Source organism: Actinoalloteichus hoggarensis (assembly GCF_002234535.1).
GTDB classification, from domain to species: domain Bacteria; phylum Actinomycetota; class Actinomycetes; order Mycobacteriales; family Pseudonocardiaceae; genus Actinoalloteichus_A; species Actinoalloteichus_A hoggarensis.
In genome coordinates this window covers 4,432,218-4,547,560 of record NZ_CP022521.1, presented here as the reverse complement: position 1 = coordinate 4,547,560, position 115,343 = coordinate 4,432,218, and the positions used below count along the sequence as shown (strand labels likewise).

General features: G+C 71.0%; 82 protein-coding genes, 3 rRNA genes and 1 pseudogene (1 of these 86 only partly in view). 56 read left to right on the top strand and 30 right to left on the bottom strand.

Annotated elements, in window-relative coordinates; translation table 11 throughout:
- A protein-coding gene (gene pheS, locus AHOG_RS19255) for a phenylalanine--tRNA ligase subunit alpha (RefSeq protein ID WP_093942588.1) crosses the window boundary here: on the top strand, positions 1–672 show its 3' portion. The gene continues 396 nt to the left of window position 1, outside the view; only the last 672 of its 1,068 coding nucleotides appear in the window; its start codon lies beyond the left edge, outside the window; the stop codon is at positions 670–672.
- Between the two features lie 78 nt (positions 673–750).
- Positions 751–3,336, top strand: coding sequence for a phenylalanine--tRNA ligase subunit beta (gene pheT / locus AHOG_RS19250; RefSeq protein ID WP_093942587.1), 2,586 nt, complete (start codon positions 751–753; stop codon positions 3,334–3,336).
- 104 nt (positions 3,337–3,440) lie between these two features.
- On the opposite strand, the gene AHOG_RS19245 is transcribed toward pheT, so the two are convergent.
- The gene (locus AHOG_RS19245) at positions 3,441–3,671 is read right to left on the bottom strand and encodes a hypothetical protein (RefSeq protein ID WP_093942586.1); all 231 of its coding nucleotides are present in this window, start codon (positions 3,669–3,671) and stop codon (positions 3,441–3,443) included.
- A gap of 264 nt (positions 3,672–3,935) precedes the next feature.
- The gene (locus AHOG_RS19240; RefSeq protein ID WP_093942585.1) at positions 3,936–4,178 is read right to left on the bottom strand and encodes a hypothetical protein; all 243 of its coding nucleotides are present in this window, start codon (positions 4,176–4,178) and stop codon (positions 3,936–3,938) included.
- A gap of 82 nt (positions 4,179–4,260) precedes the next feature.
- On the opposite strand from AHOG_RS19240, the gene AHOG_RS19235 reads away from it, so the two are divergent.
- Complete coding sequence (locus tag AHOG_RS19235) at positions 4,261–4,803, top strand: SgcJ/EcaC family oxidoreductase (protein ID WP_093942584.1); 543 nt, start codon at positions 4,261–4,263, stop codon at positions 4,801–4,803.
- A 229-nt stretch (positions 4,804–5,032) separates the two neighbouring features.
- On the opposite strand, the gene AHOG_RS19230 is transcribed toward AHOG_RS19235, so the two are convergent.
- Positions 5,033–5,902 (bottom strand): alpha/beta hydrolase, encoded by an 870-nt coding sequence (locus AHOG_RS19230; RefSeq protein WP_093942583.1) that lies wholly within the window; start codon positions 5,900–5,902, stop codon positions 5,033–5,035.
- 503 nt (positions 5,903–6,405) lie between these two features.
- Here AHOG_RS19230 and AHOG_RS19220 point away from each other — a divergent pair.
- The 23 genes from AHOG_RS19220 to AHOG_RS19105 all read left to right on the top strand — a co-directional run bounded on the left by AHOG_RS19220 (position 6,406) and on the right by AHOG_RS19105 (position 36,710).
- Positions 6,406–7,458: a sigma-70 family RNA polymerase sigma factor gene (locus AHOG_RS19220; protein ID WP_245856325.1), complete on the top strand. Its 1,053-nt coding sequence runs from the start codon at positions 6,406–6,408 to the stop codon at positions 7,456–7,458.
- A 197-nt stretch (positions 7,459–7,655) separates the two neighbouring features.
- Positions 7,656–8,684 carry an N-acetyl-gamma-glutamyl-phosphate reductase gene (argC, locus tag AHOG_RS19215; protein WP_093944615.1) on the top strand — a complete coding sequence of 343 codons (1,029 nt, stop codon included), beginning with the start codon at positions 7,656–7,658 and terminating at the stop codon, positions 8,682–8,684.
- Complete coding sequence (argJ, locus tag AHOG_RS19210) at positions 8,681–9,892, top strand: bifunctional glutamate N-acetyltransferase/amino-acid acetyltransferase ArgJ (RefSeq protein WP_093942581.1); 1,212 nt, start codon at positions 8,681–8,683, stop codon at positions 9,890–9,892. The genes argC and argJ overlap by 4 nt, the downstream gene beginning before the upstream one ends.
- Positions 9,889–10,809: an acetylglutamate kinase gene (gene argB, locus AHOG_RS19205; RefSeq protein ID WP_093942580.1), complete on the top strand. Its 921-nt coding sequence runs from the start codon at positions 9,889–9,891 to the stop codon at positions 10,807–10,809. Before argJ ends, argB begins: the two co-directional genes overlap by 4 nt.
- Positions 10,806–12,026 (top strand): acetylornithine transaminase, encoded by a 1,221-nt coding sequence (locus AHOG_RS19200; RefSeq protein WP_281258039.1) that lies wholly within the window; start codon positions 10,806–10,808, stop codon positions 12,024–12,026. Before argB ends, AHOG_RS19200 begins: the two co-directional genes overlap by 4 nt.
- Positions 12,026–12,958 (top strand): ornithine carbamoyltransferase, encoded by a 933-nt coding sequence (gene argF / locus AHOG_RS19195; RefSeq protein ID WP_093942579.1) that lies wholly within the window; start codon positions 12,026–12,028, stop codon positions 12,956–12,958. Before AHOG_RS19200 ends, argF begins: the two co-directional genes overlap by 1 nt.
- A complete protein-coding gene (locus AHOG_RS19190) occupies positions 12,955–13,542 on the top strand; it encodes an arginine repressor (protein ID WP_093942578.1) in 588 nt (195 codons plus the stop codon). The genes argF and AHOG_RS19190 overlap by 4 nt, the downstream gene beginning before the upstream one ends.
- Positions 13,543–14,314: 772 nt before the next feature.
- Positions 14,315–15,748: an argininosuccinate lyase gene (argH, locus tag AHOG_RS19180; protein WP_281258038.1), complete on the top strand. Its 1,434-nt coding sequence runs from the start codon at positions 14,315–14,317 to the stop codon at positions 15,746–15,748.
- Positions 15,745–16,416, top strand: coding sequence for a DNA-3-methyladenine glycosylase (locus tag AHOG_RS19175; protein WP_281258037.1), 672 nt, complete (start codon positions 15,745–15,747; stop codon positions 16,414–16,416). The genes argH and AHOG_RS19175 overlap by 4 nt, the downstream gene beginning before the upstream one ends.
- A 37-nt stretch (positions 16,417–16,453) precedes the next feature.
- Positions 16,454–17,728, top strand: a complete 1,275-nt coding sequence (tyrS, locus tag AHOG_RS19170) for a tyrosine--tRNA ligase (protein ID WP_093944612.1) — start codon at positions 16,454–16,456, stop codon at positions 17,726–17,728.
- 875 nt (positions 17,729–18,603) lie between these two features.
- Positions 18,604–20,119, top strand: a 16S ribosomal RNA gene (locus AHOG_RS19165).
- 403 nt (positions 20,120–20,522) lie between these two features.
- Positions 20,523–23,633: ribosomal RNA gene (locus AHOG_RS19160) — 23S ribosomal RNA — on the top strand.
- A gap of 137 nt (positions 23,634–23,770) precedes the next feature.
- A 5S ribosomal RNA gene (gene rrf / locus AHOG_RS19155) occupies positions 23,771–23,887 on the top strand.
- The 16S, 23S and 5S rRNA genes sit together here, the layout of an rRNA operon.
- Before the next feature lie 1,664 nt (positions 23,888–25,551).
- Positions 25,552–26,790 (top strand): tetratricopeptide repeat protein, encoded by a 1,239-nt coding sequence (locus AHOG_RS30075; protein WP_245856324.1) that lies wholly within the window; start codon positions 25,552–25,554, stop codon positions 26,788–26,790.
- Between the two features lie 14 nt (positions 26,791–26,804).
- The gene (locus tag AHOG_RS19145; protein ID WP_093944611.1) at positions 26,805–27,875 is read left to right on the top strand and encodes an HAD-IIA family hydrolase; all 1,071 of its coding nucleotides are present in this window, start codon (positions 26,805–26,807) and stop codon (positions 27,873–27,875) included.
- A gap of 55 nt (positions 27,876–27,930) precedes the next feature.
- Positions 27,931–28,149, top strand: coding sequence for a hypothetical protein (locus AHOG_RS19140; RefSeq protein ID WP_093942575.1), 219 nt, complete (start codon positions 27,931–27,933; stop codon positions 28,147–28,149).
- A 2-nt stretch (positions 28,150–28,151) separates the two neighbouring features.
- Complete coding sequence (locus AHOG_RS19135; protein ID WP_093942574.1) at positions 28,152–29,018, top strand: TlyA family RNA methyltransferase; 867 nt, start codon at positions 28,152–28,154, stop codon at positions 29,016–29,018.
- Positions 29,015–29,908, top strand: a complete 894-nt coding sequence (locus AHOG_RS19130) for an NAD kinase (protein WP_093942573.1) — start codon at positions 29,015–29,017, stop codon at positions 29,906–29,908. Before AHOG_RS19135 ends, AHOG_RS19130 begins: the two co-directional genes overlap by 4 nt.
- A gap of 122 nt (positions 29,909–30,030) precedes the next feature.
- Positions 30,031–31,782: a DNA repair protein RecN gene (recN, locus tag AHOG_RS19125; protein WP_093944610.1), complete on the top strand. Its 1,752-nt coding sequence runs from the start codon at positions 30,031–30,033 to the stop codon at positions 31,780–31,782.
- Positions 31,783–31,871: 89 nt separating this feature from the next.
- Complete coding sequence (steA, locus tag AHOG_RS19120; RefSeq protein WP_093942572.1) at positions 31,872–33,056, top strand: putative cytokinetic ring protein SteA; 1,185 nt, start codon at positions 31,872–31,874, stop codon at positions 33,054–33,056.
- On the top strand, positions 33,053–34,180 hold the full coding sequence (locus AHOG_RS19115; RefSeq protein ID WP_093942571.1) for a copper transporter: 1,128 nt from the start codon (positions 33,053–33,055) through the stop codon (positions 34,178–34,180). The genes steA and AHOG_RS19115 overlap by 4 nt, the downstream gene beginning before the upstream one ends.
- A 143-nt stretch (positions 34,181–34,323) precedes the next feature.
- A complete protein-coding gene (locus AHOG_RS19110) occupies positions 34,324–36,033 on the top strand; it encodes a CTP synthase (RefSeq protein ID WP_376700058.1) in 1,710 nt (569 codons plus the stop codon).
- Positions 36,030–36,710 carry an NUDIX domain-containing protein gene (locus AHOG_RS19105; RefSeq protein ID WP_093942570.1) on the top strand — a complete coding sequence of 227 codons (681 nt, stop codon included), beginning with the start codon at positions 36,030–36,032 and terminating at the stop codon, positions 36,708–36,710. Before AHOG_RS19110 ends, AHOG_RS19105 begins: the two co-directional genes overlap by 4 nt.
- Before the next feature lie 204 nt (positions 36,711–36,914).
- Here the strand turns inward: AHOG_RS19105 and AHOG_RS19100 are convergent, their stop codons facing one another.
- The 6 genes from AHOG_RS19100 to AHOG_RS19075 form a co-directional block, all read right to left on the bottom strand.
- Entirely contained in the window at positions 36,915–37,403 is a 489-nt protein-coding gene (locus tag AHOG_RS19100) for a DUF1707 domain-containing protein (RefSeq protein ID WP_093942569.1), read from the bottom strand.
- A gap of 26 nt (positions 37,404–37,429) precedes the next feature.
- Positions 37,430–38,632: an acyltransferase family protein gene (locus AHOG_RS19095; RefSeq protein WP_093942568.1), complete on the bottom strand. Its 1,203-nt coding sequence runs from the start codon at positions 38,630–38,632 to the stop codon at positions 37,430–37,432.
- Complete coding sequence (locus AHOG_RS19090; RefSeq protein ID WP_093942567.1) at positions 38,629–39,837, bottom strand: alpha/beta hydrolase; 1,209 nt, start codon at positions 39,835–39,837, stop codon at positions 38,629–38,631. The genes AHOG_RS19095 and AHOG_RS19090 overlap by 4 nt, the downstream gene beginning before the upstream one ends.
- 156 nt (positions 39,838–39,993) lie before the next feature.
- Entirely contained in the window at positions 39,994–40,689 is a 696-nt protein-coding gene (locus tag AHOG_RS19085; protein WP_093942566.1) for a response regulator transcription factor, read from the bottom strand.
- A gap of 3 nt (positions 40,690–40,692) precedes the next feature.
- Positions 40,693–42,681, bottom strand: a complete 1,989-nt coding sequence (locus AHOG_RS19080) for a sensor histidine kinase (protein ID WP_093942565.1) — start codon at positions 42,679–42,681, stop codon at positions 40,693–40,695.
- Between the two features lie 73 nt (positions 42,682–42,754).
- Positions 42,755–43,351: a DUF1707 domain-containing protein gene (locus AHOG_RS19075; RefSeq protein ID WP_169725886.1), complete on the bottom strand. Its 597-nt coding sequence runs from the start codon at positions 43,349–43,351 to the stop codon at positions 42,755–42,757.
- A 766-nt stretch (positions 43,352–44,117) separates the two neighbouring features.
- On the opposite strand from AHOG_RS19075, the gene AHOG_RS19070 reads away from it, so the two are divergent.
- The 9 genes from AHOG_RS19070 (at position 44,118) to AHOG_RS19030 (ending at position 53,319) form a co-directional block, all read left to right on the top strand.
- On the top strand, positions 44,118–45,035 hold the full coding sequence (locus tag AHOG_RS19070) for a site-specific tyrosine recombinase XerD (protein WP_093944607.1): 918 nt from the start codon (positions 44,118–44,120) through the stop codon (positions 45,033–45,035).
- 276 nt (positions 45,036–45,311) lie between these two features.
- On the top strand, positions 45,312–46,172 hold the full coding sequence (locus AHOG_RS19065) for an SDR family oxidoreductase (RefSeq protein ID WP_093942564.1): 861 nt from the start codon (positions 45,312–45,314) through the stop codon (positions 46,170–46,172).
- Between the two features lie 244 nt (positions 46,173–46,416).
- The gene (locus tag AHOG_RS19060) at positions 46,417–47,358 is read left to right on the top strand and encodes a ParA family protein (RefSeq protein WP_093942563.1); all 942 of its coding nucleotides are present in this window, start codon (positions 46,417–46,419) and stop codon (positions 47,356–47,358) included.
- Positions 47,359–47,380: 22 nt separating this feature from the next.
- Positions 47,381–47,881: a cobyrinic acid a,c-diamide synthase gene (locus AHOG_RS19055; RefSeq protein WP_311770151.1), complete on the top strand. Its 501-nt coding sequence runs from the start codon at positions 47,381–47,383 to the stop codon at positions 47,879–47,881.
- Positions 47,878–48,918 carry a segregation and condensation protein A gene (locus tag AHOG_RS19050; protein WP_245856323.1) on the top strand — a complete coding sequence of 347 codons (1,041 nt, stop codon included), beginning with the start codon at positions 47,878–47,880 and terminating at the stop codon, positions 48,916–48,918. Before AHOG_RS19055 ends, AHOG_RS19050 begins: the two co-directional genes overlap by 4 nt.
- Entirely contained in the window at positions 48,915–49,835 is a 921-nt protein-coding gene (gene scpB / locus AHOG_RS19045; RefSeq protein WP_245856322.1) for an SMC-Scp complex subunit ScpB, read from the top strand. Before AHOG_RS19050 ends, scpB begins: the two co-directional genes overlap by 4 nt.
- Positions 49,836–49,899: 64 nt before the next feature.
- Positions 49,900–50,616, top strand: a complete 717-nt coding sequence (locus AHOG_RS19040; protein ID WP_093944604.1) for a pseudouridine synthase — start codon at positions 49,900–49,902, stop codon at positions 50,614–50,616.
- Positions 50,613–51,209, top strand: coding sequence for a GNAT family N-acetyltransferase (locus AHOG_RS19035; protein WP_245856321.1), 597 nt, complete (start codon positions 50,613–50,615; stop codon positions 51,207–51,209). The genes AHOG_RS19040 and AHOG_RS19035 overlap by 4 nt, the downstream gene beginning before the upstream one ends.
- A 553-nt stretch (positions 51,210–51,762) precedes the next feature.
- Positions 51,763–53,319, top strand: coding sequence for an aldehyde dehydrogenase family protein (locus AHOG_RS19030; protein WP_245856320.1), 1,557 nt, complete (start codon positions 51,763–51,765; stop codon positions 53,317–53,319).
- A 176-nt stretch (positions 53,320–53,495) separates the two neighbouring features.
- Here the strand turns inward: AHOG_RS19030 and AHOG_RS28760 are convergent, their stop codons facing one another.
- The 6 genes from AHOG_RS28760 to AHOG_RS19000 all read right to left on the bottom strand — a co-directional run bounded on the left by AHOG_RS28760 (position 53,496) and on the right by AHOG_RS19000 (position 60,305).
- Positions 53,496–53,696 (bottom strand): hypothetical protein, encoded by a 201-nt coding sequence (locus AHOG_RS28760; protein WP_157736916.1) that lies wholly within the window; start codon positions 53,694–53,696, stop codon positions 53,496–53,498.
- A 540-nt stretch (positions 53,697–54,236) separates the two neighbouring features.
- On the bottom strand, positions 54,237–54,794 hold the full coding sequence (locus AHOG_RS30070) for an ArsR/SmtB family transcription factor (protein ID WP_093942561.1): 558 nt from the start codon (positions 54,792–54,794) through the stop codon (positions 54,237–54,239).
- A 4-nt stretch (positions 54,795–54,798) separates the two neighbouring features.
- Entirely contained in the window at positions 54,799–55,875 is a 1,077-nt protein-coding gene (locus AHOG_RS19015; protein ID WP_093942560.1) for a serine hydrolase, read from the bottom strand.
- A gap of 507 nt (positions 55,876–56,382) precedes the next feature.
- On the bottom strand, positions 56,383–56,775 hold the full coding sequence (locus AHOG_RS19010; protein WP_093944600.1) for an HNH endonuclease: 393 nt from the start codon (positions 56,773–56,775) through the stop codon (positions 56,383–56,385).
- A gap of 98 nt (positions 56,776–56,873) precedes the next feature.
- On the bottom strand, positions 56,874–58,931 hold the full coding sequence (locus AHOG_RS19005; RefSeq protein WP_157736915.1) for a UvrD-helicase domain-containing protein: 2,058 nt from the start codon (positions 58,929–58,931) through the stop codon (positions 56,874–56,876).
- 342 nt (positions 58,932–59,273) lie between these two features.
- Positions 59,274–60,305, bottom strand: coding sequence for an MBL fold metallo-hydrolase (locus AHOG_RS19000; protein WP_245856319.1), 1,032 nt, complete (start codon positions 60,303–60,305; stop codon positions 59,274–59,276).
- 245 nt (positions 60,306–60,550) lie between these two features.
- Here AHOG_RS19000 and AHOG_RS18995 point away from each other — a divergent pair, with 245 nt between their 5' ends.
- Together AHOG_RS18995 and AHOG_RS18990 are read left to right on the top strand one after the other, a co-directional pair.
- Positions 60,551–61,474 (top strand): LysR family transcriptional regulator, encoded by a 924-nt coding sequence (locus AHOG_RS18995; protein ID WP_093942557.1) that lies wholly within the window; start codon positions 60,551–60,553, stop codon positions 61,472–61,474.
- A gap of 570 nt (positions 61,475–62,044) precedes the next feature.
- Positions 62,045–64,258, top strand: coding sequence for a thiamine pyrophosphate-dependent enzyme (locus AHOG_RS18990; RefSeq protein ID WP_245856318.1), 2,214 nt, complete (start codon positions 62,045–62,047; stop codon positions 64,256–64,258).
- A 1,929-nt stretch (positions 64,259–66,187) separates the two neighbouring features.
- Here AHOG_RS18990 and AHOG_RS18975 read toward each other — a convergent pair.
- The 3 genes from AHOG_RS18975 to AHOG_RS18965 all read right to left on the bottom strand — a co-directional run bounded on the left by AHOG_RS18975 (position 66,188) and on the right by AHOG_RS18965 (position 69,538).
- Complete coding sequence (locus tag AHOG_RS18975) at positions 66,188–67,021, bottom strand: ABC transporter ATP-binding protein (RefSeq protein WP_093942553.1); 834 nt, start codon at positions 67,019–67,021, stop codon at positions 66,188–66,190.
- Positions 67,018–68,112: a FecCD family ABC transporter permease gene (locus tag AHOG_RS18970; protein WP_376700056.1), complete on the bottom strand. Its 1,095-nt coding sequence runs from the start codon at positions 68,110–68,112 to the stop codon at positions 67,018–67,020. Before AHOG_RS18970 ends, AHOG_RS18975 begins: the two co-directional genes overlap by 4 nt.
- 442 nt (positions 68,113–68,554) lie before the next feature.
- Positions 68,555–69,538, bottom strand: a complete 984-nt coding sequence (locus tag AHOG_RS18965) for an ABC transporter substrate-binding protein (RefSeq protein WP_311770150.1) — start codon at positions 69,536–69,538, stop codon at positions 68,555–68,557.
- Positions 69,539–70,051: 513 nt separating this feature from the next.
- Here AHOG_RS18965 and gltB point away from each other — a divergent pair.
- Entirely contained in the window at positions 70,052–74,689 is a 4,638-nt protein-coding gene (gltB, locus tag AHOG_RS18960; RefSeq protein WP_093944598.1) for a glutamate synthase large subunit, read from the top strand.
- On the top strand, positions 74,682–76,187 hold the full coding sequence (locus AHOG_RS18955; RefSeq protein ID WP_093942551.1) for a glutamate synthase subunit beta: 1,506 nt from the start codon (positions 74,682–74,684) through the stop codon (positions 76,185–76,187). The genes gltB and AHOG_RS18955 overlap by 8 nt, the downstream gene beginning before the upstream one ends.
- 28 nt (positions 76,188–76,215) lie before the next feature.
- Here AHOG_RS18955 and AHOG_RS18950 read toward each other — a convergent pair whose 3' ends face one another.
- Positions 76,216–77,043 carry a siderophore-interacting protein gene (locus tag AHOG_RS18950; RefSeq protein WP_093942550.1) on the bottom strand — a complete coding sequence of 276 codons (828 nt, stop codon included), beginning with the start codon at positions 77,041–77,043 and terminating at the stop codon, positions 76,216–76,218.
- Positions 77,044–77,448: 405 nt separating this feature from the next.
- Between AHOG_RS18950 and AHOG_RS18945 the strand changes: the two genes are divergently transcribed.
- Complete coding sequence (locus tag AHOG_RS18945; RefSeq protein ID WP_093942549.1) at positions 77,449–78,834, top strand: M28 family metallopeptidase; 1,386 nt, start codon at positions 77,449–77,451, stop codon at positions 78,832–78,834.
- Positions 78,835–78,915: 81 nt separating this feature from the next.
- Here AHOG_RS18945 and AHOG_RS18940 read toward each other — a convergent pair whose 3' ends face one another.
- Positions 78,916–79,356 (bottom strand): VanZ family protein, encoded by a 441-nt coding sequence (locus AHOG_RS18940; protein ID WP_211290447.1) that lies wholly within the window; start codon positions 79,354–79,356, stop codon positions 78,916–78,918.
- 232 nt (positions 79,357–79,588) lie between these two features.
- On the opposite strand from AHOG_RS18940, the gene pyk reads away from it, so the two are divergent.
- The 3 genes from pyk (at position 79,589) to AHOG_RS18925 (ending at position 83,352) form a co-directional block, all read left to right on the top strand.
- Entirely contained in the window at positions 79,589–81,013 is a 1,425-nt protein-coding gene (pyk, locus tag AHOG_RS18935; protein WP_093942548.1) for a pyruvate kinase, read from the top strand.
- A gap of 85 nt (positions 81,014–81,098) precedes the next feature.
- A complete protein-coding gene (tesB, locus tag AHOG_RS18930) occupies positions 81,099–82,058 on the top strand; it encodes an acyl-CoA thioesterase II (RefSeq protein ID WP_093942547.1) in 960 nt (319 codons plus the stop codon).
- Between the two features lie 184 nt (positions 82,059–82,242).
- Positions 82,243–83,352 carry a DUF368 domain-containing protein gene (locus tag AHOG_RS18925; RefSeq protein ID WP_211290446.1) on the top strand — a complete coding sequence of 370 codons (1,110 nt, stop codon included), beginning with the start codon at positions 82,243–82,245 and terminating at the stop codon, positions 83,350–83,352.
- A gap of 307 nt (positions 83,353–83,659) precedes the next feature.
- Here AHOG_RS18925 and AHOG_RS18920 read toward each other — a convergent pair whose 3' ends face one another.
- A complete protein-coding gene (locus AHOG_RS18920) occupies positions 83,660–85,099 on the bottom strand; it encodes an aminotransferase class V-fold PLP-dependent enzyme (protein WP_093944596.1) in 1,440 nt (479 codons plus the stop codon).
- A 224-nt stretch (positions 85,100–85,323) separates the two neighbouring features.
- Here AHOG_RS18920 and gndA point away from each other — a divergent pair, with 224 nt between their 5' ends.
- Together gndA and AHOG_RS18910 are read left to right on the top strand one after the other, a co-directional pair.
- A complete protein-coding gene (gene gndA, locus AHOG_RS18915) occupies positions 85,324–86,763 on the top strand; it encodes an NADP-dependent phosphogluconate dehydrogenase (RefSeq protein ID WP_093944595.1) in 1,440 nt (479 codons plus the stop codon).
- Positions 86,764–86,855: 92 nt separating this feature from the next.
- Positions 86,856–87,773, top strand: coding sequence for a DUF4429 domain-containing protein (locus AHOG_RS18910; RefSeq protein ID WP_169725885.1), 918 nt, complete (start codon positions 86,856–86,858; stop codon positions 87,771–87,773).
- 253 nt (positions 87,774–88,026) lie between these two features.
- Here the strand turns inward: AHOG_RS18910 and AHOG_RS18905 are convergent, their stop codons facing one another.
- The 3 genes from AHOG_RS18905 to AHOG_RS18895 form a co-directional block, all read right to left on the bottom strand.
- Positions 88,027–88,746, bottom strand: a complete 720-nt coding sequence (locus AHOG_RS18905; RefSeq protein WP_211290681.1) for a SigB/SigF/SigG family RNA polymerase sigma factor — start codon at positions 88,744–88,746, stop codon at positions 88,027–88,029.
- Between the two features lie 276 nt (positions 88,747–89,022).
- On the bottom strand, positions 89,023–89,796 hold the full coding sequence (locus AHOG_RS30365) for an SRPBCC family protein (RefSeq protein WP_211290445.1): 774 nt from the start codon (positions 89,794–89,796) through the stop codon (positions 89,023–89,025).
- A 56-nt stretch (positions 89,797–89,852) separates the two neighbouring features.
- Complete coding sequence (locus tag AHOG_RS18895) at positions 89,853–92,261, bottom strand: SulP family inorganic anion transporter (protein ID WP_093942544.1); 2,409 nt, start codon at positions 92,259–92,261, stop codon at positions 89,853–89,855.
- Between the two features lie 584 nt (positions 92,262–92,845).
- On the opposite strand from AHOG_RS18895, the gene AHOG_RS28755 reads away from it, so the two are divergent.
- From AHOG_RS28755 to AHOG_RS18875, 5 genes are all read left to right on the top strand, one after another.
- The gene (locus AHOG_RS28755; protein ID WP_157736914.1) at positions 92,846–93,004 is read left to right on the top strand and encodes a hypothetical protein; all 159 of its coding nucleotides are present in this window, start codon (positions 92,846–92,848) and stop codon (positions 93,002–93,004) included.
- Between the two features lie 79 nt (positions 93,005–93,083).
- Positions 93,084–93,884 carry a DedA family protein gene (locus AHOG_RS18890; protein ID WP_093942543.1) on the top strand — a complete coding sequence of 267 codons (801 nt, stop codon included), beginning with the start codon at positions 93,084–93,086 and terminating at the stop codon, positions 93,882–93,884.
- Positions 93,885–94,271: 387 nt separating this feature from the next.
- The gene (locus AHOG_RS18885) at positions 94,272–96,407 is read left to right on the top strand and encodes a transglycosylase domain-containing protein (protein ID WP_245856317.1); all 2,136 of its coding nucleotides are present in this window, start codon (positions 94,272–94,274) and stop codon (positions 96,405–96,407) included.
- A 77-nt stretch (positions 96,408–96,484) separates the two neighbouring features.
- Positions 96,485–97,543, top strand: coding sequence for a tartrate dehydrogenase (locus AHOG_RS18880; RefSeq protein WP_093942541.1), 1,059 nt, complete (start codon positions 96,485–96,487; stop codon positions 97,541–97,543).
- A gap of 383 nt (positions 97,544–97,926) precedes the next feature.
- Positions 97,927–99,186: a nitric oxide synthase oxygenase gene (locus AHOG_RS18875; RefSeq protein WP_376700057.1), complete on the top strand. Its 1,260-nt coding sequence runs from the start codon at positions 97,927–97,929 to the stop codon at positions 99,184–99,186.
- A 488-nt stretch (positions 99,187–99,674) separates the two neighbouring features.
- On the opposite strand, the gene AHOG_RS18870 is transcribed toward AHOG_RS18875, so the two are convergent.
- Positions 99,675–100,112: a Rid family hydrolase gene (locus AHOG_RS18870; RefSeq protein ID WP_093942540.1), complete on the bottom strand. Its 438-nt coding sequence runs from the start codon at positions 100,110–100,112 to the stop codon at positions 99,675–99,677.
- A gap of 158 nt (positions 100,113–100,270) precedes the next feature.
- Between AHOG_RS18870 and AHOG_RS18865 the strand changes: the two genes are divergently transcribed.
- Positions 100,271–100,780, top strand: coding sequence for a MarR family winged helix-turn-helix transcriptional regulator (locus AHOG_RS18865; RefSeq protein WP_093942539.1), 510 nt, complete (start codon positions 100,271–100,273; stop codon positions 100,778–100,780).
- A 267-nt stretch (positions 100,781–101,047) separates the two neighbouring features.
- Here the strand turns inward: AHOG_RS18865 and treZ are convergent, their stop codons facing one another.
- The 3 genes from treZ to glgX all read right to left on the bottom strand — a co-directional run bounded on the left by treZ (position 101,048) and on the right by glgX (position 107,420).
- The gene (treZ, locus tag AHOG_RS18860; protein WP_093942538.1) at positions 101,048–102,799 is read right to left on the bottom strand and encodes a malto-oligosyltrehalose trehalohydrolase; all 1,752 of its coding nucleotides are present in this window, start codon (positions 102,797–102,799) and stop codon (positions 101,048–101,050) included.
- Positions 102,800–102,891: 92 nt separating this feature from the next.
- A complete protein-coding gene (gene treY / locus AHOG_RS18855; protein WP_093942537.1) occupies positions 102,892–105,255 on the bottom strand; it encodes a malto-oligosyltrehalose synthase in 2,364 nt (787 codons plus the stop codon).
- A complete protein-coding gene (glgX, locus tag AHOG_RS18850; protein WP_093942536.1) occupies positions 105,252–107,420 on the bottom strand; it encodes a glycogen debranching protein GlgX in 2,169 nt (722 codons plus the stop codon). The genes treY and glgX overlap by 4 nt, the downstream gene beginning before the upstream one ends.
- Positions 107,421–107,886: 466 nt before the next feature.
- On the opposite strand from glgX, the gene AHOG_RS18845 reads away from it, so the two are divergent.
- The 5 genes and pseudogenes from AHOG_RS18845 (at position 107,887) to AHOG_RS18820 (ending at position 112,794) form a co-directional block, all read left to right on the top strand.
- Positions 107,887–108,834 (top strand): M23 family metallopeptidase, encoded by a 948-nt coding sequence (locus AHOG_RS18845; protein ID WP_093942535.1) that lies wholly within the window; start codon positions 107,887–107,889, stop codon positions 108,832–108,834.
- Positions 108,835–109,091: 257 nt separating this feature from the next.
- A pseudogene (locus AHOG_RS30360) lies at positions 109,092–109,908 on the top strand (DUF1365 family protein).
- A complete protein-coding gene (locus tag AHOG_RS18835; protein ID WP_093942534.1) occupies positions 109,908–111,227 on the top strand; it encodes an SAM-dependent methyltransferase in 1,320 nt (439 codons plus the stop codon). The pseudogene AHOG_RS30360 and the gene AHOG_RS18835 overlap by 1 nt, the downstream one beginning before the upstream one ends.
- Before the next feature lie 650 nt (positions 111,228–111,877).
- On the top strand, positions 111,878–112,438 hold the full coding sequence (locus AHOG_RS18825; protein ID WP_093942532.1) for a hypothetical protein: 561 nt from the start codon (positions 111,878–111,880) through the stop codon (positions 112,436–112,438).
- 8 nt (positions 112,439–112,446) lie between these two features.
- Positions 112,447–112,794: a DUF3817 domain-containing protein gene (locus AHOG_RS18820; RefSeq protein ID WP_211290444.1), complete on the top strand. Its 348-nt coding sequence runs from the start codon at positions 112,447–112,449 to the stop codon at positions 112,792–112,794.
- A 278-nt stretch (positions 112,795–113,072) separates the two neighbouring features.
- Here the strand turns inward: AHOG_RS18820 and AHOG_RS18815 are convergent, their stop codons facing one another.
- Both AHOG_RS18815 and AHOG_RS18810 read right to left on the bottom strand, forming a co-directional pair.
- The gene (locus AHOG_RS18815; RefSeq protein ID WP_093942531.1) at positions 113,073–114,581 is read right to left on the bottom strand and encodes a DUF6297 family protein; all 1,509 of its coding nucleotides are present in this window, start codon (positions 114,579–114,581) and stop codon (positions 113,073–113,075) included.
- On the bottom strand, positions 114,578–115,198 hold the full coding sequence (locus tag AHOG_RS18810; RefSeq protein WP_093942530.1) for an ABC transporter ATP-binding protein: 621 nt from the start codon (positions 115,196–115,198) through the stop codon (positions 114,578–114,580). The genes AHOG_RS18815 and AHOG_RS18810 overlap by 4 nt, the downstream gene beginning before the upstream one ends.
- Positions 115,199–115,343: the final 145 nt, after the last annotated feature.

The window sequence follows — 115,343 nt, the reverse complement described above, 5'->3', positions numbered from 1 at the left end:
GTCGCCGACGTCTTCCTGGCGATGGGCTACGAGATCGCCGAAGGCCCGGAGCTGGAAGCCGAGTGGTTCAACTTCGATGCGTTGAACCTCGGCAAGGACCACCCGGCGCGGTCCATGCAGGACACGTTCCACGTCGCGCCCGCCGACTCGGGTCTGGTGCTGCGAACCCAGACCTCGCCGATGCAGATCAGGACGCTGCTGTCCCGCGATCTTCCGGTGTACGCGGTCGGTCCCGGCCGTACCTTCCGCACCGACGAGCTCGACGCGACGCACACCCCGGTGTTCCACCAGACCGAGGGGATCGCGGTGGACAAGGGCCTGACGATGGCCCATCTCAAGGGCACCTTGGACGCCTTCGCGCGTGCGATGTTCGGCGAGGGCGCGCGCACGCGGCTGCGGCCCTCGTTCTTCCCGTTCACCGAGCCCTCCGCCGAGGTCGACGTCTGGTTCGAGGAGCGCAAGGGCGGCGCGGGCTGGGTCGAGTGGGGCGGCTGCGGCATGGTCAACCCCAATGTCCTGCGCGCCTGCGGTGTCGACCCGGAGGTCTACTCCGGGTTCGCGTTCGGCATGGGGCTGGAGCGCACCCTGCAGTTCCGCAACGGGATTCCGGACATGCGTGACATGGTCGAGGGCGACGTCCGCTTCACCCTGCCCTTCGGCGTCCAGGCGTGAGCCGACGCCAGCGTCTCGGCATGGTTCGCCCAGACGGAGCAACCCGGACGACCCGGTCGACAAGAGAGGCCTGAGCTAGTGCGTATCCCGGTTTCCTGGCTGATCCAGCACCTGGTGGAGCCGCCAGAGGACATCACACCGGAGCAGTTGGCTGAGGCGTTCGTGCGGATCGGCCTCGAGGTCGAGTCCGTCGACACCCTCGGCCCGGTCAGCGGCCCCCTGGTCATCGGCAGGGTCGTCGAGATCGAGGAGCTGACCGAGTTCAAGAAGCCGATCCGCTTCTGTCGGGTGGAGGTCGGCAGACTGGGCGACTCCGCGCCGGAGACCGGCGACGGCGAGAACGCCGAGGACGCCGACCGGCCGTTCGAGGGCGACCCGAATCCGGTGGTCCGCGAGGCGACCGGCGAGCCCGACATCCGGGGGATCGTCTGCGGTGCCCGCAACTTCGTCGAGGGCGACCTGGTGGTCGTGGCGCTGCCCGGTGCGGTGCTGCCCGGCGACTTCGTCATCAGCGCGCGCAAGACCTACGGTCGGGTCAGCGACGGGATGATCTGCTCCGCCAAGGAGTTGAACCTCGGCGACGATCACGCGGGCATCCTCGTGCTGCCCTCCGGCACCGCCGCTCCGGGCGCCGACGCCGCCCGGCACCTGGAGCTGGACGACTCGGTCATCGAACTGGCGATCACGCCGGACCGCGGCTACTGCTTCTCGGTGCGCGGGCTGGCCAGGGAGATCGCCTGCGCGCTCGACCTGTCCTTCCGCGATCCCGCCGTGCTCGAGCTGCACGAGTCCGACGGCGACGCCTGGCCGGTGCGGATCGAGGATGAGCAGGCCTGTTCTCGCTTCGTCTTCCGCCGGGTCACCGGCGTCGATCCGACGGCACCCACCCCGTGGTGGATGCGGCGCCGACTGATGCTCTCGGGCATCCGATCGATCTCGCTCGCCGTCGACCTCACCAACTACATCATGTTGGAGGTCGGTCAGCCGCTCCACGCCTACGACGCGGCGAAGGTGCGCGGCACCGTGGTGGTCCGCAAGGCGGTCGCGGGCGAGAAGCTGGCGACCCTCGACGGTCAGACCAGGACCCTGGACCCCGACGACATCGTCATCTGCGACGACACCGGGCCCATCGGTCTGGCGGGCGTCATGGGCGGTGCGCAGACGGAGATCGGCGCGAAGAGCACCGACGTCCTCATCGAGGCCGCCTCCTTCGACTCCGCGAACGTGGGGCGGATGGTGCGCAGGCACAAGCTGCCGAGCGAGGCGGCCAAGCGTTTCGAGCGGGTCGTCGACCCGGCCCTGCCTGCCGTCGCGGCGGAGCGCACCGCGAAGGCGCTGGCGCACTACGCGGAGGGCAGCCTGCACCGCGGCCTGACCGACGTCGGACATCCGCAGGTGCCCGCGCCGGTGACGATGCCGTTGGCGCTGCCCGACGAGGTCGCCGGTGTGCGGTACGAGCGTGGTGTGACGGCGCGGCGACTCCAGCAGATCGGCTGCCGGGTGGAGGTCGGCACCACCTCGGAGGGGACCGCTGTCGTCAAGGCCACCCCGCCGACCTGGCGTGCCGACCTCGTCCAGCCCGCGGATCTCGTCGAGGAGGTCCTGCGGCTCGAGGGCTACCACACGATTCCCTCCGTCCTGCCCTCCGTGCCCGCCGGCCGGGGACTGACGGACGCCCAGCGCCGTAGGCGCGCCGTGTCCAGGGCGATCGCGGCCGCCGGGTACGTCGAGGTGCTGCCGTTCCCGTTCGCCGGCAAGGCCGACTGGGACGCGCTCGACCTGCCCGCCGACGATCCGCGCAGGCGCACCATGCGACTGGCCAATCCGCTGGAGGCCGACCGCGGCGAGATGGTCACGACCCTGCTGCCCGGCCTGCTCGACGCCGTGGTGCGCAATGTGGCACGAGGACATCGGGACGTGGCGCTGTTCCACATCGGACAGGTCGTGCGGCCCGACGAGCAGCTGGCGCCGATGCCGGAGGTGGCTGTCACTCGACGGCCGTCCGACGACGAGATCGCCGCGCTGTTCGCCGCGCTGCCCGCGCAGCCGGTGCATGTGGCGGCGGTGCTCGCGGGCAGGCGTGAACTGTCCGGCTGGTGGGGGCCGGGCCGGGCCGCGGACTGGTCGGACGTGGTGTCGCTCGCCCTGCTCGTCGCGGAGACCGCCGGGGTGGAGATGCAGGTCGCCGCGGGTGATCTCGCGCCGTGGCATCCCGGGCGCTGCGCCGTGTTCACCGTGGACGGCCAGGTGATCGGGCACGCAGGGGAGCTGCATCCCAAGGTCGTCGAGGCGCTGGGACTGCCCAAGCGGGCGTGCGCGCTGGAGTTGAACCTCGACGCGCTGCCGCTGACCGACCCCAGGCCGTCGCCGAAGATCTCGGCGTACCCCCCGGTGCTGTTGGACCTGGCCCTGGTGGTGGACGCCGAGGTGCCCGCGGCCGAGGTGACCGAGGCGGTGCGGGCAGGCGCCGGTGACCTGATCGAGGACGTCCGGCTCTTCGACGTCTACGCCGGAGAGCAGGTCGGCGAGGGCAGGCGGTCGCTGACCTTCTCGCTGCGGTTCCGCGCCGTCGACCGCACGCTGACGGTCGAGGAGGCCACCGCGGGTCGCGACGCCGCCGTGGCCGCGGCGGCGGAGCGAGTCGGCGCCGAGCTCCGGTCCTGAGCGGGTCACCGCCGGGCAGGCGAGACGGTCTGCCCGGCGGTCTCCTCCGCGGCGGCGCGGCGGACGGTCCGTGACGCGGCGCTAGACGTTCAACGAGTCGAACGTCAGGGGCGCCACTCCCAGTCCGACGAGCAGGCTGACGCCGACGGCCGCCGGCCCACCCCGGAGCGCGGCGCCGCGGGACTCGACCCGATGCCGATGAAGGCCAGGATCAGGAACCAGGCACGCAGGTCGTTGACGAGGCCGATCACGTAGCCTGCCGCCGTGGACTGGTGGCAGGGGGCGATGATCGAGCGCGGATGAAGCCGAGCACGAATTTCGGGAGTCGCTGCCATGACGCGGCGACGCCCGGCCGGGGCGCCTCGGCATTCCGTCCGAACTTGACGGTGAAGTAGGCGTCGACGCCACCGTGACCACGCGCATCAGGCGTTCTGTCGGGGTTCGCTCATCGCGGCACCAGCCCGACCGGGATGACGTCGCGAAGCGTCGGCGCCGGAAGAAGCAGGCCGAGACGGTCGCGGCCCGGTCCTCGTGATCTACCGTGAATCCTCGGGGAGTCGGCCGGCGGGCATGCGCCTCCGGCGCGTCGTCCGCACCATTCATGTCATTCCTCCGCCGAACAGCGTGGAGTGCGGGGTGCGGCTGCTGTCGAATCCGGCGACTGCACAGAACGGTGCCGCGTCGACCAGGTCGTGGGATTCATGCCGATGCGAACGGCTGAGATTCAGAATGGCGTCGACGGGCGTCCGGATGCTCCGACGACGGACGACGGGGCCCGGAGATTCGCGGCGATCTCGTCGAATCGAAGTGGCGGTCGGCGAGTTCGTGAGCGCGGCGGTCATCGTGGGTCCTCCGGGATGGATCATGGTTCTTCTCGGGGAATCTCCGGAGGCGGGTCCGATGCGGAGCTGCTGAACTAGTCGTATGAGGACGTTGACCCGGAGAGTTCCGCCGTCGAGCATCGACGGTGTCGCACGCGACGACGAGGAGCAGATCGGTGCTCTGCTGGCCGAGGCCGCCGATGCCTGGACACGCGGCGATGCGGCGGGTTTCGTGGCCGTCTTCGCCCCGGACAGCGATTTCGTCGGCAACGACGGTGTGCTGCGGCGGGGAAGACTGGCGAATCAACGGTGGCATTCGAGACTGTTGTCCGGCGTGTTCCGGGGCAGCAGGCTCGTCCTCGAATGCGAATCCCTTCGGTTCCTGAACACCGAGGTGGCGCTTGCCCACACGCTGTCGTCCATCGTCTTTCCCTGGCGGAGCGAGCCCAGCCCTCGGACGTCGTCTCGCGGCACCTGGGTGCTGATCCGACAGGACGGCCGATGGCTGGTGAGCGCCGTGCAGCACTCCCGGCTGCGTCCGACGGGCGGCTCGGGCGTCGCCCGCCTGTCGTCCACGGTGGTGAGCCTGCGTGGGAGGCTGACGCGACGTCCTGGGCGCCGTTCGCGTTCGGGCCGAGCGGTCTGAGCCGCGGCCTCGCGGCCGGTCAGCCCGAGAATCGTCACCGTCGCCGTCACGCGGCACTCGAGCAGACGAGGCGCCGTCCCACGAGCCGCCGCGGGTGACACGGCGGCGCCTGCCACGCTGCCGCCCGGTGGACGAGGCTCGTCGGCACCGTCCCGAGCACCCTCGCACCGCGATCCGGCGCCGTCGGCCATGGCACACCGGGCCGACGACCGTCCCGGAACGTCGGCGATCAAGCGAGCGAATCCAGGACGGCGGCGACCTCCGCCGCCCGATGCCAGAACGCCGCGTGGGTCGTGTGCAGCGTGTGGACGTCGAACCGGTTGTCCGGGGTCAGGGCGTCGGCCTCCGCGATCATCCGGTCCTGCATGGCCACGGGGATCGACCGGTCCTCGGTGAGTCGTAGGTAGCTGCGGGGTATCCGGCCCCACGTCTCGGCACGCACCCGGGAGTCGGCCGTCGCGATCGCCCTCGTCTCGTCTGAGTCCATCGTGTCGAGCATCGCGCGGAACTCGTCGTCGGTGGCATCGGCGGCCAGCGCGGCCTTCAGCGCCGCGAACGTCATCTCGTCGACGCCGCGCCAGTCGACCCGGAACGCACCGAGTTCGGCGGCGTCGCCGACCACCGGCAGGGGCGTCGCCTCCAGCAGGCTGTCGGCCTGCTCGGGCAGCAGACCGCACTCGGCCATGCTCGACGTGCTGACCGGGCACCACGCCGAGAGGTACACGACGCGGTCGATGATCTCGGGTGCGTCGTTGCCCACCCCGCCGATGATCGCGCCGCCCATGCTGAAGCCGAGCAGGATCACCGGTCCGTACTCGCGTACGCGGCGGACGTTGGTGATGACGTGCTCCACGGTCTGCTGAAAGGTCACGCCTGCCATCGGGGAGGGCTCGACCGCCAGCGCCGCCGCGTCCCGACGGCCGTGGAGGTAGGCGACGGGTCTGCCGGTGCCGTGCCCCGGCATGTCGAGGGCGAGTGAACGCCTGCCGCGCAGGGCGAGTTCACGCTGCAACGGAACGAACCCCGCCGCGCTGCCGCAGGTTCCGGAGACCAGGACGAAGGTCGGCTCCGGTCTCCCGGCCTGTGGTGCGGTGGTCATCTGCGAGTCCTGTCCTGGAGCTTCGTCGTCCCGATCCGGCGGTCGAGCGGACGGGTCGTGCCGGCCGTGTCGTCTCCCCGTGCGGAGGTCCGGCTCGCGAGCGGCCGGGCGGACCCTCTGTTCCGCCGGACCTGTCCGTTCCGTCGGACTCGGTGCCCGGCGATCCCGACGCCGACCGCGGATCGCCGCACTGTCGTGACGTGGCGATCGTGCCCGATCCCGTCGATCGTCGTCGGCGCGGCACCCCGGAGAGGACGCGGCGGGTCGCGTGACACGGCGTGCACGACATGGCTCGCCGCCGCCGAGGATCGCCCCGTCACCCGGTCTCCTCCCGGATCGCCTCGTTCGCCGTCGCCCTGGTGGGCTGCGTCCCGGTGGAGTGTGCCCCGGTGGCGTGCGCCGCAGGATGGTGAACAGTCGGAGTCGACGGCTATACAGGGGCCGACAGCAGGCCGGACTCCCGGACAGGGGCAGTCCGCAGGGCGAGGCAGAGGATGCGATCGATGACCAGCGTGCTCGGACGGCTCGACGGGAAGGGCGATTCCGGCGCCTGCCTCATGCGCGAGATCGATCCGTTTCGGGGGGAGCTGCTGGCGTACTGCTACCGAATGCTCGGCTCGATGCACGACGCCGAGGACGTCCTGCAGGAGACGATGCTGCGGGCCTGGCGGGGGCGGTCGGCCTTCGAGGGCCGGTCGAGCCTGCGGACCTGGTTCTATCGCATCGCGACACGGGCGTGTCTGACCGCGCTGGAACGCCGTGACAGGCGGCCGCTGCCCGTCGGGCTCGGCGGTGCGAGCGCAGATCCCGGCGGCCCGCTGGACGCTCGCCCGGAGGTGCCGTGGCTGGAGCCGATGCCCGATGCCGCGATCGCCCACGGCAGCGATCCGGCCGAGATCATCGGCGGTCGAGCGGGCATCCGGCTCGCCTTCATCGCCGTGCTTCAACACCTGACTCCTCGGCATCGTGCCGTGCTGATCCTGCGTGACGTGCTGTGCTGGCAGGCCGCGGAGGTCGCGGAGCTGCTCGACATGACGACGATCGCGGTGAACAGCGCGTTGCGGCGAGCCCGGGATCGGCTGGACGGACTGTCGATCGCTGAGCAGGATCTCGCCGAGCCCTCGGCCGCCGAGCAGCGCGCGGTCCTCACGCAGTACGTGGCGGCCTTCGAGGCCAAGGACGTCCACGCGGTCGTGCGGCTGCTCGCGCCCGATGCCGTCTGGGAGATGCCGCCGTTCGCCGCCTGGTATCGCGGCAGGCGAGACGTCGGCAGGCATCTGCTCGCGCGGTGCCCCGGCGGGCCCGGTGACTTCCGACTCCGTCAGACCCGGGCCAACGGGGCGCCATGTCTGGCGTTCTACCTGTTCGACGGGGCGACGGGTGATCATCGGCCGTTCGCCCTGCAGACGCTGACGCTCGGGAGCGCCGGGATCGCCCACGCGGTGATGTTCTTCGATCTGCGACTGTTCCGCGTCTTCGATCTCCCCCCGAGTCTGCCCGTGATCGCCGGGAGCGGGTCGGGCGCCGTCGTCCCGCCTGCGATGGACGGCCGGTGAGGTGCGGCCGCGCGTGGTCGGGACGGCGGCGGTCGCGCTCGGCGCCGCGGCGCGCGCCGTCCTGGGCCCGCCGCTCCTCGACGGCGAGTCCGCGGGTGTGGTCCGCGCCACCGGTCGCGTGAGGAACGGCGGGAGCCGCCGCGTGTCACCCGAAAAGTCGGTTGATTGACTTTGCACGACTGTGCATAATCATGCGCATGACAGTTCGAGTGGCGGTCGCCGGAGCCAGCGGATACGCGGGCGGGGAGCTGCTGCGGCTGCTTCTCACCCACCCGGAGGTCGAGATCGGCGCGCTCAGCGCGGGCGGCAGCGCGGGCACCCGGCTGGGTGCGCACCAGCCGCACCTCGGCCCGCTCGCGGAGCGAGTGCTCGTCGAGACCACCCCGGAGGCGCTGGCGGGCCATGACGTCGTGTTCCTCGCGCTGCCCCACGGCCATTCGGCCGCCCTCGCCGATCGACTCGACCCGGCGACGCTCGTCATCGACTGCGGCGCCGACTTCCGGCTCGCGGACTCGGCCGACTGGGAGCGGTGGTACGGCGGACCGCACGCGGGGCGGTGGCCCTACGGGCTGCCGGAGCTGCCGGGTGCCAGGGCGGCGCTCGTCGATGCCCGCCGGATCGCGGTGCCGGGCTGCTTTCCCACCACCACGCTGCTCGCGACCACTCCCGCGTTCGCCGCGGGCATCGTCGAGCCGGAACTCGTCGTGGTCGGCGTCACCGGCACCTCCGGCGCGGGACGCGCGCTCAAGCCGCATCTGATCGCGTCCGAGGTGCTGGGGTCCGCATCGGCGTACGGCGTCGGCGGTGTCCACCGGCACACCCCGGAGCTCACCGCGAACCTGAGCGCGGCGGCGGGCCGACCGGTGCGGGTGTCCTTCACTCCCGTGCTGGCACCGATGTCCCGCGGCATCCTCGCCACCTGCTCCGCTCCGATCGTCGACGGCCTGGAGGAACCGGCGGTGCGTGAGGTCTACGAGAAGGCCTACGCCGACGAGCCGTTCGTTCGGCTGCTGCCGACGGGAGCCTGGCCGACGACCGCCGCGACCATCGGCTCCAACGCCGTCCACCTTCAGCTTGCCGTCGATCAGGACGCGGGTCGTCTCGTCGTGGTCGCCGCGCTGGACAACCTCACCAAGGGCACGGCGGGCGGCGCCGTACAGAGCATGAACCTCGCACTCGGCCTGCCGGAAGCCACCGGCCTGAGCACCGTGGGAGTCGCACCATGAGCACCACATTCTCCGCCGAACTGGGCGACCTGCCCCTCGACCGCGGCCTCGGCGTCACAGCCTCGGCGGGTTTCCGCGCCGCAGGCGTCGCCGCGGGCATCAAGACCGGCGGCGCCAAGGACCTCGCGCTGCTGGTCAACGACGGCCCCGCCGATGTGGCGGCGGGCGTGTTCACCACCAACAAGGTCGTGGCCGCCCCGGTGCGCTGGTCACAGCAGGTCCTGAGTCACCATCGACTGCGTGCCGTGGTGCTGAACTCCGGCTGCGCCAATGCCTGTACCGGCCCGGAGGGCTTCCAGGACACCCACGCCACGGCGGAACGGGTGGCCGAGCTGCTGGAGATCGGCGCCGTCGACGTGGCGGTCTGCTCCACCGGGCTCATCGGCGAACGGCTGCCGATGGACGCGGTGCACGGCGGGGTGCGCACCGCGGTCGACGCGCTCTCCGGCGAGGCCCGGTCCGGGCTGGACGCGGCCACGGCGGTGATGACCACCGACACGGTCTCCAAGCAGGTCGCCTACCGGCATCCGGCGGGCTGGAGCATCGGCGGCCTGGCCAAGGGCGCGGGCATGTGCGCGCCGAACATGGCGACGATGCTCTCCCTCATCACGACCGACGCGGTGGTCGACGCCAAGCTGCTCGACTTCGCGCTGCGCGCCGCCGTCGAACGCACCTTCCACCGTCTCGACGTCGACGGCTCGACCTCCACCAACGACACCGTCCTGCTCTGCTCCTCCGGCGCCTCCCGGATCAGCCCGCCGCCGGGTGTCTTCACCGGTGCGCTCACGGAGGTGTGCGCCGACCTCGTGGAACAGTTGCAGCTCGATGCCGAGGGCGCGACGAAGCGAGTGCGGATCGAGGTCAGCGGCGCGGCAGGGGAGGGCGACGCGACGAGGGTCGCCCGCACCGTCGCCGAGGACCACCTCGTCGGCACCGCCCTGTTCGGCTCCGATCCGAACTGGGGACGGATCGCCATGGCGGTCGGTCGGTCGGGAGCGGACGTCGATCCTGATCTGCTCGACATCAGCATCAACGGCGTCCTGCTCTGCAAGAACGGCGCCAAGGCCGCCGAACGTGACACGGCCGACCTGTCCGGTACGGACATCGAGGTGCGCATCGACCTCAACCTGGGCGAGAACAGCACCACGGTGCTCACCACCGATCTCTCCCATGCCTACGTCGAAGAGAACAGCGCGTACTCGTCATGAGCGGGACAGACGATCCGGCAGTGGAGCGGGACAGGCTTGCCGACGCGGGTGCCAAGGCCGCCGTGCTGGTCGAGGCACTGCCGTGGCTACAGCGGTTCAACGGCGCCACGGTCGTGGTGAAGTACGGCGGCAACGCCATGGTCGACGAGAACCTCAAACGGATCTTCGCGCAGGACATGGTGTTCCTGCGGCTGGCGGGCCTGCACCCCGTGGTCGTGCACGGCGGCGGACCGCAGATCAGCACGATGCTCGATCGACTCGGCATCGCAGGAGAGTTCCGAGGCGGCCTGCGTGTCACGACGCCGGAGACGATGGACGTCGTCCGCATGGTGCTGTTCGGCCAGGTCGGCCGCGAGCTGGTCGGGCTGATGAACGCCCACGGGCCGTACGCGGTCGGCATCTCCGGCGAGGACGCACAGCTCTTCACCGCTCGGCGTCGGGGTGCGGTCGTGGACGGCGTGTCGGTCGACATCGGCCTCGTCGGCGACGTGGCGACGGTGAATCCCGACGCGGTGCTGGACATCATCCGTGCGGGGCGGATCCCGGTCGTCTCCACGGTCGCCCCGGACGTCGACGGCGTGGTGCACAACGTCAACGCCGACACCGCCGCCGCCGCACTCGCGGTGGCACTGGACGCCGCGAAACTGGTGGTGCTCACCGATGTCGAGGGCCTCTACGCCGACTGGCCCGACCGTTCCTCACTGATCGATCGGCTGACCGCGGCCGAGCTCGAACGGCTGCTTCCGGAGCTGGACAGCGGGATGCGGCCCAAGATGGAGGCGTGCCTGCGGGCGGTGCGGGGCGGCGTGCCCCGCGCCCACGTCATCGACGGACGCCTTGCCCACTCCGTCCTGCTGGAGGTCTTCACCAGCCAGGGCGTCGGAACGATGGTGATCCCAGAGGAGGGTGACCGGTGACCACTCGGCAGTCCGGTAACGAGGCGGGGGCGCGGCGCTGGAGCGCCGCCCTGATGAACAACTACGGCACCCCTGCCGTCACCTTGGAGCGCGGAGCGGGCAGCCATGTCTGGGACGCCGACGGCAGGCGCTATCTGGATCTCTTCGGTGGCATCGCGGTCAACGTCCTCGGCCACGCTCATCCGGCGATCGTCGACGCGGTCACCCGCCAGGTCGGCACCCTGGGGCACACCTCCAACTTCTTCGCCACCGGCCCGGCCGTCGAACTGGCTGAGACGCTCCTGCGGCTCACCGGCTTCGGCGACCAGGGTCGAGTCCTGTTGTGCAACTCGGGCACCGAGGCCGTCGAGGCGGCCTTCAAGATCGCTCGCCGCACCGGCCGTCCGAACATCATCGCCACGCGGAACTCGTTCCACGGCCGGACGATGGGCGCCCTCGCCCTCACCGGTCAGGCGTCGAAGCGCACCCCGTTCGAGCCGTTGCCCGCAGGCGTGAGCCATGTTCCGTTCGGCGATGTCGAGGCGATCCGTGCGGCGGTGGACGACCAGACCGCCGCGGTCGTCCTCGAACCCGTTCAGGGTGAGGCGGGAGTGGTGCTGCCGCCGGAGGGCTACCTGCGAGCGGTACGCGAGATCACCGCCGAGCACGGCGCACTGCTGGTGATCGACGAGGTGCAGACGGGTGTCGGCCGTACCGGCTCCTGGTTCGCCTTCCAGCGTGAAGGGATCACGCCCGACGTCCTCACCATCGCCAAGCAGCTCGGTGGGGGCCTGCCGATCGGGGCGTGCATCGCTGTCGGCCCGTCGGCACAACTACTGACTCCCGGGCTGCACGGCACGACGTTCGGTGGCAATCCGGTGTGCTGCGCCGCGGCGCTCGCCGTGCTGCGGACCGTCGCCGAGGAGGGCTTGCTGGACAACGTGGACCGCGTCGGCAAGGTGCTGACCGCCGGAATCGAGAGTCTGGAGCACCCGTTGCTGGCCGGCGTTCGGGGCAGCGGTCTGCTGATCGGCGTCCTGCTGAACCGGCCGGTGGCGCCGCAGGTGGCCGAGGCGGCGCGTGCGGCGGGATATCTGGTCAATCCGACCCAGCCGGACGTCCTCCGGCTCGCCCCGCCCTTGATCCTGACCAGCGACGAGGCAGAGGGCTTCGTCCGTGACCTTCCCGCAGTGCTCGACGCAGCGACACCGGCGGACGAGAAGGAGAGTGGTGACTGATGCCGCGGCATTTCCTGCGGGACGACGACTTGAGCCCTGCTGAGCAGGCCGAGGTCCTCGATCTCGCCGACGAACTGAAGAAGCAGCCACTCGGCAGGCAGACGTTGGCCGGACCGCAGTCGGTGGCCGTGCTCTTCGAGAAGAACTCCACCCGCACCAGGCTGTCCTTCGAAGCAGGCATCGCCCAGCTCGGCGGACACCCCATCACGGTGGACGGCCGAAGCATGCAGCTGGGTCGGGAGGAGACGATCGAGGACACGTCCCGCGTCCTCTCGCGTTATGTCGCCGCCGTCGTCTGGCGGACGTTCGCACAGGCGAGGATCGAGGCCATGGCCTCGGTGTCCGCCGTGCCGGTGATCAACGCGCTCACCGACGACTTCCACCCCTGCCAGGTGCTTGCCGACCTGCAGACCATTCGGGAGCGGCACGGTGCACTGGCCGGGCTCACCATGACCTTCCTCGGTGACGGCGCCAACAACATGGCCCATTCGCTGATGCTCGGCGGCGCCACGGCGGGCATGCACGTGCGGATCGCGGCGCCGAAGGGATTCGACCCGAAAGCCTCGGTACTCACCGACGCCCGGTGTCGCGCCGAGCAGACCGGTGGTTCGGTCACCGTGTTCCACGAACCGGCTGCGGCAGCCGAGGGCTCGAACGTCCTGGTCACGGACACCTGGAGCTCCATGGGCCAGGAGAACGACGGGAAGGACCGCGTCGGTCCGTTCCGGCCGTATCAGATCGACGGGGCACTGCTGTCCAAGGCCGATCCGGGTGCGATCGTCCTGCACTGCCTGCCCGCGCATCGCGGTTGGGAGATCACCGACGAGGTGATCGACGGCCCGGCCAGCGTGGTGTGGGACGAGGCGGAGAACCGTCTGCACGCGCAGAAGGCGCTGCTGTGCTGGCTGTTGGCCGAGGAGAGACGGCGATGACCGAACCACGCGGGAGCACCGCCCCGACGCGCGTCGCCCGACAGGCACGGATCGTCGCGCTCGTCACCCAGCGGGCGGTACGCAGTCAGGCGGAGCTGGCGCGGCTGCTCGCCACCGAGGGCATCGAGGTCACGCAGGCGACGCTGTCCCGAGATCTCGACGAGCTGGGCGCCGTGAAGCTGCGTGGCGCCGACGGCGGCGCGGCCGTCTACCTCATTCCCGAGGACGGCAGTCCGGTGCGCGGCCTGGAAGGCGGCACGTCCCGGCTGGGCAGGCTGTTGAACGAGTTGCTCGTCTCCGTCGACTCCTCCCAGAATCTGGCCGTGCTGCGAACTCCGCCGGGAGCGGCGCAGTTCCTGGCCAGCGCGCTGGATCGGGCCGCGCTACACGATGTGGTCGGCACCATCGCGGGCGACGACACTCTGCTGGTGGTCGCTCGGGAGCCGCTGCGCGGTGCCGAGCTGGCGGAGCGGCTCGCCGAGCTGGCGAAGCGAGCGGACAGCGGCGTCCCGGGCCCCTCACAGGTGGAGCGCGGCCTGGCGGAGGAGCTCAGGCGGCACCACGGTGATCAGGAGCGGCACTGAGGTGATCGAGGGCGTCAGCGGTATGCCGGTCGCGAACCTCTGACCGGCGTCTCCTCCGCGGGCCGCAGGCCGCCGAAGGCGGTGGCCGATCGGCTGGCTCGGGTGAGCGGGCGGCACCCGGCCACCGCGGCCGGGTGCCGCCGCCGTGGTTCGACTGTCGCGTCGTCCGGAAGCGCTCATCCGGCGAGACCGGTCGTCACGAGCGGCGGATCGTCGCTGCGGCGGGTCTCCCTCGCGGCAACCGACACCCGGCACCGAAGGGCGGCCGGTCACCCGAGATCTCGGCGGGACGCCTCACCGGCCCGCCCGGTGCCCGCCGACCACGGGCCGCGTCGATCACGGTGTCCGGCCGACTACGGTGGCGGGCCAGACACGGTGGCAGACCGGCTACGGTGGCGGGCCGAACACGACGCAGGCCGAATCGGTGTCGAGGCGAGCGACGGTGCTCGTCGCCATCCGGTGTGACGCCGTGTTCGTCCGTGAAGTCGATCATCGTGTTGAATTGATCATCACGGCCCGCACGATGCGCTCAGGTACCCCGTAGCCGCCGGGCCGAGCCGACGGCTGTCGGCTGCCGCCCATACCGTGGCGTCGACGGCCGACGAGGGGAGCGGATCCCCGACAGACGAGCCGACAGGGCTCGGGCCACACACCAGTGCCGGAGATTCCCGGTCGGGCCACCTGCTCGACCGGGACGGTCCCGCGACTGTGATAGTTCGACGACAGCGTGGTCCCCTGCGACCGCACGGCGTGAGAAGACGAGGAATGCACTGTGAGTGACTCCAGCGGCTCGACAACTCGCCTCTGGGGCGGCCGATTCAGCTCCGGCCCGGCGGCGGCGATGGCGGCACTGAGCGACTCCACCCATTTCGACTGGGTGCTCGCGCCCTACGACCTGGCGGGCTCCCGGGCGCACGCACGGGTGCTGCACCGAGCGGGCCTGCTCAGCACGGACGAGCTGACGCGCATGCACGAGGGCCTGGATCGACTGGCCGCCGACGTCGCCAACGGCGACTTCACCCCGACCAGGGCCGACGAAGACGTGCACACCGCTCTGGAGCGCGGCCTGGTGGAACGGGTGGGGCCGGAGCTCGGGGGCAGGCTCCGGGCGGGGCGGTCTCGCAACGACCAGGTGGCGACGCTGTTCCGCATGTGGCTGCGGGACGGCGCACGCCGCGTGGCCACGGGCGCGCTCGACGTCGTGGCGGCGCTGCTCGATCAGGCCGCGGCCCATCCGGGGGCCGTGATGCCGGGGCGGACCCACCTCCAGCATGCCCAGCCCGTGCTGCTGGCCCATCATCTGCTCGCCCACGGACAGGCGTTGGTTCGTGACGTCGCCCGGCTGCGGGACTGGGATCTGCGTACCGCGGTGTCCCCGTACGGCTCCGGTGCGCTCGCGGGCTCCTCGCTCGGCCTCGATCCGGCCGCGGTCGCCGAGGAGCTGGGCTTCGACGCCCCGGTGGAGAACTCCATCGACGGCACCGCGTCACGGGATTTCGCCGCGGAGGCGGCCTTCGTGCTCGCGATGCTCGGCGTCGACCTCTCCCGTATCGCGGAGGAGGTCATCGTCTGGACGACGGCGGAGTTCGGCTACGCGGTCCTGGACGACGCGTGGTCCACCGGAAGCTCGATCATGCCGCAGAAGAAGAACCCCGATGTGGCGGAGCTGGCCAGGGGGAAGTCCGGCAGGCTCATCGGCAACCTGACCGGGCTGCTCGCCACGCTCAAGGCGCAGCCGTTGGCGTACAACCGGGACCTCCAGGAGGACAAGGAGCCGCTCTTCGACTCCGTCGCCCAGCTGGAGCTGCTGCTGCCCTCGGTGGCCGGAATGCTGGGCACCCTGCGCTTCGACGTGGCGCGGATGGCCGAGCTGGCCCCCGCCGGATTCACTCTCGCCACCGATGTCGCCGAGTGGCTGGTGCGGGCAGGCGTGCCGTTCCGGGTCGCCCACGAGGCCGCGGGCGCGTGTGTCCGGGCTGCTGAGGCACGGGGGGTAGGCCTGGCCGATCTCACCGACGCGGAGCTCGGCGAGATCTCGCCCGCGCTGACGCCGAAGGTGCGCGAGGTGCTGGATGTGGCGGGTTCGATCGCCTCGCGGGACGCGCACGGCGGAACGGCGCCGCGGCGCGTGGCCGAGCAGTTCTCCCGACTCACCGCCGTGGTGGCCGACCATCGGGCCTGGGCGGCGATACCGGTGATCCCGTGACCGTCGGCCCTGAGACGTCCGGTGCCCTGGTGACCAGGGACGAGATGGCGATCGATCCGGTGGTGGCCGCGCGGCGACTGCTGGGCTGCGTGGTCGAGTCGCGGTTGTCCGTGGCGGATGGCGACGCGGAGCCGGTCGCCGTGCGACTGGTGGAGGTCGAGGCCTACCGGGGCGCCGACGACCCGGCGTCCCACTGCTATCGGGGGCGGACCGCACGGAACGAGGTCATGTTCGGCCCGGCCGGGCACCTCTACGTCTACTTCGTCTACGGCATGCATTTCTGCGCCAACGTCGTCTGCCTCACGGACGGGGTCGCGGGTGCCGTGCTGCTTCGTGGTGCGGAGGTGATCAGCGGCGTCGAGACGGCTCGTGCGCGTCGCGCCACCGCCCGCAGCGACGCCGAACTGGCGAGGGGACCGGCCAGGCTGACGTCCACGCTGGGCCTGCACCGGGCCCATGACGGCATCGACCTGACGGACCCGGACTCACCCGTGCGGCTGCGATGGGGGACCGCGGTCCCCGCCGCCTCGGTACGCAACGGGCCTCGCGTCGGCGTCGCCTCGGCGATCGGGACACCGTGGCGTTTCTGGGTGGACGGGTCGAGCGCGGTGAGCAGCTACCGGCGGGGAGGTCGGCGACGGACCCCGGCCCTCGAGCGGCAAGGGTGAGCCTGGCCCGCCCGTCCTGATGAGGCAGAATGCGGACGTGAGCGAGCACATCATCGACGAGTTGTCCTGGCGCGGTCTGATCGCGCAGTCCACCGACTCGGCCGCTCTGCGGCGGGCCCTCGACGACGGGCCCGTCACGCTCTATTCAGGTTTCGACCCGACCGGGCCGAGCCTGCACGCAGGGCATCTGGTCCCGCTCCTCACGCTGCGCCGTTTCCAGCTCGCCGGGCATCGGCCGATCCTGCTGGCGGGTGGAGCCACCGGCATGATCGGCGACCCACGCGACGTGGGGGAGCGAACGCTGAACAGCGTGGACACGGTCTCGGACTGGGTGGTGCGCCTCCGAGGCCAGCTGGAGCGTTTCGTCGATTTCGACGATGCGACCACGGGGGCGTTGACCGAGAACAATCTGCACTGGACCGGCGAGATGACGGTCCTGGAGTTCCTGCGTGACGTCGGGAAGCACTTCCCGGTCAACACCCTGCTGTCCAGGGAGACGGTGAAGCGGCGGCTGGAGACGGACGGCATCTCCTACACCGAGTTCAGCTACCTGCTGCTCCAGTCCAACGACTTCCTCGAACTGTTCCGTCGGTACGGATGCACCTTGCAGATCGGCGGCTCGGATCAGTGGGGCAACATCGTCGGGGGCGTCGATCTGATCCGCCGGGTCACGGCTCAGGCCGCGCACGCCATGACGGTGCCTCTGGTCACCGACGCCGAGGGGCGCAAGTTCGGCAAGTCCACCGGGGGCGGCAGCGTCTGGCTCGACCCGACGATGACGTCGCCGTACGCCTGGTTCCAGTACTTCCTGAACACGGCCGACTCCGAGGTCGGTCGCTACCTCCGTCTGTTCACCTTCCTATCGAGGGAGGAGATCGAGGAGCTGGAGCAGGCGACCGCCGAGAAACCGGCTCTGCGACTGGCCCAGCGGCGGCTCGCCGACGAGATGACGACCCTGGTGCACGGCGCCGAGGAGACCCGGCGGGTCACGGCGGCCAGTTCGGCGCTGTTCGGCAGGGGAGAGCTGCGGGAGCTGGACGAGGCCACGCTGTCGTCGGCGATGGCCGAGGTTCCCGGCACGGAACTCGCCCTGACCGAGGAGGTGACGATCGTCGAGCTCCTGGTGGCCTCAGGGGTGGCGGCCAGCCGTGGCGCCGCCAGGCGCACGGTCGCCGAGGGCGGGGCTTACGTGAACAACGGCAGGATCACCGACGAGCAGTGGCGTCCTACCAGCGAGGATGTGCTTCCGGGCGGCTGGCTGGTGATTCGCCGTGGCAAGCGTCACATGGCGGGGATTCGAGTGTCGTCCTGAGTGGACCGGTCCGGCGGGAGTCTCCTGACCTGTGTGTTCCCGCCGGATCACGTCCGTGCCCCCGGATTTGACTTCGTGGTCGCCGGGGCGTAACTTTCATCAGGTCAGCGCGACGGTGACACGGAGGCCGCAGGCCCTCGGGAGATGTCGCGCGACCGGGCCGCGAACCAAGCTCCCGCCGCATGGTGGTAGAGTGGGTGGCCTCCGGAAAGCCAGTCGGGTACGATCTCAGCCCTCGGGTGAGTCTTCGTTCCTGCTGTGTTCAACGGGAAAAGCTTTGACAATAGACGGGTAGTATCGCGGTGCCGCTCGCTGGCAGGGTTCTCGGACCCCGGTGCGACGGCCTCGCATGGTGCTGCTAGGTTTCACCAGCACAACGCCGAGCACGGTGTCAGACTTTCGAGTCAGACAACGAGAGATTCGTCGAGGCATGGGTTCTGTCCCATCGTCGAGAGGTTTCTCGAGCCGGTATGGGATATTGAAATATGAATACGGTTCGGTTGGTGGTCGGTGCCTTGAGGGTGTTGGTCGTCGGTTGCTGAATCGGGTGTCCGCTTCGGTGGTTCTCCCGATTTGACAGACTGAAAATCGACTTGCTAAGGTTTCACCACAACGAGCCGAGAGAAACACTGAGTGGGATTGCCCGGCAGGGTGGTCTCGGGTGTGGCTCGCATGGTTTTGATAATGTATGAAGATGACGGCGTGGGCCGCTGAAGCTGCTTTCGGGTGGTGTGGGTGGTGGTGCGCGTGTTCTTTGAGAACTCAACAGTGTGTCGAGATAATAGCCAGCAGAGCTTGTTTGGTTGTATGATAATCCTCCGTGTGAGGATTCCTTTGAGATGTAAGATCAGTCATGGTCTGGTTCTCATCATTCATTGATGGAGAGTTTGATCCTGGCTCAGGACGAACGCTGGCGGCGTGCTTAACACATGCAAGTCGAGCGGTAAGGCCCTTCGGGGTACACGAGCGGCGAACGGGTGAGTAACACGTGGGTAACCTGCCCTGCACTTTGGGATAACCTCGGGAAACCGGGGCTAATACCGGATAGGACATGCCATCGCATGGTGGTGTGTGGAAAGTTCCGGCGGTGTGGGATGGGCCCGCGGCCTATCAGCTTGTTGGTGGGGTGATGGCCTACCAAGGCGACGACGGGTAGCCGGCCTGAGAGGGCGACCGGCCACACTGGGACTGAGACACGGCCCAGACTCCTACGGGAGGCAGCAGTGGGGAATATTGCGCAATGGGCGAAAGCCTGACGCAGCGACGCCGCGTGAGGGATGACTGCCTTCGGGTTGTAAACCTCTTTCAGCGCCGAAGAAGCGAAAGTGACGGTAGGCGCAGAAGAAGCACCGGCTAACTACGTGCCAGCAGCCGCGGTAATACGTAGGGTGCGAGCGTTGTCCGGAATTATTGGGCGTAAAGAGCTCGTAGGCGGTTTGTCGCGTCGGCTGTGAAAACCTGGGGCTTAACCCCGGGCGTGCAGTCGATACGGGCAGACTTGAGTTCGGCAGGGGAGACTGGAATTCCTGGTGTAGCGGTGAAATGCGCAGATATCAGGAGGAACACCGGTGGCGAAGGCGGGTCTCTGGGCCGATACTGACGCTGAGGAGCGAAAGCGTGGGGAGCGAACAGGATTAGATACCCTGGTAGTCCACGCCGTAAACGGTGGGCGCTAGGTGTGGGGGATTTCCACGTCCTCCGTGCCGTAGCTAACGCATTAAGCGCCCCGCCTGGGGAGTACGGCCGCAAGGCTAAAACTCAAAGGAATTGACGGGGGCCCGCACAAGCGGCGGAGCATGTGGATTAATTCGATGCAACGCGAAGAACCTTACCTGGGTTTGACATGCACCGGACAGCCTCAGAGATGGGGTTTCCGCAAGGTCGGTGTACAGGTGGTGCATGGCTGTCGTCAGCTCGTGTCGTGAGATGTTGGGTTAAGTCCCGCAACGAGCGCAACCCTTATTCCATGTTGCCAGCACGTGATGGTGGGGACTCATGGGAGACTGCCGGGGTCAACTCGGAGGAAGGTGGGGACGACGTCAAGTCATCATGCCCCTTATGTCCAGGGCTTCACACATGCTACAATGGCCGGTACAAAGGGCTGCTAAGCCGTGAGGTGGAGCGAATCCCAGAAAGCCGGTCTCAGTTCGGATCGGGGTCTGCAACTCGACCCCGTGAAGTCGGAGTCGCTAGTAATCGCAGATCAGCAACGCTGCGGTGAATACGTTCCCGGGCCTTGTACACACCGCCCGTCACGTCACGAAAGTCGGTAACACCCGAAGCCCATGGCCCAACCCGTGAGGGGGGGAGTGGTCGAAGGTGGGACTGGCGATTGGGACGAAGTCGTAACAAGGTAGCCGTACCGGAAGGTGCGGCTGGATCACCTCCTTTCTAAGGAGCATGACTCTCGCGTGGCCGCTGATGTCCAGTGTTTCTGGGTGTGGGTGGTCGGGTGGGGTTGGGTCGTCTGACTGCCCGTGTGTGGTGGTGGCGGCCTGCTCAGTGGATGTGGACTGTTGGTTATCTCGGGGTTGTCTGCTCTGGTTGTTCTGGTGAGTACTGTCTGCTGCTTCGGTGGTGGTCGTGGAAAGCGGGATGTCGGGGTGGGTGGTTTCGGGTCGGCACGCTGTTGGGTCCTGAGGGAACACGCCTTGTCGGGTGTGTTGTCTTCAGTTGCGAAGGAATGTCGGGTCGTCTGTGGCGGTCAAACTGCGCTCTGTGGGGGTGTGGGTGGTCGTGTGGCGGGTGGTCTGGTTGTTCTTTGAGAACTACACAGTGGACGCGAGCATCTTTGTGGCAAGTTAGTAAGGGCATACGGTGGATGCCTAGGCATCAGGAGCCGATGAAGGACGTAGGAGACTGCGATAATCCTCGGGGAGCTGTCAACCGAGCTATGATCCGAGGGTGTCCGAATGGGGAAACCCGGCATCCGTCATGGGGTGTCACCCGCACCTGAATATATAGGGTGTGTGGAGGGAACGCGGGGAAGTGAAACATCTCAGTACCCGTAGGAAGAGAAAACAACCGTGATTCCGTGAGTAGTGGCGAGCGAAAGCGGAAGAGGCTAAACCGTGTACGTGTGATACCTGGCAGGGGTTGCGTATGCGGGGTCGTGGGACCGACTGGTCAGTGCTGCCATGCTGGCAAGGAGTGAGAAAACGTTGTGGTTAGCGGAAGGTGTCTGGAAAGCACCGGCGTAGAGGGTGATACTCCCGTACGCGAAAACCTGGCGTCTCCTGGTCGTGTTCCCAAGTAGCAGCGAGCTCGTGGAATTTGCTGTGAATCTGGCGGGACCACCCGCTAAGCCTAAATACTTCCTGATGACCGATAGCGGACTAGTACCGTGAGGGAAAGGTGAAAAGTACCCCGGGAGGGGAGTGAAATAGTACCTGAACCCGTGTGCCTACAAGCCGTCAGAGCCTTTCGGGGTGATGGCGTGCCTTTTGAAGAATGAGCCTGCGAGTTAGTGATGTGTGGCGAGGTTAACCCGGGTGGGGTAGCCGTAGCGAAAGCGAGTCCTAAGAGGGCGTTGGAGTCGCATGTCCTAGACCCGAAGCGGAGTGATCTACCCATGGCCAGGGTGAAGCGCGGGTAAGACCGTGTGGAGGCCCGAACCCACCAGGGTTGAAAACCTGGGGGATGAGCTGTGGGTAGGGGTGAAAGGCCAGTCAAACTCCGTGATAGCTGGTTCTCCCCGAAATGCATTTAGGTGCAGCGTCACGTGTTTCTCATCTGAGGTAGAGCACTGGATGGCTAATGGGCCCTACAAGGTTACTGACGTCAGCCAAACTCCGAATGCGGGTGAGTGAGAGCGTGGCAGTGAGACTGCGGGGGATAAGCTTCGTAGTCGAGAGGGAAACAGCCCAGAACACCAGCTAAGGCCCCTAAGTGTGCGCTAAGTGGGAAAGGATGTGGGGTCGCCCAGACAACCAGGAGGTTGGCTTAGAAGCAGCCATCCTTTAAAGAGTGCGTAATAGCTCACTGGTCAAGTGGTCCTGCGCCGATAATGTAGCGGGGCTCAAGCGTACCGCCGAAGCTGTGTCATTCACATGTGTGCTCGGCCTGGCTTTCGGGTCAGGTCTAGGTGTGTGGATGGGTAGGGGAGCGTCGTGCATCGGGTGAAGCGGCCGTGTGAACGAGTCGTGGACGGTGTGCGAGTGAGAATGCAGGCATGAGTAGCGAAAGCAGAGTGAGAAACTCTGCCGCCGTATGACCAAGGGTTCCTGGGCCAGGTTATTCCGCCCAGGGTAAGTCGGGACCTAAGGCGAGGCCGACAGGCGTAGTCGATGGACAACGGGTTGATATTCCCGTACCCGTGTGGATGCGCCCATGGCGAGGCTGGTGATACTAACCGCCCGGATCATTGTTGCCCTTTCGGGGGTGGTGGTGGTCTGCGCGGGACCTGAGCTGGTAGTAGTCAAGTGATGGGGTGACGCAGGAGGGTAGCTCCGCCAGTGAGTGGTAGTACTGGTGTAAGCGTGTAGCCTGCTCTGATAGGTAAATCCGTTGGGGCGTGAAGGGTGAGACGTGATGCGTAGCCGAATGAGGCGAAGTAGAGTGATCCCATGCTGCCGAGAAAAGCCTCTAGCGAGTATCTTCGCGGCCCGTACCCCAAACCGACACAGGTGGTCAGGTAGAGTATACCGAGGCGATCGGGTGAACTGTGGTTAAGGAACTCGGCAAAATGCCCCCGTAACTTCGGGAGAAGGGGGGCCGTGTGGCGTGAAGCCCTTTTCGGGCTAGCGTTGTGTGGCCGCAGAGACCAGGGAGAAGCGACTGTTTATTAAAAACACAGGTCCGTGCGAAGTCGTAAGACGATGTATACGGACTGACGCCTGCCCGGTGCTGGAACGTTAAGGGGACCGCTTAGCTCTTCGGGGCGAAGGTGAGAACTTAAGCGCCAGTAAACGGCGGTGGTAACTATAACCATCCTAAGGTAGCGAAATTCCTTGTCGGGTAAGTTCCGACCTGCACGAATGGCGTAACGACTTCTCCGCTGTCTCAACCACAGGCCCGGCGAAATTGCATTACGAGTAAAGATGCTCGTTACGCGCGGCAGGACGGAAAGACCCCGGGACCTTTACTATAGCTTGGTATTGGTGTTCGGTTCGGCTTGTGTAGGATAGGTGGGAGACTGTGATGTGGTCACGCCAGTGGCTGCGGAGTCGTCGTTGAAATACCACTCTGGTCGTACTGGATGTCTAACCTCGGACCCTGATCGGGTTCAGGGACAGTGCCTGGTGGGTAGTTTAACTGGGGCGGTTGCCTCCCAAAGGGTAACGGAGGCGCCCAAAGGTTCCCTCAGCCTGGTTGGCAATCAGGTGTTGAGTGTAAGTGCACAAGGGAGCTTGACTGTGAGACTGACGGGTCGAGCAGGGACGAAAGTCGGGACTAGTGATCCGGCACTGGCTGGTGGAAGCGGTGTCGCTCAACGGATAAAAGGTACCCCGGGGATAACAGGCTGATCTTGCCCAAGAGTCCATATCGACGGCATGGTTTGGCACCTCGATGTCGGCTCGTCGCATCCTGGGGCTGGAGTAGGTCCCAAGGGTTGGGCTGTTCGCCCATTAAAGCGGCACGCGAGCTGGGTTTAGAACGTCGTGAGACAGTTCGGTCCCTATCCGCCGCGCGCGTAGGATACTTGCGGAAGGCTGTCCCTAGTACGAGAGGACCGGGATGGACGAACCTCTGGTGTGCCAGTTGTACCGCCAGGTGCATGGCTGGTTGGCTACGTTCGGGAGGGATAACCGCTGAAAGCATCTAAGCGGGAAGCCTGTTCCTAGATGAGGTGTCCCACCCCTTTGTGGGTTAAGGCCCCCAGCAGACCACTGGGTTGATAGGCCCGAGATGGAAGCCTGGTAACAGGTGGAGTTGACGGGTACTAATAGGCCGAGGACTTGCTATGAAGGTGCTACGCGTCCACTGTGTGGTTCTGAAGGAACAATTGTTCCTGTCCGGAACAGGTCTGGGCCACCCCCCCTTTTTTTGGGGGGGTGGGTTCGGGTGTGTTGGTGGGTGGGGATGGTGTTTCTTCGCAGGTGTGTCGGTGGTCATAGCGGTGGGGAAACGCCCGGTCCCATTCCGAACCCGGAAGCTAAGCCCTCCAGCGCCGATGGTACTGCACCCGTGGGGGTGTGGGAGAGTAGGACGCCGCCGACCTTTACCTCAACCGATGGGTGGAGGGGAGACTGGTTGTAGCACCCTTGTGTGTGGTGCTCCCGGTTTTCCCTCCACCCATTTTTTATGTTCTGGTGCGGCAGTCGTGTTGTGGCTGGGCTCGACACTTCCGGAACAGTTGCTACCGTCCCACCCAGACCAGTCGTTTTGTGTCAGCAGGAGGTCTCGTGTCCGGTTCAGAAGAGCGGTCCGGCGGTAACAGCCACCGCTCACCCAGCCACTCGGGGTCAGGTCGTGGCCCTAGCGGTGGCGATCGGGCGCAGCGAGACGGCAGGTTCTCCGGGTCGAGAGACAACGCGCGCGATCGGGACCGAGGTCGGGATCGCGACGGCGGCCGAGACGACCGTAATCGGGGCGGTGACGGACGGGGACAGCGTCCCTTCAACGGCGCTGAGCGTCCTCGCCGGTCGGATGCGCCACGGGGCGAGCGCCGGGAGGGTGACCGGGGCGGTCGCCCCGCGCCTCGGCGTGACGGCCCTGCGGGCCGGGACCGTGATCAAAGCAGGCAGGGTGGCTACGGCCCGCCGCGTGGTGATCGGCCCCGTTCCGGCTATCAGGGTCGGTCGGGTTCGCAGGGCGACGATCGACGTGGTCGCCCGGACGAGCGGCGCGGCGGCACGGGTGACTCTCGTGGCCGGGCAGGCTCGGACGACCGTCCGAGGCAGCAGGGATCCTTCGATCGCGGCAGGCCCGCCGAGCGTCGCGACGATCGCGGACGCGCGGGAGCACCGCGGGGCAGCGCTGATCGCCGGAATCAGGGCGGCGGCTGGTCGCGTGGCTCGGATCGACCGGAGTCCGGGGGCAACCGGGACCGTGGTCTCGACGGCGACCGTGGTCCCCGTCGGGACGGCGGCGGAGCGCCTCGCCGGTTCGACCGGACGGAGCGTCGGGACACCACGGCTGGCGGCGGCGGTGGACCGCGCTCGGATCGCCCGCGTCGAGACGACTCCGGCGGGGGACGGCCGTCGTCTCGTTACGACGGGCCCCGGCGCAGCGACTTCACCGACGGCCGTGGTTCCACCGACCGGCGGGCGGGTTCCGGTGGATATCGGGATTCGCGTTCGGGTGATTCGGCTCCGCGTCGTGAGTGGGAGCGGCGAGACGGCGGCGGTGCCAGGCGGACCGATGACCGGCGTCCCGTAGGCTCCTCCGACCGAGGCCGATCCGAAGATCGTGGTGCGTTCCGGGGCCGGGACGATGACCGGCGGCCTGGCGGCCGCGGTGGTTTCGGGGACCGACGGCCCACCCGTGACGGCGATCGACGGGACTCCTCGACGGATCGTCCGGAGCGGTCGTTCGACCGTAGGCCGCCCCGCGACGATGACCGGCGTGGTGGTTCGGCCGGTCGTTCGGATCGTCCGGAGCGGTCCTATGACCGTAGGCCGCCCCGCGATGACGACCGGCGTGGTGGTTCGGCCGGTCGTTCGGATCGTCCGGAGCGGTCCTATGACCGTAGGCCGCCCCGCGATGACGACCGGCGTGGTGGGACAGGCCGGCCCGACCGTCCTTTCCGTGACCGTGACCGTGACGGGCGGCCTGCCGGCCGCGATCGTTTCGGCGGGCGGGATGACCGCAGGCCTCCGGGTCGGCGTCGTGACGACCGAACCGAGTCCGTCCGGGAGCCGGAGCTGCCCGAGGACGTCGAGATGACCGACCTCGATCCCGCCGCTCGTCGTGCACTGGGCTCGTTGTCGGGGACCCTGGCGGAGCTGGTCGGCAGGCATCTGGTCGCGGCGGGCAGGCTCGTGGACGAGGACCCCATGGCCGCGCTGGCACACGCCAGGTTCGCCCGTTCCAAGGCAGGCCGGATCGGCCTGGTCCGGGAGGCGGCCGGGGTGACCGCGTATCACGCGGAACAGTGGGCGGAGGCACTGACGGAGCTGCGCGCGGCGCGTCGGATGAGCGGCGGTCCCGGCATGATCGCGGTGATGGCCGACTGTGAGCGTGCGTTGGGCAGGCCGGAGCGTGCTCTGGAACTGCTGCGGTCGCCGGAGGCGTCCCAGCTGCCCGCCGCCGAGGTGATCGAACTGCGGATCGTCGCGGCCGGCGCCCGACGGGATCTCGGCGAGCTGGAGGCCGCCGTGGTGGCCTTGCAGGGCCCGGACCTGGACCCCAAGCGCCGTCAGCCGTGGAGCGCCCGACTGTTCTACGCCTACGCGGACAATCTCGCGGCCGCCGGACGTGGGGACGAGGCCGTGCGCTGGTTCCTCAACGCGGCGGAGGCCGATGACGAGGATGAGACGGACGCCTCCGAGCGTGCCAGCGACCTTGCCGACGAGTTGGCGGGCCGGACCCCTCCGCGGCGCTACGCACCGGTGGAGGAGCCTGCCGAGTCGCGGCCCGAGGCCGTCGACGGCGATGACCGCCGGGAGGCGGCCGACACGGCCCGCAAGCGGCCGGTCCTGGAGGACCCGCCCGAGCCCGCGACGCCCGTGGAGCAGGCCGCGATGACGCCGCAGAGGCAGGCGGGGCCTGCGCGGCCCGACTCGGCCGCCGATGCGGACTCCGCCACGGCGGAGGTCGACCGTGAGTCCTCGGGCTCTGAGTCATCGGTCCCTGATTCCTCGGGCGAGGAGCCGGACCCCGCCTCCTCGGACAGCACGTCCACTGCGCAGGCGGGGCGCGACTCGGCGGCCGGAAACGACGAGACGAACGCGGAGACGCCCGCGTCCGGGGCAGGCGCGGCGGCGAAGTCTGCCGAAGCGGCGGACACCGACACTCCGGAAGAGGTGTCCGACCCCGCTGAGGCGGCAGACCCCGAGGAACTGCCGGATCCGCAGCAGGCGTCGGACCCCGAGGAGCGGGCGGCCGACGAGACCGCCACGCCTGCCGCGGAGGAGACGACCGGCACGACCGATCAGCCCGGCACCGCCGGGGATCGTTGATCGAGGAGGACGGCATGGGCGGGTTCTCCGCCGCGCGAGGGGGCGTCGAGGTGGGGCGGCGACTGCTGGACCGATACGACGCCCTGCTGCTCGACCTGGACGGCACGGTCTTCCGGGGCGGGGAGCCGGTGGCCGATGCCCAGGCCACGTTGGTGCGGGCCCGCGCGGCGGGTCTCACGCTCCGCTTCGTCACCAACAACGCCTCTCGGACCCCCGGAGAGGTGGCGGACCACCTGCGGGCGATCGGCTTCGCCGCCGACGTTCCGGAGGTGAGCACCAGTGCGCAGGCAGGCGCGGCGGTGCTGGCCGGTCGGCTTGACCCTGGCACCGAGGTTCTCGTGGTCGGCTCCGCTGCCTTGCGTGCCGAGGTCGCGTCGGTGGGGCTGCGGCCCGTGCCCGCCGCCGAGGCCGCGTCACCGGAGCGGTTCGCCGCGGTGGTGCAGGGACACTCGGTCGCCACGGCCTGGCCTGATCTGGCCGCCGCCTGCCAGGCCATCCGCTCCGGTGCCTGGTGGGTGGCGTGCAATCTCGATCCCACGGTTCCCACCGAGCGTGGCCAGCTGCCCGGCAACGGGTCGATGGTCGCCGCGCTGCGGGCCGCCACCGGGCAGGCACCGGAGGTGGCGGGCAAGCCGAAGGCGCCGCTGTTCGAGGAGGCGGCGCGCACCGCGGGCTCCACCCGCCCACTGGTGGTCGGCGACCGCCTGGACACCGACATCGAGGGTGCCGTCGAGGGCGGCATGGACGCGCTGCTGGTGCTGTCCGGCGTCACCGACCCGGCTGCTCTGCTGGCGGCTGAGGCCGCCAGACGTCCGGAGTACCTGGCAGCCGACCTCGACTCCGTTCTCGAGGACGCGGAGTCGTTGCGGATCGTGCCGCAACAGGACTGGCGCATCGAGATCGTCGGCGGCGAGTTGACGGTGCGAGCCTCGGGTTCCGAGCCGACATCCGAGCAGCCGCAGGCGCTCGGTCTGCTTCGCGGCCTGTGTGCGGCATGGTGGACCGGGCGGGAGTCGGCCGGTCGTCCCGTGGTGCGGCCGCTCGACGAGACCTCGCGCGCTGTGGTGAACGCACTCGGCCTGTGACTCATGGCAGAGTGTTCAGCGTGACCAGTTGGCGATCACGAGACGAGCGGATCGGATGAACGCGGACCAGCGCCCGAACCCGATGGTCTTGTCGACCAGACGCGAGTCAGAGTCGGATGCGGCGGCCGACCACGCGAACGCGATCGCCGAGGTCGAACAGGCGATCCGGCTGTTGGACGGCTTGGACGAGCTGGCGACCGCCGCACACGTCGCCCGTTTCGACGCGGTGCACGCCGCGCTCGGCGACGCCCTCAGCGGCATCGATCGGATCTGATCGTGGCACGACGGGTACGGCTGGACGCCGAGCTGGTGCGTCGGGGGCTGGCGCGGTCGCGTGAGCAGGCGGTCGAGCTGGTCAACGCGGGGCGGGTCGTGGTCCGCGGGATGGTGGCGCGCAAGCCTGCCACCGCCGTGGAGACCGACGCACCCGTCCTCGTGCAGCCCGATGAGGACGACCCGGGCTGGGCATCGCGCGGCGCGCACAAGCTGATCGGGGCGCTGGACGCCTTCGAGCAGGCGGGGCTGAGCGTGGCGGGTCGCCGCTGTCTGGACGCGGGCGCCTCGACGGGCGGCTTCACCGATGTCCTGCTGCGCCGGGACGCCGCCGAGGTGGTGGCGGCGGACGTGGGCTACGGCCAGCTCGTCTGGCGGCTGCGGACCGACGACCGGGTCCGAGTGCTGGATCGGACCAACGTCCGTGCTCTGAATGCCGAGGTGATCGGCGGCCCGGTGGATCTGATCGTGGCGGATCTGTCCTTCATCTCGCTGCGGCTCGTCCTGCCCGCGCTGGCCTCCTGCGCCGCGCCGGGCGCGGACCTGCTCCCGATGGTGAAGCCGCAGTTCGAGGTCGGCCGGGCTCGGCTCGGCTCCGGCGGGGTGGTGCGGGACCCGGCGGCCCGCGTCGATGCGGTCGTGGAGGTGATCCGGGTGGCCGAGAGCCACGGTCTGGGCTTCCGCGGCGTCGTGGCGAGCCCGCTACCCGGCCCGGCGGGCAACGTCGAGTACTTCCTCTGGTTGAGAAGAGGACATGCCGTCGCGGGGCCGCCGCCCGCCGACGGCTCCGCCGCTCCCGCCGACACGCCGGGAGAGCCCGACGACATCGAACAGGCCGTCCGCGCGGCCGTGCGGGAGGGGCCTCGATGACCCGCGAGGTGCTGATGGTCGTCCACACCGGACGGCAGGCGGGCAGGCGGATCGCGCACGAGGCGGCGGCGATGTTCGCCGACGCAGGCATCAGGCTTCGGGTTCTCTCCGACGAGGCACCGGACCTGGACGCGAACTGCTACGACCGCGTCGTCGAACCGGGGCCGGACGCGGCGAAGGGGGTGGAACTGGTCTTCGTGCTGGGCGGCGACGGCACCCTGTTGCGGGCCGCCGAGATCGCCCGTCCGGCTCGCGTTCCGGTGCTGGGCGTGAACATGGGGCGGGTCGGCTTCCTCGCCGAGGCAGATTCCGAGCATGTCGCGGACGCGGTCCGTGCGGTGGTCCGGCGTGATTACCAGGTGGACGAGCGGATGACGGTGAACATCGTCGCCTCCTACAGGGGCGAGGTCATCGCGCGAGACTGGGCGCTCAACGAGGCCAGCGTCGAGAAGAGCAGTCGGGAGCGCATCCTGGACGTCGTGGTCGAGGTCGATGGACGGCCGGTGTCGGCCTTCGGATGCGACGGCGTGCTGTGCGCCACGCCTACCGGGTCCACGGCCTACGCCTTCTCGGCGGGCGGACCGGTGATCTGGCCCGAGGTACCCGCGCTGCTGGTGCTGCCGAGCAACGCGCACGCGCTGTTCTCTCGGCCGCTGGTGGTCGCCTGGACCTCGGTGGTGGCCGTCGAGATCGCCGCCGACGGGCATCCCGCGGTGTTGTGCTGTGACGGGCGTCGCACCGTGGAACTGCCGCCGGGGGCGCGGGTGGAGGTGTTGGCGGGTGATCTGCCCGTGGGTCTGGTCCGATTGCGGCCTGCGGCGTTCACCGACCGGCTGACCCGCAAGTTCTCGCTTCCGGTGCAGGGATGGCGCGGTCCTCTCGACGACTGACCGCCCCGGTCGCGTCCACTGTGCTTCTCGGCCTGGCCGCAGGCCGCCGAGGCAGCTCCAGGGGTGCCGACGGGTCCCGGTCGTCTCACCACGGCGATAGGGTTCGGGGTGTGCTGGCCGAGATGCGAATTCAGGGCCTCGGCGTCATCGACGAGGCCACCCTTCACCTGCACTCCGGTCTGACCGTGGTGACGGGGGAGACGGGTGCGGGCAAGACGATGGTCGTCACCGGTCTCCACCTGCTCAGCGGCGGGCGAGCGGAGTCGTCTCGGGTGCGGGCGGGTGCCGAACGTACCGTGGTCGAAGGACGTTTCCGCGTCGAAGGCACGGGCGGCGCCGCGAAGGTGGCGGCCGACGTCGGTGCCGAGCCCGACGAGGACGGCAGCCTCATCGCCGTGCGGACGGTGAACGCCGACGGCAGATCCCGTGCGCATCTGGGCGGGCGCTCGGTGCCGATCGGGGTGCTGGGTCAACTCGCGGAGCAGGCTCTCGCGGTGCACGGCCAGAACGACCAGCTGCGGCTGCTGCGTGCGGGGGAGCAGCGGATCGTGCTGGACCGGTTCGCGGGCGAGCCGGTGCTGGCTCCGCTCGCCGAGTACCGGCGGGTCCGTGCCGAATGGCTCGGAGTCGCCCAGGAACTGCGCAGGCGCACCGAGCAGGCCGAGGAGTTCGCCAGGGAGGCGGGCATCCTGCGACACGGGCTTACCGAGATCGAGGCGCTGGACCCGCAGCCCGGTGAGGACGAGGAGCTGGTCGAGGAGGCGCGGCGCCTGGCCGATGTCGATCAGCTGCGCGGGTCGGCTCTCGGCGCGCAGCTGGCGTTGACCGGGGCCGCGGACGGTGATCCGGATCAGCCCGGTGCACTCGGGATGCTCGGCGAAGCCCGTCGCCGGCTCACCGGAGCCGACGACGCGCGGCTCCGCGAACTCGAACCCCGGCTCGCCGAGGCGATCGCCGTCCTGGTCGACGTCGGCGCGGAACTGGGTGGGTATCTCGACCGGCTCGACGCCGACCCGGCACGCCTGGAACGGGTGTTGTCTCGGCAGGCCGAGCTCAAGGCCCTGACCCGGAAGTACGCCGCCGACATCGACGGCGTGCTGGCCTGGGCCGCGCAGGCGCGGGAACGACTGTCGCTGGTGGACGGTTCCGACGAGACGCTGGGGGAACTGGCCCGGCGTCGAGAGGCGTTGGAGACGGAGCTGGCCGAACACGCCGAGCGGGTGGGTGCGGCACGGGTCGCCGCCGCGGTGGAGCTGGGTGAGGCGGTCTCGGCGGAACTGGCCGGCTTGGCGATGGCCTCGGCGCGCATCGAGGTCGGGGTGACGCGACGGCCCGCCGTTCCCGCCGACGAGGCGGCGCTTCTGTTGGACGGGCAGCGGGTGCACGCGGGGCCCGACGGAGTGGACGAGGTCGAGCTGCGGCTGATCTCGCACGAGGGCGCGCCCGCGCTGCCGGTGCAGAAGGGGGCGTCCGGCGGTGAACTGTCCCGTGTGATGCTGGCGTTGGAGGTGGTGCTCGCCGACTCCGATCCGGTTCCGACGATGGTGTTCGACGAGGTCGACGCGGGCGTAGGCGGGCGGGCGGCGGTGGAGGTAGGGCGTCGGCTGGCCCGGCTGGCGGTGTCGCACCAGGTCGTCGTGGTCACCCACCTTCCGCAGGTCGCCGCTTATGCGGACCGGCATCTCGTGGTGCACAAGGGTTCGGGCTCCGGGATCACGAGCAGCAGCGTCCGCACGGTGAACGAAGAGGACCGTGTCGTCGAGCTGGCCAGGATGCTGGCGGGCATGGACTCGACGGAGACCGGCCGGGCCCACGCCGAGGAGTTGCTGTCCGTGGCTGCCCGGGATCGAGCATCATTCGGTACGGGGAGGTAGCCCGCACGTCCGGGTGAGGTCGCCTGCGTGACCCGGCGGAGCGGCGTGTCCGGACTGCTTTGCGCCATCGGCCTTGTCACTATCTGGGAATGAAGTTCACCGGCCTGCTGACTCGGCGTAAGCAGAATCTGCCCGGAGTGATCGGTGTGGCTCGTGTCGAGCGACACGGCGACGAGTTCCTCAGCCGAGTCGGTCCCGGCGAGATCGCGGTGATCGATCAGGTCGACCTGGATCGTCGGACCGCGGAGGCGCTGGTGTCGGCGCGAGTCGCCGCCGTGGTGAACATGGCCACCTCGATCTCCGGCCGATTTCCCAACCTCGGCCCGGAGGTGTTGCTGTCGGCGGGTGTCCCGCTGGTGGACGACGTCGGCGACGATCTGCTGCTCACCCTCAAGGACGGAACGCGGGTTCGGCTGCACGAGGGCGTGCTGTACTCCGGCGAGCTGGTGGTCGGTCGGGGTGTCGAACAGACGGCGGACTCGGTGGCCGACCAGCTCGTCGAGGCGAAGGCGGGGATGTCGGCGCAGCTGGAGGCCTTCTCGGCGAACACGGCGGAGTTCCTTCGGCAGGAGCGGGCGCTGCTGCTGGACGGGGCCGGACTGCCGGAGCCGACCGAGGATCTGCGGGGCAGGCGGGTGGTGGTCGTCGCGCCGGGGCCGGATCACGCCGCCGAGCTGCGGCGGCTGCGCCGGTTCGTGAAGGAGTCCCGTCCGGTGCTCGTCGGCGTCGAGCAGGGCGCGGACACGCTGCGGGAACAGGGGCTGCGGCCGGACGTCATCGTCGGCGATCCCGAGCGGATCTCGGTGGAGTCGCTGCGTTGCGGCGCCGAGCTGGTGGTGCCCGCCTGGCCGGGGGGTGAGGCGCCGGGGCTCGCTCTGGCCCATGACCTCGGCGTGGCGGCGGTGACCGTGTCGTCGACGGTCAATCCGGAGGATCTGGCGCTGCTGCTCGCCGAGGACCGGGGCGCCGAATTGATCGTGGCCGTGGGCTGCGAGGCCACGCTGCACGAGTTCCTGGACCGGGGTCGCACCGGGTCCAACCCGTCGACGGTGCTGACCAGACTGCGGCTGGGCGGCAGGCTGATCGACGCCGAGGCCGTGTCCGTGCTGCACCGGAGTCAGGTGACCTCGGGCGCGGTGGCGCTGTTGCTGGCGGGCGTCGCGACGGTCCTGACGGCGGCGGTGGTCGTCTCCGGACTGGCGCCGGTCTACGGGCAGATCGCCGTGGAAGGCCTGACCGATTTCAACAGCTGGGTGAAAGGGTTCTTCTCGTGATCACTCTGCGTTATCACTTCGTCGCGATGGCCGCGGTGTTCCTGGCGTTGGCCGTCGGAGTGGTCCTGGGTTCCACGACGGCCGCGGAACGGTTCCTCGCGGGAATCGGCGACGGCGGGCCGTCGTCCACCGAACAGCTCACGAATCTGGAGAACGAGCGTGACGACCTGGCCGCTCGGCTGAGGGACGCCGAGGCGTTCGCCGTCGCCCTCGCGCCGCGGATCGTGGCGGGCAGCCTCGACGGGCAACGCGTGGCGCTGCTCAGCACGGTCGACGCGGACGCCGCCGATCGAGACGCGGTGCGCGAACTGATCGGCGCGGCGGGCGGCACCGTCTCCGGCGAGATCCAGCTCACCGACGGCTTCACCGACCCGGCTCGTGCGGATCAGCTGCGAGAACTGGTCCGCGGGGTGCTCCCCGCCGGTGTCCGACTGCCCTCCGCCGTCGACCCGGGAACCCTCGCGGGCGGCCTGCTGGGCGCGCTGCTGCTGACCGATCCTGAGACCGATGAGCCGCAGGCCTCCGCGACGGAGAGCGCCGCGGCACTGGGCGGGCTGGTCGACGGCGGCTTCGTGCAGGCGGGCGGCGAGGTCGAGCCTGCGCGGCTCGTCGTCGTCATCGACGGCGGAGTCAGCGCGGCGAACGCGGCAGGAGACCGGGCCGCCGTGGTGGCCCGGCTCGCCGCCCAGCTGGACCGGTCCGGTGCCGGGGCGGTCCTCGCGGGCCGGGCGGGTTCCGCGACGGGACAGGGTTCGGTGGGTCTCGTCCGGGCCGATCGCGCGGTCGCCGACATCCTGTCCACGGTGGACGACGTGGAGCGGCCTGCCGGTCGTATCGCGGTGGTCCTGGCGTTGCGGGAGCAGAACGAGGGAGCAGCCGGTCAGTACGGCGTCGCCGAGGGCGCTCGAGCGCCCGTGCCGGAGGCGTCGCCTGCGGCGGCGGACACGGGGTCGGCGGACACGGGCCCGGCGGACGACACGGGCCCGGCGGACACGAGATCGGCGGACGACGCGGGCCCGGCGAACACGGGCCCGGCGGACGGCTCGGGCCCGGCGGACGGCTCGGCGGAGGAGAGCGACGCGGCGCCCTTCGACGACGCGGCCGTCGTCGTCGGGGGCGGATGACCCGCGCTCCGGCCACGTGAGTGGGCTGTTCGTGGCACGTGGTGTTACGTTAAGACCCCGTGGATCGGTATCACGCCGTCCTCCCAGAAGCTAGTCCGATCCGGTGACGGTCGGTGAATCGGGAACCACGGGGAGCCCTCTTGGTGCTGCAGGCACGCACGATCAAGCACGTGTTCGTCACGGGAGGAGTCGCATCCTCTCTCGGGAAGGGGCTGACGGCATCCAGCCTGGGGCAGTTGCTCACGGCCCGTGGCCTTCGGGTCACCATGCAGAAGCTGGACCCTTATCTCAACGTCGATCCCGGCACGATGAACCCCTTCCAGCATGGTGAGGTGTTCATCACCGAGGACGGCACGGAGACCGACCTCGACGTCGGCCACTATGAACGTTTCCTGGACCGGGACCTGTCCGGTCGCGCGAACGTGACCACCGGCCAGGTGTACTCGACGGTGATCGCCAAGGAGCGGCGCGGCGAGTACCTCGGTGACACGGTTCAGGTCATTCCGCACATCACCGACGAGATCAAGGCCCGTATCCGGGCGATGTCCGAGCCGGACGAGAACGGGATCACCCCCGACGTGGTGATCACCGAGGTCGGCGGCACGGTGGGCGACATCGAATCGCTGCCGTTCCTGGAGGCCTGCCGTCAGGTGCGCCATGACCTCGGACGGGACAACTGCTTCTTCCTGCACGTCTCCCTGGTGCCGTATCTGGCGCCTTCCGGCGAGTTGAAGACCAAGCCGACTCAGCACTCGGTGGCCGCGCTGCGCAACATCGGCATCCAGCCCGACGCCATCGTGTGTCGGTCCGACCGGGAGATCCCGGCGGCCCTCAAACGCAAGATCGCCCTCATGTGCGACGTCGACGTCGACGGCGTGGTCGCCGCACCCGATGCCCGGTCGATCTACGACATTCCGCGGGTCGTGCACGCCGAGGGGCTGGACGCCTACGTGGTGCGCAGGCTGGGCCTGCCGTTCCGTGACGTGGACTGGCGGGTGTGGGGCGATCTGCTCGACCGGGTGCACCAGCCCGCCGAGACGGTGCGGGTCGCGCTCGTCGGCAAGTACGTCGACCTGCCCGACGCCTACCTGTCGGTCACCGAGGCGCTGCGAGCGGGCGGCTTCGCTCACCACGCCAAGGTGGAGATCGTCTGGGTGCCCTCGGACCGGTGTGACACCGACGCGGGCGCCTCGGCGGCGTTGGCGGGCGTCGACGGCATCCTCGTCCCCGGCGGGTTCGGTGTCCGGGGCATCGAGGGCAAGGTCGGCGCGATCCGTCACGGCCGCACCCGGGGCATCCCGACGCTGGGTTTGTGCCTGGGACTGCAGTGCATGGTGATCGACGTGGCCCGGGACCTCGCGGGACTGGACGGGGCGAACTCCGCCGAGTTCGGCGAGGACTGCCCGCATCCGGTGATCAGCACCATGGCGGATCAGGAGGCCGTGGTCGCGGGGGAGCGGGACATGGGCGGCACGATGCGACTCGGCGCCTATCCCGCTCGACTGGTCGACGGGACGGTGACCGCGAAGGCCTACGGCACCACCGACGTCTCCGAGCGGCATCGGCATCGCTACGAGGTGAACAACGCCTACCGGGAGCGGCTGGCCGAGGCGGGGCTGGTGTTCTCCGGGTTGTCCCCCGACGATCGGCTCGTCGAATTCGTGGAGCTGCCCGCCGAGGCACACCCGTTCTTCGTCGGCACCCAGGCGCACCCCGAGCTGAAGAGCAGGCCGACGCGTCCGCATCCGCTTTTCGCGGCGTTCGTGCGGGCGGCGGCGGATTACAAGGCCCAGGAACGCCTTCCGGTGGAGCTGTCGGGTGCGACGCCGAGCAAGGCGGGAGCGTCGCGATGACCTCGTCGCCCCCGCAGCCCACGTCTTCCGACGGCGTGTCACGGACCAGGGGCGAGCACGAGTTCGACGTCGTGAGCAGTCACGACCGGTACGCGGGTCGGGTGATGGCCCTGCGGGTCGACGAGATCGCCATGCCGGGCGGCGGCACGGGGCGTCGAGAGGTCGTGGAGCATCCCGGCGCGGTCGCGATCGTGGCCGTCGACGACGAGGGCCGGGTGGTGCTGATTCATCAGTACCGGCATCCGCTCGGGCGACGGTTGTGGGAACTGCCCGCCGGGCTGCTCGACGTGGCGGGCGAGCCTGCGGTCGACACGGCGCGCCGTGAGCTGGCCGAGGAGGTCGCGCTGTCGGCCTCGCGGTGGTCGGTGCTGGTCGACGTCGCCGCGTCACCCGGTTTCACCGACGAGGTCGTCCGGGTCTTCCTCGCCCGCGACCTGCACGAGGTGGCCGAGACGGCGGCCGAGGGCGACGAGGAGGCCGATCTCGTGGTGCGGCGGGTGCCGTTGGACGAGGCGGTGCGCATGGTGGTGGCGGGCGAGATCGTCAACGCCTCCACCTCGGCCGGGCTGCTGGCGGCGCGTGCCGTGCTGACCGGTCTCGCCGAGGCCAGGGACATCACGGCGCCGTGGCCGGACCGGCCCACCCGATGGGCGGCACGCCGGGCGGACTCGTCCTGATTCGGCCTGCGGTGGCACGGCGAGTCGAGTCTCGCCGTGCCACCGACCGCTGCGGCCCGTCCTCGCCGAGGGCTGCTCAGGTCGCCTTCCCGGCGTGCTGGGGGTCTGTCGGATGACCCTGTCCGTGGGACGACCCTGTCCGTCGGATGGCGCGGCCTTGGCGGCGCCCGCCTGAGGACGACGCCGGCTCCCGGGCGGGACGGGTCAGTCGCGGAGCCGGAGCCCGTTGCGGTCTCGACCGCCGTTGGCGATCAGCAGGATGCCGTCGATCCAGCACCAGAGGACGCCGATGCCGAACACCGGTGTCAGGAGCAGCTGGGCCAACCCGATGCCGACGTGGCCGGTGTAGAAGCGGCCGATGCCGAGGCTCGGGACGAGCTGAAGCACCCCTGCGGCGATCTTCGACTTCGACGAGTAGACGACGTCGTCGGTCGCGGGCGGCGCCGAGGGACCGCGCAGAGTCGGCGGCCGCAGGGTCGGCACGCCCGGCAGCACCGGATGCGGCGCGGGCAAGTCGGTGAAGACGGCGAGCAGCTGCCCGTTCGTCTTCGCGTCCATCGTGTTGGTGAGTCGTTGTTCGTACTCCTCCAGGCTCAATCGGCCTTCGGAGAGATGAATGCCCAGGGCGCTCACGGCCGATTCGCGCTCCGTGGTGCCGATCCGCTTCTGGTGGAGATTGTCTGCGCCTGCCACTGGATCACCGTAGCGCCCATCCACTCTTATTCCAGTGTCGCTGTCCGCTTTGTGTTCTCGGGACCGCGGTCGGGTTCGGTCTCCGCCCGATCGCGCGTCGATTCTCGTGCTCGGCGCGGTCGTCTCCGCACCGAGGCGTCGTCTCGGCCCGCGCGAGTCGTCGGTGCGGCGAGTGCGGCGACTCGAAGCAGTATCAGGAGGACCAGAGCGAACACCGGCAGCCAGACCAGTCGCAGCAGCGGCCAGCCTGGGCCGCCGGAGTCGGTGTGCAGGCCGGGCACGACCCCCGCGCGCGCGGCCACCAGGCTCACGACGATCAGTGCGCTCTGGTGCAGGAGCAGGACGCCCAAGGCATGTCGATCGACGAGCGCGACGACCCGTCCGGTGATCGGATGCGCGGCGATCCGACGCAGCCTCGGCCACAGCACGAGTACGAGGCCGATCTGTGCGACGGCCAGCGCGAGCACGACGGGTGAGGGCGGGGCGAGGTTGGAGCGTTCGGCGCCGGGAACGCCGACCGCGGGCGCCGGGTAGCCGAACGCCGTCACGGCGGCGATCATGCCGAGGACGCCGACCATGATCAGCGCCGCACCCGCCAGCCTGCCGGGGCGGCGTCCGGCGGCCGACGCCGTGCCGAGTTGCCACGGAACCCACCACACGGTCACGGCCGTGGTCAGTCCGACGGCCTGTGCGAGTCCGCTGTCGGAGATCGCGGCGACCGCTTCTCCCGACAGCGCGAGCGCCGCGGGCAGCAGAGCCGCGGCGGCGCCGAAGCGGTCGTCCAGCCGTCGCATCAGAGGCGTCCCGGCCAGGAGGAGCAGCAGGACGCCGAGGAACCACAGCGGTGTGACGACCAGCTGCGCGACCGTGGCCACCGTCTGCTGGGGGAGGCCGCGCACGGCGAGGACGGCGAGCACCACCGCCCAGGCCCCGCACAAGGCCGCCACCGGCGGCGCGAATCGACGCACTCGTCGCCACCAGTCCGCCCCGGCCGAGGGCTGGTGCCGCCCGGCCGAGGCGGCGTGGCCGCTGACGAAGAAGAGCAGTCCGAGTGTCTGGAAGACCCAGCTCAGCGGCGTCAACTGCGGCTGTGTCGCCAACGGGCTGCTCGCGATCAGACCGTCCTGGCCAGGGGTCAGCGGCGTGACCATCCAGTGGCCGATCACCACGCCGCAGACCGCGGCCGCCCGGAGGAGGTCGATCAGCGGATCTCGAGTGCGGGCCGTCATCGCCGTGCCACCGCAGGCGTCGCGTCGGCCCGGCCGGCCTGAAGCGTCTCGGCGGCGTCGTCCGCACCGCGCGCGTGGTCGTCGGTGTCGGCTGAGGCGGACACGGCGCGCTTCTGTTCCTCCGCTCGCCCGATGACGATCTCGGCCATGGCGGCCAGCGAATCGGTGCCCGGCACGAAGTAGCCGTCGTGCCCCGCCACGTCCCGAGTGGGGACGTGGCGGGCACCGAAGCCCGCGCTCGTCGGGTCGCCGCCGTGCCCGAGATCGCCGAGGCGCAGCGCGGGAACGGCGGAGATCCAGTCGCGGTCACCGCGGCCCGCCCAGACACGGGCCTCGGTGTCGAGTTCGGCCACGGAGTCGGCGCGGACGCCGGGGGCCGCGAGGAACACCAGCTCGTCGGTGGCGAGCCGGGGCGCGGCCGTCCCGCAGACCACCGCGCCGTAGCTGTGACAGATCACGCTGACGCGTCTGCCGGGGTGCGCGGCGCGGAGTCCCGCGATGAAGTCGGTGAGCTCGTGGGCACCGGTCCTGGCCAGTCGGCCGCCGAGTGCGTCCACCCCGATGCCCTCGGGAGTCTGATAGCCGAGCCAGGCGATGACGGCGGTCTGGTCGTCGGGGGACCGGTCCGTCAACTCGTCGCGGAGCGCCTCGGCCATGCCCATCGGCCTGCGCAGCGGCTGCTCCGACTCGGCGAAGCGGGCCAGGTCGACGTCGGAGCCGGGCACGAGCACCGCGATGGCACGTGCCCGATCCAGATCGCCGAGCACCACGGCGACTCGGCCGCGCCCCCGATCGTCGAGCAGCAGCAGCTGCTCCCGACGGACGGCTGCCTCCTCGGGTCCGGACACGGCGGTCGACCGGTTCGACCGGTGTCGGTTCGCGGCGTAGCGCACGGCGGCGGGCGCGCCGTCCAGCTGTCCCAGCACGGCGGGGTGAGCGGCTGCCAGACGGGCGGCCTCAGCGGGTTCGACGCCCGCGAAGAAGGCCGCGACCTCGGCGGGTTCGGCGTCGGGGGCGGGCAGCGGCGTGCCCTGCGATCGATCCCGTTCCCAGGCGGCCGTCGCCCAGGCGTCCGGCGCGAACGGCGTCGCCTCCGTCGCCGCGGGTGGTGTGGCGAGGCCGACCACCAGGCTCAGGCCGAGCAGCGCGGCCGCGGCGCGGCCCGTCGATCGGGCCCGTCGGACGGCTCGTCCTCCACTGTGCATGATCCCTCGTCCGTCCCTTCCGAGCGACCGGCTTCGTGGTCGCTCGGAAGGGACGCTATGAGGGTGAGCAGGCATGAATCGCCCCGCGACGGTAGCGAATCCGAGGCGGTACGCGAGGAGGTCGCCGGGTGGCCTGCACCCGTACCGGGGTAGGGGTCAGGTACCGACCGTGACGAGGCCGCACTCGTAGGCGGCGATCACGGCCTGGGCGCGGTCGCGGACGCCGAGCTTGGTGAGGATGCGGCTGACGTGGCTCTTCACCGTCTGCTCCGCGAGCACCAGGTGCTTGGCGATCTCGGTGTTCGACAGGCCTCTGGCGACGAGGGTCAGTACCTCGGTCTCCCGCTCCGTCAACGACTTCAGCGGGTCGGGGCGCCCCCGGAGCGGCGGCTCCACCGGCCGTGTGCGGACGAAGTCCTCGATGAGCCGCCGGGTCACCGAGGGCGCGAGCAGCGCCTCGCCCTCGGCCACGACGCGCACGGCGGACAGCAGATCGGCCGACGGCGCGTGTTTGAGAAGGAAGCCGCTGGCGCCGGAGCGCAGCGCCTCGTAGACGTAGTCGTCCAGGTCGAAGGTGGTGAGCACGAGTACCCGAGGCGGCGAGCTGTCGGCAGGGCGAGGCAGGTCCATCAGCAGCCGGGTCGCCGCGAGACCGTCGAGGACGGGCATGCGGATGTCCATCAGCACCACGTCCGGCCCGATTCCCGCCTCGGCCAGCCTCCTGGTCTCGGTGACGGCCTCGCGGCCGTCGGAGGCCGAGCCGACCACCTCGATGTCGGGCTGGGCGGCGAGCAGCGCCGAGAAGCCCTCCCGCACCATCGCCTGGTCGTCGGCCACCAGGACGCGAATCATTCTCTACTCCTCGGGGTCGTCGGACGTCGCGGCGTCGGTCAGGGGCAGCACCGCCCTGATCTCGAAGCCGCCCGCCGCCGTCGGGCCCGCGGTGAGCGTTCCCCGATGCAGGTCCACCCGTTCTCGCATGCCGGTCAGGCCGTGCCCGCCGCCCGATCGCCGCACGGCGGCCGGTGGTGGCTCGGTGGGCGGTTCGTTCCGCACCGTGACGATCAGCCTAGCTTCGCGGCGGGTCAGGTCGATCCGGATCGGCGCATCGGGGGCATAGCGGCCTGCGTTGGTCAGTGCCTCCTGGACGATGCGGTACACGGTCAGGCCCAGGGTCTCGCCGACCATGCGATCGAGGCCTTCCTGCACGCTCATCGTGACCGACATGCCCGAGTCGCCGCTGGTGGCGACGAGAGCGGCCAGGTCGCCCAGGCCCGGCTGTGGTGCACGGGAGGGCTGATGATCGGAGTCTCGGAGCACACCGAGGAGCCGTTGCATGTCCGACATCGCCGCGCGAGCGGCCTCGCCGATCTCGGCGATCTCCTGTCTGCCGGACTCGGACAGATCGGGCAGGCGGTAAGGGGCGGTCTCCGAGCGCACCGCGATCATCGACATGTGGTGGGCCACCACGTCGTGCATCTCCCTGGCGATGCGGTTGCGCTCGCTGAGGCGTACCTGCTCGGCCTGCGCCTCGGAGGTGCGTCGCTCCTCGGCCGCCAGGTCCCGGCGGGCGCGGTGCGCCGAACCGAGGGAGTAGGCGAGCAGCGTCACCACGACCGCGGAGACGAGCACGCCGCCGAGGTTGATCACGCCCCACGATCGTTCGGCCAGCGCCGCGCTGATCCACACTACCGCGCAGGTCATCACCAGGATCACGAGCACGATGCGAGCGGTGTGCCGGTAGGCCACCAGGAACAGCACGGTCAGCACGACCACCCACATCGGCAGCATCCGCCCGAGGTCGGCGGGCACGGTGACGAAGGCCGTCACGATCGCCAGGATGCCTGCGCGCCAGGCGACCATGGGCAGGAGGAACGCCAGGACGGCGATGCCGCCGCCCGCGAAGGCGAGGATCTCGGGCCAGATGGTGTCGTGCAGGTCCGCGAAGTTGTCGACGCCCGCGATCGTCACGGTCAGCGCGTAGGCGGCGATCAACGGCACCCTGACCTGGCGCGGCCATCGGCGCGGAGCCGGCCCGCGTCGGGCCAGCGCGGTGTCGGTGCCGGTGACCATCACCACCAGCAGAAGGGCGCCCGCCTCGCGTGCCGCGGCCCGTACGGCTCTGCCGGTCTCGGCGACCAGCCCGGCCACCTCCTCTCGCCGCACGCGCTCGGCATCGGCCGCCGGGTCCTCGTCTCCGGAATCGGGATGTCGTCGCCGGAGCGCGACCGCGCGTATCCGGCCGAGAGTACCGCCGAGCAGTACGACGATGACGCCGGAGAGCAGCAGCTCGGCGATCGGGAACGCGCTGACGGCCTCGTCCATGGCCAGCGGAAGCACGGACAGCAGCAGTCCGAGGCCGCATGTCGCGGTCACCGCCGCGATCCACTTCTCATGGCGGAGGGCGACCAGGAACAGCACCGTGAGGTAGTTCGACCAGAAGGGCAGCAGATCGCCGAGTACCTCATGGAAGAGGAACACCCAGCCGACCATCGTCGCCGTCGCCAGCCGCCAGGCGATCAACGGCCGGAAGAAGGCGAAGGCACAGATGCCCGCCGCGATCAGCAGCGCGAGCTGAGGGACTGGTGGGAGCGGGGCGGCGGGTGCGGCGCCGGAGGGGCGCTCCAGCGGATCGAGCCTGGCCACACCGAGCGCGAGATTCGCCAGGAGCAGGGCGGCGACGAGCGGCGACAGCGTCCAGCGGAGCGGCCGCGACGCCGGTGGACGTGGTGTGGCCAGCGTCCGGTCCGAGCCGGTCAGCAGGACCAGCGCCGCCACCCTGATCAGCGCACCCGGCCGCAGCCGCGGTGCGTCGGTGCTCCTCGTCGGTGCCTCCGTCGTCACCGGGTCGATGCTAAGTCGTTCCCCCACCGGGTGACATCGGACCACGGAGGTGGCCGGAACCCCTACCGGAGTATCAGCGCAGCGTGCGCTTCTCGGCGTCCTCCCCGCCGTGGGCGAGCAGCAGGACGCCGTCGACGAAGGACCACAGCAGCCCGACTCCGATGAAGGAGAGCAGGAACATGGCCAGCCCGATCTTGACGTGACCGGTGTAGAACCGGCCTGCGCCGAAGCTGGGCACGATCTGGAGGACACCCGCCAGCACCCGATATCTCGGCGACTCGCCCGCCGCGGGTCGGGCCTCGGCGTCGGAGATCGCGCGGCCGAGCGACCGGCCGAGCGAGTCGGCGAGTTCGCCCGCCGATCGGACGATCGGGCCGAGCGAGCTGCCCAGGTTCGACGCCGTGTCCGCCTGCCTGTTCGGTGTCGTCGCCTGCGTGGGTCGGGCGCCGCCGACGCTGAGACCAGGGCCCAACTCGTGGGAGCCGGGCAGGTCGTCGAACAGCACGACGAGGTCGGCACCGGTGCGGGCCAGCGTCACTGCCGCGACCCGCTCCTCGTATTCGTCCATGGTCAGCCTGCCCTGGGCGAAGTGGTCGCCGAGGAACTGCATCGCCTGACCGCGCTCGGCGTCGCCGATGCGGAGGCCGTGGGATTCGGCGGAGGGGACCATGTCTGTAGACGATAGACGGGTGCGGCGGGCCGCCGGATCGGTGATATCCCTGAGCCGGGGGCTCGGGGCAGCCCTGATTCCGACCGAGGCGGCTCGGTGTCGGGCGATCGACGCCGGACCCGGCCGGTGCCGGTCAGGGCGTTTGGCCCGATGCAGGGCCCCGACGCCGTGGGGACGCACGGTGACTCGAGAAGACGTGGATCGGACCGCTCGGTGCGCGAAGCACGCCGCCTCCGACCGGGCGGCCTAGGCTGGGCGCCCGGTCTCGGTCCGACCGGTGGGGCGCGATCGCAGGCCGCCGACCGGCCGCGGGGAGTGACCGGACAGGCAGGCGACGGGTGAAGACGGCGGAGCGAGGAGTCTCGGGGGTGCGCGGGTGACCGGCGGCGACGTGGTCGAGGCCGACGGCTCGGCGCGCGGACGGGCACTCGGATCGGCGAGCCCGCCTGCGGCCGGGTGTTCGGCGGCCGAGCCTCCGGAGCCGACGGGCGCGGCGTCGGCGGGGACGGCGGGTGGTTCCGCCACGAGCCTCGGTGGTGCCGCCGGTACGGGAGCCGCCGGTGAGAACGCTCCTGGAGGATGTGCCGCCGGTCGGAACGCCGCCGGCGCGGGCACCTCCGGCACAGACCCGGCCCGCGGGAACCGCCCCGGCGTGGATCTCGCCTGCGCGGACGCCCCCGACGACGGCGGCGGTGAGTCGGCGCGCCGCGCCACCGGCCCGTACCGTCGCGACGACCACTCGGACGAACCGGCCCCCGCCGCCGAACTGGTGGGGCGGGTGGCCGAGTATCTCGATCATCTCGCCGTCGAGCGGGGCACGGCTCGCAACACCCTGGAGGCCTACGGTCGGGACCTGCGTCGATATCTGCGCGGCCTGGCCGCGAGGGGCGTCGCCAGTCTGGCCGAGGTCACCCGCGCGGACGTCACCGCCCACGTCGCCGCCCTGCGCGAGGGAGGGTCGTCCCGCCCGCCGCTGTCGGCGGCATCGGCTGCCAGGGCGCTCATCGCGGTCCGCGGCCTGCATCGTTTCGCCCACCGCGAGGGCATCGTCGCGATCGACGTGGCGGCCGACGTCACGCCGCCCGGCGTCCCGCGTGGACTGCCCAAGGCCCTGCCGGTCGACGACGTGCTGCGGCTCGTCGACGGCAGCGGCGGTCCCGAGCCGAGAGGCCTGCGGGACCGTGCCCTCGTGGAGCTGCTGTATTCGACGGGAGCCCGGATCTCGGAGGCCGTCGGTCTGGACGTCGACGACGTGGACGCCGAGGGCCGGACCGTCCTGCTGGCGGGCAAGGGCGGCCGTCAGCGGCTCGTCCCGATCGGCCGTCCCGCGCTGGCGGCGGTCCAGGCCTACCTGGTGCGAGGCAGGCCGACGCTGTCCGCGGCAGGCCGAGGCGGCCCGGCGCTGTTCCTGAACGCCCGGGGCGGTCGGCTGTCCCGGCAGAGCGCCTGGCAGATCCTCAAGACGGCGGCGTCGGCGGTCGGGCTCGCGGACTCCGTCTCGCCGCACACGCTGCGGCACTCCTTCGCGACGCACCTCATGGAGGCGGGGGCGGACGTCCGCGTGGTGCAGGAGCTGCTCGGGCACGCCTCGGTGACCACCACCCAGGTGTACACGCTGGTGACGATCAACGCGCTGCGCGAGGTCTACGCACTCGCTCACCCACGTGCCCGCGACCCCGACTGATTCTCACCGCGGGTGCGCCGGACACCGAACGTGCGGATCGGGCGACTCCTGCCTGCGGCACGGTGTGCTCGCGGGAGCCGCGGGCCGACCGAACCGACGACGGCGGCCGGTGGTGCACCCGTGGGCGCGCGGTATCGCCCGCGGTGCCTCCACCGCGGTGCGGGCGGACTCCGCACGGGGTGGGGAGGCTGATCACGAGGCGGCGAGCCCGGCCAGGTCTTAACGTGAACTCGTCGGCGTGGCCGCCGGGGGACGCCGTCTCGGCGAGGAGGTTCCATGATCGGAGTGACCGGAGCCACCGGAGCGGTCGGCGGCCGTGTCGCTCGGCTGCTCGCGGAGCGGCGGAGGCCGACCCGGCTCCTGGTGCGCGATGCCCGACGGGCGCCGGAGCTTCCCGAGTCGTCGGTTCGCGCCGTCTCCTGCTACTCCGACGCCGACGGGATGCGCGCCGCGTTGGACGGTGTTCGCACGTTGTTCCTGGTTTCGGCCGACGCCGACCCGGAGCGGGTGGGGCAGCACCGGACGGCCGTCGACGCCGCCGTCGCAGCGGGCGTCGACCGGCTGGTCTACCTGTCCTTCCTCAGCGCCGACCCCGACGCGACGTTCACCTTCGCCAGGGACCACTTCCGCACCGAGGAGTACATCCGCGGTCGCGGGATCGACTTCACCTTCCTACGGCCCAGCCTCTACGTCGACCTGCTGCCCAGCTGGGTGGACACCGACGGCGTCATCCGGGGCCCGGCCGGTGACGGGCAGGTGGCCTGGGTGTCTCGGGACGACGTCGCCCGCGTCGCCTCGGTGGTCCTCACCGAGGCCGGGCACGCGGGACGGGTCTACGACGTCACGGGACCGGAACTGCTGACCATGGCCCGGTCCGCGGCGCTGCTCGCCGACTTCGCCCATCGCCCGATCACCTATCAGGACCAGACGCCTGCCGAGGCACGGGCCTCCCGATCCGATCACGGCGCCGCCGACTGGGAGATCGAGGGCTGGGTCAGCTCCTATGCGGCCGTCGCCACGGGCGAGATGGCCGTGCGGGGCGACGTGGTGGCTCGACTCACCGGTCGAACTCCGCAGTCTCCCGCGGAATTCCTGCGTGCCCATCCCGACAGCGTGGAACCGCTCACGCGGAATTGATCCAGCGATTCTCCTGCGCGTGACGACATAAGCCGGGCAAGCTTGCCGAGTGGTCACGGCGAGGCGCGTTGCCGCTGCTTCGCCTGCCGCTTAGAGTGCGGCAGGAGTGGGGCTTGGCGATCAGGTCGCGCCCGGCGGTGGTTGGATCGCAGGCAGAACGGTTCCGCTGCGGCTTCGCAAGGCGTGCACGAACGCCACCCGGCTGCGCCGCACGAGAACCTTTGGATGCGAGGAGCGAGCCACCATGTCGACACCGTCGCCTTCGGCCGGTCGGCCGCGTGGTGCGGCGGTCGACCTGGGCCTCACGCCCAGGGCAGCCGACCCCACCGAGGAAGAGGCCCTTGAGGCGCTCGAGGGCGAGATCGGGCCGACCGGAAGGCCCCGTCGCCACGTTCCCGACCCCCCGTTACTGGATCGTCACGGCCCCGCCACGGTGTTGGCGATGTGCAATCAGAAGGGCGGGGTCGGCAAGACGACCTCGACCATCAATCTCGGTGCCGCGCTGGCCGAATGCGGCAGGCGGGTGCTGCTCGTCGACTTCGATCCGCAGGGTGCGCTCTCGGTCGGCCTCGGCGTATATCCCCATCATCTCGACACCACCATCTACAACGTGATCATGGAGCGTCAGGTCTCCGTTCAGGAGGTCGTGCAGGAGACCTCCACGGAGGGCATGTACCTGCTGCCGAGCAACATCGACCTGTCGGCCGCCGAGGTGCAGCTGGTCGTCGAGGTCGGCCGGGAACAGGCACTGGCCAGGGCGCTGCGGCCGGTGCTCGCCGACTACGACTACATCCTGGTCGACTGTCAGCCCTCGCTCGGGCTGCTCACGGTGAACGCGCTGGCCGCCGCGCACGGCGTCCTGATTCCGCTGGAGTGCGAGTTCTTCAGCCTGCGCGGCGTGGCATTGCTGATCGACACGATCGAGAAGGTCCGGGAGCGGCTGAACCCGGATCTGGAGATCACCGGGATACTCGCCACCATGTTCGATCCTCGGACTCTGCATTCCCGCGAGGTCATGGCCCGAGTCGTCGAGGCCTTCGGCGACATCGTGTTCGACACGGTCATCAACCGCACGGTGCGATTCCCGGAGACCACGGTCGCGGGCGAGCCGATCACTCGATGGGCGCCGCGCTCGGCCGGCGCCAAGGCCTACCGCGCCCTGGCACGAGAGGTGATCGCCCGATGACGCGCCGGACCGTGTCCGCGACGTGTCCTCCCGAGCGGAGCCCCGTGAGGGCGTCGCACCGCGGGGCGTCCTGCCCGGTCGGGTCCGTGGTGGCGGCGACGGCTCCGGCATCGCCGCGTGGCTCGGCGGTTCCTCCGACGTTCCGCCGGGAGCACGGGTGACCCGACGCGCCGCACTGCCGGGTGCCGCCGAGCTGTTCAGGCCCACGATGCCCGTGGGGCGACCCGCGACGGAGCAGGCCGCTCCGCCGGTGGAGCCGCCCGCGCTGGCCTCGACCGTCGACACGACGATGCCTCGGGGCTCCGGCCGACAACGGCACGACTCGAAGATCACGGTCTACGTCTCCGCCGAGGAACTGGTGGCGTTGGAGCGGGCCCGGCTCGTGCTGCGGGCCGAACACGGCGTCGCCGCCGACCGAGGACGTGTCGTCCGCGAGGCGATCGCGATCGTGCTGGCCGACCTCCAGGCACGCGGCGCCGACTCGATCCTGGTCGATCGCCTGAGTCATGAGGGGCGGGGATGACGGAACTCGAGCCGCCCCCCGTGACCGTCGCGGGCCCGGCGGTCGACCCGGCCCCTGGCACGGCCGATCATGCCCGCCGTCTCGGCGCGGGCGGCGAGCCGCAGGCAGTCGCCGACGCGCCCCCACCGGTCGGGTCCGAGCGGCCCGACACGGACCCCGCGCACGCGATCGTCGCGGCCGAAGCGACGGAACCCTCGCCCGGGACCACCCTGAGTTCTGCGGAGCCCGCCCCGCACGGCGGCCGGTTCACCGTGCACCTCCACAACTTCGAGGGCCCGTTCGACCTGCTGCTGCAACTCATCTCGCAGCATCGGATGGACGTCACCGAGGTGGCGTTGCACAGGGTCACCGACGAGTTCATCGCCCACATCCGGGGATTGGGCGAGGAGTGGGACCTCGATGAGATCACCGAGTTCCTGGTGATCGCCGCGACCCTGCTCGACCTCAAGGCGGCGCGGCTGCTGCCCGCCGCCGAGGTGGAGGACGAGGAGGACCTGGCCCTGCTGGAGGCACGGGACCTCCTGTTCGCCCGGCTGCTCCAGTACCGCGCCTACAAGCAGGTGGCGGCACTGTTCAGCGAGTTGGAGGCGGGGGCGCTGCGCCGCTACCCGAGGTCGGTCACCCTGGAGAAGCGGTTCGAGGGCCTGCTGCCGGAGGTGCTCCTCGGCGTCGACGCGAATCGATTCGCCGAGGTGGCGGCGGCGGTGTTCCGGCCGCGACCGCCACCGGCTGTGTCGTTGGACCACCTGCACATGGCGAAGGTGTCGGTGCGCGAGCACGCGGCCTACCTGCGGGTCTTCCTCGCCGAGCACGGTGAGGCGAGTTTCGCCGCGCTCACCGAGGACTGTGAGCAGACGGTGGAGGTGGTCGCCCGGTTCCTGGCGCTGCTGGAGCTGTACCGGGAGACCTCGGTGCTCTTCGACCAGACGGACCCGTTGGGTGACCTGCGGGTGCGCTGGGTCGGCGGCAGCGTCGAACATGCCAGGGCGGTCGCCGAGTCGGATCGGGCAGGCGTCGAGGACGAGGAGTACGGGTGAACGCAGAGACGTCCGACGAGGGGCGGAGCAGCCTGACGGGTCGGTCCGCCGGTCCTCACGGCGAGTCCGCCCCGTCCCCGGCGGCCGCGACGAACCCCGCCGAGCCGCCGCGACCCGCCCCGGAGGTCCCGGAGCCGCCCGGCCCCGTCCCGGAGGTGCCGGAGCCCGCGGTGCCCGTCCCCGACGTGCCGCAGCCCCCGGTTCCCACTCCGGAGGTGCCGGAGCCGCCCGTTCCCGCACCCGACGTGCCGCGCCCCGGAACACCCGAGCCCGAGGTGCCCGATCCGGACGTGCCCGCGCCGCCCGCCGAGGCGGCCGCCGCGCCGCCGTCGGCCCCCGACCGCGCCTTCTCCCGGGACGATGCCCCCGACCTCACCGAGGACGCCGCGCTGGACGCGGCCCTGGAGGCGTTGCTGCTCGTCGTGGACGTCCCGGCGGGTGAGGAGCTGCTGGGCGGCACCCTCGACCAGCCCGCGGGCCGGATCTCGGCGGCGCTGCGTCGGATCGCCCTGCGGTACGACGCCGCCGAGAGCGGCATCGAACTCCGTAGGATCGGCGAGGGATGGCGCCTGTACACCCGAGACCGGTACGCACCCTATGTCGAGCGATACCTGCTCGACGGACAGCGGACGAAGCTGACGCGGGCCGCGCTGGAGACTCTGGCGGTGATCGCCTACCGGCAGCCGACCACTCGATCGAGAGTGGCGGCAGTACGCGGGGTGAACGTCGACGGCGTCATCCGTACCCTGTTGGGTCGTGGTCTGGTCGAAGAGACCGGGACCGATCCGGAGACCGGCGGCCTGCTCTACCGGACCACCGAGCTGTTCCTCGAACGTCTCGGGCTGTCCTCCCTGGACCAGCTCCCGCCGATCGCCCCGTTGCTACCCGAAGTGGATTCCATCGATGAGCAAGTCTGAGCACAGCAGTCGTCCGCCGCGCCGTGAGCGCACCGCCGCACCAGGTGACGATCACCCGGAGGGCATCCGACTGCAGAAGGTGCTCTCCCGCGCGGGCATCGCATCGCGCCGCGCCGCCGAAGAGCTGATCGCCGAGGGCCGAGTCAGCATCGACGGCAAGGTCGTCACCGAGATGGGTCGCCGCGTCGACCCGGCGACGGTGACCATCCACGTCGACGGCACGCGCGTGGTGGTCCGCGACGACCTGGAATACCTGGCGTTGAACAAGCCGGTCGGCATGCACAGCACCATGTCCGACGACATGGGCAGGCCGTGCATCGGCGACCTGATCACCAGCCGGTCCGAGCGCCTCTTCCACGTCGGCAGGCTGGATGCCGAGACGGAGGGCCTGCTGCTGCTGACCAACGACGGCGACCTCGCGCACCGGCTGATGCACCCGTCCTACGAGGTCAGCAAGACCTACCTCGCCGAGGTGCCCGCCCCGATCGCCAAGGACGTCTCCAAGACCCTGAAGGCGGGCGTCGAACTGGAGGACGGCCCCGCCAGCGTCGACAGCTTCCGCGTCCTGGAGTCCTACGGCTCCAAGGCGATGGTGGAGGTCGTTCTGCACGAGGGCCGGAAGCACATCGTCCGCAGGCTGCTGGATCACATCGGGCACCCGGTCGAGCGGCTGGTGCGCACCTCCATCGGCGAGGTGAAGCTGGGCGACCAGCGGCCGGGCAGCATGCGCAGGCTCAATCATCCCGAGATCGGGTCGCTCTATCGCGCGGTCGGCCTGTGAGTCGCGCCGCCGCCGGGGCTCGGCAGGGACACGTTCCGACCTCCACCGTGCGCGCCGAGCCGATCGGCACGCCGAGGCTGATGCTGGAGCCGCTGCTCCTCGAGCACGCCGAGCCGATGGCGCAGGCACTGGCCGATCCCCGGCTGCACACCTTCATAGGCGGCAGCCCGGCGAGCCCCGAACAGCTGCGGCTTCGTTATCGCACGCTGCTGGCCGGCTCGCCCGACGACGGAGTCTCCTGGTGCAACTGGGCGCTGCGGACTCGGTGCGACGACCGGATCGTCGGCACCGTGGGGGCGACCGTGTTCATCTCTCGACCTGGCCGGCCGACGGAGATGTCGTGGGTGCTCGGGATGCCGTGGCAGGGCAGAGGCCTGGCCAAGGAGGCCGCGCTCGCTCTGGCGGAGTGGCTGGCGCGGCAGGGTGTGCAGGTCTTGGAGGCCTGTATCCATCCCGATCACCACGCATCGGGTCGGGTGGCTGCCTCGGCAGGGATGCGACCGACGAACCGGGAGAGCGACGGTGAGATCGTGTGGCAGGCGGTCCTGTCCCCGCCGCCCGTCGTGCCGGCGGGGCGCCTGTCGTCGGAATGAGTCCGCGGCGGCCTGAGCCGCCGCCGTCTCGACGCCGCCTCCGCTCCATCGCTCCGCCGGCGGTCGGGCGCCGGTACGGTCCGGTGACGGGGCCGTCGCCCGTCCGCACGGCATGGACTCGCTTGATCGGAGTCCTCCTCGCCGCGATCGCGCCGCAGGTCCTAGGCGGCGTGGCCCGCTCGCTGCGGCAGCCGACGATGTCACGGTCCGGCCGCATCCGGCCGGATCGGGGCCGGCGGTGTCGGGGCAGGCGCGGTGTCGGGCACGAGCAGGCGTCGTCCGGATACCAGCGCCAGCGTTGCTTGGGCACCTGACAGGCATCAGCCGCGCTGCGGCGTCTTCCCCGCGTCGCGCACGGGCGGCAGACTCGCCACGGGCGCCCCGGCTGCCGCCCGGCGGCGAGTCGGGCGACTCGACAGGAGCCCGACGTCCGGGCAGGCTCTCGTGGAGCGTGGCGGCGGAGCGACTCGACGTGGTCGGTGACGGCCGCCCCGGCGGCAGCCGGCGGCCGAGAACCGGTCGTCGGCCCAGGATGAAGCGAAGGAGCGCATCGGTGACAACCACCGCGAAGGTGATCAGTTCGGTGATCGACGGCCAGGAGGCCGTGTCGGGCGGCGGCGAGTACGTGTCCCGGAACCCGTCGCGGCTCGACGACGTGGTGGCCACGGTGACCCTGGGCGGGCCGTCGACGCTCGCCGACGCCGCTCGGTCGGCCAAGCGCGCCCAGCGGGAATGGGCGGCCGTGCCGCCCCCGGTGCGTGGTCGCGTCATCGCGTCGTTCGGCAGGCTCGTCGAGGCGAACAAGCAGACGCTGGCGGAGCTGGTCACCCGCGAGATCGGCAAGCCGCTCGCCGAGGCGCTCGGCGAGGTGCAGGAGATCATCGACACGGCCGACTTCTTCCTCGGCGAGGGCAGGCGGCTCTACGGGCAGACGGTGCCCTCGGAGATGCCGGACAAGCAGCTCTTCACCTTCCGTGTCCCGGTGGGCGTGGCCGCGGTGATCACCGCGGGCAACTTCCCCGTCGCCGTGCCGTCCTGGTACCTCGTCCCGGCGTTGCTGTGCGGCAACGCGGTCGTGTGGAAGCCCGCCGAGTACGCCTCCGCCAGCGCGCGGGCCCTGGCGGAGCTGGCGTGGCGTGCGGGCGTCCCGGCAGGTGTGCTCAACCTCGTGTACGCCGACGGTGAGAACACCTTCGCCGGCCTGGAGCAGGCGCTGACGGAGGGCACGGTCAACAAGATCGGGTTCACCGGTTCGAGTGCCGTCGGCGTGAAGGTCGGCGAACTGGCGGGCAGGCACCTCCAGTCGGCCTGCCTGGAACTGGGCGGCAAGAACCCGATGGTCATCGCGCCCGACGCCGATCTCGACCTGGCCGTGGAGGGCGCGCTGTTCTCCGGCTTCGGTACCGCGGGTCAGCGCTGCACCTCGCTGGGCAGCGTCATCGCCCACGTCGACGTGCACGACGAGTTCGTCCGCAGGCTCACCGCAGCGGTCGAGAACGCGGTCGTCGGCGATCCCCGCGAGGACGTGCTCTACGGCCCCATGCTCGATCAGAAGTTCGCCGACAACTATGAGCGGATGCTGGGCTGGATCGCCGACCACCACACGGTGCTCGGCTCGACCGCGACCGGCCGGATCACCGACGCCGCCCCGCGTGCCGGATTCCTCGGCGACCACTCCGCCGGGCTCTTCTACCACCCGGTGCTGCTCGACGGGGTCCGGCCGGACGACCAGGTCTTCCTGGAGGAGACCTTCGGGCCGCTGGTCGGCGTCACCACCTATCGGACCCTGGACGAGGCACTGGAGCTGGCGGACCGGCCTGGCTACGGACTGTCCGCGAGCGTCTACACCACGGACCCGACGACCGCGTTCCGGTTCCGCGCGGGCATCGGCGCGGGCATGGTGAGCGTGAACAACTCGACCTCGGGCGCCGAGGCTCATCTGCCCTTCGGCGGCAACGGCCGATCCGGCAACGGCAGCAGGCAGTCCGGCATCTGGGTGCTGGACCAGTTCACTCGTTGGCAGTCGCTGAACTGGGACTTCTCCGGGAAGCTGCAGAAGGCTCAGATGGACGTCGCCACGATCGAGCCGGACCTGGACTTCCGTCTCTGATCGACCACCGGCTCGAACGGGGCGTCCGGCACTGACCGGGCGCCCCGGCTGTCGTCTGCCTCTCCGCCGGGTGGCGAGTCGATCGCCGTGATGTTCGGCGTACTCCCGGCCGAGGACCGTGCCGTAGGAGTTGCCGAATCTTCTTCTCGCCGAGCGCGGCACGGATCAGGTCCATGTCATGCGTGAGGCGACTCGGCGTCGGCGTTCGCGGCAGGTTCGGCGTCCTGCTCCACGCAGCTGGGGCCGTAGCGCTCGACGGCGGCCTGGTTATCTCGGCAGGCCCCTTCGGAGTCGAGTACGGCGCCCACCGGGGGCGCGACGTCGGCATCGCGGATCGGGGTGCTCGTGCCGTAGCCCCGTGCGTCGAAGGTGATCACGTCGCACCACTCGGTGCGCTCGGCGAGCCCGTCGCGCCCGTCCGGCCGAGCAGGAGCGGCAGGGCGGGGCGGGACCGCCGGGGTGGAAGAGGATCGTGCCGCGCCGCTCCGCGGGCTGTCGTGCCGGGAGGCGGCGAGGCCGAGCGTGATCCGTCCGTCGTCGTCGGGACGGGCGTGGTGGACCGGGACGTCGAGCGTGGTGCACCGCACCTCGGGCGACTCGGCGCAGGCGCGCCAGTCCAGATTCCCGTCGGCGGGGCGCCTCGGTGACGGGAGCCGTCATCGCGAGTGCCTGCGCGGCGGCGTCGGACCGCGCACCGGGCGCGGGGGCTCCGCACGACGCGACCAGGAGGAACGCGGCGAACGGCCTGCCGAGCAGAGGTCTGCCCGACGCCGGGGAGCATGAGGTCGCCCCTGTCGTCCGACGACACCGGCCGCATCGACGCCTGCCTTACGCTCTTCCCCCTGCCTGCCTGCCTGCCTGCCTGCCCGCGGCCGAGGGCATGGCAGGCAGGGGGTGCGGTCCGCTCCGGAAGCGGCTCACCGCAGTGATCCCGCGATGTCACCCGCCGCCAGCAGGAGCACGGCGACGGGGATCAGCCGGGTGAGCGGCACACGGTAGCTGCCCCGGCCGTCCTGTTCCACGAGGCCGACACCCGTGAGGGTGCGCAGGTGGTGGTAGAACTGGCCGGTCGAGTTCAGCCCCGCGCTCTCCTGAAGTTCCGCCGCCGTGGCCGAGGACGCCAGCAGCCGTCGGACGATGGCGGCCCGGCCGGGATGTCCCAGCGCGCTGAGCACCCCCGCCGCAGGCGGCAGGGGCAACGACATGACGCCCTCGGCGCTCAGGGTGATCTGCCAGCGCACGCCGCCCGCCCAGTCGGTCTCACCCTGGTAGCCGATCACGCCTCGGCCCGCGGGCGGAGGTCCGTCGTCACCCGTCGACACGTCGTCCGACGGTGGGGGCGCGGTGGTCTGGCCGCCACCCTCCGCCGGGCCAGGCGGAGCCGTCGCCGCCGACGACGCGGCCTCGGACAGCTCGGCCTCCAGCCGGAGGACTCTCGTCTCCAGTTCGGCCACGCGCTGTTCGATGTCGTTCATCGTGTCATTCTGCGCCAACCACTTCGCGCAGTCGCTCGGCCGCCTCCGGGTCCCGCAGAACGTCGTAGATCAGCATCTGGTGACCGCCCGCGAGTCCCGCCGCCCAGTCCTCCATGGACATGCCGGTGATCACGAAGGTGAGGGAGGAGAGCGTGCCGTCCGGGTGACGCAGCATCCAGCTGTCGGAGAGCTGTCCGGGGAAGCTGCCGCCCTTGGCGGTCACGCCCTCCAACGAGGTCCAGTCGAGATGCCCGCCCGCGACCTCGGCGGCCCGCGGGTCGCCGAGCCCGTCGTCGACCAGTCGGCGATGCAGTTCCTCGATGTGGCGGGGTTCGACGCGCCCGACCTCGTCGGCCCAGGCGACCTGCGTGTCCCAGTCCGGCAGCTGCTGCTCGAGCACGGTCGAGTGGAACTCCTCGTCGGTGAGGTAGCGCTCGGCCAGCGCGTCATCGCCCTCGCCCGCCAGCTCGGGCATGAGCAGTGCGACGGCGGCGCCGAGGAAGTTGGGGAGCTCGGTGGGCTCCCAGCCGATGCGGGCGGCGGCGTCGAGCATTCGCTGATCGCCGAGGTGGTCGCGGAGCAGGTCGGTGCCCGCGTTGTCACTGAACTTGATCATCGAGTGGACGACGTCGTCGATGGGGACCTCCTGTTCCTTGTCGGCCGGATCGATGCCCAGCTCCTCGAGGGCGGCCGGATGCGCACCGCCGTCGGTGCCCTCCATGTAGTAGGCCTCCCACTCGCCGAGTGTGACCGTCGACGCCGGGTCGATCTCGCCCTCGGCCACGGCCAGCGAGTACGCGGCCAGGTGCAGGATCTTGCGCGTCGAGGCGAACGGCTTCGGCTCGTCGGCCCCGAGCGACCAGGTGGTCCCGCGCCCGTCGTCGAAGACGAGGCCTGCGGAGTCGCGATTCTCGGCGAGATAGGCCCACCAGTCGAGTTCCTCGCCCGGCACGGGCGCCGTCGAGGACGTCGATGCCGCCGTCGACACCTCGGTGTCCGCGGGCGGCGTGCTCGCCGAACTCGCGCCGCACCCGGTGCCGACGAGCAGCAGACCGGACAGCAGTAACGGTTGCCATCGCATGAACGGATCTCCAGATGTTCGGAATTACGGAATTCTGGAAGAGTAGCAGGCGATTCGGTCTTCTGGGTCACGGCCGCGGCATCGGCGGGATGTCGGCTCGTGGGGACGCGGTGGTCACCGGGCGGACGGTGTGCCTCGGGCGACCTGCGCGGACGTTCCGACAGACGCGGCCCGGCGCGGGACTTCCGACAGGCGGGTGCCCGGCCGCCGGGCGGCGGCCGGCTGGCGAAGACGCCCGCCGAGGCGGTGAGGGCACGGTGTCCTCGGACATCGGATGCAGCCGGCAGCACGGTGCCGCCGTCCCCGGCGGTCGGCCGTTCGGCCCCGCATCCGGGAACGCGCGGGACGGCGGCGGCCCCGACACACGTCGGCGTCCTGCCCGCGCTGCGCATCGTGGTCGCGCGACGGGCGAGGGCCGCCGTCCTGCCATCCGTGGGCGAGACCGGAGAACGGCCGTCGACCGGCCCCGTGCCGCCTGCCGACCGAGGAGCGTCCGCGACGGGCCGCTCAGCAGGCGGGGAAGCGGCGCCGCATCCGGCGAAGCTGCCCCTGAAGGTACGGCCGGGCGCGGCGCTGGCCGCCGCGCTCGGCCACGGCCTGCGCGAAGGCGGTCAAGGCACGCAGCACCCGTCCGGCGTCGGGCCGCCAGCCGCGCTGCTCGCAGTCGGCCAGCCAGTCCACCGGACTGATGTGGCCCCTGCTGCGATTACAGCGTCCGCAGGCCGCCACCTCGTTCTCCAGCCACGAGGGGCCGCCCTTGACCCTCGGCACCAGGTGGTCCGTGGTGGGAAGTCGAATCGAGGAGAACTCCCGACCACACCAGATACAGGTCGGTCCGTCGCGATCCAACACGGAGCGCAGTCGGTCGGCCCGATTGGACTGGCGAAGCCGTGTCGTCATGTCGACATCCTCCCGACGACCTCTGCCGACGGAGAACCGCTCCCGCACACTGCGATGTCGCCGAGACCGGCCGCAGGAACCGCCCTTGCGCGTCGTGGTCATGACGACCCCGGTCCCTTCCCTGCCGTGACACGTCCCACCCACAGGCGGTCCCGTGCCCGGGTCGCCGCCACCAGCCGTTGCCGCGTCGCCTGTTCGGCGCGTTCGCGTCGGACCCCGTCGTCCAGACCGACGTCGCCGACCGTGATGAGAGCCCTGAACACCGCGGAGAACTCCAGGCCCTTCGCCCGGAGAACCGTTCCGACCTTGACCGTGCCGGTCTGAGCGCCGTCGTGGTCGTCCAGGCGCGAGACGGCGACTCCCGCATCCGCCGGCGCGCGGAACATCCGTCGAGTCTCGGCGTTGGTGGTCGCCAGCACGGCGACGTCGCCGGTCTCGTCGACGGGCACCGCGCGCACGGCCGCGACCAGGCCGGCGTCGAAGTCCTCATCGGATCCGGTCCACTGGTCGACCCGGCCGCCGGGATGTGCGACCACGGCGTCACGCAGTGCGATGCCCGCCGCACCGTCGAGGTCGTCGACCTGATCGACGGCGTCAAGCCTCCTGGCGTATCGGATGATCTCGGCCGAGTTGCGGTAGTCGGTGCGCAGGATCTCGCCGCGGCCCCGCACTGGGATGCCCGCGTCGGACAGTGGCCACCCGCCCGGATGGACCTGCTGCTGTCCGTCGCCGACCCGGAGCAGGCCGTCGGGCCGGTCGTCGACGAGGCCGTGCAGCAGGCGCAGCCGCAGCAGCACCACGTCGGGGACCTCGTCGACGACCACGGCCGAGTACGACCGCCCGGGTGGTCGTCGTCGGATCTCCTCGTGCGGGGCCGCGAGCAGGTCGTTGTCGTCGTAGACCCCGCGATCGCGAAGGTTGTGCTGGTACCGCTCGTACAGAGCCCAGACCAGCGCGCGCTGGTCCACGGTGAGTGCCACACGCCTGCCCCGTCGGTGCACTCCCCGGTACTGCGCGAACGAGGTGAGGCCCCGCCCTTTGATCACTCGGTCGATCTCGGTCCGCCAGTAGTCATACGGGGTCAGTGCCTGGAGATCCTCGGTCCGATGACGTCGCCAGGCCGACGCGAAGCAGTTTCGGACGGCCCGCCGGTCCACCGTCAGCGGCCGTCCCCGCTCGGCGAGGAGCCCCCGCGTCCAGCGATGGAGGCCGACGAACTCGACGCGGTCGGCCACCTCCGGTGCCAACCGCTGGCAGGAACGCTGATGGACCGCGGGCGGCGAACGAACGAAGGTGGTGAAGAGCAGCCTGTCCGAGGACCTGCGAGCCATCCTGGCGAGTCGGTGCAGGGCGACCACCGTCTTCCCGGTGCCCGCCGGGCCGCTGATGCGCGCCGGCCCGGAGTGGATCCCTTCGACGAGGTCGGTCTGTCGCGAGTCCAGGAAGGCGATCCGGGAGACGAAGGCCCCGGAGACGGCCCGGTCGCGGGCCGCCCCGCGCACGGTGTCCTCATCGAACAGCGGACTCGTCTCGGTCGACGACGTGTCCTCGTCGATCGCCACGAGATCGTGGTCCGGAAGCCGCCGGGCCGCCGCCTCGGCGACGCGCGCGGCCTCCGCTCGTCGCAGGCGAGGCGAGTCCGTGCGCACGAGCCGGTCCAGGGTCCGTTCGTCGAAGTGGAGCAGCGCGCCGGTCGAGCGGCCGTGACCACCCGCGTTCGCCGCCGCGATCGAGACGAGCCGCGCCGTCGCACCCGCGTGGCTGCGGTCGCCACTCAGCGGGGTGTCCGCCAACGCCTCCGCCGCAGGGCGCGCCACGGCGGCCGGCTCACGGGCGGACCGGGGGGCGAGCTCCGGGGGCGCCCCCTCTCCACCGGGGCGGGCGGCGCTCGAGGCAGCGTGCGAGCCGGGGTCGGGATCTTGGGTGTGTTCGGGGGCGAAGACTCCGGCCGGGCCGATGAACAGCGCGTCACCGCGGTCCGGCGTCCGCCGTCTCGGCAGCAGGAGGCGCCAGCCGAGCGGGTACCTCGTGAGGAAGACGCTCGGCACCCGACGTCGCCAGGCGGGTCTGGGTGGATGACGGGCGCTCGACTCGGCGAGCCGGGCCATGAGTCGTCGCAGCGCAGCGTCCTGTGTACCGCCCGCCAATCGGATCACCCCCGCGTCCAGCGTGTGCCCGGTGCCGACCGTAGCGCCGAGGGTGAGCGAAATCGATCAACATCGGCGGCCTCACTCTTGTGGTGACGCGAGCCGACCCGTTGGGCGGGCGGGGTGATTACTAACTGTTATGTTGAGTCCGCTATTTTTCACTCTATAGTGTCAGTGCTGATCAAAGGAAATACTGGATCAGTCGCCCGCTCCACCGCCTCCGAGGCGGTGACAAGGCCCGATCCTCCTCGAACCGCGTCGAAGACATCGGCGGTCTCTCGCGTCGCCGAGCACACCCCGGCCCGGGCGCCCGTTGACTCGGATACGCACCGGTGGCCTCGACGTCTCCCGTCATGTCGTCGACTCGTCCGACCCGGCGGCACCGCCCACGCGATCGCTCGGGCCGGTCAGTGCCCGTCCGGGCTTCGGGTTGAGCACGCGGCTCTCGCCCACCGCCAGGTCCCACAGCATCTCCCTGGGGTGGGCCGCGTCGTCCCAGGCGGCACGGAGGCGATCGATGGGCTCGCACACCGGCTCACTGCTCAACGCGAAGGTCCCCCAGTGCATGGTGGCCATCCGACGTGCGCCGAGGTCGTCGAACGCCTGCACCGCCTCCTCCGGGTTCAGATGCGCATGCCGGGACAGCCACTGCGGTGAGTAGGCGCCGATGGGCAGCATGGCCACGTCGAGATCGGGATGGCGCCTGCCGATCTCGGCGAACCAGTGGCCGTACCCGGAATCGCCCGCGTGGTAGAGACGATGCCCGGCAGGTTCCTCGATCACCCAGCCGCCCCAAAGCGTGCGACACGTGTCGAAGAACAGCCGACGACTCCAGTGGTGTGCCGGAACGAACTCGAACCGCAGCCCGCCGACCTCGACGGACTCCCACCAGTCCAACTCGACGACCGTCCGGAAGCCGCGCCGCATGAACCAGCCGCGAAGTCCGGCGGGGACCAGCATCGGCGTGTCCCTCGGCAGCCTGCGCAGCGTCGGCATGTCCAGGTGGTCGTAGTGGTTGTGGCTGATCACGACCGCGTCCACCCGAGGAAGCTGCGACCAGTCCAGCCCGGCGGGCGTGAGCCGAGGCGCCACGCCGGGAATCCGCGTCGACCACACGGGATCGGCCAGCACGCACGCCCCGCCGATGCGCAGAACGAACCCCGCATGCCCCACCCAGGTGACACTCGCCGCGCCCGCCTCGATGGCGGGCAGGCCGGTACGCAGCACGGGAACGCGGTCTCGGGCGCGCGCGGGCGTGCGCAGTCCGCCGGAGAGGAGCAGCCGGAGCATGTCCTTCGTGCCGGGAGGCGGCGAGGTCACCCGGTCGGCGAACGACCGGAACGCACGTCGAGACGCGGGCTCCGCCGCAGTGCTCTTGATCATGGTCATCAGCCTCACACGGCCAGGGACGTCGTCCATCAGGGGCGACCCGGTGTTCCCCCTCATCGTCGACCCTGATCTCCCGGAGCGCAGGGCCATGCCGACGTCACCGGGGTCTCACGGCTGACCGTCGACGGCGAGGCCCGACCAGGATGGCAGCGTCACGGACGGCGGCTCTTCGACGACCGCCCGGTCCGTAGCCGCCCCGTGCACCGATTCCGCCTGCCCGCCTCCGTAGCATCCTCGGAGTGCTCAACCCCATCCACCTGCGGACCTTGCAGGAGTGTGTGCGCACCGGCTCGTTCGCCGAGGCGGCGCGCGCACTGGGCTACACCGCCTCGGCGGTGTCCCAGCAGATGATGCTGCTGGAACGGGCCGTCGGTGCCCCGCTCTTCGAACGGTCCGCGAGATCGGTGCGCAGCACCGCCGTCGGGGATCTGCTGGCCGTACGCAGCCGTGACGCGCTCGGCGCACTTCATCAGCTCGAACGTGAGGTACGGGCGATGGTCGTCGGCGATCGAGGCAGGTTGCGGCTCGGCAGCTTCGCCACGGCCAACGCGCGGGTCCTGCCCGCCGCGTTGGCCGCCGTCGTCGCCGACCGTCCCGGCGCCGAGGTGCATCTGGACGAGGGCGAACCGGACGAGGTGCTCGGCGGGGTCCTGGACGCCACCCTCGACGCGGCGGTGGTCTTCGAATACGACCTGGACCCTCGCTCATGGCCGGTGGAGTTGTCGCGCGTCGAGTTGTTCGCCGAGGCCCTCGTTCTCGCGGTGCCCGCCGACCACCGGCTGGCCGAGCAGACGGAGATCGGCATCGGCGAACTCGCCGACGACGCCTGGATCTGCACCCGGGAGGACACCGCCGGTGCGCGGGCATTGACCCGACTCGCCGCCTCGGCGAACTTCGTGCCCAGGATCGTGTGTCGGAGCAACGACTACGGGGTCGTCCGGGATCTCGTCGCGCGCGGACTGGGCGTCGCGCTGCTGCCGGGGCTGGCCATCGAGGACGAGTCGCTGCGGGTGCTGCGGCTCGTCGGCTGGCAGCCGTGCCGTCGGGTGCTGGTGCTGTTCCGGCCGGGCAACACCAACCCGTTGCTGCCGCTCGCGTTGGAACGGCTGGCGCGGGCGAGCACGGAGCTGCCCTGCGCCGTGTTGCACGAGGCGCGGCCCTGATCTCCTCGGCAGCGCGGACGTCGCACGGTCGTTCGTGGTGGTCGCAGGTCGCCGCGGGTGTGGTGGCCTCGACGCGCGGCGCAGGCGCCTCGCGATCGCCGCGCCGTTCGCAGCCTAGGGCGTGGTGGCGCCTGGAACCGCCGCGCGCCGGGAGGATCGACACCGCCCGATCTCCGGCGTTGCCCGCCGGACGAGGGCGGCGGGGCCGCCGATCGGCGCTGCCTGCTGACGGCCTGACCGATCGGCGTGTTCGGAGGTGGGCACGACGAGGTGCGTCACCGGAGGGGCCGGTCGTCGCGTCCGACCGATCCGGTGAGTGCGTGCTGTCGAACGTCGTCCCGGCCACGGCCACTCCCTCTCTCCGACTCGCGGCCACCGGGCGGCTCGGCGACGAGCAGCCCACGGCGGGGTGCGTACCGGCCGTGAAGGACTCCTGCGGCTGAGGACCACCGATTGATCCGCTGCGGCCCTTGGCCCGCATCGCCTGCGACGACCATGCTGAAGGGGCAGGTGCCCGCTGAGCGGACGCCTGGTGGTGGGCAATCCGGCCTGGCCTGGCGAGGGGTGCGTGTGACGAAGAACCCGGTGGACGAGTACTTCCTGACCGAGATCGCGGGGCTCTCCGCAGCCGACGCCGTCGACCCGGACGCGCCGCTCCCCGGCTACGCGGGGATGACGGGGGCTCGCCTGCTCAGCCTCTTCGACGCGCAGGCGGGCAGCCGACATCTCGATCTCGCCGCCCGTGCCCTCGGCGCGGCGGGGCAGGGCTTCTACAGCATCGGCTCGTCCGGTCACGAGGGCAACGCCGCGGTGGCCGCCGCCCTGCGGCCCACCGACCCGGCGCTGCTGCACTATCGTTCCGGCGCCTTCTACCTGCAGCGGGCCGCACAGGTGCCGGGACAGCGGCCGCTGCGTGACGTGCTGCTCGGAGTGGTGGCGGCCGCCGAGGAGCCGATCTCGGGAGGCAGACACAAGGTCTTCGGCAATCGAGATCTCGACATCATCCCGCAGACGTCCACGATCGCCTCGCATCTGCCCCGAGCCGTGGGCCTGGCCTTCGCGTTGGAGCGGGCGGGGAGCCTCGGCGTCTCGACCGGCCGGCCGTCGGACGCGGTGGTCGTCTGCAGCCTCGGCGACGCATCGGCCAACCACTCGACGGCCACCGGGGCGATCAACGCCGCGATGCACTGCGTCTACCAGGGCGTACCGCTGCCGCTGCTGTTCGTCTGCGAGGACAACGGCATCGGGATCAGCGTCCGCACTCCGACGGGCTGGATCGGCCGGAGCCATCGCGACCGGCCGGGGATCGACTACCTGGAGGCCGACGGGTCCGATCTGCCCGCCGCGCTCGAGGTCGCCAGGACCGCCGTCGACCGGGTACGCAGCGAGCGGCGACCGGTCTTCCTGCGGCTGTCGACGGTGCGGTTGATGGGCCACGCGGGCTCGGACCTGGAATCGGGATACCGCAGCAGGGCGGAGATCCTCGCCGACTATGCCCGCGACCCGGTGACGAGCACGGCACGGCTGTTGGTGACCACGGGGGTCGCCACGCCCGGCAGGCTCGTCGACCGTTATGAGGAGCTGCGCGCCGAGGTCGCGGCGATCGCGGCGGAGGTGGTCGCCCTGCCGAAGCTGACCTCGGCTGCCGAGATCGTCCGCCCCCTGGCCCTGTCCGGCGGGGCGGCGACGGCGCGGCAGGCGGCGACCTCGGCGCCGATCGCTCGCCGTGCCGAGTCGTTTCCCGACGGGCTGCCGGAGTCCGAAGGCCCGCTCACCCTCGCCCAGTCCGTCAACCGGTCCCTGGGCGACCTGCTCGCCGCCGACGACGGCGTTCTGGTCTTCGGCGAGGATGTCGGGCGCAAGGGCGGCGTCTACGGCGTCACGAAGGGGCTGCGCAGACGTTTCGGCCGGCTGCGGGTGTTCGACACACTGCTGGACGAGCAGAGCGTGCTGGGCACCGCCCTGGGCGCCGGCCTCGCGGGGCTGCTGCCGATCCCGGAGATCCAGTACCTCGCGTACCTGCACAACGCCGCCGACCAGATCCGTGGCGAGGCGGCGACGCTGCGGTTCTTCTCCGCGGGGCAGTACCGCAATCCGATGGTCGTCCGGGTGGCGGGCTACGGATATCAGAAGGGGTTCGGGGGGCACTTCCACAATGACAACGGAGTGGCCGCGCTTCGAGACATCCCCGGTCTCGTGGTCGCCTCGCCGTCCCGTCCGGATGACGCCGCCGCGATGCTGCGTACCTGTGTCGCGGCGGCTCGCATCGACGGAGCGGTGTGCGTCTTCCTGGAACCGATCGCGCTCTACCACACCCGTGACCTGCATGAGGACGGCGACGGCGCCTGGGCGGCACCGTATCCGACACCGCGGGATGCCGCCGGGCATGTGCCGATCGGGCGTGCGCGCCGCTACGGCGACGGGCCGGACCTCACCCTGATCAGCTTCGGCAACGGGGTGCGGATGAGCCTGCGGGTGGCGCATCGACTGGCGGAACAGGGTGTCGGGGCCCGAGTGGTGGATCTGCGCTGGCTGGCACCGCTGCCGGTGTCGGACCTGGTCAGCGAGGCCCAGGCCACCGGACGGGTGCTGGTGGTGGACGAGACGCGGCGCAGCGGAGGCGTGTCCGAAGGCGTGGTCACCGCGCTCGTCGACCATGGCTTCGCCGGGCGGATTCGGCGCGTCACCAGCGAGGACAGCTTCATCCCGTTGGGCAGGGCCGCCGAGGAGGTCCTGCTGGACGAGGCGACCGTCGAAGCCGCCGCGCTGGGGTTGCTGGCCTGAGCGTTCAGGATGACCGAGGAACGGACGGCCGCCGACGAGCACTCGAATGAGCAGGGCAGGGCGGTCCGACTTCGACCGGGCTCGGATGCTCGGCGTCGGGCGGTCCACGTCGACGACGACCCGGCCGTGCCGATCACAGGTGGCGAGGCGTCCGCGTCCCGGTGTCCTTCGGCTCTGGCTCGCCAGGACGGAGCCCGGCGTGTCCGCCGAGTTCGCCGACGGCGCGGACTGTCGGACGATCGGTGCTGAGGGGAAGTCGACGAACCGCGACGGATTCGTGGGCTCCGCGCCGGTACGTCGCTCGTGCAGGCATGTCCGTCCGGCACCGCGCTGGTTCACGTGGTCGACGTCGCAGGCCGCCCCCGCCGTCTGAAAGGTCGGCCTGCGGCGGATCGTCCTGCGGTTCGGTGATCAGCATGATCAGCGCGCGACGGTCGCGACGCCCCGGCGGGGAGCCGATCACGCGGCCGTTCGGCGGTGGCCGGCATCGTGGGACGTGCTGGATCACGGGGCGACGGCTCGGCGGCCGGGTGGCGACAAGCCCACGACCATCAGTCGCTCCTGCTCCCGGCCGGGCCGGCGTCGTCACCGGTGAGGCGGACTCGCTGATCAGCCGATCTCGTCGACGGAGACTGCGCCCGCGGGGGTCTTGCCGTCCGTGGTCGGGGCGTCGTGGCGGCCCGCTTCGTGGTCGCGTCGAGCGGCGTCGGCTCGCCGACCACCCCCGCCGCCGGGCATCGGCGACGAGGAGGCGGGCTCGACTCGATCGAGGTCGGACGAGACCCGAAGCCGGCGAGATCGGCGTCGCGCCGCCCCCGTAGGCGCGCGGCCTCGTCGGCCGACGGCGTCGTCGATGCGGTGACCGCGGGATGGACGGAGATCCACTCGATCGATATCTTGCGATTGTCGAACACCCGTTCGATCATCGAATCATGTCAGAACAGAGTGCGTACCCGGCCCGATTCCTTCCCCAGTCCCGATACGGTTCTCCGGCCGAGGCCGCCGAACCGGCCCGGTGTCACACCTGGGCCGGACGCCTGCATCGTGCGCGGTGCAGGCTCGTCTCGGCCCTGCGAACGGGGTTGCGGTACCTCGCTCACCAGCTGCCGGCAGCGATGCGCCCGCCGCCGTCGGCCCGCCACCCCGACGATCCGCCCGCCGTCGGGCTGCGATCTCACCCCCTGTTGCCCTTCGCTCGTCGGATGGCGGTGCGGGGCGAGGAGTGCCGGCCGGGCGGGCTGCTGCTCGAGGAGCAGACCGATGCCGACGAGACGAGTCAGGCGACGCGGGAGTGGGCGGCGCGTCGCGCTCTGAGCGGGGCACCGGGATCGGCGGTGGCGGACGTCGAGGAGTACCCGCATCCGTGCCACGAGGTCTTCGTCCGACACCGCACGTCGCGGCCTTCCACGGCGCGGCCAGACGACACGGTCGAGCCAGGGGACACGGCGCGGCCAGGGCCGAGCACCGCGGTCCTCGTGCGAGGTGACTCCGCACCGCCTGCCTGCTCCGGCACAGCTCGGGGAGCCCGGCCCGCGCCGAGCCCGCCTGTGTCAGGCGACGCCGTGCCTGCTCTCGGTGTGTGGGCGGGTGCCGTGCCCGCCCTCCGAGCGCCGACTCGTGCCCTGCCGTACGCGCCGAGCACATCCTGGGACGGCCGTCCGCCGTGTCCTCATCGTCGATGCGGCGCCGACCCTGATCGATGCCGGATCTCTCCAGCACCGGGGGCCTGCATCCGCCGACCACGCCCTTCGCGGGCCTGCCGAGACCGGCGGAGGTCGAGAAGCCGTGTGCTCCCGGCGGCGAAGGCCGTGGGAGTGCCACTTCACGGCTGCCTGCGAGCGGAGAGCCACACCTCGATCGTGAAGCGCGATCGCCCCGTACCGGCGGCCGTGTCGTCGGCCGAGTGGGATCGGACCGCATGTCGGCCGGTCAGAACTCAGGCGTCCGGGTCGTGGGCTCGGAATGCCGGGCTGCCTGAAGATCGGCTTCCCGACCGCGGACCGGGACCACCGCCCGGCTGCCGTCGGGAGCGGTCACGACGGCGACCTTGGCGTCATAGTGCGAGGCGAGCAGTGACTCGGTCAGGACATCCCGCGAGGTGCCGTCCGCCACCACCCGACCGTGATTCAACAGCAGTAGTCGCGTGGAGTACTGGCCGGCGAGGGTGAGATCGTGCAGTGTGCTGACGACGGTGACCCCGTCTTCGACGCGAAGCCTATCCACGAGTTCCAGAAGCGCCTGTGCATGGCCGACGTCGAGACCCGTGGTCGGCTCGTCCAGCAGGAGCAGACGGGGCTGTTGCGCCAGCACCCTGGCCAGCACGGCGCGTTGCCGTTCACCGCCCGAGAGGGTCCGCAGCTCGCGATCAGCCAACGCGACGAGATCCAGCCTGATGAGCACGTCGCCCACCACGGCGAGGTCTCGCCGGCCCTCTCGGCCGAGGGCGGGCAGATACGGGGCACGGCCCAGCAGCACGTAGTCGGTGACGGAGATCCCCGGCGGAATCTGCGGGATCTGCGGTGAGTAGCCGATCGCCCTCGCTCGTTGACGGTTGGTCATCGACAGCAGCGCTCGTCCTTCGACACGTACCACGCCTTGATGAGCCACCAGGCCGGCCACGGCCTTGAGGAAGGTGGACTTGCCCGCTCCATTCGGGCCGATCACGCCCAGCCACGCGCCCTCGTCGACGGTGGTGACCACGTCGGTCAGCACCGGTCCGGTCCGGTATCCGACAGTCAGGCCGGCGACGCTCAGCGCCGTCATCCTCGGCTCCTCATGCGCAGTATGACGGCGAAGAACGGTGCGCCGGCGAAGGCGGTGATCACCCCGATCGGCAGCTCGGCGGGAGCGATCACCGTCCGAGCCACCATGTCGGCCGCCGTCAGGAACGCGGCGCCGCCCAACAGAGAGAGGGGTACCACCACTCGATAGCTGCTCGCCACGATCAACCGGACCAGATGCGGCACCACGATGCCGACGAATCCGATCAGTCCCGCCACCGACACGGCGGCAGCGGTCGCCAACGAGGCGGCGATCAGGACGGCCAGCCGCACCCGACCGGGTCGCACGCCGAGGGCGGCGGCCTCCTCGTCGCCGACGCCGAGGAGGTCGAGCAGCCGTCCGCAGGCGCACAGCACCGCCGAACAGGCCACCACGTACGGCAGGACCAGCAGCACGTCGTGCCAGCCGGTCGTGTTGACCCCACCGAGAACCCAGGCATAGATCCGTCGCAGATCCTCGGTGTGCAGCTGCTGCACCAGGGTCTGTCCCGCTGTCAGGAAGGAGGCGACCGCCACACCGGCGAGAACGAGTGTCGCCGATCCGGCCGAAGCCGACCGACCTAACAACCAGGCCAGCCCGACGCCGCCCAGCGATCCGATGAACGCCGCGAACTGGACGGGACCGACGATCCAGTCGGCGGTGCCCGGAAGGACGGTCAGGGCGAGCGTGGCGCCGAGCCCCGCGCCTGCTGCCGCTCCGAGCAGGTATGGGTCGGCCAAGGGGTTGCGGAAGACCCCCTGGAATGCGGCGCCCGCCGAGGCGAGGGCCGCCCCGACCAGGCAGGCGAGCACGACTCTCGGGACTCGCAACTGCCAGAGGATGGCGGCCTCCCGCTCCGACAGCGGGGAGACCCCGCCCGTGAGCTGCGCGCCGATCTCGGCCAGCACTCGCGTCGGACCGAGATCGACGGCCCCGATCAGCACGGAGACCGTGACCACCGCCAGGAGCGCGGCCGTGGAGCCGAGGAGATGCCGGAGCCGCAGTCGGGTGGGGCGGGGCAGCACGGCGACAGGAGGAGCGACCGGGTCGATGGAGACGGTCCGGACGCCCCGATGAGGATCGGAGTTGCTCACGGCTGGTTCGGGGCTCCTTCTCGGCATACAGGCAGGCCCGGTTGATCGGAGGCTGAGAGACGGTAGGTGGTGGGTGATTCGACGTCCTGGTCGGAACACGTCGGAGCGTGGGGCCGATCGGTGGCGGCGTCCCCGAGGTGAGAGGTCTGACGGGCGATCGGGGCGCCGGAGCCGGTGACGGCGATTGAGGCTTCGGTCCACGGTGCGCCGCCCCGCACGTCACGTCGTCGAGACCGCCGGTGCAGGCGATGACGCCGCCTGGGCCGGACGGCGGGCACCGCCTCTGGTGTTCACCATTCTGCTGAGCGGTGCGCACCGGTCCGACTGCCCGCAGCATCGACGCGAGTTCGCGGGCGGTGCGCGCGATCACGACACCGGCCGTGGCCTACCGATCATGGTCCAGGCGCAAGCCGGCGAGGCCTCGTCCCGGTACCGCGCGGGGTCAGCCTGTCTGGTCCGTGGAGGTGGCGCCGTCGGCGACGGCTTCGACGAACTCCACGACTCGCGGTCCCCAGCGGGAGGCGAGGTCGTCGTCGAGCGGGACGACGGTGCCGGTCTGTACGGCGGTCATCGTCTCCCAGCCGGGGCGTTCCGCGATCGTCTCGGCGGACTGTCCGCAGCACACGACGTCGGCCAGGAAGATGACGTCGGGGTTGCTTTCGACGATGAACTCGTTCGCGAGCTGCGGGTAGTCGCCGCCTGCGGGTGCCTCATCGGCGATGTTGGTCATGCCGAACAGGCCGTAGACCTGGCCGATGAAGGTCGTCGACCCGACGCTGTAGAGGTCTTCGCTGACCTCGTGGTAAAAGCTCAGGCCTTCGGGGACGTCGGCGTCGGCGACGATCTCGTCGATCCTGGTCTCCAGGTCCGTGGCGAGGTCACGAGCGGCTTCGGCGTGTCCGGTGGCTTCGCCAAGGGCCTCGATCTGAGCGTAGGTGCCTGCGAGGTCTTCGGCGGCGGGCAGCAGCAGCACCGGCACGCCGACGGCCGTCATGCCCTCGACCAGACCCTCGGCGTCGTTCGCGGCGACCACCAGATCCGGGTGGTGATCGGCGACGGCCTCGGGACTCGGGGAGAATCCGGAGAGATCACTGGTCGGCGCCTCCGGCGGGTAGTCGGAGTTGTCGTCGACGGCGACGACCTGATCCCCCGCTCCGATGGCGAAGAGCATCTCGGTGGCGCTGGGGCTGAGGGAGACGATCTGCGTGGGCCGGTCCTCGATGGTGACCGGCTCGGCGCCCGCGATGGAGACCTGCACTGGGAAGTCGCCGTCGACCTGCCCGGCGGCGTCCGAGGGCTCTTCACGGCTCGCGCAGCCCGCGAGCCCCAGCACCCCCACCAGCGCCGTGAGCAGCAGCGCGGCCGAATCGCGCCGCCTGTGTCGGACGGTGGTGCCGGACGGGGCCTGCGGGTTCGTGTTGATCACAGCGGTTCCTCGTGCTCGGGCCGACGTCGGGTGGACGGCGATCCGCGAGGACCGTGGGAGACGGTGACCTGGTGGACACGTGAACCCCTGCGTCGGGAGTGTTGGCGTCGCGCTCCGTCGGTCGACCTGGCTCGTCCCCGAGACGGGGCATTACAGTTGCGGCACAGCGCCGGACTCGCACCGGACTTCGGCCTTCGGAGGCGCCCGCAGGCGGTTGACCTGCCGGCGAGCGGACCCTACCAGGAGAAACGCGGATCGCGGCGGCGCGCGGTAGCCTGGCCGCAGGCGCGGGGGCAACGGCTGATCCGTGGTATCGGTTCAGTACGTGAAAGCGTTACCATACATGGCGAGGATCACTTTCGAGGGTCTCGTAATTTTTCACATGGCTGTTACAGTCCCATGTACTGATCGCCCATCCCAGGTTACGGGCGCATTAACCGCGGGCCACCGTCGTCCCGACCACCCACCACCGGCTTGATGTCAAGCCGACAGGACGACGAGGGAGGTCTGTTCGTGATCTTCTCCGCCATCCCGGGCCCGCAGGGCCTGTACCACCCGGACGATGAGCGCGACTCGTGCGGCGTGGCGATGGTCGCCGATGTCAAGGGACGTCGATCCCATGACATCGTGCGCGATGCGCTCATCGCGTTGGCGAATCTCGATCACCGGGGCGCCGCGGGCGCGGAGCCCAGCAGCGGTGACGGCGCGGGCATCCTGCTCCAGCTGCCCGATCGGCTGCTTCGTGCGGAGAGTGGTCTGCGACTTCCCGAGCCCGCTGCCGACGGCGCGCAGCGTTATGTCGCGGGGATGGCCTTCCTGCCGGTCGACGAGGCGGACCGTGCCGCGGCGCAGGCCATGGTGGCTCAGCTGGCGTCCGAGGAGGGTCTGCGCGTCCTCGGCTGGCGGGACGTGCCGGTCGACCCCGATGGTGCGAACGTCGGTCCCAGCGCTCGATCCTGCATGCCGCACTTCGCGATGCTGATCGCCGAGGCACTGCCGACCGGCGACGGCGAGCAGGCGGCCGGGTTGGAACTGGATCGGCTGGCCTTCTGCCTGCGTAAGCGGGCGGAGCGGGAGACGGTACGAGCGGGCTGCGGGGTGTACTTCCCGTCACTGTCCTCGCGGACCCTGGTCTACAAGGGGATGCTCACCACCGAGCAGCTGCCCGCGTTCTTCCCCGATCTGCGTGATTCGCGGCTGATCAGCGCGATCGCGCTCGTGCACAGTCGGTTCTCGACCAACACCTTCCCCTCCTGGCCCCTGGCGCATCCGTTCCGCTTCGTCGCCCACAACGGTGAGATCAACACGATTCGCGGCAATCGGAACCGGATGCTGGCTCGGGAGGCGCTGCTCGCCTCCGATCACCTGGCCCGGCGTTCCGGCACCGCGACCTCCGGCACCGCGACCTCCGGGGACGCGGCGGCCGACCTGGAGCGGCTGTTCCCGATCTGTGCCGAGGACGGCTCGGACTCCGCGTCCTTCGACGAGGTGCTGGAGCTGCTGCATCTGACCGGGCGGAGCCTGCCGCACGCGGTGTTGATGATGATTCCGGAGGCGTGGGAGAACCACACGGGCATGGACCCGGCCCGACGGGCCTTCTACAAGTTCCACGCCAGTCTGATGGAGCCGTGGGACGGGCCGGCGTGTGTCACGTTCAGCGACGGCACGCTGGTCGGCGCGGTGCTCGACCGCAACGGCCTGCGGCCTGCCCGGTGGTGGCGCACCACCGACGACCGCGTCGTGCTGGCCAGCGAGGCGGGCGTGCTGGACATCGCGCCGGAGCAGGTGGTGGCCAAGGGCAGGCTGCAGCCCGGCCGCATGTTCCTGATCGACACCGAGGCAGGCGTGATCGTCGACGACGACCAGGTCAAGAGTGGTCTCGCCGCCGAACATCCCTACGCCGAGTGGCTGCACGCGGGCCTGGTGAAGCTGGACACGCTGCCCGATCGGGACCACGTCGTGCAGAGTCACGACTCGGTGGTCCGGCGTCAGCTCACCTTCGGCTACACCGAGGAGGAGCTGCGGGTCCTGCTGACCCCGATGGCCGTCACCGGGGCGGAGCCGACCGGCTCGATGGGGTCGGACACGCCGGTGGCCGCGCTGTCGGAACGCTCCCGCATGCTCTACGACTACTTCGTCCAGGGCTTCGCGCAGGTCACCAATCCGCCGTTGGACGCGATCCGCGAGGAGATCGTCACCTCGGTGGCCAGGGTGATGGGGCCGGAGCACAATCTGCTCGATCCCTCGCCCGCGTCCTGCAGGCACGTCGTGCTGGCGCGGCCGGTGATCGACAACGACGAGCTGGCCAAGCTCATCCACATCAACGACGACGGCGACCTGCCCGGGTTCGCGTGCAGTGTCATCTCCGGGTTGTACGAGGTCGACGGCGGCGGGGACGCCCTGGCCCGGGCGATCGACCGGGTGCGCCGCGAGGCCAGCGCCGCCATCGCGGCCGGCGCGCGGGTCCTCGTGCTGTCGGATCGCGACTCCGATCATTCTCACGCGCCCATTCCGGCGTTGTTGCTGGTCTCGGCGGTGCACCACCATCTGGTCCGCTCCAAGGAGCGCCTGCAGGTCGCGTTGGTGGTCGAGTCCGGCGACGCGCGCGAGGTCCACCACATCGCGCTGCTGCTCGGCTACGGGGCCGCGGCGGTCAACCCTTACCTCGCCTTCGAGACGATCGAGGACATGGTCTCGACGGGGGAGATCGCGAGCATCGAGCCCGCCAAGGCCGTGCGCAACTACGTGCAGGCCCTGGTGAAGGGCGTCTTGAAGGTGATGTCCAAGATGGGCATCTCCACCGTGGGCGCCTACACGGCCGCGCAGGTCTTCGAGGCGGTCGGGCTGGCGGGCGACGTGGTCCGGGAGTACTTCACCGGGACGGTCTCCAAGCTCGGCGGTGTCGGATTGGACGTCCTCGCCGAGGAGGTGGCCCGGCGTCATCGTCTCGCCTACCCGGAGAACCCGACGGACCGGTCGCATCGGCGGCTGGAGGTCGGCGGCGAGTACGCCTACCGCCGTGAGGGCGAGCTGCACCTGTTCAGCCCGGAGACGGTGTTCCTGCTTCAGCACGCCACCAAGACCCGCCAGATGGACGTGTACCGCAAGTACACGGCGGAGGTCGACCGGCTGGCGCGGAAGGGCGGCACGCTGCGGGGGCTGTTCCGCTTCCGCGACGGCGAGCGTCCCTCGATCCCGTTGGAGGAGGTGGAACCGGTCTCGGCCATCGTCAAGCGCTTCAACACCGGCGCGATGTCCTACGGCTCCATCTCGGCGGAGTCTCACGAGACGCTGGCGGTCGCGATGAACCGGCTCGGCGGCCGGTCCAACACCGGGGAGGGCGGCGAGGAGACCGCGCGCCTCTACGACCCGGAGCGTCGCTCGGCCATCAAGCAGGTGGCCTCGGGCCGGTTCGGGGTGACGAGCGAGTACCTGGTCAACTCCACCGACATCCAGATCAAGATGGCTCAGGGCGCCAAGCCCGGTGAGGGCGGTCAGCTGCCGGGGTACAAGGTCTACCCCTGGATCGCGCGGACCCGGCACTCGACGCCGGGAGTCGGGCTGATCTCTCCGCCGCCGCACCACGACATCTACTCGATCGAGGACCTCGCCCAGCTCATCCACGACCTGAAGAACGCCAACGAGCGGGCCAGGGTGCACGTCAAGCTGGTCAGCGAGATCGGCGTCGGCACGGTGGCGGCGGGCGTGGCCAAGGCGCACGCCGACGTGGTGTTGATCTCCGGCCACGACGGCGGCACCGGTGCCGCGGCGTTGACCTCGCTCAAGCACGCGGGCACGCCGTGGGAGGTGGGCCTTGCCGAGACGCAGCAGACACTGCTGCTCAACGGGCTGCGTGATCGGATCACCGTGCAGGTCGACGGTGCGATGAAGACCGGCCGGGACGTGCTGATCGCCGCGCTGCTCGGTGCCGAGGAGTACGGCTTCGCCACCGCCCCGCTGGTGGTGGCGGGGTGCGTGATGATGCGGGTCTGTCACCTGGACACCTGCCCGGTGGGCATCGCGACGCAGAATCCCGAGCTGCGCAGGCGGTACACCGGCAAGCCGGAGTTCGTGGAGACCTTCTTCGAGTTCGTGGCCGAGGAGGTGCGCGAGCTGCTCGCCGAACTCGGCTTCCGCACCCTGGACGAGGCGATCGGTCATGCCGAGATGCTCGACACCAGCGAGGCCGTGGACCATTGGAAGGCCGAGGGACTGGATCTGACGCCGGTCTTCGCCGTCCCGGTCGGCATCGCGGACGGCACCGCGACCTACGGCACGATGCGTCGACGTGTCCGCGATCAGGATCACGGGCTCGACCACGCGCTGGACCGGACGTTGATCCAGCTCGCCGAGGCGGCGTTGGAGGACGCCCACGTCGTGCGGCTGGAACTGCCGGTGCGCAACGTCAATCGGACGGTCGGCACGCTGCTGGGTTCCGAGGTCACTCGGCGTTTCGGTGGCGACGGCCTGCCCGACGGCACCATCACGGTGGAGCTGACGGGCTCGGCAGGCCAGTCGCTCGGGGCGTTCCTGCCCTCGGGTATCACCCTGGACCTCATCGGCGACGCCAACGACTTCGTCGGCAAGGGCCTGTCCGGCGGCCGGATCGTGGTGCGCCCGCATCCGGACGCCTCCTTCGTGGCCGAGCACCAGGTGATCGCGGGCAACGTCATCGGCTATGGCGCGACGTCGGGCGAGATCTTCCTCCGTGGTCAGGTCGGCGAGCGTTTCGCCGTGCGCAACTCGGGTGCGCTGCTGATCGCCGAGGGCGTGGGCGACCATGCCTTCGAGTACATGACCGGGGGGCGGGCCGTGGTGCTCGGCCGCACCGGCCGCAACCTGGCCGCGGGAATGTCCGGCGGCATCGCCTTCGTGCTCGATCTCGATCCGAGCATGGTCAATTCGGCGATGGTCGAGTTGCAGCGGCCGGATCCGGAGGATCTGCGGTGGCTCCGGGAGGTGGTGCGGCGGCATCACGAGGCCACCGGATCATCGGTGGCGGCCTCGCTGCTGGGCGACTGGCCACGCCGTTCACGCGGGTTCACCAAGGTGATGCCCGGCGATTACCAGCGTGTCCTGGAGGCGGTGCGCATCGCCCGCGCCGAGGGCCGCGACGAGGACGAGGCGATCATGGAGGCGTCCCGTGGCTGATCCGCAGGGCTTTCTCAAGCACAGCAGGACCGAACCCGCCAAGCGTCCCGTGGACGAGCGGCTGGGCGACTGGCAGGAGGTCTACGCCGCGCTGTCTCCGGAGCGGCGGGACGCCGAGGTCCGCACGCAGGCCGCACGATGCATGGACTGCGGCATCCCGTTCTGCCATTCCGAGACGGCGGGCTGCCCGCTGGGCAATCTGATCCCGGAGTGGAACGACCTGGTGCGGCGGGGTCAGTGGACCGAGGCGGGCGAGCGGCTGCACGCCACCAACAACTTCCCGGAGTTCACCGGCAGACTCTGCCCCGCTCCGTGTGAGGCGGGCTGTGTGCTGGCGGTGTCGCCGTTGGCGGGCGGCGCCGTGGCCATCAAGCGGGTGGAGCAGAGCATCGCCGACGTGAACTGGGAGAACGGTGCGGTGCCCGCGCAGCCCGCGACGATCTCCACCGGCAAGCGGGTCGCGGTCGTCGGCTCCGGGCCGGCGGGACTGGCGGCCGCCCAGCAGCTCACCAGGGCGGGGCACGACGTCACCGTCTTCGAGCGGGACGACCGGCTGGGCGGACTGCTCCGCTACGGCATCCCCGAGTTCAAGATGGAGAAGCGCGTCCTGGATCGGCGGCTGGCGCAGATGCGGGCGGAGGGCACCGGGTTCGTGACCGGCTGCGAGGTCGGCGTCGACCTCACCGTCGAGCAGCTGCGTGCCGACTACGACGCCGTCGTGCTCGCCGTCGGGGCGTTGCGTGGTCGGGACGCCCCCGAGATCGTCGGTCGTGAGCTGGCGGGGGTGCACCTGGCGATGGAGCACCTGGTGCCTGCCAATCGGGAGACCGAGGGCGACGGTCCGACGTCGATCAGCGCCGAGGGCAGACATGTCGTGATCATCGGCGGCGGAGACACCGGCGCCGACTGTCTGGGCACGGCGCATCGACAGGGCGCGGCGAGCGTGCTTCAGCTCGATCAGTACCCGAAGCCGCCGACGGTGCGCGACGACGCTCGATCGCCGTGGCCGACCTGGCCGTTGATCCTGCGTGACTACCCGGCGCACGAGGAGGGCGGCGAGCGGCGGTACGAGGTCGCGGTGGAGCGTTTCATCGGCGACGACTCCGGCCACGTCCGCGAGATCGAACTGCGCCGGGTGAAGGTGCAGCGCGACGAGCACGGGGTGCGGAAGGTGGTGCCGGTCTCCTCGGAGGTCGACCGGCTGCCGTGCGACCTGGTGCTGTTGGCGATCGGCTTCGAGGGTGTCGAGCGGATGCCGTTGTTGGACGAGCTGGGCATCTCGCTGTCCGGGCGGGGAACGATCGGCTGCGGGTCCGACTGGGAGACCAGCGCGCCGGGGGTGTTCGTCTGCGGCGACGCCCATCGGGGTGCGTCGTTGGTGGTCTGGGCGATTGCCGAGGGCCGTTCGGTGGCCAACGCGGTCGACTCGTATCTGACCGGCGGCTCGACGCTGCCGTCGCCGGTGCACCCGACGGCCCTGCCGCTCGCGGTGGTCTGATCGAGGAGGCGTCGTCGCGTGGCGGGGCTCAGGCGTCGTCGGCGTGGTGATCGTGGTTGACGACGCCTCGCTTCCAGTAGCCGTCGACCTTGTAATGCCTGCGGTCGAGGCCGAGGGAGCGCAGGTGACGGCGGATGGGCTTGAGGTCGCCGCTTTCGCCTGCGACCCAGACGTAACCGACGCCGTCGGGGACGGTGAACTCCGAGAGCGCCTGGTACAGCCGTTCCTGTCCGCCTGCCTCGGCCCCGTCCCGGTGCAGCCAGGTCAGCCGCGTGTCGGGCGGCCGGACGAGTTCCTGTTCCTCGGCGGGGCCGTCGACCTCGACCACGGCCTGCACGCGGGCGGTCGGGCGCGCCTCGGCGAGTTCGGCGAGCCTGCGGCCGATGGCGGGCAGCGCCGTCTCGTCGCCCGCGAGCAGGTACCAGTCGAAGTCGTCGGGGACCAGGTGTGAGCCGCGCGGGCCGAGGACGCCGAGGGAGTCCCCGGGGGCGGCGTCGGCGGCCCAGCGGCCCGCGATGCCGTGCGGGTGCAGGACGAAGTCGATGTCCAGTTCGCTTGCCGCGGCGTCGAAGCGGCGGACGGTGTAGTCCCGAAAGATCGGCTGGGGCCCGTCCGTCGGCGGCGGGACGATGCCGCGCTCGCCCATGGTCGGCATGGTCGGCAGGGCCGCGCCCGGCTCGGGGAAGCACAGCTTGACGTGATCGGCGTAGTCATGGGTCTGGAAGCCGTCCAGATCCGGGCCCGTCAGCGTGATCCGTGCGGTTCGCGGGGTGACGCGATCCACCTTGGAGACCTGGAGCAGCCGAGGCCGCAGGTCGTAGCGCAGGACACGGATCTCCCGCTGCGTGCTGCTCATCGACCGATGCCGCCTCTCTCTTCGGTCTCGCCGACCACGTCTCGAAACTAAGGCGACCCTAACATGCTCGGCTGTGGCACTGGCCGGTCCGTGGTCTGCCGGGCGGGACACGCCCCCCGCGTCGTCGGCCGGGTCGATCCGGTGGGGGACGCGGGCCTGCCGCGGCATCCGAGACATCGCTTCCTTGTAACCCGATCGAAGTCACTCGAAGCGGGCGACACTGTGGCGGGCTGCTGCTGATCGTGCATGGAGAGAGCCTTGTCAGCCGATTTCCGGCGCCGTAGATTCCCAAACGAAGCACCTGATCGTGTTATATCGGGTCGTTTTCTGCTTTGTGGCTACACAAAGTGACTTCTAGTCGGGATACGTGCGAGCGGATCGCGCTCGGGGGCGGGGAGTGGTCGGATGTCAGGACTCAAGCGCCGCGATCTCATCGGAGGAGCCGCCGCGCTGGCGGCGCTCGCCATGGTCGGCGCCACCGCGCCGAGCGCCTTCGCCACACCGAGGATGCGCCCGGGCGCGGGCTCCGCGCCCGCTCTGGGGCTCGCCGACCGTGCCGTGGCGGCCTCGGTCGACGCCCGTCGGGCGCTGACCCACATCCAGCATCTCGCGGGCCGGATCGGCCCTCGAATCGGCGGCACCGAGTCCGAGCACCGCGCCGCCGACTACGCCGCCGCCCGCTTCGAGGAGCTGGGCTACCAGGTGACCCGCCAGCCGTTCCCGGTCGCCGACAAGTACCTGGCCGACCTGGTCCTGCCCGACGGGGAGAGATGGCAGGCCAGCGCCTCGCCACAAGGTTCGTTCGACACGGAGGTCGAGGCCGCGGTCGTCGACGTGCGTGGTGGGGGAGTCCAGGACGGCGCCGACTACGCGGGTCGAGACGTCACCGGGCAGTTCGCCCTCATCGACCACCGGACGGCCGATCGGGACGCGCAGGTGCGGGGCGCCGTCGAACGCGGGGCCGCGGGAGTCCTGCTGGTCGCCGCGTCCTCGAGCGCCGACCGCAAGGCGCCCGCCTTCCTGCCCACCCTGACCGAGCCCGTCGGGGTGCCGGTGCTCGGGCTCGGGCAGGCCCACGGCGAGTGGTTGCGCAGGCGCCTGGTCGCCGGGCCGGTGCGGCTCCGAGTGATCGTCACCGCGCACACCGGCCTCACCTCGTACAACGTCCTCGCGGAACGCCCCGCCTCGATCCCCTCGGACGACCAGGTGGTCATGGTGAGCGCGCACTACGACTCGGTGCCCGGTTCACCCGGCGCCAACGACGACGCCAGCGGCTCGGCGCTCTGCCTGGAGCTGGCCCGTGTCCTGCGTCGGCTGCCCACGCAGAAGGCACTGCGGTTCGCGCTCTGGGGTTCGGAGGAGCAGGGCCTGATCGGCTCCCGCTACTACGTGAACCAGCTCGACGACCACGCCGCCGAGCGGATCGCCGCGTGCTTCCAGAACGACATGGTCGCCACCAGTCATCCGCCCGCCGATTTGTACTGGCTGCTGTCCGTCGACGGCGCCGACAACCTCGCCACCGCGACCGTCGCCGAGGCCGCCGCCCGACTGGGCTACACGGCCGACGTCGCGGGCCCCGAGGCTCGGGGCGGCAGCGATCACGTGCCCTTCCATGAGCGTGGCATCGCGGCGGCCAACTTCAGCTGGCGCGGTGAGGCGGGTCCGCACCTGCTGGAACCCGTCTACCACACGCCGGAGGACACCGTCGCGGGCAACATCAGCAACACACGGCTGCAGGTCTCCCTCGAACTGGTCGGCTCCGCCGTCTACGAGGTGGCCAGGGCGCGCTGAGCAGACCGCCCGGTTCTTCGGTGCCGGGGCCGCTCACGGGCTCGCCTACGACCGAGTGCCGGGCCGTCGACGCCCCGCCGATCAGGCCGTCGGGTTCAGGTCCTCCCGCGAGGCCTCTTCGGCGGGCGTCGTGGCGTCCGATCGAGCGTGCTGTCGCGGTGTGGCGTCGGTGTGCGCGGTCACCGGGCGGCGACCTCCGAGACGCCCGCCGAGTCGCAGCAGGCCCCAGCCCAGTGCCAGCCCGACGAGGTCCGCCAGCACGTCCCAGGGGTCTCCGCTGCGGCCGAGCGGAAGGACCGCCTGCAACACCTCGGTGAGACCGGCGTAGCCGGCGAGGCCGAGGAACAGCGGCAGTCGTGCGACGCCTGCTCCGAGTCCCGTCGCGGCCAACGCGGCGAAGACCGCCGCGTGCACCAGCTTGTCCGTGCCGGGCGGCGCCGAGGGCACGCCGCTCGCGGGCATGAAGAACACCACGAGGCTGATCACCAGGGCGAGGGGGAAGAGCAGCTGCCGGAGCGACACGCGGGCAGTCTCGCACGGCGGCCGTGACGGACCGGGCCGCGATGCGCGACGACAGGAGTCGCTGTGCGTCGCGGATCGCCCACTCCGCGCTGGTGGGTGGCGCGAAGAGGCTCCCCTGGGTGGGGATGTCGGTCACTCCTCGTGCTCGGTGTGCGGTTCGGTAACAGAATGAGACAACTTTTCTGCCTCGCGGGGCAGAATCGGTCCAGTGCGCGGACTACGCTGACCAGACGTGAGTCGACGTGCGAAGATCGTTTGTACGCTGGGCCCTGCCACCGCGACCCCGGAGAAGATCCGGGACCTCGTGCGCGCCGGCATGGATGTCGCCCGGATGAATTTCAGTCATGGCGAGCACGCGGAGCACAAGCGCGTGTACGAGCTGGTCCGTGAGGCCGCCAAGGAGTCGGGGCGTGCCGTCGGCGTGCTCGCCGACCTCCAGGGCCCCAAGATCCGACTCGGTCGGTTCGCGGGCGGCCCGGTCGAGTGGGAGACCGGCAAGACGGTGCGCGTCACCGTCGAGGACGTGGTCGGTACCCACGACCGCGTCTCCACCACCTACAAGGGGCTGGCCGAGGACGCGAAGGTCGGCGACCGTCTGCTGGTCGACGACGGCAAGGTCGGTCTGGTCGTCACGGCGGTCGAGGGATCGGACGTCGTCTGCGAGGTGACCGAGGGCGGCCCCGTCAGCGACAACAAGGGCCTGTCACTGCCGGGCATGGACGTCAGCGTCCCCGCGCTCTCCGACAAGGACATCGCCGACCTGGAGTTCGCCCTCTCCCTGGGTGTCGACTTCATCGCGCTGTCCTTCGTCCGCTCGCCCGCCGACATCGACCAGGCCCATCAGGTGATGGACCGGGTGGGCAGCCGCAGGCTGCCCGTGGTGGCCAAGCTGGAGAAGCCCGAGGCGGTGGAGAACCTGGAGGCCATCGTGCTGGCCTTCGACGGTGTGATGGTCGCCAGGGGAGACCTGGGCGTCGAGCTGCCGCTGGAGCAGGTGCCGCTGGTGCAGAAGCGGGCCATCCAGATCGCCAGAGAGAACGCCAAGCCGGTCATCGTGGCCACCCAGATGCTCGAATCGATGATCAACAACTCGCGGCCGACCCGCGCCGAGACCTCGGACGTGGCCAACGCCGTGCTCGACGGCACGGACGCGGTGATGCTCTCCGGCGAGACCAGCGTCGGCCGCTACCCGGTCGAGACCGTACTGACCATGGCTCGCATCATCGAGGCGGTGGAGACCGAGACGACGGTCGTCCCGCCGCTGACCCACGTGCCCAGGACCAAGCGTGGCGTCATCTCCTACGCGGCCCGCGACGTGGGCGAGCGGTTGAACGCCAAGGCGTTGGTCGCCTTCACCCAGTCCGGTGACACGGTGCGGCGGGTCGCCCGACTGCACACCTCGCTGCCGCTGCTGGCCTTCACCCCGGAGCCGGAGGTGCGCAGCCAGCTCTCCCTGACCTGGGGCACCGAGACGTTCCTGGTCGACAAGGTGGACTCCACCGACCGCATGGTGGAACAGGTCGACCTGGCGATGCTCTCCATGGGCCGGTATCAGCGTGGCGACCTCGTGGTCATCGTCGCGGGATCGCCCCCCGGCACGGTCGGTTCCACCAACCTGATCCGGGTCCACCGGCTTGGTGAGGACGACCACGCCTGAGCCCGGAAGGCCCCGCCCCGCCGCCTCGCGGGGTAGCGTCTCGAGTCATGCGAGGCGCACTGCCGGTCGACCGTGAGGCGACCGCATGACCGGGACGAACCGCGACGCGGCGTCCGAACCGGCCGGGGTTGGCTCGGACGCCGTGCCACGGTCTCAGGGAGCCGGCTCCGGTGGCGACGACGTCGCGTCCGGACAGCCGGTCCTTGATCGACTGGTGACGCTGCTCGATCTGGAGCGGATCGAGGAGAACCTCTACCGAGGCGTCAGCCCCGCGGAGTCCCCGGTACGGGTCTTCGGCGGCCAGGTCGCCGGTCAGGCGCTCGTGGCCGCCACCAGGACGGTGCCCGCGGATCGGTATGTGCACTCGCTGCACGCCTATTTCATCCGGGGCGGCGACCCGAGCGTGCCGATCGTCTACGAGGTCGACCGGATCCGGGACGGCCGGTCCTTCACCACCCGGCGCGTGGTCGCGGTCCAGCACGGCAAGGCGATCTTCTCGCTCTCCGCGTCGTACCAGGTCCGGGAGGAGGGGCTGGACCACGCCGAGGAGATGCCGGAGGTGCCCGCCCCGGAGACCCTGCCCACCTGGGCGGATCGGGTCGCGGCCTACCGGGACAAGCTCGGGGTCTTCGCCACGACCCCCCGCCCGTTCGACCTGCGCTACGTCAACGATCCGCCCTGGTTGTCCAGGGAGAGCGGGCCGCGTGAGGCGCACAACAAGGTCTGGATGCGCGCCGCGGGCAGCCTGCCCGACGACGAGGTGCTGCACGTCTGCCTGCTCGCCTACGTCTCGGACCTGACCCTGCTCGACTCGGTACTGGCCCGGCACGGCGTGTACTGGGGCACCGACCGGGTCGCGGGCGCGAGCCTCGATCACGCGATGTGGTTCCACCGGCCGTTCCGGGCGGACGAGTGGTTCCTGTACGACTGCGCCTCGCCCAGCGCCTCCGGTGGGCGCGGCCTGGCGACGGGCCGCTTCTTCACCAGGGACGGCCGACTCATCGCGTCGGTGGTCCAAGAGGGGCTGCTGCGCGTCTCACCGTGAAGCGAGGGCGGCGCCGCGCCGTCCTGCGGGGTCCGTCCCTTCGGCGATCGAGGTGAGCGGCATCGCCGACCGGCGGGCACCTCGGACGCCTCACCCCCGTCGTCGGGCGGCGTCGCCCGCCGCGGGCCCCGGACGGTGACCGCCGTGGTCGGGTCCGGCCCGGCGGACGGTTATCGTGCCTACCGTGCCCTCACCGAAGTCCTCGCCGCAGTCCGCATCGGATTCCCCGCCGGTATCCGCGCCGACCTCCGCCACGCCGCCGCAGCGCGCCAGGCCACGCCCGTCGAAATGGAAGTCGGCGCCGCTGAACCTCCTCGGCGGCGGCCTCATCGGCACGGTGGAGATCATCCCCGGTGTCAGCGGCGGGACGGTCGCGCTGGTCATCGGGCTCTACGAGCGTCTGATCGCCGCCGCGGGTCATCTGATCACCACGGTGCGCCTGGTGCTCTCCGGGATACGCAGGCGGGACTTCGCCCCGGCCAAGGCCGAGGCGGCCAAGGTGGACTGGTTCATGCTGGCCGCGGTGCTGGTGGGCATGGCCGTCGCCGTGGTGGCGGTGGCCAGGCTGTTGCACCCGATCCTGGACGAGTACCCGGTGGGCTCCCGGGCGGTCTTCATCGGCATGGTGACCGCCTCGATCCTGGTCCCGGTGCGGATGATGGGCGGCCTGCGCAAGCCGCTGCACTGGGCGCTGCTCATCGGCTCCGCCGCCGCCGCACTGCTGTTGACCGGGCTGCCCTACGGCACGATCGACGAACCACCGCTGTGGCTGGTCGCACTCGTCGCGGCCTTCGCCGTCTGCGCCCTGGTGTTGCCGGGCCTCTCCGGTTCGTTCCTGATGATGGTCGTCGGACTCTACGAGCCGACCCTGGAGGCGCTCAACGAGCGGAACCTGCCGTACATCGGCGCGTTCATGCTCGGCGCGGTGATCGGGCTCGCCACGTTCGTCAAGGTCCTCCAGTGGTTGTTGGAGCATCACCGCCAGGTCACGCTCGCCGTCATGACCGGCCTGATGATCGGCTCGCTGCGGGCACTCTGGCCGTGGCAGGACGCCGACAGCGTCGCCCAGGCGCCGGACGGCGACGTGCTGCCGGTGCTGCTGCTCGTGCTGGCAGGCGCGAGCGTCGTCCTGGTGGTGATCTTCGCGGAACAGCGGATGGCGGCGAAGCGCGCGGCCGAGGCGGCGGATGAGGACGCCGACCAGGACGCGGTCTCGCCGGCCTCGTCGAACGAGGAGACGATGCGCATCAAGCGAGTGATCGGCGACGAGCCGACCGAACGCATCCAGCGCTGAGGCCGTCACCCGCCCGCCCGCGCCGCCGACCGGGACAGCCGGTCGGCGGCGGTCGACCTCCGCGAGCCCGAACGCGGGAGTGCGCGGGCGGACGGGCGCCGCGGACGATCGTTCATCGGCACGGCCACGGCGGCCCCGGTGATGACGGCGGCCGCCGATGACGGCGCCCCGGTAGTGACGGCGGCCGCCGATGACGGGCCCCGGTGATCACGGCGGCGCCGCCGAGCTCTCCGGCGGCTCACGCCCGCTGCGGACCGGATCGTCCGCGGGCACCGCGTCCCGCGGCGCGCCCGTCCGTCCGGGCTGGTCAGCCGGCCGCGGCCGCCTCGAACGCCTCGCCGAGCAGCCGCCACAACGCGAGGACATGGCCGCGCTCGGTGGTGACGCCGCCGATCGCCACCCGGATCACCGGCCGCCCCGCCACCGCGGTGTGGCTCAGGAATGCCCGGCCGCTCTCGTTGATCGACGCGAGCAGCCGCTCGGTGCGTCGATCGTCGGCCGCCGCGCCCGCCCCGGTGCGGGCCCTGAGACAGACCAGGGCGAAGGACGGCTCCGTGACGAGGGCGAACCGCTCGTCGCCGCGCACCAGCTCGGCCAGTTCCTCGGCGAGTGCCACGTGCAGGCGCAGGTGCTCGCGCAGGCCCCGCAGGCCGAACCAGCGCAGGACGGCCCACAGCTTCAACGCGCGGAACCTCCTGCCCAGCGGTATCTGCCAGTCGCGATAGTCGACGACCGCCCCGCCCACGCCTGCCGGGTCGCGCAGATACTCGGGCAGGATCGAGAGCGCGTCGACGAGCACGTCGGGATGGCGTGTCCAGTACAGGCCGCAGTCGAAGGCGGTCATCAGCCACTTGTGCGCGTTGGTGCAGAAGGAGTCCGCCTCGGCGACTCCGGCGAAGGGGGCGCGGAGCTCGGGACAGAGGGCCGCCACGCCCGCCCACGCCGCGTCCACGTGCAGCCAGATCCCGTGTTCCCGACAGATCGCGGCGATCTCGCTCAGCGGGTCCACCGCTCCGGTCCCCGTGGTGCCCACGGTGGCGCACACCAGCACGGGCCTGCGCCCGGCGGCCATGTCCTCGGCGACGGCCTCGGCCAGCGCGGCGGGCCGCATCGCCAAGGTGTCCGGGTCGACGGACACCGAGCGCAGGCCGTCGTGGCCGAGACCGGCCACCCGGACCGCCTTGGCCAGGCTCGAGTGCGTCTCCGCCGATCCGTAGACGACCTCGCCGCCGGTGAGGCCGCTCGACCGCCAGGCGCCCGCCGAGCCGCGGTGCAGCGCGGTGAGCAGCGCGACCAGGACCGCGGAGGACGCCGAATCCTGGATGACGCCGCCGCCACCACCGGGAAAGGTGAACTCGGCGGGCAGCCCGAGTTCACGGGCGAGCCCGTCGAGCAGGTACTGCTCCAGTTCCGTGGCGGCAGGCGACGTCGTCCACGACATGCCCTGGACGCCGAGCCCGCTGGAGAGCAGATCACCCAGCACCGAGGCCAGCGAGGCGTTGGCCGGGAAGTAGCCGAAGAAGGACGGGTGCTGCCAGTGGGTCAGGGCCGGCACGATGACGCGGTCCAGGTCGGCCAGCATCGACTCCGGCGACTCTCCTTCCTCGGGAAGTCGGGGAGGCAGCTGTTCCCGCAGGCCTCCCGGTCGTACCGGGCCGCGGACCGGCAGCTCCTCGACGCCTGCGCGGTAGTCGGCGATCCAGTCCACGACGGCGTGGCCGAAGTCGCGGAACTCCTCGGGGGTCATCTCGGTGCCCGGCACGATCAGCACCGTAGACCCTGTTCCGCGGTCCTGCCGCCGCGGCGTGGAAGGGACGCGTCGCCGCGGGACGCCCCGTCGCCGTCCGGGTACGCGGCGACGACGGATCGTGGACGCCCCGGGACGGTGTTCGCCCGGGAACGGATCCCGAAAGACGAGGCGTTGCCGACAACGACTCGCGCGGGACGCACCTCTCGGGGCAGGCTGTGGACATGACGGATGATGTTGCGCGTACCGCACAGATCGGGGTCACCGGGCTCGCCACGATGGGAAGCAATCTCGCCCGCAATCTCGCCAGGCGCGGATACCCGGTCGCGGTGCACAACCGGACGCAGGCCAAGACGCGCGAGCTGCTGGATCAGCACGGTGACGAGGGCGTCTTCGTGGAGGCGGCGACGCTCGCCGAGCTGGTCGCGGTCCTCGAACGCCCCCGCAAGATCATCGTGATGGTGAAGGCGGGCGCGGGCACCGACGCGGTCCTGGACGAACTCGCCGGCCTGCTGGAACCCGGCGACATCCTGCTCGACGGCGGAAACGCCCACTTCGCCGACACCCGGCGGCGGGAGGCGGCGATGCGGGAGAAGGGTCTGCACTTCGTCGGGACGGGGATCTCCGGCGGCGAGGAGGGCGCCCTGCTCGGCCCCAGCATCATGCCCGGCGGCTCCGCCGAGGCCTACGAACAGGTCGGCCCGATCCTGGAGTCGATCGCCGCCGTCGTGGACGGCGAACCCTGCTGCGTGCGTCTCGGTCCGGACGGGGCGGGTCACTTCGTCAAGATGGTGCACAACGGCATCGAGTACGCCGACATGCAGTTCATCGCCGAGACCTACGACCTGCTGCGCCGGGCCGCCGGGCGCGAGCCCGCCGAGATCGCCGAGGTCTTCCGCACCTGGAACGACGGCGACCTGGAGTCCTACCTCATCGAGATCACCGCCGAGGTGCTCGCCCACGTCGACCCGGCCACTGGTAAGCCGTTCGTGGACGTCGTCGCCGACCGGGCCGAGCAGAAGGGCACGGGCCGCTGGACGGTCCGCGAGGGCCTGGAGCTCGGCGAGCCGGTGGCCGGGATCGCGGAGGCCGTGTTCGCCAGGGCCCTCTCCGGGCACGTCGAACAGCGTGCCGCCGCCGCGAACCTGCCCGGTCCCTCTGCGTCGCCCAAACTCGGCGACGACTTCGTCGACGACCTGCGTGAGGCGCTCTACGGCGCCAAGCTCGCCGCCTACGCCCAGGGCTTCAGCATGATCACCGAGGCAGGCCGAGAGTACGGCTGGGACATCGACCTCGGTGCCACCGCCCGGATCTGGCGGGGCGGCTGCATCATCCGGGCCCGCTTCCTCAACCGGATCACCGACGCCTATCGCGCCGACCCCGACCTGGTGAACCTGCTGGTCGACGAGTACTTCACCGAGCAGATCGGCCGGGCGCAGGAGGCCTGGCGCCGTGTGGTGGCCACCGCGGCGGCGGCGGGCGTGCCGGTGCCGGGCCTGGCCTCCGGGCTGGCCTACTACGACTCCCTGCGTGCCGAGCGGCTGCCCGCCGCCTTGGTGCAGGGCCTGCGTGACTACTTCGGCGCCCACACCTACCAGCGGATCGACCGGCCCGGCGGCTTCCACACCCGGTGGGGGCAGGGCCGGGACGAGGTCGAGGCCTAGAGCATCGGTCGCTGTCGTCCCAGGGGTGGTCGGCGACGTCCGATCCGCGTGATCTCGCCGTCCACCCCGTAGGCGCAGGCTATCCTCTGGCCGTGGAGTTCGGGTTGGAGTTGGCCGGGCGCAACGCGCGCTGGGTCTTCGAGGCGGCCGGCATCCGCATCCGGTACGGCACCGGCCGCCGGACCCATGCGCTGCTCCGCGAGTTCGGGGAGATCTTCGTACCCAACGAGGCGCTGGTGGGCGCCACGCTGACCGAGCGGCGCAGGCCGTTGCTCGACCTGCGACTGCGGCCCCGCTCCGAACCGGTGTTGAGCGTCGCGGCGGGCGGGCTGCCCGACGGCGCCGAGCCCTACCGGCTGACTCTCGACGCCGCCCAGCAGGATCTGGCGGCCTACTACCTGCGCGAGATCGACGACCGTGCCTCGGCGAATCCGGACGCGCCCGCGCCTCGATACCTGGTGCGCCTTCCGCCGCCGCCGCTCAGCTCGAAGGGCTTCGACGGCACCGTCGCCTTCGACGGACGGCTGCTGACCATGCGATGGGGCATCCAGGCGCACCGGTCCAAGCGGGCCGTCGGCTCGGCTGTCTACCCGGTGGATCGGCTGCGGGACATCGAGTGGTTCTGCCCGGAGTACGGCGGCTACGGCTACCTGCGGGTGACCACCGTCGACACCAACCCCGCCGTGCGGCCCAAACCCGCCCAGGATCTCGCGGCGGTCGTCACGTTCGGGGCGACGGCGGGACTGCCGGTGGCCTGTGCGGTGCGGGTCGCGATGGACGAGGCTTCCGGCGAACCCGCCGCGCTCACCACGGGCGAGGCCGCTCCTGCGGGGCCGGCCGCCGACCAGGCGTCGGCGGAGCCCGGCACCCAGGCTGGGCGGGCTCGCGGTGAGGCGGAGGTGGACGAGATCTTCCAGACCATCCGGAAGCTCGGCGAGCTGCGCGACGCGGGCCTGCTCAGCGACGAGCAGTTCGAGGAGAAGAAGGCCGAGCTGCTCCGGCGTATCTGACGCCGAGGTGCCGTGCGGCGTGCTCCGCCGCTGTGTGTGCGCCGGTCGAGCTCTCGCCACCAGGGCGCCCCGTGGGCGGCGGGCGGGGTGGGCGACCGATTCGGCGCGGCACGCCCGTCGGCGTCGCCCGAGGACGCGGCGGTCTCGGGGTCCGCCCGCCCGGTCGGGAGGCGCGACGACCGGCGGTCCGCCGGGCACCCGGTGCGGCTGCCTCGCCACGTGGTCGTCGTGGGTGCGCCGGGACGGTGGGCGGTCAGCGTGCCTCCTCGCGCAGCCGCCGCAGCGCCCGCGCCAGCAGCCGTGAGACGTGCATCTGGGAGATGCCGACGCGCTCGGCGATCTGGGTCTGGGTCAGGTTGGCGAAGAACCGCAGCAGCAGCACGGTGCGATCGCGCTGCGGCAGGGTCGCCAGCAGCGGTTGGAGCACCTCCCGGTTCTCCACGTTCTCCAGCTCGGGCTCGATCCTCCCGAGGGTGTCGCCCAGCGCCAGGCTCTCGTCGTCGATGAGCATCTCGTCCAGCGAGCTGCTGCGGTAGGCGTGGCCCGCCGCCAGCCCCTCGTACACCTGCTCGACCGGCACTTCGAGTCGTTCTGCCAGCTCACGTGGGGTGGGTGCCCGGCCCAGCGTCTGCGAGAGCTCGCCGCTCGCCGTGTTCAGCGCCAGATGCAGCTCTTGGAGCCTGCGGGGCACGCGCACCGTCCACCCGGTGTCACGGAAGTGCCTGCGCACCTCGCCCATCACGGTCGGCACCGCGTAGGAGAGGAAGTCGACGCCGCGTTCGGGATCGAAGCGGTCCACCGCCTTGATGAGGCCCATCGTGGCGACCTGCACCAGGTCGTCCTGTGTCTCGCCTCGGTTGGCGAAGCGCCTGGCCACGTGTCGAGCCAGGGGGAGGTGTTCGGTGACCAGCCGCTCGCGGAGGGCCGCGTGCTCCCGGCAGTCGGGCTCCAGCGCGGCCAGCTCGGCGAACAGCGGGGCGAGATGCTCGTAGCGGACGTTCTCGCCGCCGCGTGCATCCCGCTCGCCGTCTACTGGCCGGGCTGTGCCCGGTCGGGCTTCTCGGCTCACCCCGCTCGCCGTCTCCGCGCTTCCACGCGCTCCAGCTTGCCCGCACTCTCGCGCTCCTGCTCGGCGTGGCGACGAGGCGGGCGGCGGTCGGGCGCCTGCGCGCACCCGCCGTGCCCGTCTCGGCGGGCACGGGTGCCGTCGCGGTGGATCGAGCTGATCATGACGAGCCGGGGCGCGCCGTCACCGGCTCGTCCGGTCACCCGGCACGTCGGTCGGGGACGGGGCCTGCGACGGCATGTCGTCGGCCCCGTCGCGTTCCAGGACGGCCGCGGCCTGCGGCTGGTCCGCCTGCGACGGCACGGCCGGGGTCGCGGACGCCGCCGAGTCGCCGGTGCGCGGCTCGATCAGATCGATCGCCGCCTGCGACGGGTTCTCCGCCGCCTCGATCTCGGCTTCGAGCCGGTCTGCCATGCCGGGCTCGATCTCGGTCTCGAGGTCCGCCGCGGTCTCGGTCTCGGCGGCGGCCGTCCGTTCGGGCCGCTCCGACTCCTGCTCGCCCGCCGGGTCGAGGGGCCGCGGGTCCTCGTCGAAGAGCTCGAAGATGTCCGCCTCCAGGAACTCCTTGAACCGTTCGAGGTCGCCGCGCACCCGTTGGGCGATGAGACCGAGTCTGCCGCCCGCCTTCTCCACCAGCGTCGTGGGCTCGTAGTCCATGCGCAGGTGCACCCGGGTGGTGTCCTCGTCGACGGCCCGGAACGTCACGACTCCGGCGTGGTCCTGCCCGCCGTCGGCCTGCCAGCTGATCAGGTCGTCGACGCGCTGTTCGACGATCCGGGCGTCGAACTCCCGACGGACGCCCGCGATCTCGATCACCCAGTGCGTGGTCTGGGCGTCGACCGGGGTGATCTCCTCGACGCCCTCCATGAACAGCGGGAAGTCCTCGATGCGTGCCCACCCTGCGTAGGCGACGCTGACCGGGACCCGAACGTCCACCGATTCCTCGATCCTCGTCACAGCGGGACCTCCCTTCGGCTGATCGTGGGGCAGGGACTACCCGGAGGATCTGCCGTTCACACCTGACTCAGCGGCTCGGAGAGGGGGTGCAGGGTGCCGTCGTGCTCGTCGACGCGGTACATCCGTGCCTCGGCCAGATCGAAGTACATGCCCGCGAGGGTGAGCCGCCCCGCGAGCACCGCCTCACTGACCAGCGGATACGTCATCAGGTTCGTCAACTGCTGCCAGACGTTGAGGACGGCGACCGCGTCGGCGGCCGAGTTCGGCCTCCGCTGGTCCCGACCGGCGGCCTCGGCATCGGGCGCGGCGCCCGGCCCCTCGGACTCCGAGTGCTCGGCGCTCGGGGCGGCCGCTGTGCCCGGGGCGAGCTCGGCGGGCGCTGTGCTCTGGGCGGCCGCGATGGGGGCTTGGAGCAGGCGCAGGCTCGGCTCCGCGTGCACCAGCCACTCGGCGAGATGACTGTTCGGGTCCGTGTCCCCGTCGAGCAGCGATCGCATCGCCCCGCAGTGCGAGTGGCCGCAGACCACGATGCTGGTGACGGCGAGCCGCTCCACGGCGAACTCGATCGCCGATCCCACCGAGCTGTCACCCAGGGAGTCGCTCGGCGGCACCAGGTTGCCCACGTTGCGCAGCGTGAACAGGTCCCCCGGCCCGCTGGTGGTGATCACGTTCGGGACCATGCGGGAGTCCGCGCAGCAGACGAACAGTCGCGCGGGCCGCTGGCCGTGTTCCGCCAGCTCGGCGAGCAGCGGGCGCAGCAGGGGAGCGGATCGTCGCTCGAACTCCTGGACACCCAGGATCATCGGGTCCGCCTCGGTGCGCTGGTGGGGGATGGCGTGACGGACGTCGGTGCGCTGGTCGCGGTGTCGCTGCCAGTGCTGCCAGGGGGCGAACCAGTGTGGCGCCAGGTTCGTGGTGCTACGTGTGGTCGTGGGCCTGCCGCCTGCCGCGGCATGGTGGTACCAGGCGGTGCCGATCTCGTCGATGCGCACGGTCCCGCCCGCCCGTTCGTAGCCGGTCCGCCAGTCACGCAGGGCCTCGAACGCCCCCTGGTCGAGGCAGTCCAGGTGCAGTTCGACGGTGACGTCCTGGCCGGGTGGTACGGCGCTCAGTCGGGTGGTCAGGGCGCTGACGCCGAGGAAGACCAGCGAGCCGTCGACCGTGATCCGCCAGTGGCCCTCGCCGAGGGCCGCCACCTGGATGCGGTGCCTGGCGAGACGCCAGAGCGTCTGCGCCATGGCCAGGGCCAGCCCGGCGAGGACGCCGACGACCAGGTCGAAGCAGACCACACCCGCCATCGTCACGGCATAGGGCCCGAACTCGCGCTGGCGCCACAGCAGCCGCATCCGCGTCGGGTCCACCAGCTTGACGCCGATCACGACCAGGACTCCGGCGAGCGCGGCCATCGGGATCAGCTCCAGCATGCCGCCGAGGAACAGCACGGCCAGTGCCATCCAGACTCCGTGGAGGATGGCGGAGGCGCGGGTCCGGGCGCCGGAGGAGACGTTCGTCGAGCTGCGGACGATCACCCCGGTGATGGGCAGGCCGCCCAGCGATCCGGAGCCGATGTTGGCCGCGCCCTGCGCGAGCAGCTCCCTGTTCAGGTCGGCGCGCCTGCCGTCGTGCATGCGGTCGACGGCGACGGCCGACAGCAGCGACTCGACGCTGGCGACCAGCGCGACGGTCAGGACGCCGGCTCCGACGGCGAGCAGGTCGGAGTCGGGCAGGGCGGGGAGGCTGATCGCGCCGAGCGGATCGTCGGGCAGCGAGACGGTCGTGACGTCGGGGCTTCCGAGGGCGAGCAGCGTGGCGATCGTGACGGCGGCCAGCGGCGCGGGAACGACCCGCAGCATGGGCAGACGCGGCCAGACGATCAGGACCGCGATGGTGGCCAGGCCGATGAGCAGCGTGGGGGCGTGCGGGCCGCTGAGCAGCTCGGGCATTCCGTCGAGGTTCTCCAGCGCCTCGGGGCGCGACTCGCCGCCGAGCATGACCTGGACCTGCCCGATGGCGATCACCACACCGATGCCCGCGAGCATGCCGTGCACCACCGAGGGAGAGAGCGAGAGGGCGAGCCGGGCGACCTTCGAGACGCCGAAGACCAGTTGGAGCAGGCCCGCACCGACGGTGATGGCGGCGGTCACCGGCCAGCCGTGCCGTTCGATCAGGCTCGCGACGATCACCACGAGTCCGGCGGCGGGGCCGCTGACCTGGAGTGGGGCGCCGGCGAGCGTGCCTGCCACGATGCCGCCGACCACGGCGGCGATCAGGCCGGCCATGATCGGGGCGCCGGTGGCGGCCGCGATGCCGAGGGACAGCGGCACGGCGACGAGGAACACCACCAGGGACGCGGGCAGATCGTGCCGGAGGACGGTGTCCCAGCCTCGGCCCTCGGGCGGGCTCGTCGGGGGGTCGACGGTGGTGTGCTCGCCGCCGTGTGGCCGAGGTTCGGATCGTTTGTTCATGGGCGCTCCTTGTGCTGGGACGGTGGGACGTCGCGGCCGTGTCGCGGCCTCGGGATCGGCGGAGCCGACCGCGGGGCAGCCGAGGTGGGGAGGACCTCGCCGATCGCGCCGGTGCCGTCGACGGCGGAGGGGCGAGTGTCCGCCTGATCACAGGCGAGGAGGCCGGGTCGGATCGAGCCGCCGATCCGGAACGGACCCGGTCGGGTGTCCGCGCGGAGGCGGACGGCTCAGGAGAGCGAGACGGAGGAGGGCGCGGCCCGGCGCGGGGCTCGCGGGCGGCTTTCCCCGATCACGCCGGCCGGCTGTCCCGTCTCGGTCGGCTCGGCGGCCTGCCGGGCCGACCTCGGCCCGCGGCCACTCTGGGGCGGCCTGCGGGCGTCCGACCTCGGTCGGTGCCGACCGGATGCCTGCGTTCCCGGACGGGTACTCGGGGCGGTTCCACGCGGTGTTCTCCGAGGGTCGATCGCCCCGCCACGACGGGGGCAGCTCGAGAGGTGCTGCCCGTAGTGGCGGCGCTGGCGTACGGGATGAGGGCGGCGATCGGCCGGTGCTCGCCACCCCGGCAACCATCATCACGAAATCGGATGGATCGGACAAAGGGAATCATCCGGTCGGGTAATGGCGAGGTGGGGAGTCGATCGTTGTGGAGCTGGAACTTCGGTAGGGTCGACTCCGTCCGAGTGATACCCCTCGCCAACCGCAACGGCACGGAGTGGCTGGGACTGAAGAACCTGGTCGGGTGATTACCCGACGGGTGGGTTCGTTGCTGTCAGCACGGCGCAGGCCCGGATGGGTGCGTCACATCAAGGGGGAGTGTCTCGGGTGGCTCTGCTTACGGATGCCCTGAACGCATTGGCGGAGCTGCCGCAGCCGGCGGTGATCGCGGCGACCGGGCTTCTCGTGCTCGCCGAGACGACCATCGGCCTCGGCTTCATCGCGCCCGGCGAGACCGGACTGCTCATCGCGGCCACCACGGTCCGCGATCCGTGGGCATTCGCGATCATGTGCCTGGTCGTCACCGTGTGCGCCTCGATGGGTGACTCGATCGGCTTCTATCTCGGCAGGCGATTCGGGCCGAGGATCCGCGAGACGAAGCTGATCCGCAAGATCGGCCAGTCGCATTGGGATCGAGCGGGCGACCTGCTGCGCAAGCACGGCATCTGGGCGGTGTTCTTCGCCCGATTCCTTCCGGTGGTGCGCACCCTGACCCCCGCCGCCGCAGGCGCCTCGGGACTGGCCTACCGCCGTTTCCTGCCCACCTCGATCGTGGGGGCGGCCTGCTGGTCGGTCCTGCACGTCGGCATCGGCGCGGGCGCGGGTGCGGGTGCCCAGTACATCGAGGCTCGGCTCGGCCAGGCCAGCTGGATCCTGCTGATCGCCATCGCGGTCCTGACGATCCTGGTGATCCTGTTGAAGACGAGGAAGGCCCGGCGCGTCGACACGCCCGCGGCGCCGGGCGATGCCCGACCGACGGACGTGACGACCGAGGACGCCGCGGGCGGCCCCCAGCCGTCGGACGCCGCCCGATCGGGCGCGGACTCCCCCGCCTCGGTGCTGACCCCGCAGGGCCGCCCCGACGCCCAGGACGCCGACGAGCAGGCACCGCCGGGACCGGTGTCCTGATCGCCCGCGCCGCCGGTCCGCGTGCGCGGCAGGCGGCGATCTCCTGACGAGGCAGGAACGGCGGCGGTGCCCGCTGTCTCACGATCGGGGGACACGGAGTCAGGCACAATGGCGGATGGGTGTGACGGTGTGATCAGCAGGGTGTGATCAGCTTCGTGCTGGTCGCCGCGCGGTGACCGTGCCTCTGGGCAACCTCGTCCTGGGCAGGCTCACGTCGGTCGACTTCGCCTCGCGGTAGCCCATCGGGGTGAGTCACTTCACTCGCCCGCCGGGCAACGCCGTGTCGATCAGCGACGTCCTCTTCAACGTCAGGGGCGTGCGTCGTGCGCGGCGCACCTCGACCATCGACGCCGGTCCGGTCGCAGGCGACCGCCGGAGGAAGGAGTTGTGCCAGCCGTGTTCCTGGCTCGGGCGAAGGGCCTGTCGAAACTCTTAGGTCTATGTCTCATCGCGGGCGTCCTGGTGGCTGCGGTGCTGTTCCCCGTGGCCGCAGGTTTCGGTGCTCTGTCCAATCAGGCGGCGGAGACGGTGAACAACACGTCTGCCGAGTTCGAGGAGCGGATTCCCGCCACCATCACCACCATCACCGACCGGGAAGACACTCCCATCGCACATCTGTACCACCAGAATCGGGTGATCGTCCCGTCCGAGGCGATCTCCGAGCAGATGAAGGCCGCGATCGTGGCCGTCGAGGATCATCGATTCGAGGATCACGACGGTGTCGACTGGCAGGCCACCTTCCGGGTCGCCCTGCAGAACCAGATGGCAGGCGACGTCCAGGCGGGCGGATCGACGCTGACCCAGCAGTACGTGAAGAACTATCTGGCCTTCGTCGTCGCCGACGGTGACCCGGAGAACCCGGAGTACCAGGCGGCCACCGAGACCACCATCGCCAGGAAGCTCCGCGAAGCGCGGATCGCGTTGGACATCGAAGATCGGATGACCAAGGACGAGATCCTCGCCGGATATCTCAACGTCGTGCCTTACGGCAATGAGATCTACGGGGTGCACCAGGCGGCGGACGCCTATTTCGACACCACGCCGGGTGAGCTGAACGTCGCCCAGTCGGCCCTGTTGGCCGCCATCGTCAACCAGCCGTCGACGCTGAATCCGATTCGTCGGCCCGAGCAGGCCATCGAACGGCGCAACCTGGTCATCCAGCTCATGGCGGATCAGGGTCGCTTCTCCGAAGACGGTCCGGAGGCGAACCAGGAGATCGCCGACGAGATCAAGAAGGAGCCGCTGGGGGTGCTGAACCCGCTGAACCAGACCTCGCACGGCTGTGTCGCGGCGAGGACCGGAACGGTCAACGGCTTCTTCTGCTCCTATGTCGTCAGTTATCTCCAGGAGCGCGGCTTCGACCTGGATGACCTCAAGCGCGGCGGGTACACGATCAAGACGAGTCTCGATCCGAGGGCCATGGAACTCGCCAAGCAGGCGGCCGAGAACCATGTCCCGAAGAACGCGGACGGGATCGCCAACGTCATGGCGATCGTGGAGCCCGGCACCGAGGCGCACAAGGTGCGGGCGCTGGTCGCCAACCGGGACTACGGCCTGGACAGCGACCAGTTCCAGACGACCATCGACCTGCCCAGTTATGTCACCACCTTCGGGGCGGGCTCGATCTACAAGGTCTTCACCGCGGCCGCCGCGTTGGAGGGCGGCTACAAGATCAACCAGTCGCTCGACGTGCCGGAGAGCTACACCTCGTCGGTCTATGGCGCCAACGGCGCGCCGTACACGGTGCGCAACGCGGGCGGGTACCCGGAGAGCATGTCGTTCACCGAGGCACTGGCCACGTCGCCGAACACCCCGTTCATCCCGATGCAGGAGGCCGTCGGCGTGCCCGCGGTGGTGGACATGGCCTCCCGGCTCGGCCTGCGCCGGGGCATGAACGAGGTGAACCTGTCGGGGACCGCGATCCAGCCGGACTCCTCGGACGGGCGGCTGAACAAGTCGCAGGGTGACGCGGTGTCGCAGGGCAATCAGGGGTCGTTCACCCTGGGTGCCGGGCCGACCAGCGTGCTGGAGCTGGCCAACGTGAGCGCCACGCTGGTCAGCGGCGGCATGTGGTGCCCGCCGAGCCCGATCGAGGAGATCCGGGATCGCAACGGGGACCTCGTGCCGATCGACGAGGAGCCCTGCGAACGGGTGGTCGACGAGGGTCTGGCCAACTCGATGGCCCAGGCGATGAGCCACGACACGACGGGGAGCGGCACCGCGGCCAACGCCGCGTCCGCCGCGGGCTGGTCTCGTCCGATGGTGGGCAAGACCGGTACCACGCAGAACTACGTCTCGGCGGCGTTCACGGGGGCGACCCCCCATCTGGCCGGGGCGAACATGGTGTTCGGAGACAGCTCTCGGCCGCTGCCGCTCTGCAACGGGACGCCCCCGGTGCAGTGCGGGGGCGGGAACATGTACGGCGGACACGTGCCCGCCCGTACCTGGTTCCAGGCGATGACCCCGTTGCACGAGGGTCTGCCCGACACACCGCTGCCCGCGGCCGATCCGCGTTACTCCTGATCGACCCGGGCTGTCGTAGACCCCCGAGGGGATGAGACGCTGACCGGCGTCCCATCCCCTCGGGAAGGTCGAGCCAGATGACGCAACGCATTGCGGTGATCCCCGGCGACGGCATCGGAGTCGAGGTGACCGGCGCGGCGCGCACCGTGTTGGACGCGGTGGCCGCGCGGCATGGTCTCGATCTCGCCTATCAGGAGTTCGACTGGTCCTGCGCCCGGTTCGCGCAGACCGGAACGATGATGCCCGAGGACGGCGTCGACACCCTCCGGGAGTTCGACGCGATCCTGCTCGGCGCCGTGGGCTGGCCGGGCGTGGCCGACCACGTCTCGTTGTGGGGCCTGCTGATCCCCATCCGTCGTGCCTTCCACCAGTTCGTCAACCACCGCCCCGCGCGTACCTTCGCGGGCGTCCCGTCGCCGTTGGCGGGAGTCGGGCCGGGTGACATCGACATCCTGGTGGTGCGGGAGAACACGGAGGGCGAGTACTCGCAGATCGGCGGCCGGTTCAATCAGGGGCTGCCTGAGGAGGCCGCCGTTCAGGAGGCGGTCTTCACCCGCCAGGGCATCTCGCGGGTGGCCGACTACGCCTTCGCCGCGGCCCGAGCCCGCGGCGGCCGACTGGTCTCGGCGACCAAGTCCAACGGCATCGTGCACACCATGCCGTTCTGGGACGAGGTGGTGCGTTCGCGCGCGGCGGAGTTTCCCGAGGTGAGCTGGCGTAGCGAGCACATCGACGCCCTCGCCGCGAAGGTGGTGCTCGCGCCGACGGCGTTGGACGTGATCCTGGCGTCCAACCTGTTCGGCGACGTGCTCAGCGACCTGACGGCCGCCGCGACCGGCTCCATCGGGCTCGCGGCCAGCGCCAACCTCAATCCGAGCGGTGAACACCCGTCCATGTTCGAGCCGGTGCACGGTTCGGCGCCCGACATCGCCGGTCGCGGCATCGCCAACCCGGTGGGCGCCCTGTGGTCGGTGGTGCTGATGCTGGAGCAGCTCGGGCACGCCGAGGCCGCCGCCGACCTGATGGGCGCCGTCGAGCGGAGCCTCGCCGACGCGGCCACCCGCACCGGTGACGTGGGCGGGAACGCCGACACCGCCGCCGTCACGCAGTTCGTCGCCGCGTCCGTCGGCGGCTGAGCGCTCGCCCACGCGGCCGAGACCCGTGTTCCGTCTCGGCCGCGGCGGAGCGGAGATCGAGGGCGGATCATCGGCCGCGGCCGGGCGGCGTCGTGCGCGGGGCGCCTGCCAACCCTTCCGGACGGGCGACGTCCTCGCCGCACGCCCGGCCTCATGCGAACCGGGCTCGGGGCACACGGACCCGGTCGGTGACGATGTCGGGCCGGCCGTGCGGTGACGGCGAAGACCTCCCGAGCGCGGCGACGACGACGTCGGCTCGGGTACGGCAGGGGCGGCTGGGCCGCTCGGGGATCCCCAACGAAGATCACATCCTCGTCCGAGTGGCTACCCGGCATGCCTCGGTGGCATTAAGTTATTGCCCCGTGACTCTTTCCCCCGGCAGAGTGTCCTCCGGCGAAGGTTGTCCCGTCGTCGACTCCTCGGTCTGGCGGCAGCCGGCCGCCCCGCGGCGGCCGGAGCAGCCGGACGTCCTCGCGCAGGCCGAGGAGTTCCTCGATCTGTTCGAGAAGGAACACGACCTGGCCGGGACGCTCCAGTCGCGGCGACGATGGATTCGCGCGGAGATCGAGGCCACCGGCACCTACGTGCACACGACCGCCGAACTGGTCTTCGGTGCCAGGGTCGCCTGGCGCAACAGCGCGCGCTGCATCGGCAGGCTGTACTGGAAGAGCCTGCGTGTGCGGGACTTCCGAGCGGTGCGGGGCTCCGCCGCCGTGGCCGAACGGTGCGTCGACCATCTGCGTGCCGCCACGAACGACGGACGGGTGCGCCCCACCATCAGCGTGTTCGCGGCGGACGCGCCGGACCGGCCGGGGCCGAGGATCTGGAACGAGCAGCTCATCCGCTACGCGGGCTATCGGACCGAGGACGGCGGGGTGCTCGGCGATCCCCGCTACCTCGATTTCACCGAGACCGTCCAGGCGCTCGGCTGGCGGCCCCCTGCCGAGCGGGGGGCCTTCGACGTCCTGCCGTTGGTGATCGACAGCCCCGAGGAGGGCACCCGCTGGTTCGAGCTGCCCCGGTCGGTGGTGCACGAGGTCGAGCTGCATCATCCCGAGTTGCCGTGGTTCGCCGAGCTGGGGCTGCGCTGGCACACCGTGCCCGCCATCGCGAACATGACCATGGTGATCGGCGGCGTCGCGTACTCGGCGGCGCCGTTCAACGGCTGGTACATGGGCACCGAGATCGGGGCGCGCAACCTCGCCGACCACGACCGCTACGCGATGCTGCCGGAGGTGGCGCGTCGAATGGGCCTGGACACCTCCGCCGAGCAGACGCTGTGGAAGGACCGTGCGCTCGTCGAGTTGAACCGGGCCGTGCTCCACTCGTTCGACAGGGCGGGCGCGACGATCACCGACCACCACACCGAGTCCGAGCGCTTCCTGACCCACGTGCGCCGGGAGGAGAAGGCGGGCCGCGGCTGTCCGGCGGACTGGAGTTGGATCGTGCCGCCGTTGTCGGGCTCGCTGACGCCGGTCTTCCACCGCTACTACGACACCGAGGAGCTGTGGCCGAACTTCGTCCTGGACGACGACGCGGCGCGGCGCGGGACCCGAGGCGGTCGGGTGCTGGCCCCGCTGCCCGCCGAGCGGCCGGAGGACGGCCTGCTCTCGATGTTCGGGCTGCCGCTGGTGGTGCCCTGACCCGACCGCGGCCGGCCGGGTCCGGCTCGGCGGATCAGGCGGCCGTCCGCGCGATCGAGGAGACCGAGGGGCGGGACCGCCCGGTGGCCGACGCTCGCCCTGGTCGGGCCGGGTCCCGCGGCCATGGTCCGTCGCGACGTCACGAACCCCGGGACGGCCGGCGGTCGACGACGCCCGCGCCGGCCGAGGGGCGGCCCGGGCCGAGGAGCACCGGGCCCAGGACGCCGAGCCGTAGCCGAGCAGGCCGCGAGGCCTCGACCCGTCATGGTCGGTGTCGGCCCTGCCGCCGATTGCCGGGTGAGCGGGCGACCGGAGCCTTCCCACCGAGACCGACGGCCCGCTGACGTCGGTGATCGTCATCGCCGCGGTCGAGGAGATCCGCCGACCCTCGACGGCGCGACGCCTTTCGGCGGCGGGCCCGGTGGCGTCGTCGGCGTGCGCGCGGGCACTCGCGACGAAGCCGAGCGGAACGCCGCTCGCCTGCCGACTCAGTCGCCGGAGCCTGCACCGGAGCCGACGATGGCGGTCACGCGGATCTCCACCCGCATGGCGGCGAGGCCGAGGACCGTGACTCCGGTCTCGGTCCAGATCGGCGCGCGGCCGTCGAGGCGACGGCGGAACTGCTCGGCCATGACCATGTTGTGATCGGCGCCGATGACGTCGTCCCCCGGCGCGACCTTGTGATAGGAGTTGACGTGGATCACGTCCTTCCAGCTCGCGCCGACCGTGGCCAGGGTCCGCTCCACGTTGTCGAAGGCCTGGACGATCTCGTCCTCCAGCGCGTCGGGGATGACCAGGTCGTCGTCCACCCCGGCCTGACCGGAGATCTCGACCCGGTCGCCGACGCGAACGGCTCCGCTGTAGCCGAGGGCGTCGTGCAGCTTCTCGCCGAAGCCCGGGGTGATGCCGAAGGTGACGGTGCTCATGATGTCTGCTCCTGTCGTCCGTGCGGGGTGCGCCTCCCCGATGAGTTCACGCGTAAAGTGATGCTAGCAGGCAATGACTTCAACCGTAAAGTGAATCGGGTCGTCGGCGACGTCACGCGTGACGCGACCGTCGGCTCGCCGAGGGGGAAGGAGGGTTCATGAGCAGCACCGGAGGGCCCCAGGACCGCACGGGCGACCGCGCGGACGGTGCGGAGCCGCGATGGCTCGACGAACAGGAGAAGGCGGCGTGGACGGGGCTGATCTCCCTCGTCCTCCTGCTGCCCGGCAGGCTGGAGTCGCCGCTACGACAGGACCACGGCCTCACGCTGTTCGAGTACCTCGTGCTCAGCCACCTCTCCGAGGCCCCCGGGCGCACGCTGCGAATGGGCGAACTGGCCTTCCTCGCCAGCGGATCGCTCTCCCGACTGTCCAACGTCGTCAAACGCTGCGAACAGCGCGGCTGGATCGAGCGGGCCCCCGACCCGACCGACGGCCGTTACACCCTCGCCCAGCTCACCGACGCAGGCTTCGACCTCGTGCGCCTGGCGGCGCCCACTCACCTGCGGGCCGTACGCCGCATCGTCCTCGACGCGCTCGACACCGCCGACCAGCAGGCCCTGGCGCGGATCGCCCAGCGACTCCGCATCGTCCCCGACGACTTCGCCTGATCGTCGTCCCACGCGCCGAGGCGAGATTCCGCATGGCCCGCGGGATGGTGTGCGTCGCCGCGTGCGGGCGCCTCCGCCGGCGTCCCAGCGGCCCGGGCACCTGGAACGGCGGAGCCTCGTCAGGCCGGACACGCCGGCCCTGACGACGAGCCGCGAGGTCGGGCGCGACCGCCCGACGGAGGCGACGCAGGCGGGCTACCGCCGCGCCGCGACGCCGGCCCGCCGAACCGACGGGCGACCCGTCGCCGGGATCGCCCGTTCCGCCGATCAGCCCGAGTGCCCGCCGACGCGGACCAGGGCGAAGGACTCCGGACCGAGATCGAGCTCGGCTCCGGCCTTCGGCCGCGGTTCCAGGCCGGGGACGGCGAACAGGACGTCTCCGACCGTGCCGCCGGTCGGGACCGCCTGCGCCGAGTCCGACAGGTTGCAGACCAGCCGCAGGCCGCCCCGCCGCAGCACGATCCAGCGCCGCTCCTCGTCGACGTCGACGCCGAGGCGGTCCAGCCGAGGGTCGGTCAGCTCGGGATGCGTTCGCCGGAGCGCGATGAGCCGCCGGTAGACGTCGAGGAGTTCGCGATGCCCGCTCCGCGTCGGCTCCGACCAGTCCAACGTCGACCGGGTGACCGTCGCGGGGTCGAGCGGATCGGGCACGTCGGCCTCGTCCCATCCGTGGGCGCCGAACTCCGCCCGCCTGCCGGTGCGCACCGCGTCGGCGAGCACCGGATCGGGAAACGAGGCGAAGAACTGCCACGGGGTGCTCGCGCCCCACTCCTCGCCCATGAAGAGCATCGGCGTGTACGGCGCGCACAGCATCAACGCCGCACCACAGGCCAGCAGGCCGCGGGAGAGGGACTCCGAGATCCGATCGCCCGCGGCGCGATTGCCGATCTGATCGTGATTCTGGAGGTAGATCAGGAAACGATGCCCGGGCACGCGATGGACGTCTACCGCCCGCCCGTGGTCGCGCCCTCGAAACGAGGATCTCGTGTCGGCGTGGAAGAAGACGCCGCGCAGCGTGTCGGCCAGGGCCCGCAGCGAGCCGAAGTCGGCGTAGTAGCCCTGCCGTTCGCCGGTGAGGGCGGCATGCAGACAGTGGTGGAGGTCGTCGTCCCACTGAGCGTGCAGCCCGTAGCCGCCGGCCTCACGGGGTGTGACCAGCCGAGGATCGTTGAGATCGGACTCGGCGATCAGCGTCAGCGGCCGACCCAGGTGCGCGGCCAGCCCGTCGACCGCGACGGACAGCTCCTCCAGCAGCGGGACCGCCCGCTGATCGCGCAGGGCGTGCACCGCGTCCAGCCGCAGGCCGTCCACCCGGAAGTCACGAAGCCAGCCGAGCGCGTTGTCGACGATCAGCCGACGGACCTCGTCGGAGTCCGTGCCGTCGAGGTTGACCGACGGCCCCCACACCGTGCTGCCCGCGAAGTACGGGCCGAAGCGGTCGAGGTAGGCGCCGGACGGGCCGAGATGGTTGTAGACGACGTCGAGCAGCACGGCGAGACCCCGCCCGTGGCAGGCGTCGACGAAGCGCTTGAACCCGTCGGGCCCGCCGTAGCCCTCCTGCACCGCCGACCATGCGACGCCGTCGTAACCCCAGCCCGCCGGGCCGTCGAAGGAGTTGACGGGGAGCACCTCCACGAAGTCGACGCCCAGCTCGACGAGGTGATCCAGCCGTTCGACGGCGGCGTCGAAGGTCCCCGCCGAGGTGAAGGTGCCGATGTGCAGCTCGTAGACCACGCCGCCGGGCAGCGGCCGTCCCGTCCAGCCCTCGGTCCGCCAGTCGAACCGGCCGTGGTCGTAGACCCTGGACAGGCCGTGCACGCCGTCGGGCTGCCAGCGCGACCTCGGGTCGGGCAGCGGCGGCTCGCCGTCGAGCCCGAAACCATAGGCGGTGCCGTGCCCGGCCTCGGGAAGCGATGCCCGCCACCACCCGCCCTCGGTGCGGCGCATCGGATGTCGCCCGTCCTCGGTGTACAGGGTGACCGTCTGTCGCTGCGGTGCCCAGACCGCGAAGTCCGCCATGAGGATCATCTTGGCGTCCGGGGTGCCCGGCTGCCCAGCGCCGCGGGGAGGAGGGACATCGGGCGGGCCCCGCCGCCTCGGCGGGCCGGTCGTCAGTCTCGCCGCAGCAGCGCCACCGGATAACGGGCCAGGACGTCGCCCAGCAGCGGCGCGGCGGCGTCGACCCGTTCCCCGCTGATCACGTCGATCCAGGAGGCTCGACCGTCGGGCATGGCCAGGATCGTGTCGCGCCAGCCGCCCGAGTTCGCCAGCCCGACCGGCAGGCGGGTGGCCACCGCCACGAGTGCGGCGTGTCGGCCTCCCCTGGCGAAGGCCACGGCGTGCCGGGCGGCCGGGCCGTCCGCGGTGAGCGGCCGATAGCCGGTGAAGAGCTCCGGCTCGTCGCGGCGCAGGCGCAGCACCCGCGAGGTCACCAGCAGCTTCGCCGCGCCCGACCGATCGACCTCCGGTCGGAACCCCTGGTCGAGCCGCGCCAACAGGTCCCGGCGGGCGTCGAAGTCCACCGGACGCCGATTGTCCGGGTCGACCAGCGACAGATCCCACAGCTCCGTGCCCTGGTACACGTCCGGCACTCCCGGTCCCGCCGTCTGGATCAGCTTCTGTCCCAGCGAGTTCGACCAGCCGGGACCGGTGACGCGCTCGGCGAAGGCCGCGATCTCGGCGACGGTCCGCTCGTCGCCGAGCACGGCGCCGGGCCAGGCGGCGACGGCGGCGTCGAAGTCGGCGTCCGGTGCGGTCCAGCTGGTGCCCAGCTTGGCCTCCTTGGCGGCCTTGGCGAGGTAGTCCCGCAGCCGGTCCTCGCCGATCGGCCAGGCGCCGAGCAGGCACTGCCAGCCGAGCAGGTTCAGGCTCGCCTCCGGCAGGGGATGCCGCGCGGTCCAACGGCGCAGCGCATCGCCCCACTCCGACGGCAGCTCGGAGAGCACCGCCAATCGGGCCCGGACGTCCTCGGAGCGCTTGGTGTCGTGGGTGGACAACGACGTCATGGTGGTGGGCAGCCCCGCCGCTCTGCCCTGCGCGGCGGCGTGGAACTCGGCGGGCGAGACCCCGAAGCGCGCCGGATCGCCGCCGACCTCGTTGAGCGCGACGAAGCGGTTGAACCGGTAGTAGGCGGTGTCCTCCACGCCCTTGGCCGTCACCATGCCCGAGGTCTGCTGTACCCGTGTCGCCAGCTCCTCGCGCGGGCGGGCCGTCATCTCCTCGGCGATCGCGTCGATCACCGAACCCAGCTCGGGCCGGTGTGCCCGCGCGACGACCACCGCCTCGTCGAGCGCCGCGCGCCCCTCCGGAAGGTAGCTGCGATAGACCGGGAACGACCGCAGCAGCTCGAGCGCGGCGGACCGAGCCGTCTCCCGGTCCGGGCACACGGGCAGCGTGGTGACCAGGCCTGCGATGCGGTCCAGCTCGGCGCCGAGCACCTCGGCGGCGGCGAAGTGCTTGCAGGCCGACTCCGTGCCGTGCGGGTCCGCGCACGCGGCCGCCGACTCGGGAGCCGACAGCTCCTGCGCCAGAGCGGTCAGCGGCGCCTCGCCCGCCGGATCCACGAAGAGTCCGCACACCTCGCGGAGCACCTCGTAGCCGGTGGTGCCGTCGACCGGCCAGGACGCGGGCAGCGACTCGGCGGGTGCCAGGATCTTCTCCACCACGAGCCAGGCGTCCGGCGCGGCCTCGCGCAGCCTGCGGAGATACTCGCCCGGATCGGCCAGACCGTCCGGGTGATCGATGCGCAGCCCGGTGACCTCGCCCTCCTCGACCCAGCGCAGCAGTTCGCCATGGGTGGCCGCGAACACGGTGGGGTCCTCCACCCGGATCGCCGCCAGCGTGCTGATGTCGAAGAACCGGCGATAGGTCAGCTCCGCGCCGCCCCGCCGCCAGGAGACGAGCCGGTAGTGCTGTCGCTCGTGCACCGCGGCGGCGGCCGCCGCGGGCGTCGCGCCGTCCGGCGTCGCCGCGGTGCCCTCGGCCAGCGGGAACTCGTGCTCGTGATAGCGCAGCACGCCGTCGGCCACTCGCAGGTCGGCCAAGGCCGCCGCGCCGCCGTCGCCGTCGTCGGCGAGGACCGGCAGCAGGATCGGCCCCCGGGAGAAGTCGATGTCGAAGTAGTCGGCGTGCACGGCCGCGCTGCCCTCACGCAGCACCTCCCACCACCACGGATTCGCGGCGGGCACGGCGACGCCCATGTGGTTGGGCACCACGTCGACCACCAGACCGAGGCCGCGGTCGCGCAGCCGGTCGGCCAGGGCCTTGCGGGCCGACTCGCCGCCCAGGACGGGGGCCGCCCGCGTCGGGTCGACCATGTCGTATCCGTGCGTGGAGCCGGGGACCGCGGTCAGCACCGGCGACACGTACAGGGCGCCGACTCCGAGATCCCGCAGGTAGTCGACGAGCGCCCGCGCCTGGTCGAAGGTCTGCTCCGGCCCGAGCTGGAGCCGGTAGGTCGAGGTCGGGACCGTCACGTGTTCTCCTCCGTACGCTGCATCACGATCAAGGAACGGGCCGGGACGACGAGCACCTCGCTCGCCAGGATCGAACGGATCTGGACGGCAGGCGAGCCCGCCCTGGCCCCGCTGACCGTGTCCGCCGTCGAGCCGTGGACCGCACCGGACGCGGTGTCCACCACGACGGTCCACTCGAGGCCGTAGTCGGGGCCGGGCAGCGTGACCTCCAGCTCCTGCCCGTGGGCGTTGAAGCACAGGAGGAACGAGTCGTCGGTGACCCGCTCGCCCCGACGGTCCCGATCGGGGATGCCGTCGCCGTTGAGGAACACCGTCACCGCCCTGCCGAAGGGGACGTCCCAGTCGTGCTCGGTCATCTCGTCCCCTGAGGGGGTGAACCAGGCGAGGTCCCGCAGCTCGTCGCCCGTGCGGATGGGCCTGCCCGCGAAGAAGCGTCGCCTGCGGAACACCGGGTGGTTTCGGCGTAGGCGGTTCAGCGCCGAGACGAAGTCGACGAGGTCCTCATGGTCCGCCGCCCGCGACCAGTCGACCCAGGAGACGTCGTTGTCCTGGCAGTAGGCGTTGTTGTTGCCCCGCTGGGTTCGACCGAGCTCGTCGCCGTGCAGCAGCATCGGGGTGCCCTGCGACAGCAGCAGGGTGGCGAGGAGATTGCGGCGTTGTCGGGCCCGCAGCTCGTTGATCGCCGGGTCGTCGATCGGGCCCTCCGCCCCGCAGTTCCACGAGCGGTTGTCGTTCTCGCCGTCGCGGCCGTCCTCGCCGTTGGCCTCGTTGTGCTTGGAGTCGTAGGAGACGAGGTCGTCGAGGGTGAAGCCGTCGTGCGCGGTGACGAAGTTGATCGAGGCGTAGGGCCTGCGTCCGTCGTCCTGGTAGAGGTCGCTGGAACCGGTGAACCGGGAGGCGAACTCGCCGAGCGTGCCGGGCTCCCCGCGCCAGAAGTCGCGCACCGTGTCGCGGTACTTGCCGTTCCACTCGGTCCACAGCGGCGGGAAGTTGCCGACCTGATAACCGCCGGGGCCGACGTCCCACGGCTCGGCGATCAGCTTGACCTGGCTGATCAACGGGTCCTGCTGGACCAGGTCGAAGAAGGAGCTGAGGCGGTCCACATCGTAGAACTCCCTGGCCAGGGTCGAGGCGAGGTCGAAACGGAAGCCGTCGACGTGCATCTCCTCCACCCAGTAGCGCAGCGAGTCCATGATGAGTTGCAGGGTGTGCGGATTCCGGACGTTCATCGAGTTCCCCGTGCCGGTGTAGTCCCGGTAGTACCGCGGATCGTCCTCCATCAGCCGGTAGTAGGCGGCGTTGTCGATGCCGCGCATGGACAGCGTCGGCCCGAGGTGGTTGCCCTCCGCCGTGTGGTTGTAGACGACGTCCAGGATGACCTCGATGCCTGCTTCGTGCAGGGAGCGGACCATCGCCTTGAACTCGGGGACCTGGGCGCCGCGCCCGCCCGCCGAGGCGTAACCGCTGTGCGGGGCGAAGAAGCCGAGAGTGTTGTAGCCCCAGTAGTTGGTCAGGCCGCGCTGCACGAGGTGGTGATCGGCCACGAAGTGATGCACCGGCATCAGCTCCACGGCCGTGATCCCCAGGCGGGTGAGGTGATCGATCATCACCGGGTGCGCGAGTCCGGCATAGGTGCCGCGCAGCTCCGCCGGGATGTCGGGGTGGGAGATGGTGAGACCCCGGACGTGCGCCTCGTAGATGACGGTCTCGTTGTACGGCGTCTTGGGGAGCCGGTCCATCCCCCAGTCGAAGTACGGGTTGATGACCACGGACTTCGGGAGGTACGCGGCCGAGTCGAGGTCGTTGCGCCGGTCGGCATCGGCGAAGTGGTAGCCGAAGAGCGATTCGTGCCAGTCGAGCGTGCCATCCACGGATTTGGCGTACGGGTCGATGAGCAGCTTGTTCGGGTTGCAGCGCAGTCCCTCGGCCGGGGCGTACGGCCCGGTGACTCGGTAGCCGTACCGCTGGCCCGGGCCGACGCCGGGCAGATAGCAGTGGTGTACGAAGCCGTCGACCTCGTACAGCGCGATCCGGGTCTCCGCGTCGTCCTCGTCGAACAGGCACAGCTCCACCGTGTCGGCCACCTCGGAGAAGACCGCGAAGTTGGTCCCGGCACCGTCGTAGGACGCGCCCAGCGGATAGGCGGTACCCGGCCACGGCTGCATGATCGCTCCCGGAGGCAGTCGCCCGGTGCAGGCTGCCCGAGCGCGTGAGATCACGCTATTCGATCGGGTCTGCCCCCGGCGATATCCCGCGTGGCGAGAAGCGGCTGTCGCGGTGCGGGCGGTGCGGGTCCGAGGCGGTCTGGCGGGTGGTTCTCGATCTCCGACGGCTGCTCGGCCGTTTGTCGATCAGAGCCAATTGCTCGGAGGTCTCGCGGTTTCGGCCACCGTCTCGACCTGCGGTTGTGACGCTTCGTAGATGTTTGGTCTAGTTGATATCCCCCATGTGGGTGCTGGGTCACACCTAGTTGAAGCTTTCGGTAACTGCCGATTACGGTCTGGCTTGTTCGTCACGGTTCGGTCACAAGAGCAACACGAGGTGCCTGTCGGAGTGGACAGCGCCCGCCGGAATTCCCCCGCCGGCGCATGGGTGGCCGTGCCGTTCCCCGAGACGCAGGAAAGGCTCGTAATGCCCCGAACCCACCGCAGATCCGGGCACCTCAGCACCCCGGCGGCGACGGAGTACCGCACGAACTCCACGTCCACCGGAGGGGCCCACCGCGCACCCCGCCGAGGCGCGGGCAAGGCCGTCATCGCCTCCGCGCTGGCGGGCGCGTTCCTGCTGGGCGGCCAGCCGCTGGTGGCAGGTGCCGGCACTCAGCAGGGCGAGGTCACCACCGTGGCCGAGCAGAACGCCGCGACGCTGGCCGAGCTGAGTGAGAAGCGCCAGCTGCCGAGGATCACCCCGTCGGTGCTTCCGGTGTTCCACGACGTCAACCCCACCCTGGAACTGAGCAGGCTGGTCCGTGCCGCCAAGCTGGAGGCGGACCGGGTCGCCGAGGAAGAGCGCGTCGCCGCCGAGGAGGCCGCGGTCGCCGAGGAGGAGGCCGCCGCCGAGGCCGCCGCCGCTGAGGAGGCCGCCGCGGAAGAGGCTGCCGCCGAGGCGACCGCCGCGCAGGAGCAGGCCGCCGCCGACGAGGAGGCCGCCGAGGCACGGGTCGCCGAGGAGGCCGCCCCCGCACAGGCCTCGCCCGAGTTCGCCAAGCCGACCACGGGCACCTTCACCTCCGGCTTCGGCGCACGCTGGGGCACCACGCACTACGGCATCGACATCGCCAACTCCATCGGCACGCCGATCGTGTCGGCCACCAGCGGCACCGTCATCAACGCGGGCTCGGCCAGCGGCTTCGGCCAGTGGGTCCGGGTCCAGGCCGACGACGGCACGATCACCGTCTACGGTCACATCGAGACCTACTCGGTGAGCGTCGGCCAGCGGGTCGCCGCAGGCGAGCAGATCGCGACCATGGGCAACCGCGGCCAGTCCACCGGCCCGCACCTGCACTTCGAGGTGCACGTCAACGGACAGAAGATCGACCCGCAGCCGTGGCTCGCCGCCCGCGGCATCTCGGTCCAGTAAGCACCGAGCGCTGCACGCACGAGGCACCTCGGAGGCGCCCGCCAGGATGACCTGGCGGGCGCCTTCGTCTGTCCGGACGCGCGTGACGTCCTGCCGCCGTGCCCTGCCCCCGTGCGGCTCGGCCTCCGGCCCGCATTCGGCTGCCCCCGACGTCGCCCGTCGTCTGGTGGCAGGGCGCCGCGGTGCGGCGTCCGCCGAATCGGTTCGAGGAGGCAGGCCGCCGAGCGTCGTCGCCGGACGGATCGACCGAGAGGGGCATGCCGCGGCTGGGGCGTCCACGAGGACGGCTGCGCCTCCCGGGCCCGCCGCCGCGTCGCCTGGGGTCTGATGGTGACGGCGGCCGCCCCTGTGACTCCGGCGCTGTGCCGGGCCGAGGTCCGGCACGACCGGCGCGGCGAGCGCGCCACTCCTTCCGGCATCGGATCCACCTGTGGCTGGCGATCGGGACGAGCGGCCGAGGCCGCCCGCCCCGATCCGGCCCTTCGTCGCTTCGAGGCGCGGGACCACCTCGGCTCGCGCCCGACTTCTCGATCAGGGCGGATCTCGGCGCCTGGCAGGCGGACCGCGGCGTCGACCTGACGGGCGGCCGGGTGCTGATGCCGGCGAGCGCGCGGGTGCTCGGCCACCTCTTCAACCCGATCAGCGTCTTGTGGTGCTACCGCTCGGACGGGCCACCGCCCTGCGTGGCGGCCGAGGTCCACGACGCCTGCGGCGGGCGGCACGCCTCTCTGCCGCGGCCCGACGAGACGGGGCGGACCGAACCGGACAAGGAGTTCGACGTCTCCCCGTTCCTGCCGGTCCGGGGACGGTGCCTGTTCCGCGTCAGCGGGCCGGACGAGCAGGGTGAGCCTCACCATCGCGGTACGCCGAGACGGGCGAACACCGCTGCTCGCGACCCTGCGGGTCCGGCGTCGTCCCGTGACAATCGGTTTCGTGGTTCGCATGCTGGTGACGCGTCCGATGGTCACCAGATGGGTGGCCCTGTTGATCCGCTGCCACGGCGTGCTGCTGTGGCTACGTCGAGTGCCGATGGTGCCCAGACATCGGCATCTCACCGAGGAGGGTGAGCAGTGATGCGTCCATCGCCACAGGAGACGGGCAGACGCCCGGTCGTCGACACGCCTGCCAGAGCGGTGCCGCGTCCTCAGGAGCGCAGCTGGCCGGGGCTGGCGGTCGCGCCGGAGTCGCCGTTGCGAGCCCGAGTGGCCGAGCTGCTGTTTCGTCGTGCGGTCCGGTCCCTGCCACTGCGGGTGGAGCTGCCGGACGGGACCCGGCTGGGAGCGGGCGGTCCCGGAGCACCGGTCATGCACGTGATCCGACCCAGGGCGTTCTTCCATCGCCTCGGCGCGGACGTCAAGATCGGCTTCGGCGAGGCCTACCTCGTCGGCGACTGGACCTCGGAGCGCCTCGCCGACCTGTTGACGGTGTTCGCCGAGCGGCTCACCGTGCTGATCCCGCCGAGGCTGCAGATCCTGCGTCGGTGGGTGGAGCGCGCCCAGCCGATCGAGGAGCGCAACACGCTGCGCGGGGCCCGGGAGAACATCCATCGGCACTACGACCTGTCCAACGATCTCTTCGAGACCTTCCTCGACGAGACGATGACCTACTCGTCGGCTCTGTTCGACGAGACGGCCGCCGCCACCGAGCTCCACCATCCCGACGCCGATCCGACGGCGGTCCTGCGCGACGCCCAGCTGCGCAAGATCGACTCGGTGCTCGACCATGCCAGGGTGGGGGCGGGCACCGAACTCGTGGAGATCGGCACCGGTTGGGGGGCCTTGGCCGTTCGCGCCGCCGAACGCGGCGCACGGGTCACCTCGCTCACGATCTCGGCGGAGCAGCGTCGGGCCGCCGAGGAGCGGATCGCGGTCGCGGGGGTGGCCGATCGGGCCCGAGTGCTGCTCCAGGACTACCGGCAGGCCGAGGGCGAGTACGACGCGGTGGTCAGCGTCGAGATGATCGAGGCGGTCGGCGAACGTTACTGGCCGGACTACTTCCGGGCGGTCGACCGCCTGCTGCGGCCCGGTGGTCGGTTCGGGCTCCAGGCCATCGTGATGCCGCACGATCGGATGCTGGCCACCCGACACAGCTACGGATGGGTGCACAAGTACGTGTTCCCCGGCGGCTTGATCCCCTCGACCCTGTCGATCGAGGAGAACCTGCGGGCACACACCTCGTTGCGTGTGCGGGAGGCTCGCTACTTCGGCGCCGACTACGCCGAGACCCTGCGACGGTGGCGGGAGCGGTTCCTCGACCGGTGGGCCGAGGTGGCGGCACTCGGCTTCGACCAGACCTTCCGCCGGATGTGGGAGTTCTACCTGGCCTATTCGGAGGCGGGCTTCCGGGTCGGCTACCTGGACGTCGCCCAGTTCTCCATCGCCAAGGCAGGCTGATCGTCCGCGGGCGTCCAGCGCCGCCCGGCGCGCCCGCGAACGGCCTTGCCCGCGGCCGGAGCATCGCGGTGCCGTCCTCGACACGGGTCGCGACGGCGGCCCCGGCAACGGTCTCGGCGGTGTCCGTCGAGGCCCGCGGACCTCGGCTCGGCGGCATGCCGTGGTCGGTGCCGAGACCGGCGCGGCGAACCTCGAGGCCCGCCGCCCCGGCCGCCACCATGTCCGGGTCTCGCACACGAGTGCGCCCGCCGGGCACGCGGCGCCGTTCGCAGTGTCGCCGACGGCTCGTTCGGCGGTCCGACCACGTTCGCCGGTCCGGGCATCGGACTCTCGCGCTGGACGCCGCCGGGCATCGGCCCGCCACACTCGACGCGCCGGTCGTCGACTCCACGCGCCGACCACCGCCGCCTGCTCGGCCACCGCGGGCATCGGCGGCAGGGGAGGGCGGTCCGGCTCGACACGAGCGACCCGGCGAAGCACCGAGCCGGGTCACCGCAGGTCGACGTCGGATTCGTCGGATTCGACCGTTCGTTCCGTGCGGCGCGCCCACCGGTCGCTGGTCGCCGACCTCTCGGCCGTGCCCGGCCCGTCCGCCGATCGCGGCTGGTACGGGCTGCGGCCGGGATGACGGCTGGTGCTAGCGTCGCAGGGTGCGTTCGGAGCTGCTGCGGCCTCGGTGGATCCTGCTGCACGTCGTGACCGTGGTGATCATGCTCGTCAGCCTCCGGCTCGGGTGGTGGCAGTGGGAGCGGTCGCAGTCGGTGGGCGGCGACGGCCAGAATCTCGGCTACGCGGCCCTGTGGCCCGCGATGGCGGCGTTCGTCGGCTACGTGTGGTGGCGGTGGACCCGTCTGGAGTTGGAACAGGCCGCCGAGCGGGACCGGTCGGCGGCGGCCGAGCCCGAGAACGCGACGGCCTCGGTCGATTCGACCATGTCGGGCGCGAGCCAGGCGGACGACGACGCCGCCCTCCCCGGCGGGCCGAGCGCCTCGACTCCGGCCCGGGCCGTGGGGGCCGCCGGAGCTTCGCCTTCCGCGGCGGCGCCCGCTCCGGAGTCCGCTCGTGCCGCCGCCGCGCGTCGACAGCTCGATCGGCTGCGGGCCCGAGGCGCGATGGAGCGGGACGGCACTCCCGCCGACGAACTGTCCCAGTACAACGGCTACCTCGCCGAGCTGTCCGACTCGGATGCCGAGCGGGCGCGGCAGGCTTAGGAGACGACGTGTCAGACGTGACCGAGACGAAGGCGCCCGCCCCGACGGCGCCGGCCGGAACCCTCCTGCGGTACCGGGTGATCTCCTATGTCGTCGGCGTGATGCTGGTGGCGCTGGTGCTGGTCGCGATGCCCGTCCGGTACATCGCGGGCGATCCGTTCCTGGTCGCGCTGATCGGCCCGCTGCACGGCTTCCTGTACATGGTCTATCTGGTGCTGTGCTTCGATCTCGCCCTCAAGGCGAAGTGGTCGATCAAGGCGACGATCCTCACCCTGCTGGCGGGCACCGTTCCGTTCCTGTCCTTCGTCGCCGAGCACATCGTCACGCGCAGGGTCCGCGCGGGCATCCGCATCTGACACGCCGCCTGGTTCCCGGACCGGCCTGCCCCGGGGGCCCGGAGCTCGTCCAGAACGGGCCGACGACCCCGCCGCGGGCAGCACGTCGGCCCTGACGCCGAGCCCGGCTCGGCGAATCCGGCGGCCGAACGGACCGGACTCCCGCCCCGGCCACCTCTGCCGTCGGCTCGGAGGCCGCAGGAGGCGGCAGGCAGTGCGGTCCGGGGCCGACACCGTCGGCGACCGCCCCGGCAGCCGGTTCGGGATCGAAGACCGCCGCGTCAGCCGCCTGCGGCGCATCAGGCGGCGGGGGTGCTCCGGTGGTCCTGCCACAGGCTCCAGGCGATCGCCGCCGAGGCGAGCAGCGCGGCGAAGGGAAGCCCGATGCCCGCCGCCCACAGCACGGCGGCGACCACGACGAGATCGGGTCCGGAGAACACCTGCACGAGCAGGGCCACCGGCACGGCGCCGCTGATCGGATCGAGCGTTCCCCCGGTGTGGTAGTCGATCGGCGGTCGCTTCGCCGAACGCAGCACCCCGGCCAGCCCGACCAGGGCGAGGGTCACCGCGGTGCCCGCCCACGGTGACCCCGCGACGGCCGGTGCGACGGCGGCCCCCCACACCAGCGCGGCGACGGCGGGCACCACCAGCATCGTGCGGCGGATGGCGGCGTCGGAGAAGGGCAGAGTGCGCCGCAGCGCCGCGCTGCGGGCGGTGAGCCGCAACCCGCTGGAGAGCCTGCCGAGGGCGAGATACCCGATCACCAGCGTGGCGGGCATGGTCCAGAACGGGGGAAGCAGGGCGGCGGTCACGTAGGGCAGCAGTCCCAGGGCGGCCCACCAGCCGATCGACGCCCGGCGACGCAGTACTCGCCGGAGTTCGGCGCGGACGAGTGTGGCGACGCCCCGGCCCGTGAGCCGGCTGCTGCGCACGACGGCTCGGCGGCGCCAGCGTCGCTGCTCCAGGAGATCCGCGATCAGCGACGTGTCCAGCCAGCCGACGGAGACGCGCACCGCCCCCGACACCTCGGCTGCCTCGTTCAGCGCGCCGCGATCGATGCCGCTCGTGGCCCGCCGTGCGGCCAGGAGGCTCCATGCCGCCGCGAGCAGCGCGGGCACCGCGAGCACCGCCACCGGCGGCGTCGGCGGCGTGGGCAGCGGCATGGTCGAGGTCGTCGTCAGTATCGCGGCGACCGCGAGGACCCCGCCGAGGGCGGCGAGCAGCATGCCGACGCGGGCCACCCGGGCGGGACCCCGCCGATGCCGCTGGGCCACGACGGCGAGGCTCAGGGCGATCACGCCGACGGACGCGCCGAGCACCGCCGACCAGAGGAGGTCGACGTCGGCGATTCCGACCGCGAGGGCCGCGCCGAAGACCAGCGCCGTGGACAGGGCGGCCGCGGCCGCCGTCGTGGCGGCGAACCTGCGCGAGAGCAGGGCGCCCCGGTCGACCGGTGTGGAGAAGAGCCAGGTCATGTTGGTGGAGGACACCGAGAGCGGACCCAGTTCGGCCGCCGCGCGCACCGCCAGTCCGAGACAGATCAGGACGGCGGCGACGGCCGGCCGGCCGGTGGCGGCCGGGTCGGCAAGCGAACCCGAGGCACGGGACCAGTCGAGGGCCGCCAGCACCGCCTGCACGAGCAGACCGCCGGGGACCAGGGCGTACAACAGACCCTCGTAGATCCGGCCCGCCACCGTCGTCGCGGCGGGCCGTCCGCGCCGTCGGGACCGCAGGAGCGCACGCAGGGTCCGTGCGGAGACGGCGGCCCGTTCCGGCGCGTGCGGCGACGCGGCAGGTGGGGCCGTCATCCGCGTCCCACCGGTACGCACTCGTCCGCCACCGCCGAGGTCACGTCCTCGTCGTGGCAGGACAGGAGGATCGCCACGCCCGCCGCCTTCTCGGCGAGAAGACGCTCGACGAGCCACCGCCTGCCCGCGGCGTCGAGGCGCTGCTCCGGCTCGTCCAAGACCAACAGCTCCCGAGGCCGGACGAAGCAGGAGGCCAGCCCCAGCCTGCGGCGTTGGCCCGAGGACAGGGTGCCCGGGAGGCGGTCGGCGATGGCGCTCAGGCCCAGCTCCGCGAGGACGTCGTCGAGCATCTCCTCGGGGTCGGAGTCGCCGTGCGCCCGTGCCAGCAGGTCGAGGTGCTCGACCACCGAGACGTCCGGGAAGAAGTCGACGTCGTCCAGTCCCACGGCCATCGCCGCCCTGATCCTCGGATCGCTCTCCCGGATCTCACGGCCCGCCCAGCGCACCTCGCCCTCATCGGCGTGATCGACCCCCGCGACGCAGCGCAGCAGGGTCGTCTTGCCCGCGCCGTTCGGTCCGACCAGCACGGTGGCCCGGCCGGGAGCGGTCGTGAAGCTGATCTGATCCAAGACCGTGTTCGTTCCGAATCGGCGGAGGAGATCCGTCACCTGGAGCACACCGCGAGCTTAGTCGGGTGCCGATCACCGCCTGTCTCGTCGCGCGGCCCGGGCGGGGACGACCTGCGTCGACGGTGCGGATCGTCGCAGTCCCTCGGCCCGGCGGCGGATCGTCGGCGGCCGGGCCGTCCGCGTCGGCGGCCCG

Coding starts and splice junctions, on each gene's coding strand:
- AHOG_RS19245 (WP_093942586.1), bottom strand. CDS start 3,671: ATGGCAGCGACTCCCGAAATTCGTGCTCGGCTTCATCCGCGCTCGATC.
- AHOG_RS19240 (WP_093942585.1), bottom strand. CDS start 4,178: ATGACCGCCGCGCTCACGAACTCGCCGACCGCCACTTCGATTCGACGA.
- AHOG_RS19235 (WP_093942584.1), top strand. CDS start 4,261: ATGAGGACGTTGACCCGGAGAGTTCCGCCGTCGAGCATCGACGGTGTC.
- AHOG_RS19230 (WP_093942583.1), bottom strand. CDS start 5,902: ATGACCACCGCACCACAGGCCGGGAGACCGGAGCCGACCTTCGTCCTG.
- AHOG_RS19220 (WP_245856325.1), top strand. CDS start 6,406: ATGACCAGCGTGCTCGGACGGCTCGACGGGAAGGGCGATTCCGGCGCC.
- argC (WP_093944615.1), top strand. CDS start 7,656: ATGACAGTTCGAGTGGCGGTCGCCGGAGCCAGCGGATACGCGGGCGGG.
- argJ (WP_093942581.1), top strand. CDS start 8,681: ATGAGCACCACATTCTCCGCCGAACTGGGCGACCTGCCCCTCGACCGC.
- argB (WP_093942580.1), top strand. CDS start 9,889: ATGAGCGGGACAGACGATCCGGCAGTGGAGCGGGACAGGCTTGCCGAC.
- argF (WP_093942579.1), top strand. CDS start 12,026: ATGCCGCGGCATTTCCTGCGGGACGACGACTTGAGCCCTGCTGAGCAG.
- AHOG_RS19190 (WP_093942578.1), top strand. CDS start 12,955: ATGACCGAACCACGCGGGAGCACCGCCCCGACGCGCGTCGCCCGACAG.
- AHOG_RS30075 (WP_245856324.1), top strand. CDS start 25,552: ATGACCGACCTCGATCCCGCCGCTCGTCGTGCACTGGGCTCGTTGTCG.
- AHOG_RS19145 (WP_093944611.1), top strand. CDS start 26,805: ATGGGCGGGTTCTCCGCCGCGCGAGGGGGCGTCGAGGTGGGGCGGCGA.
- AHOG_RS19140 (WP_093942575.1), top strand. CDS start 27,931: ATGAACGCGGACCAGCGCCCGAACCCGATGGTCTTGTCGACCAGACGC.
- AHOG_RS19130 (WP_093942573.1), top strand. CDS start 29,015: ATGACCCGCGAGGTGCTGATGGTCGTCCACACCGGACGGCAGGCGGGC.
- recN (WP_093944610.1), top strand. CDS start 30,031: ATGCGAATTCAGGGCCTCGGCGTCATCGACGAGGCCACCCTTCACCTG.
- steA (WP_093942572.1), top strand. CDS start 31,872: ATGAAGTTCACCGGCCTGCTGACTCGGCGTAAGCAGAATCTGCCCGGA.
- AHOG_RS19105 (WP_093942570.1), top strand. CDS start 36,030: ATGACCTCGTCGCCCCCGCAGCCCACGTCTTCCGACGGCGTGTCACGG.
- AHOG_RS19095 (WP_093942568.1), bottom strand. CDS start 38,632: ATGACGGCCCGCACTCGAGATCCGCTGATCGACCTCCTCCGGGCGGCC.
- AHOG_RS19090 (WP_093942567.1), bottom strand. CDS start 39,837: ATGCACAGTGGAGGACGAGCCGTCCGACGGGCCCGATCGACGGGCCGC.
- AHOG_RS19085 (WP_093942566.1), bottom strand. CDS start 40,689: ATGATTCGCGTCCTGGTGGCCGACGACCAGGCGATGGTGCGGGAGGGC.
- AHOG_RS19075 (WP_169725886.1), bottom strand. CDS start 43,351: ATGGTCCCCTCCGCCGAATCCCACGGCCTCCGCATCGGCGACGCCGAG.
- AHOG_RS19065 (WP_093942564.1), top strand. CDS start 45,312: ATGATCGGAGTGACCGGAGCCACCGGAGCGGTCGGCGGCCGTGTCGCT.
- AHOG_RS19060 (WP_093942563.1), top strand. CDS start 46,417: ATGTCGACACCGTCGCCTTCGGCCGGTCGGCCGCGTGGTGCGGCGGTC.
- AHOG_RS19050 (WP_245856323.1), top strand. CDS start 47,878: ATGACGGAACTCGAGCCGCCCCCCGTGACCGTCGCGGGCCCGGCGGTC.
- AHOG_RS30070 (WP_093942561.1), bottom strand. CDS start 54,794: ATGAACGACATCGAACAGCGCGTGGCCGAACTGGAGACGAGAGTCCTC.
- AHOG_RS19015 (WP_093942560.1), bottom strand. CDS start 55,875: ATGCGATGGCAACCGTTACTGCTGTCCGGTCTGCTGCTCGTCGGCACC.
- AHOG_RS19010 (WP_093944600.1), bottom strand. CDS start 56,775: ATGACGACACGGCTTCGCCAGTCCAATCGGGCCGACCGACTGCGCTCC.
- AHOG_RS19000 (WP_245856319.1), bottom strand. CDS start 60,305: ATGATCAAGAGCACTGCGGCGGAGCCCGCGTCTCGACGTGCGTTCCGG.
- AHOG_RS18975 (WP_093942553.1), bottom strand. CDS start 67,021: ATGACGGCGCTGAGCGTCGCCGGCCTGACTGTCGGATACCGGACCGGA.
- AHOG_RS18950 (WP_093942550.1), bottom strand. CDS start 77,043: ATGAGCAGCACGCAGCGGGAGATCCGTGTCCTGCGCTACGACCTGCGG.
- AHOG_RS18945 (WP_093942549.1), top strand. CDS start 77,449: ATGTCAGGACTCAAGCGCCGCGATCTCATCGGAGGAGCCGCCGCGCTG.
- tesB (WP_093942547.1), top strand. CDS start 81,099: ATGACCGGGACGAACCGCGACGCGGCGTCCGAACCGGCCGGGGTTGGC.
- AHOG_RS18920 (WP_093944596.1), bottom strand. CDS start 85,099: ATGACCCCCGAGGAGTTCCGCGACTTCGGCCACGCCGTCGTGGACTGG.
- gndA (WP_093944595.1), top strand. CDS start 85,324: ATGACGGATGATGTTGCGCGTACCGCACAGATCGGGGTCACCGGGCTC.
- AHOG_RS18895 (WP_093942544.1), bottom strand. CDS start 92,261: ATGAACAAACGATCCGAACCTCGGCCACACGGCGGCGAGCACACCACC.
- AHOG_RS28755 (WP_157736914.1), top strand. CDS start 92,846: ATGGATCGGACAAAGGGAATCATCCGGTCGGGTAATGGCGAGGTGGGG.
- AHOG_RS18880 (WP_093942541.1), top strand. CDS start 96,485: ATGACGCAACGCATTGCGGTGATCCCCGGCGACGGCATCGGAGTCGAG.
- AHOG_RS18870 (WP_093942540.1), bottom strand. CDS start 100,112: ATGAGCACCGTCACCTTCGGCATCACCCCGGGCTTCGGCGAGAAGCTG.
- AHOG_RS18865 (WP_093942539.1), top strand. CDS start 100,271: ATGAGCAGCACCGGAGGGCCCCAGGACCGCACGGGCGACCGCGCGGAC.
- treZ (WP_093942538.1), bottom strand. CDS start 102,799: ATGGCGGACTTCGCGGTCTGGGCACCGCAGCGACAGACGGTCACCCTG.
- glgX (WP_093942536.1), bottom strand. CDS start 107,420: ATGCAGCCGTGGCCGGGTACCGCCTATCCGCTGGGCGCGTCCTACGAC.
- AHOG_RS18845 (WP_093942535.1), top strand. CDS start 107,887: ATGCCCCGAACCCACCGCAGATCCGGGCACCTCAGCACCCCGGCGGCG.
- AHOG_RS18835 (WP_093942534.1), top strand. CDS start 109,908: ATGCGTCCATCGCCACAGGAGACGGGCAGACGCCCGGTCGTCGACACG.
- AHOG_RS18815 (WP_093942531.1), bottom strand. CDS start 114,581: ATGACGGCCCCACCTGCCGCGTCGCCGCACGCGCCGGAACGGGCCGCC.